The sequence below is a fragment of the Pseudoalteromonas sp. SaAl2 genome (assembly GCF_052947895.1).
This window is the reverse complement of record NZ_CM129605.1, coordinates 1,038,086-1,153,428: the sequence shown is the minus strand read 5'-3', so window position 1 is coordinate 1,153,428 and position 115,343 is coordinate 1,038,086. Positions and strand designations below refer to the sequence as shown.

Here is a 115,343-nt window from a genome sequence, read left to right as displayed (position 1 = left end):
GCAGCTTTTTTTCTTTGGATTTATCTAAATGCAGCTTTGCATCAATATTCCATTGCTGTTCGATATTGCCCGCTAAAGACAATATGTTTTCACCACTTGTTAACTCAAATACGTTAATACTCGCATGCAAGTCACTGTTTAAATTAAAGTCTGACATAAAGTTAAAGTTAACGTCATCAATAACCCCCGTTAATTGACTATCTTGCATGCTTAGTTGCCAATTATTATTCGAGGCATTAAAAGAGCCAGCAAATTGACCAGAAATATTACTGGTGACTACATCCGTTATGTATTGCGCTTTAAGTTGGTCTAAATGCCCAGAAAACTGGCTCTTTATACCATTTTCCCAGTTTGCTGATGCCTTTATCGTCGCGCTGCTTTCATTTGCAGCTAAAACCAGTTGTTCCACATTTATTTTCGTTAACCCACCGTTCAACATCGCATTTAGGTTTACCTCTGGGTAAGCGCCTAATTGGCTGGTCCCAGTCAGTGCTACCACATAGTCATCTGCATTACCTTCACCACTTAAATCAACATTTTTCACCGTTAACGGGCTGCTTTGAGTATTTAACTGCCACTGCGCAATATTCGCTTTAAGCGTGAAAGGAAAGTTTACCGCTTTTAGATCAGTCAGTAACTCAGCAGATAATGGGTAAGGACCTTGCGTAGTCGCATTAAGTTGTAAAGCGGATAAATTCCCCTTGGCAAGTAAAGTTAATTGATGTTCTGTACTTGCAACTTCAATTTTAGCGCTCAAAGGTGTACGTCCTTTTAGCTTGGCATTTAGCTCGCTTGATAGGTGCCATTGCAGGTAGTCTGCAGTAAGCGTTTCTAAAACCAGTTCACTGCTATTTATTGAAAGTGCAGTACGAATGCTTTTAACTTCATGTTGCTGCTCAGCTTGAGTAATTCGAACCAAGTCTATTGCTATCTCTTCAATATTTGCTGCTATAGGTGAAGTAAACTCAATATCTGGTAATGGAGCCAGCGCTATTAAAGGGTCTGCAGGGGGCTTCTCAACTTCTTTAACTAAAACGTCAACTTGTTTAATACTTAAAGACCTCAGCGTAACTAAGGATTCTTCAGCTTTAGCACTTAACTGAAATTGCTGTACAGTCACATCGGCACTAGCATGTGACAAACTAAAAGTATTAATAGCAATCCGTTTTACTGACAGCGCAATAGGTAGATTAATTGGTGAGGGCTGCTCAAGCACTTCTTCACTTGACGCTACATCATCAGTTTCTTCAGTTTGGATTTGATTCACGCTTTTAATATTTAAAGCAACTGTTTTAGCACTAAAATTTTCAACACAAACCCCATCACAGTGCCACCAATATAAATCGAGTTTAAGTTGCTCTGCGGTAAAGTCTAAGCTTGGAGATCTATATGTTATATCGAACGTGTCGTTATATAAGAAGCGACCATTTTTGATATTAATAGCAAGTCCGTCGACTAATTTATTCGCCGTGTAAGCGATTAACTGGTTACCTGGCGCTGTAAATAGCAAACAAAACAGTATCACTAGTAAGGTGCTAATAAAGATAGTTAGAACAGCTGTAATTTTTTTCATTTTTAACATTAAATTTCAGGCCCTATAGTAATACTTAAACGCGTACTTTTACTTTCTTTGGTTAGTCCCCATGCATGATCAATCCTAACAGGTCCAACAGGCGTGAGATAGCGAAAGCCAAATCCAGCGCCTATCTCAACTCGGTCTGAAAAGTCATTGGTTGCCGTACCACTGTCAACAAATAGCGCTAACCGCCAACTTTGTGCGAATTGATAGTTATACTCAACAGTGCCTGACAGTAAGTATTTACCACCAATTAAGCGTCCTTCCTCATCCTCTGGCGAAATTGACTCATAAGCAAAGCCACGTACGCTTTGGTCTCCACCAGCGTAAAAGCGAAGTGATAAAGGTACATTATTTATGTCATCAACAAACATCGCACCTACATTTGCTTTCAAGAATAGCAAATGCTTATCCAAATAAGTGCGTAACCATGCATTTTGAAATTGTACGCGAATGATGTTGGTTGTTGAAAACACATCATCTAAACCAAACTCTGCTGAGATCAGCCATTGCTCCCCCCAATATGGGGTCGTTCCACCTTTGGTACTTTTCTTAGCGTAACTAATACCAGGCATCAACATCTTAGAGCTTTGCTCATCATCACCTAAACGGTACGTCTCATAATCACGGCGTATAAATGCCGTACGTATCCAATCACTACTAGTTAACCATTGGCGCTGAAGTTGCGCTGTAAATATTTCGCTATAAATATCGTCAGTTATTTCATCTTCAAGTTTATAACCAGCTGAATAGCGCCATAAATCATCATTAGGATTGTCAACTGGCACGGTATAACCAAGTGATATGTCTTGCTGTTTTTCCGCTATATTTAGGTTACTTTCAAGGTAATGGCCATTTTCTGTGATCCACGGCTTAGACCATTTGAACCTTACTTTCGGTCCTAAGTCAGTGTCAAACCCTCCCCCAACTTCAAAACTGTTTGCTGGCTTGTGCAGCACATCCACATTTATTGGTACTTGTTTATTTGAACGGTTGGCTATGTCAGCATAGACTCGAACACTATTAAAATAAGGAGTTGTAGAAAGTGAAAGGTTATACTCTGAAATCGTCGAGGCCTGATATGGCGCGCCCTGCTTAAATTCAGCAAGTGAGCGGATGTACTTTTCTGCAGGGGTTTTTTGCCCCAAAATTAGCGCACCAAATTGATACCTGACCCCAGTATCCAAAGTTAAAATGACTTCAGCACTATTTAACTTTAGTGAAACTGCTAATTGGTGTGTTTTCCACTTAACATCGAAATAGCCCAGTTCAAGCAATTGGCTTTCAATTTTTTTCCTAGCCGCATCGTAATGGCTGTGGTTTAAAATATCACCTCGCTTTAGTTTAATTGAGCTTACTACAGCCATTAATTGCGGATCAGCATTACCATCACCATTGACAGTGATACGAATATCCGCAATTCGTGTGACAGGGCCTCGCTCGATTATTGCTACTAGCTCTTGGGACTGTGGAATATAATTAAGCTTGATATCAGGTTTGTAGTAGCCCAATGCTTTTAAGCTACTGGCAACTTGCTTTTTAGCATGGCTCAATAGTGTACTTGTAGCTTTTTCACCTTCTAGTTGCTTTAAATATAACTCTACATTTTTTTCAAGTTCGCCACTAATACCATCAATATCATAACTTTTTACCACATGGGAAGCGGCGACTAAGTTGAACGATAAGAAAAAAAATAAAGCTGCAATGAGCGTAAATATACGACTAAGCAAGTAATTTCCTTACTAAAAAACAAGTTAACTTTAAGAGACTGAATAGTACCACAAGCCAATGCCGTGACACAGTAACTCAAATGTGAAAATTAGTACGCTTAGTCGCTTTATTTTGGTTACAATAGCAATTACGAATTTAAGAAAATAGAATAGAGTTTTAAATGCAATTTCCTGATGATGACAATGGCCAATTACTAACTGAGATAGCAGCTGCGGGTATTGATTTAGCTCAAATGCACAAAGTTGATTTCTACATTTTATTTGAACAAAAAGTAGAAGCGGAAAAATTTGCTAAAATTATTTGTGATGATGAGTTAGCGCCAACCACTGAACTTATTCAATGCAAAGACACAGGTATCTGGGAAGTAGTCACGCAAGTTCAAATGGTGCCAGATCACACTTTGCTTGGTCAAACCGAACAATACTTAGAAAGTATTGCTAATAGTCATAATGGCTATGGCGATGGCTGGGGCTTAGAAACCGAATAAGCTTGATACCAGTTAAGTGCTTACCTACTTAACTGGTTAGCTTTTCTAAAACTCCCTTGATAATCAAACAATTTATCCGCAACTTTCCAACCATATTTTTTACTTTTGCGCGCAATAACAAAATCCGGAGCTGTTAAATTCAATTCATCAGCAATAACTTCACTGACTGTTTTATATTCTGTAGGTACTTGCCCGTGTGAAGCTCGCTTACCAAACTGCTTATTAAAAATATACCGAGCTCCAGGATGAGAAAAATCAAAAATCTCATCACAACTCGCCCCGTCTTCATCAAAGTAAGTGAGTTTAACTATATCGCTAGTTGAATTGAGTGGCTGTACACTTAATCCACTACAACGCAGTACTAATGCATCTTTTAAATTTAACGCTGCGCGTAACTTGTCATCAGGATCTGCAAGCATTGCATCACATGTTTGACATTGTCTTGCGGCAATATCATTTTGTGCTCCGCACTGGTCACACTCTTTAAACCTAAAACGATAATCACATTGCTCTTTTGAGCCATCATCATCTTCAAGTAAACCTTGGCAACGACGGCCAAAATGCTCAATTACTTTACCTTGCGTATCAGTTTTTCCCCAAAATATATTGGCAAAACCACACCCTGGACAAATTACTTGGACAGGCTCGTTATCACTATCGCCTTTTTTACTTCCTACTTCGGGGTAAAATAAGTCAAAACCATTACCGGCATAATCAATTACCAAACACTCGGTTTTCCCTTCGCTTAGACGCAGGCCTCGACCAACTATTTGTTGGTATAAACTGACCGACTCTGTGGGCCTTAAAATAGCAATAAAATCAACATGGGGTGCATCAAACCCAGTAGTTAATACTGATACATTAATTAAAAATTTTAATTGTTTTCTTTTAAATGCGGCAATAAACCTATCTCTATGTTCAGCGCTAGTTTCACCTGTAATTAAGGCACTGTGCTCAGCAGGGAAATAGCTTAAAATTTCTTGCGCATGGCGTACAGTTGCAGCGAATATCATCACCCCTTTACGCTTGTTACTTAGAGTTAAAATATCATTACAAATAGACTTCGTCGCTCGTGTATTAGCGCTAAGTAAACTATTTAAATCGTCTTGGTTATAACGCCCAAATGAGTCACTCGTTAACGAAGAAAAATCATAATGGCTTAATGCAGCATCCACTTCTTTTGGTGGGGTTAGATACTGATTTTTAATCATATACCTTAACGGTAGTTCAAATATACATGCTTTAAATGGGCTTTCATTATTCCCCCTAACAAACCCATGATAATGCTTATGATATACCCAACCTATACCCAGCCTAAATGGCGTCGCTGTCAAACCTAATACTTTTAATTTTGGATTAAATGATCTAAGTGCAGCAATTACTTTTGCATACTGACTATTATCATCATCGCTAACACGATGACATTCATCAATAATCACTAATGAATAGTGCTCATTCAATTTATCTAGGTTGCGTGATAAAGACTGAATACTGGCAAACGTTACTTGGTTAGCTAATGACTTTTGCTTCAAGCCTGCTGAAAATATGCTCGCCTCAAAACCAAAGCTAGTATATTTTTCAGCATTCTGTTCAACTAGCTCCTTAACATGCGCCAAAACTAAAATTTTTTGTTTTGCGATACGGGCGAGTTCAGCGATTACTAAACTTTTACCTGCACCAGTTGGCAATACAATTAATGCGGCATCATCGGTTTTTCTAAAGTGGGAAACGGTACGCGCTACAGCCTCTTGTTGATAAGGCCTTAATATATAACTCATCGATACAACTTAAACAAAAAAACCAATGAATTAATCATTGGCATATTAACGGGTATATCGACTTTTATGCTAGGTGCTTTGTGAGCTCTACACCTTGGAATGCTTTAGGGCGTTTACCACGTCCAGTCCACTCGACTATTTTTCCTTCAAACTCGATGCGATACTTTGGCATAACTTTAGTACGCTTATCACCCGCTATATCTTGTAAGTCTTCTAATGTTAAGCCCTTTTCTTTTAATAAATCTAACACTTCCTGCTTAGCTTGCTGCTGCTGTGTATATTTAGCAATGGCATTTTCAATTAGAGATTGTGCTTTTTCTAAATCAGTTAAACTTGCACTTTTAATAAATGATCGTATTTCTTTCATTTTTCTCTCACTACGTTGATAAGTTTAAATTAGATAATAGATTCAAGTAAATTATAAGCGCATTTTTTAAAATTAATCCAAGCCACTATTATATTATTTGATCAAGCCACACTTTTACTGACCTATTCAACATTAAAAGCTCTTGGATTAATGTAAATATACTATTATTTATTTGTTTCGTATTTGAGATGCTCACTTCGCACGTTTCAATTTTAATACGTAGATGGTCAATTTTTAACACCATAATAGAGCCCTTAATTCTATGTAACAACACTCCACATTTATTTAAATCTTTATTTTCAGCGGCTATTAAAAGGGCTGATAAATCAGCGTTTAGTGTATCGTAAAAAACGTTTGCCACAGAAATAGCATCTTGCTCGCTACCAAAAATCGTAATCCAATAAGATAGACTTGTTTCATCTTCGGTATTTAATGTGCTCTGTGTAGTTTTAGACATGTGCCTGTCCCTATTAATTTAACTAACTTTGCATGGAGTACATCGAGTGAGTAAGGTTTGCAAATGACATAATCTACCCCGACATTTCTGGCGTTTCTTAAGGTTTCAGTTGAATTGTCCGCGGCAATTCCTATTATAGGTGTATTTCTTATAGTTGTGCGCGTACTAAAACGAATTTTTGATGTTAATTCTAAGCCACCACTAATCGGCATATTAAAATATGTGATAATGGCTTTAAATATACCTTTATTTAATTTTTCATACGCAATTTCACCATTACTTTAACTCCACATCAAAGCCTAAAGACACTAATTGATTTTTAACAAACTGTTGGTTAACTTCGTTATCTTCTACTATTAGTATTTTAGTTAATGTATTTGAGCAGCCTATGTTGAGCACTTTAAAGTCATTAAACTGAGTCATTTTAAGTGAACTAAAAGATAAGCCGATTATCGAATCTGAAAAATGAGAAACATGCTTTTTAAAATCAGCAACAACAATCATCATCACTGCAAAGTTGCCAGACATCCCCCTTTTTCAACAATATTCGTTCCCTGTGCGTCTTTAAGCTCTTTATTAACATCTGAGAATAGACCTTCATCTTCAAGCAGCAACAATAAGCCAAACCAACTAGTTCCGTTAACTTCGATTTCGCAGTGGTTATTTTTCACAACTATAAATCGGCAACGGCTTATTTTTTCACCTTCTCGATAGCGAAAATCACATTGTATTTTATTCGTGTCTGTGCAAGCACGTTTGAATGTACAGGCAATATTCACTCTATCCTCGTCAACAATTGTCGGTGAAATACACCCCGTTAAACCAACTTGTTTAACGCTTGCTCAGTTAGCCCTAGAATTGATCTTGCTCCGGGCGATAGATAAGTAAATTGATCTTCACCATTGTTGAAATATTCAAATTGGTAAAAGCCGTCAGAAATACCTTCAATGAACTCAGGTAAGCACTCATAGATAAAGCCGTTTTCATTAAGCGACTCAGTAATTTTTAAAGCTGATATTATTGTCCAACGATCTAGAGGACGATCTCTTAAGCCTATAAGATCCACAAGGTTATTTTCATCGCCATTATATGGTGATAAATACTCAAAAATATGACTATAAGCTAGTTTAGCAGAAAACGTACCTAAATCAGTTTCGAAGCGACTGTTGATATTAAAATCAAGACCGGTTTGCTTTGTTTGACCATCATTTACATAGCTCACGAAGAAACGTTCCGGTGAACCTGACGTATTAAACTCTACGCCATTTGGAGCCGGCCAGTGGTACATTTCCATCTTCAATATCATCTAAGATTCTATAACGATCGTAAGTTGTTACTTCATTCTCAAATGTAATGCTATAGTAATCTAGTGTGAATGAAACACCAACAATAATTTCACCAATCAAGTCAACATTAAATGTTTCTGACTCTTCAGCTTCAAGGTCTTTATTACCAATTGAATTTTGTTAAATTTGAGACCAGCCTTCACCTTCAACATATGTCCAAGGGAAACCCTGACTTTTGAAAATAAGGCACCAAATGTTGGCGCAGCAAAACCTTTCCCCCAGCTGGAACGCACTGCCCAGCCTTCCATAAAGTCATATTTCACATCGATTTGAGGCGATACTTTTGAACCAAAATCAGAATAACTATCATAACGTGCTGCTAAAGTAATATCTAAATTATCAAGCACAGGTAAAGAAGCTTCAACAGCAACAGCTCTACTGATTCTATCACCAATCGTTGAGCCACCCGCTGAACCTATAACCACGTTAGCATCACTAAGGGGGTCAACTGTGCGTTTAAAATTAGTACTCATAAATTCACCATGAATATATAAGCCTAAATCACCGCTTGGTAATTCTGCTAAGCTATCAAACCAACATCAGCAAAAGCACTTGTTTAGTCTGATTTATTATCGATAATAATCGTGTGCTGCATTAAAGCAATTGAACGTGGGTCAGTTAAAGTACCTTCTTGCGCAAATTATTCTGCAAAAATTTTGTTTACATAACCTGAACCATGTTGGTTAATACGGTTAAGGTTACGCTGAAAGCCAGTTGTCCAGTTACCCATGTTTGTAACTCCGTCAAGACCAATTTTAAAGTCAATCATTAACTCTTCGGTACGGCCGTCACGATTGCCATTATCAGTAAAGCGCCAATTAGCTTTTGCTGAAGTAACCTCTTCACCTGCAGCTAACTCAATACTGTCTGCTGCAAGGTCTGTACCTGTAACATTAAATGAACCAGCAGCTGGCGCCAAACGTCCAAATGATGCTTTACGTGTCGCTAATGATGAGATTAATAGTTCAATATCATCAGTCAGACTGTAACGACCAAATGTATATAATTTGGTACGTTCAAGTTTAGACGTTTGCGCAGAGAACTTTGTATGGTCGAATGGACAAACCGTAGAGTCTAGATATTTTTCACCGCCGTGAGGCAAAATACCAACAAAACGATCATCACATAAACTAACACCATCATGTTGTGCTGGACGGTATTCAGTACAGAAATCCCCAGCAGCATTTTTAACAGTGTACTCAATATTACGAGCACTCATACTAACACCTGTAGAGTCTTCGAAGTTATCGGCGATGTTAGCTGATAAATAGTCTCTATCACGAGTATAGATGATATCTTTAACATCATGCGCTAAGCTCATGATGATATTGCCCTTATCATTTGATGTACCAAATGTGAAAGAGACAGGCTCTTGGTCACCACCTACCGCATCAGAGCCATAAATAGCTGATGCACCATCAGTTACTAAATCCATACGCTCAATTGCAGCAAACGGAATTGTATTTAAATCCACTGTAGACCCAGATGAACCTGGAGATGATGCTAAGCGCTTACCATCAACAAGTACTAAAGTACGACCTGAACCCATACCACGTAAAGAAGCAGTTGCAGTTCCTTGTGCACCTCTACCAAAACCCGAAGACTCTGAGAAAGAACCAAAAGAGTTGAAATTTGTGTCTCTTAAAACATCCGCAACAGATAATTCACCTGATGCATCAATATCACTACGAGTAATTGAAAATACAGGACTTGTCCCTTCCAAATCTGTACGTTTGATACGAGATCCAGTTACCTGAATGCGTTCAACATTTTCTACACATTGATCGTCAGCTGCAAACGAATTTGCTGAAAAAGCAGCTGTTGATGCTGCGCCAAAAGCTATAGCTAATCTAACTGCTCTTGAAACTTTATTATTTAACCTTTGATATCCCTGGTCATATTAATATATGAATTATTAGTTTTAGATCTGCACATGGAACGTTTCAAAACAGGAACCAGTACCCTATATAGAAAATACCGATTATGGATACAAGCATAAGTAAACAGATTTTTAATCTTTAACAAATTTACAAAACCCGAAAAGTACTCACTACAACAAAAGACATAACCTATTGTTTTATATTAAGCGTTTATTAATTGTTGGTAAATTTACGTAAACTAACAGTAGTGTAAAGTTAGTACTGAAAATTGCTTTAAAACACGGAAAAGCACTACTTTAGATACCATAAAAAATGTAGCGCATGTTGTGTGACCAGATTTTATGAAATGAAAATAGTTAATTAAAGAGGTACCCACCTTCAAAAATGCATTTAGAGGAACGCAGGTAAAAAGTAGTATTCCTATGTGGCAATGTTATTAGGTAAATCAACAAGCATGCCTTTTCTTTTACAAAGCTTTATGAATCACAATACTCGTTGATATAGTTACTCAACTACATAGAAAGGGCTATGTATTAAACCAGCCTGTTATTGAAAAGCGTGGATGCTTAGCGAACGGTGTTACATAAGATACAGAATGTGCAATATTTACATCAAATAAAGTTAGTAGATTATTGCCAGGAGAGAAAGTGTCAATTACGTCACCTTGTTTATTAAAAAGTGTAGTAAGCCTCCCCAATCCGGATGCCAATTTTGACTGAAGCCAAATACAAATGCGACTGCACGACCTTCTTGTGGTACTACATCATTATGACGTGTCAAAAAGTTACCTGATATATAACGCGTTATCTGTACACTTGCACTTCTTAAATTAGTTACTCCTGATATAGATTCAATATAACTTAAAATTTCTTTTGAGTTTAGATATTTATATATCTCTCTGAATACTTTTGAATCAATATCCTGCACTAGGTTATGTCGACCATAAAAAAAACCGGTGCCATTTGCTGCATCATTGTAAATTGTTTTCTGAAAATTTCTCTTATCTATATTACTCATATTTGTCAGTTCTTGGTCTGAAGACTGAATATACCTCCCATTTATTGCATAAGCATTCAAAAAGGTTGTGTTTCTTACTTCATTCTCAATTTTAGTTAGACTCTCAGTTGACCATATATCGGGAATGATAACCCTCTTATTTTTCTTATACTCCTCTCTAATATGTTCAATATTATCTATATTACTTATCTTAATCATATTAACGACCCATTAAATACATCAAAATTTAGCATATTACTGCGCAGTGATAGGGTTGCTAAGCCTTGAAATAATAGTTTAAAAAAAACCCCTCATGAGAGGGGTTTATCAGCTTTATATGTACTGGCTTGAATTAAAATTTAATCGTAGCACGTAAGTAAACAAAGCGATCCATATTTACATCATACTCTGTAACTGAGAAGTTATTTGTAGATATAGCAATATCATTATTGCTGTATTCAGGTGAAGGCTCTTTAGCGAACAAGTTCTCAACACCAAGAGTTAGCTTTGTATTATAAGCATCTAGAGCATAACCTACAGATACATCATGTACAAAGTAAGAACCGATTTCTGCAGCCATACCTGGATAGTTCTCTGCACCATATAAAACATCATAATAGTTTTGTAGGCGATCTACGTAGCGAGTCTGCCAATGAGCATCAAAATCACCCATTGCCCAATCGACTGCAAATGTTCCTTTATATTCAGGGTAACCAGCATCACCGTATTGGATACCAACTTGATCTTCACCGTCAAACTCATTTGTCATAACATATGAGATATCTAATGAAGTTTTAAAGCTACCATACTCAGTTTCAAACTTATAAGCAGTATAGAAATCTATACCTTCAACATTATAAGTACCTGAGTTCTGAAGGAAGTTACGTAAGTCAACCACATTACCGTTTGAATCACGGTCAATATAATCACAAGACTCTACATTATCCCCAGTAGAACATTCGTTTAATAAACGTGATGCACCATAACGACCGATTGAGTTCTCAACTTCGATGTCATAATAATCTACAGTAAACTCTAAGCCATCTACATAGCTAGGGTTATAAACAACACCAAACGTTTTAGATTCTGACTCTTCAGGTTTAAGGTCAGGTGATGATACGTTTGTAATACGAATTTGTGTATTAGCTTGAGCATAACCATCTGGAACGCCAGCACAACCAGGTAAATCAGGCACAACACCTTCAACAGAGTTACATGGATCTGTCAGTGTAGGGTATGAATCAGCATTACCTGCATATAAATCAGAAATTGATGGTGCACGGTAACCTTCAGCCCACGTACCACGAAGTAAAATATCATCAATTGGACGGTACTCTACACCAACTTTAGCAGTTGAGTTACTACCATATGCACTGTGATCTGAGAAGCGTATTGCTGGTGAAATAGTTAATCCATCAAATACTGGGATTGATAATTCAACATATGCCTCATCTAAGCGGAAACCACCAGATGTTGCATCACGTTGGTTACCCGATGTTTCACCACTTTGAGTTAGTGGATCCGGTGTATCGTAACCACTTTCTTCACGACGCTCTAGACCGATAGCCATTCCAACAACACCAGCTGGTAATTCAAATGCATCGCCAGCAAAGTTTAATGTGTAGTCTTTAAGCTCTAGGCCTTCGCGAGATACACTGTCAAAAGTAACATAATCAACCATATCTTGCGTGATTGAGCCTGCACCACCAAATAGATTTAGTGGAACACACGATGTAGAAGCATTACAGTTATCACCAAGTGCTTGGTTAACACGAGTTAAATTTAATAGACCTGTAGTAAGTACGTCTTGGCTGTTTTTACCATAGATGTAAGATGCATCCCATACCCATGATGTATCACCGATACCACCTTCTAAACCTACCATAGCACGGTACGTTGTATCATTTTGTCTATAGATACGGTTACCTGCTTCAACAAAACGACGTTGACCTGCATAAGGAACATACCCGTCTACACCTGAGCGAGATGCATCACCGTAAAGTGTTTCACCAAACGGGTTGTAGATATTATTTGCATGGATATCAACATTACTCGCAGCTGCACCAAAAGATGCACCGATTGTCAATGGCATAGCAGCAAGTAGCTGAGATGACTCACGATTAGTCATCATGAAATCTGATACTAATCTTACGTCGTCAGATAAGTCATAAAACGCTTGAACGTACATACTATTACGTACTTGCGGAGTAGAAAGGTAGTTTTCAGGTGCGTAGTTATAAACATCACCCGCACGGTCTCTAAATGAGTCTACGCCAACAGTTGAACCAGCACCATTAGGAACTAAATCAAAGCCTGCATTAGCTGCACCTGCATTGTTTTCAGTGTAACCCTGTGCTAATAAATCATCACGAAGATCAGATGATATTGCGCTAGAAGTTAAGCGAATACGGCCTTTTTCAGTCGTTGAGCTGTTACCCATAGATGAAATGTCACGGTCACCAGCCCAAATTTCAGCTTGCGTTACATGACTAATGTTCATCATTAAGCCACCTTTATCAGAGGTGGTACCAATTGTAAGGTCTGCTGAATATTGACGACCATCGTTGTACTTAAGGTTTTCGCCACCGTACACAGAAAGTTCAGCACCCTCGAAATCTTTACGAGTGATGATGTTTACAACACCTGCGATTGCATCAGAACCATAGATTGCTGAAGCACCGTCTTTTACTACTTCTACACGCTCAATAGACGCAGCAGGAATAGTATTCAAATCTACTGTAGAACCAAGTGAAGAAATCCAACGTTTACCATTAACTAATACTAATAAACGTTGCGCACCTAAGTTACGTAAATCCATGTTTGTCGCACCAGTACCACCGTTATTGAAGGCAGTATTCAATGCAGCGCCGGCAGCAGGGATTTGCTGAAGGATATTACCGATACTAATTTGACCACTGGCAGCTATATCATCACGACCTAGAACTAATACAGGACTTGCACTTTCAAGATCAGTACGTTTAATACGTGAGCCTGTTACCTGAATACGTTCTACTTTTTCAACACCCTCTTCTGCAGCATTTGAACTTGCAGAAAATGCTGCTGTTGAAGCTGCACCAAAAGCAATCGCTAAGCGAACAGCTTTTGAAATTTTATTATTTAACATTTGATTTTCCCTGGTCATATTTAAAATATGATTTTATTAGTTTTTGAACCCAAACAAGCACTTAGTATCATAATAGCAACTAAGTACCTTATTGCGAAAAATAATACTAATATCAGGGACGGCGCTTGGTCAACAGTTATTTAACTTTATATTCGATATTTTTACAGAAAAACTCAATTAAACTGAATAAAAAGCCACTATGACATTGTATTTAAAGGAAAATAAAATTAAAAAGATTGGCAGAGTTTTTTAACATAAAAAATACCTAAAATAAAGTTAACATATGTATTACAAAGGAAGATTTTAGCCTTAATAGTGAAGGGGTATTGGTAAAAAGGAGTGTTTTCTTCAAGTACTAACGTTGAAGAATTCACTCCTTAATTTATAATTTATTGGAGGTGCTTCTGTAAAAATTTCTCCATTTTACTATACAGTTCGAATTTATTTTCCTGCTTTTGGAATCCATGGCCTTCATTATCTTTCATAATCCACTCATCATCAGATAAAGTAATTCCACGTTTTTCTAAAGCGCTTCGTAATTCAGTCGCATGTTTTCTAACAACTCGAGGGTCTTTTGCACCATGAACAATCATTAATGGTGCCACTATTTTATCAACATGATAAAGAGGTGACATTTTTTTCATTAAATCTGCATCATCAGGATCACCAATTTGCTTTTTCAGTAGTTCTCTTTGCGGTTCCCAATGTTTAGGCATTGACTCGAATAATAATTCAACATCAGTCACCCCCACATAATTAATACCGCAACTATAAAGCTCTGGTGTAAATGTTAAACCAGCCATAGTGGCATACCCGCCATAACTTGCGCCATAGATACAAACTTTTTTAGGATCAACAATACCTTGGCTAACTAAATATTTAACAGTATCAGTAATATCATTCTGCATTTCTGCCCCCCACTTACCACCATAGCCAGCCTGTTGGAAGTTTCGACCATAGCCACCAGAACCTCTAAAGTTCACTTGAACAGTGGCATAACCTCGACTTGCGAAAAATTGTATTTCAGGATTGAACCCCCAAAAATCTCGAATACCATAAGGACCACCATGGGGGTTTACAATAAGTGGTAGATTTTTTCCATTACTATCTTTTGGGATTGTTAAATAACCGCGTAAAGTTAAGCCATCTCTGCTTTTAAATTTAATAGGTTTCATTGGAGAAAGTTTTTCGGTATCAAGCCAATCCATGCGAGAAACTAATGACTTAAGCGTATTCTTTGTCTTGTCGAATAAATAATATTGTCCAGGGTCTACATCACTAGTAACTAAAACAACATTAAGCATTTCGTCTTTCGATTGACTAATTACATTAACCGTCTTGTTTGTAAAGTTCATCTCTAGAGAAGCCATCATCTGCGCAGTTTCTTTATCGAAATATACGACCTCCGGATATTCATCAAAATAAGATATAGCGATTAATTTTTTACGCTTTAACGACAGCATTAGATTAGAAACATCAATTCCAGGCTCTGCAAAAATTAGTTCGCCTAATTTATTTTTCTCAGGGTCAAAACGGTATATTGCTGAAGTATCTCTACCAATGTTAGATGCTACAAAAAGTGTTTTATTATCAATAATCAAAAGCGAGCGGAGATATATTTTCATCTTCAACATTAAATTCACGTAAAACTCTGAAGTTTTCCTCTCCTTTCTTTTTATAGTGAAACTTTCCTTTTAAACCATCCATAGAGACAGCGCCCCTAACGTCACCATCATGATCAAGTAACCAACCTTGAACATCACCCGGATTTTTAGCAATGATGTCCATTTTATAGTTTCTTTCTCGTTTACTATCCCACTTACTATTCAATGGTAACTTATATAAATCAGGTGCTTTTATGTTTCTTCCATTATATTGAACTATAATATTTTCAGGATCATTTGGAAGTAAATGAACTATGCTTGCAGAACGAATACCTGAAGCACCAACTTTTGATCCAACTAACGTTATTACACGTGCCCTTTTAGAATGAGCATTAATCTTATAAATACTAAAAGCTTCATTTCCATCACTGTCCAATGTAAAAACGATTTCATCGTCATTAGCCCAAGTAAAGCTATTAATATCTTGCTCATCAAATTTCGTTATTGGTCTAGCATTTTTTAATCCCTCAGTTTCTAATATAACGATATTTTTTCGCTCATTAATGGGAGAAAGAACTGCTAAATATTTACCATTAGGCGAAAGTTGGAGGGCCGTAAATTTAGGGTTTTTAAAAAAATCCTCAATTTTCACTGTTGCTTCTTCAGCAATACTAACCACTGATACACAACCTATAACTATTATAAAAAGTAGCTTAGATACATAACTCATAATATTGTCCGTATAAAATATAACCATAGTTAAATAATTGTAATAAAAAAGCCCTACTTAAAAAGTAGGGCTCGATAAAATAAAATACCTTAAGCTAAATTAAAACTTTTGCTCTAGGCGTAAATACATTGAGCGACCAGTTTGGTCATAAAGCGACCAACTTGAATCACGATAATCACGGAATCCGTCATAGAATGAAGGCGCTGTTTTATCAAAAACATTATTTACACCAACAGAAATTTTAGTATTAGTTGGGGCTGTGTATGTAAATTGAGCATTATGTTTAACATATGTAGGGATATCGGCTAAATAATCAACGCCGTACTCTTCGTTACCAGAATCTTGTGCACCTACATAGAACATAGTCCAAGAAGCACTGTAATCTTCATAAGAGTAGCTTACACCTAAATCTGCTTTCCACTCAGGGTAATCTTGAAGGCCTGCATAATCAAAAGGTTCAGCTTCAGCATCTGCTTTCTCTTCAAACTCCATTACTTTTGATGCGTTAAACATTACACCAAAGTCACCAACTTCTGTTTCAAATTTGTAACGTGTAGCAAAGTCTAAACCTGAAGTTTTAAGAGAAGCTTTATTGATATATCCTGTATAAATATAATCAATTTGACCTGAAGGACCACGGTCTATAGCGTCTGGTGTAGAACCCATACCACCGTTTTCTTGCTCAAGGCGTAAAAGCTCTTCAGTACTTACATCATCAATTCGATTTTCATAGCTAATATCGTAATAAGTCAATTCAACTGACCAGCCGTCAATAACATCCCAAACAAAACCAAGCGTTGTTGAATCACCAGTTTCTTCAGTTAAGTTAGCATTACCACCAAACCATGTCGCAACTTGTTCACCAGCATTAGAACAATATCCTTCTAAGGCTTGTCCTGGGTTAGCAGCACACCACTGTGTATCTCTCACATCAGGGAAGCTCAATGCATAAGATTGGAACATTTCGCCCATGTTAGGAGCACGGAAAGACTCACCCCATGAACCACGAATTAATAATGTATCAACTGGACGCCAAGTCAAACCAACTTTAGGAACTACTTTATCAAAAGTTGTGCTTTTCTCACCAAGGTTAGTTATACCAGTTTGCTCATATTTCTCGTAACGACCTGCGACTGTCAGATCAATTTCATATGGTAAAGATGCTTGAATCTCGACATATGCAGCTGTTCGGTCACGCTCAGCTGAAACATCGTCGCCACCTGAACCACCTGAAATGAAACCATTAGCTGACTCTGGATCACTTACTTGAGAAAAATCGATTTGTTCGTATTCAAGGCCAACAACACCAGCTAATAAGAAATCACCGTCATCAACAAAAGTTGTAGATGCTAATGCGTCGATTTGTTGACTTTCATAGCGACCTTCATATGTACCAGTGTGAGCTGCATATTGATATAAATCGGTTAACTGTGCATCCCACTCATCATAGCTCATACCTGACATATTAAGGATATCGTATTCACCAGAATCAATACCATTTTGAAACATTACATCATTAACTAAGTTGCTGCCAAATACATTTGTCTTTGAAATACTGTTTTGATAATTGACTTCCCAATCAATACCATTACCTACATCAGCAAAACCTTCTAAACCAAGTAGAATATCTGTAGTAATTACTTCAGTTTTAGTATCTCGGTTACCAATTGGTACTGAACGCATATATAGACGAATATCTTCATCTTCTGGGTTGTATTGATTATCCGCATCCATCCAAATAGGACCTGTAGAAACTGGCGTGCCTGCATAGCGAGAATCTGTTTCATTTAGACTTGCCATTGCACGACCAACGAAGCGAAGATCATCTGATAACTCATAGTTAAAATTAGTTAAGAAAGAGTTATTTTCGACATCTGGATAAAACTTTGTCACAGCGCCATAGTTATACAAACAACCGCCAACACCGTTTTCATCCATGCTATTAACAACATTGTCTGTTTGATCACACAATTCATTATTAGAAATGTAAGAACCCGCACCACCAATTCTATAGTTTGGTACATGGCTGTAACCGCTATATGCACCGTACGAATCATCATCTAAAGCCCAAATTTCACTATCAAAAATAGCATTGTCTTTTGAATTTTCAAAAGTAAAAATGATATTACCTTTCTCTGAAGTAAAACCGGTTGTTACAGAAAAAGTAGTACTTTCACCGCCTTCAACTTTAGGCGTTTCATAATCATATTTTAAGCTAATCCCGTCGAAATCTTTTTTAGTGATGATGTTTATTACACCAGCAACAGCAGACGAACCGTATACTGCAGATGCACCATCACGAAGTATTTCAACTCGCTCAACTACTGCCATTGGAATAATTGATGTATCCGCAGATGAACCAGATGATGAACTTGTACCTGGCATACGACGACCATCAAGCAAGACTAATGTAGCATCTGACCCTAAGCCACGTAGATTGATATTTGAAGATGCAGCACCACCGGCACCGTAACCTGATACACCCTTCCAAGAACCAAAAGAGTTAGCTGCTAGATTGTTTAGAACATCTGCTACTGTTGGTTCACCCGACATGCTGATTTCAGCTGCAGATATAACTGTTACTGGTGAACTGTTTTCAAGATCTACTTGTTTAATACGTGAACCTGTCACTTGAATTCGTTCTACTTTTTCTGCGTTTTCTTCAGCAGCGATTGTGCTCGCTGAGAATGCAGCTGTTGATGCTGCACCAAAAGCAATCGCTAAGCGAACAGCCTTTGAAATTTTATTATTTAACATTTGATTCTCCCTGGACCACTATATTGTGGTTATTTTTATTTAGATTTTGTAAACGCTTGCAACCTAATAATTGCAAACACACAAAGATACTAAACAAAAAAATCACGACTGCCAACATCTGTTCACGAATATTTAAACTAATTTGGTTAATTTACACTTATTATACACATAAAAGGAACAAAACAGAGCGTTTCAGGGACAATGAACTGTGTGAAAAATGACACTTCAATAGCGGGAAGGCCTATTACGGGTACTTAGTACTGATTATAGCAACAATCAGAACAGGTCAAGCTGATTCTTTTTTGTACTTTTAAAGTCTAATTTTAGTGGTAGAAGTATCATCTGTGCGATAGGTTTAATTTGCTTTTCTACATATAAGGCATAATCTAACTTATTACCCTCTTGGTGCAACCGCGCACCATTGTGGGTATATACATACTGAATGGTTTGACCTTTATGAACTTCAAAATCGGGGTTTTGAGATTGGTATAATTTTACAGCTTGCACATGTGGAGGGATATTTTTTTTATAATCAGCTAAATGTTGCCCAAGCCGTTTATGGTAAACCAACTTGTTATCAAATTCACCCGCATGTAAACGCTCTACATAACCTTCGATAATAGGTGTTAACATTTCGGTATTAAAGTTTTCATCAAATAACGTTTCAAATAGCTCTATTTGAAATTGCTGCGCAAGTTCGGTCCAGTCACTGCGAACGGTTTCCATCCCCTTGAATACCAGCTTTTTGTCGCCATCATTATTAATTTGACCCACATAGCGCTTTTTAGAGCCTGTGGCTTTGCCGCGTATGGTTGGCATGAAAAAAGGACTGTAGTGAGTTTCAAATTCAATTTCCAAGTAGCTTTGTAAGTCAAACCGCTCTTTTATGTTTTGCTTCCACTTGGCATTAATTGTTAATGCCAGTTGATGACCTATGGCATTACATGCTTGTGCTGACACTTTTTCATCAAGACTCACAAATGTAGAGTCAGTGTCACCATATATAACAGTATAACCGAGCTCTTCAATCCATTTACGTGTCGTTTGCATTATTTCGTGGCCACGTAACGTAATAGAGCTTGATAAACGAGGGTCATAAAAACGGCACCCTTTAGAGCCTAAAACACCATAAAGACTATTCATAATAATTTTTATAGCCTGGGATAGCATTGGCTGATTAGTCTCTTTAGCTACTTGCCTTGAGGAGGATAACTCTTTAATTAGTTGCGGTAGGTGATGTTCACTGCGTGAAAACAATGCCTCATGAAAGCCAGGAACAGCATTATGTATATTTTCTAGTCCTTTAATCAGCCCAAGTGGATCAATACAAAAAGTTCGCATTATTGATGGGTAAAGGCTTTTAAAATCCAGTACTAATACATTTTTATAAAGGCCGGGGGTGGACTCCATAACGTACCCGCCAGGACTTTCAAACGTTAAGCCATGCTCCCCTAAATTAGGTGCAATATAACCACTGCGATGCAATAAAGGTAAGTATAAGTTTGTAAATGCGGCAACGGAGCCCCCCATCCGTTCCAGCTCAAGCCCAGTTAACGCAGTGCGTACAACTGCGAACTCTAATAAATTTAACTTTTTAAAAATACGATTAACCAAAACACAATCCTGCCGGTTGTAATCCGCTAACGCTAGTTTGTCTTCATTATATTGGCGGATGATTTCAGCTAAACGATTATTGCTTTGAATTAACTTTTCTTCGCCCAGTACTTTATAACTTACATTAGCCAAGGAGAAACTATCAAAATGGTAGGTTGCATTTTTTAAGGTATCTATCCCATCGACTACACAACGCCCTGGTATGGTTAATCGAGTAAAGTTTCCTTGCTTGACGTATAACGGACTATTTCCACGCCCAATATAAAGTTTAACATTTAATTCTTCAGCCCTTCTAAACAGCACAGTAAAGTCAAATTCAATAACATTCCAACCTATGATGATATCCGGATCAACACGTTGGATCAGGGTTTGAAACTGCTTTAATAAATCGAGCTCATCGTTGCACCATTGTATATTTTGTTCACAATCTATTGGCTCTCCTATCATGAGTACGCAATCGGCCCCATCACCGACTAAACCAATTGAGAACAACACCCCTTCTCCACTGCATTCAATATCTAAAGAGAGTGTTTTAAATGAAGGCATGTAACTTTTTGCCGCTTTCATCTTCGCATTATCAATTTGTAAATAGCCTATTTGCTGAGTCACTTCACCGGTTACATAGACACTGCCGCGAATAAAGCGCTCCATCAAAAAACGGTCTGTATGGCGAATATCAGCTTCATAGATATCTAGCGACGGTTCTAGTATTGTGCGAGCTTGGTATAATGCTTGTGTTGATGAAAAATAACAGCCAATGCATTGTGCTGAATCGAAATGGCGTAATGCAACGTTGTTAAAACGCGCTGAGACTCGTTGTTCTTGTAATAGGACTTGCGCTTTTTTCTGATCAACGGCACGAATAAAAAATACAGCTTGCTGATCAGGGATCATTACTTTAATAGGCCCAACATCACTACTGAGCCAATAACAGAGGGTGATCCCTTGTTCAGCATTATATTTATTAGGCCCATATTGTTGCCTAGAAAGTATAAAGCCTTGATAGATAGCTTGTGTCAATGTTCAATCCCAATTAATATACAGCACTGTAATTATATACATACTTTAGGCTATTCCCCCATGCTTTCTGATCCATTAAAAGCCACAATTCGAAAAATTCATAAGCATGTGGCTGATAACCTCAGTGATTATCGTCCTCGCAGCAGCCAAAACTACTTGGTCGCTGAAATTGCGAAAACCCTTGCGGGTGAATACCATAAGCAACAACGTATTTGTGTAATTGAAGCCGGTACTGGTACAGGTAAGTCCCTCGCCTATTGCTTAGGCGCGCTACCTTTAGCGCTTGCCCAAAAAAAGAAACTTATTATTTCAACAGCAACCGTCGCATTGCAAGAACAACTGATCAGTAAAGAGCTGCCGTTTTTTAAAACGCATTCAGGCCTCGATTTTAAGTTTGATTTAGTAAAAGGGCGCCAACGCTACATATGTGCACATAAGCTCCACAATGCTGTAAATGGTGATAGCCAAACACAGATGGAGTTTATGCCCACACTTACATCGCCATTGAGTACCATGGAAGCAAACTGCTTAAAACAGCTCTATGACGCCTATACGAATAAAAAATGGCAAGGAGATAGAGACAGCTGGGCTGATACAATCCCCGAACGAGTTTGGGGGTTAATTGCTTGCGATAAACATGCTTGCCAACGACAAATGAAAGCGCATCAAACCTGCCCTTTTCAACTTGCTCGACAACGTTTAATGCAAATGGATGTATTAGTAATTAATCACTCTTTACTACTAGCCGATTTAGATTTAGGCGGTGGTAAAATTTTACCCGAGCCTGACAATACTATATATGTAATAGATGAAGCACATCACCTTGCCCATATTACCCGCGACTTTTCATCGGCTGCAGCGACGATTAAAGGCACGATAGATTGGCTTGATAAGTTAGTAAAATTTAGCGGTAAAATGGCTAAGGTTATAGTAGGACAAAAAGCGATTGGGCAAAATTTCAAACTGTGCGACAGTATTAATGACGCTAGTAAAGATTTAAAAGTCGTGCGCGATATCTTAGACAATGCCGATTTTAACTACTCTAAAGATGATACTTACCGTTTTGAACATGGCGAAATTCCGGAATCATTGCACAATAAAGCAAAAGATATCAGCGAAGCCACCTTAGATGCACTGCGTTGTTTAAACAAAATGCACGACACAATAGTACAAGATGTCAGTGATGGTGATATTAAACCCTATATTGCAGATCCAATTTTGGCTGAAAGTGGGCACTATATAAACCGCTTAGAACAATTAAATAAGTTATGGTTTAGCTATGCTACTAAAGGGGAAGGCATTCCTCATGCTCGTTGGATAAAACGATTAGAATACAAAAATCATCATGACCACTTACTAAGTGATTGCCCTATTGAAGTGGGGTATTACTTAAAAGACAAACTGTGGCGACAATGTGCAGGTGCCGTTCTATGCTCTGCGACATTAACTGCACTAGGTTCATTTGATCACTTTGCCTATGAGAGTGGTCTTGCTAAAGAGGAAGGGGTTAAGTATTTAAAAGTCCCTTCTCCTTTTGACTACCCGAATCAAGCAACATTGCATATTCCACAATCTGCAATTGAACCAACCCATAAAGATTTTAGCGATCATTTAGCTAAAATCCTTCCTGAGCATTTGAATAAAGAGAAAGCTAACTTAGTGCTATTCGCTTCTTATTGGCAAATGGATCATGTTGTAAAAGCATTACGCACTAAAAGCATCGATATTTTAGTACAGGGTGAAATGTCACGTGAAGCACTGTTAAAACAGCACACAAAAAACATAGATGCGGGTAAAGGTAGTATTTTATTTGGCACGCAAAGTTTATCTGAAGGACTTGATTTACCCGGGAAATATCTTGAAAACTTAGTGATAACTAAAATCCCTTTTGCTGTACCTACCTCTCCAATTGAAGAAGCTCAAGCTGAGTTTGTGCAAAGTAAAGGCGGTAATCCGTTTTTATCTATTACCGTCCCTGATGCGGCGAAGAAATTAGTACAAAGCTGTGGTAGACTGCTGCGCAAAGAGAATGATCAAGGCCGTATTACCGTGCTTGATCGTCGTTTAGTGACCAAGCGATACGGTAAAGCTATGCTTGATACACTGCCACCCTTTAAAAGACAAATAGATTATTAATGTTTGAACTTGCACTTGATCCAACAACATGGGCGCTCTTATGTGCTGTGGCACTTGCTGCGGGCTTTATTGACGCGATAGCCGGAGGCGGTGGAATGCTGACTGTACCAGCGCTGTTAACAGCGGGGTTACCGCCTCATTTAACATTGGGCACCAATAAACTTGCTGCTAGTTTTGGCTCACTCACCGCCAGTGTTACTTATTTTCGTAAGCAATTATTTAATCCACGATTTTGGGCAGCCTCTATAATCGCAACAGCATTAGGGGCGCTTATAGGCACCTTAATAGTTGATTACTTAAGCATAGAGTTTTTAAATAAACTTTTACCCATAGTGATTATTCTCGTCGCTTGCTATAGCCTTTTTGGCAATCTGAGTACTGTAAAAGATGATGCGTTGCCACCAATGAACCGTGCTACAAAAATTAAGCAATGGCTACAGGGTTTAAGTTTAGGTTTTTTTGATGGCTTAGCAGGTCCAGGGACGGGGACATTTTGGACAGCATCAAATAGCTTACTTTATAAAATGAGTTTGTTATTAAATTGTGGCCTTGCGAGGTCTATGAACTTTGTTTCTAACTTTGTATCTCTTATCACTTTTGTAGCCCTTGGCCACGTTAATTTTTTACTTGGTGTTACTATGGGGTTGTTTTTAATGTTCGGTGCTTGGCTTGGCGCTCATTCAGCCATTCGCTTTGGCAGTAAATTTATTCGGCCTGTGTTTAATACTGTCGTTATAATTTTAGCACTTAAGCTAATTTATGAGGCGTATTTGTAATATGCAATCAGCAGCGTTTGATAAACTTTGCCAGCAAGTGGCGACCTTAAAACAACAAGCAATACAGTTCGATAACGCCAAGTTACTCACCAAGAACCGTTATATGCAAGCCCAGCCTAGTTTGTTCGATCGACGGGTGTTTTCTACTAAAAGTATGAGCTTAGTCGACTATGTCACTGAGATTGAAGATGAAGTGAGTAATCTTCCTCCTGCAGATCACCGTCATGCTTATAATTACGCGCTAGAGCGCATTGGCAACCAAGTACAAGCTGTGTTTAATGTTATAAAGTCCACACCGATTTGGGCAAAAGAAAATAAAAACACCTTTAAACCTCGCAACAAACCAAAAGTTTACCAACAAGCCGTTAAAAAAATTATGCAGCCAGTGCATGAGCTCTATGACGAGTTAAAACAAAATCATGAGTTTGAACGCCGTTTAGTGCTTATGATTGAAGAACGTAAATTACAGATGCAAAATGCAGGTCCCGCAAAAGCCAAAGAACTTAATTTAGAAATATTAACCATACATGGTCGGTTAGGCCGGTGTCGTAAAGCTATTTCAGCCACAGAAGAAAAAATTCAAACCGTCGAAAAACAGCAATTGCGATAGCACCCTACTTAATCTCGATTTATTTTAACTCCTAGTATAAACTGAGTAATATCTTTTTCTAGAATAGTGGTCTAGCTAGTGCGCTTACATAATGATATACATAATTATTATGAGAAAATAGTCGTTGAAGAGATTATCAAACGCAAACTCGATAAACAGTATAGTGATGACGTGATGGCCGATTTTTGTTGTACTGTACTGAATCAATTACCCCCTCGCTATATACGCTACGATGTTGATATGGCGTTTTATTTACCTCAACAAGAACGCGAGCATATGGAAGAAAAAGTAAATACTGCAATTGATTTTGCTATTAGCCAAATAGCCAAAAAACAGGTCATAAATGAATAACGATTTAAACCAAGCACCAACCTATGTAAAACTCGCAGTTGATTTGATCATGGTATTAGAACAAAGCGATGTAAGTCCAGAGGAAGTACTGCAAGCATTAGAGATTGTGAAAAGTGATTATACTAATAAGCTTGCAGTAGAACAAAAATAGCCAGGCTATTTTTTAATTACTCACCTTTAAATATACCCACATACGTTGCTTGGGTATTCGACTTACTTGCCCTATACATACCTGATGTATTAAACGGCAGGCTTATATTTCCTAACTTATCAACAATAATAACGCCGCCTGTGCCACCAATTGGTTTGAGTACACCATTAATAACTTCGTCACCAGCTTGCACTATCGTTTTATTTTGATATTTAACACGTGCGCAAATATCTGCGGCAACATTATAGCGAATAAAGTACTCACCGTGACCTGTCGCAGACACTGCACACGATTCATTCTCAGCAAATGTACCAGCGCCGATAACTGGTGCATCACCAATGCGCCCAAAGCGTTTTGCTGTCATCCCTCCTGTTGAAGTACCTGCTGCTAAATTGCCGTTTTTATCAAGTGCTACAGCACCAACCGTTCCCATTTTGTAATTATTGGGTAAAGCATTATGTGCTGCTTGATAATCTTTACCGGTTGTACTTGCTTTATTTAATTTTTCTTTGGCTTTTAATAGTGACTTGTAGCGGTTATCAGTATCAAATAAGTTATTTTCAACTAGCGGTACACCTTGCTGTTTTGCAAATTCTTCAGCGCCTTGACCACTAAGCATCACATGCACTGATTCTTCCATTACTAGGCGCGCCAGGTTGATTGGGCTCTCTATATGCTTAACCCCAGCAACTGCCCCTGCTTGACGATCTCGCCCATCCATTATTGACGCATCAAGCTCATGGGAGCCATCATAGGTATAAACAGCACCACGGCCCGCGTTAAAATATGGTGAGTTTTCTAAAACATTAATAGCCGCGGTGACAGCATCAAGACTTTCGCCTCCGCCCTCAAGAACCTTATAACCGGTTTCAACAGCTTCTTTTAATTTAGCCCGATAAGCTTTCTCTTGCTCTGGTGTAAACCGGCTTTTCTCTATTGTCCCTGCACCACCATGAATAGCGATAGCAAAAGGTGCTTCAGCACTAAGTGCACATGGGCTCATAATTACAGTCGATATACTAAACAATGCCGTTAAAAGTAACTTTTTCATAATGCTGGTTTGCCTTGAGTTTTGATTATTCTAATGTGAATAAACTTATCTTTAATTTCAAGCTTTAGCAGATAAAAGGCACAAAAAAAGCGCCAAAAGGCGCTTTTTAAATTTTAACTTGCTTAATTATGCTTGTTGCGCTTTTAAACGAGCTAAACGTGCTACTTGGTGAGTAGACGTTAGGAATGAGTAAATTGGCGCTAAATAACCACGTTTACGAAGATCTAAGAACTCTTCATCGCTCAGTTCATTTAGTTTTTTCTCATCGATAAGGTAGATACCGTTAATATCTTTTTTCTCACCTTTGATATCAACTGTAAGCGTTTGTGCTACCAGTAGCTCTTTGTCAGCTAGGAACTTAGTAAACGCTTCTGTTACTTGTGAAAACTCGATAAATGACACTAATGCTTCTTTACGACGCTTTAAGTAATCTGTTTCTTCACCGTTTTCAAATAACGCATTACCTTCAGACTCTCCAACTAGCGAACTAGCTTCATCAATAACAATACCGTATTGGTCTTCTTGAGGGTGCTTAACAAGGCCAAGTGGGTAACGTGTTGTAGCCATAGGTGCAAATGCAGCTGTCCATTTGCCATCTTGTACAAAAAGGTTTTCGCCTGGCTCTAGACCAAACATTGCAACAGCTTGAAATTGACCTGTTTCGTTATTTTTTACGAAAGACATTGGGAACTCATTCGCTACACGAGCAAACTCATGTGCAACTACAGGCACTAAGTGCTGAGTTTTTAAAAAATCTACATTGATGCCGTTTTGAATTTTAGTGTTGGCATGTTTTTCATTGTGTAAAGGCTGTACTTGTTGCTCCGCCATGTTACTGCTCCATTATATATTTAATTTTATGTTTTTGCTGTTAGTGCCCTAAGGCTATAGGTTTTGACGGCAAAATGGAAGTGAAAATTTTGTGGCAGTTTGTAGCAAAGCTGGCATTAAGATAAGATGTCGTTAGCATATTTTGAGCAGTAAAGCATAATTATTGCCAAAGCAAAGGATAAATACATGACAGGGTACAAATTAAACCCAAACCTAAAGATAAAAGCCCACAAAATTGAGGAAATAAATGAATCAGTTATAGTGGTCGATGACTTTTTGGAGTCTCTTTCACAAATTCATATGTTCTCGAGTAAGTACGCCTACCTTAAACCGGTTGGCAGTGATGGTACACTGTACCCTGGTAAAAGAGATATAATGCCTGAAGCATACAATATAGTTTTGAAAGAATTAATAGAGCTACTAATCAATAAAGGTTATATTACTCTCTTAAATAATGATATTTACGTACATAGCTGTAAACTCTCACTAGTAACTCAAAAAGCTAATGAATTAATCTCACAACAAAAAATTCCGCATATAGACTCATCTGATAATAAAACATTTGCTTCAGTCCATTATCTAAGTGACCAAAGCCTTGGTGGAACAGCAATATATAAGTACAAACCGGCAAACCTGATCAAAATAGATAAAGGGAATGAAAAAGTAGCTTATGAGATGATAAAAAACATAAAAAATATTGCGAAAAGCACAGATGGGTATTTAAATAATAATGAATACTTCGAGCAAGTTTTAAAAATAGAGGCTCAAATAAACCGCATTGTTATATATCGAAGCAATTTACTGCATAGCGCTGATTTAAGGAATGATGCTACTTATAACGACGATATAGCTACAGGGCGGCTATCCATAGCCTCTTTTTTCAGAATAGATTAATTCAAACACTTTGTAAGCCATATTGCTTGATTTTATCGAGCAATTCGCGATGTTGAGGTAACTTATTAACGATTTGCTGAGTCTTTATTTTTTTCATTTCAAATAACTTATCATCAGGATACTCAGAACCAATTCTATTCTTAGGTAGGTATTTCATACCATACAAAACATACAAATAGTTTTCATAATCAAACAAATCAAACTTACTTTGGAAATCTTCTTTCATTGGGCCATAGCGCCCCCACTTAGTTAAGTTTTTCTTGAGCTCGGTCAGGGTACTTGAAGAAATATCTTTATTAGCAAGCCAAAAAGGTGAATCGGTACGATCTGAAATGCAATAGTGCATTTTAATGAAGTCAAATGTCTTATCCCAAACAAGCTTAATAATTTTATTAAAATCATCTGCTATGAAGCAAATATCATCTCGACATACTGGAAAACGTTTTGACAGTAAGTCTGCTGAAAAGTCTGCGATTAAAATTGCAGTAGCCTCTAATGGCTCAACGAAGCCTTGCGAAAGCCCAATAGCAACACAGTTTTTATGCCAAAATTGCTCACGTTGCCCCACTTTCATCGGTATTTTCCTTGGTGAGATATCATCAAGCCCAAGATATTTTGCTAATTTACCTCTAGCTTCTTCTTCTGACATATGTTTAGATGAATATACGAAACCAACTCCTCTCCTCTGTGTTAGTGTAATATCCCAAATCCAACCAGCTTTGTGTGCCGTCGCTAATGTATAAGGTGGGATCTCAACTTTATCACTTGTAGGAACCTGAATAGTTAATGCAGTATCAGTTAATAAATCAACTGATCGATCATGAAAAGAAATACCTAATTTATCACCTAAAATTGTTGATTTAAACCCAGAACAATCAACAATAAAGTCACAATTTACTTTGTCACCTTTAGAAGTTACTAAATGTGTAATAAAGCCATCGCAATCCAGTTCTGCATCAGTTATCTCCATTAGCTCATGCTTGATAGAAAAATGATTAACTGCATGTTTACCTAAAAAAGCAGCAAATTTTTTGGCATCAAAATGATAAGCATACCCATTAATACCTGCATATTCTGGCGTAGTTATAAGTTTTGGAGCTAAATTTTTTTCACAGCTTTGCTCTTGCTTTGAAACATAGTTTGCAAAGCTATCTGACTGCTTAGTTGACAACCAGCTGTCGATCAAACCTTCTCCAAAAATTTCTGGATGATCAAACAAATGGTGGTAATGATTCTCTCCATGTGCATTTTTATCTAGCCAATTCACAAACTTAATTGATTGTTTAAATGTAACATCGCATTCTTTTATAAATTCAGATTCACTGACACCAAATGAGCGTAACGACTTCCGAATCGCTGGAACAGTACCCTCCCCCACACCAATTGTTGGTATGTTAGGAGACTCTATCAATGTAATTTCAAAGCCTCGACTTTTTAAAGCGCTCCCTAAATGGTTTGCTGTTAGCCACCCTGCTGTGCCACCACCTAATATAACAATTTTTTTGATCATGATATTTCCAACTCATAGCAAAAAGCCCAGTATAGAACTGGGCTTTAACTTTAAATTCTAAATTTAATTAGAAACGAAGTGATACACCTAGCTTATAACGTGCTTCACCTTCAAAGCTCCAGGCTGGGTAGCCATTTTTAAGCTCAGGAACAACCTCTGCCTCTGTTGGAGCTACACCAATTTGAACGCTATCTTCTTCAGTCAGATTAACTGCTTCGAAAGTTAAATCCATATAGTCTGTAACGCTATATGTAGCGCTGAAATCAAGAGTTCCATAAGATTGGTGCTCACGGTTACCGTAGAAGCCAGGAAGCTCACGAATCATATACTCTGAACGCCAGTTATAAGCTAAACGTGCTGAGTAGTAATCTGTTTCATAGTAACCAACTAAGTTAACAGTATGCTCTGAAGAATCAGAGAATACACCTGTTAAATCAGGGTAGTTACTCGCATCTGAAGGCGCATCTACAAATGTATAGTTTGCAGAATAACCAAAGCCGCTGTCGAAGCCGTCTTGAATTTGCAGCTCAATACCTTCGATTTCACCACCTGTCGCATTCAGCTTAGTAGACAATGTCCAATTATCAACGCCAGAGTTAGGATCCACAACACCGATTTGTTGGTTTAGCAACTGGTCTGAAGTTACGAAAGATGTAATATCTTTAAAGAAGTATGTAGCGCTAACCATACCATCACCATCAAAATACCACTCAACACCTAAATCAGCTTGAGTAGCTTTAAATGGATTTAATCCAACATTACCTTTGGTAAGTACTTCATTACCAGGAGTACCATCATCATAACCTGCAAATGAAGAAGCAGAGAACATGTCAGTATAGTTAGGACGAGCAATTACTTGAGATGCTGAAGTACGTAAAATAACGTCTTCTGCTAAATCAAACACGATATTAACGCTTGGAAGAATATCGTTATAGCTTGCTTTATCAGTACTAAGAGTGCTGTCATAACTACCACCTGAGAAGCCATAGTAGTCAGAAGATGCATCTGTAGAGATATAACGTAGACCAAAGTTACCGCGAATACCGTCACCAGAGAACTCAGCCATTGCATAGATAGCTAAGTTTTCTTCTTCAATTGTGCCATAACCTGAGCGATATACATCAGAAGTATTATCATAACTAGCGATTGCGGCTTGTGCATCAGCAATCATCTTATCTAAATCAGGTTCAGGTAAAGTAAAGCCTGCGCCTGAAGACATTGTTCCACTATAATATGTTTCACCATCACCAGAAGGTATTACGTCAGCCAAAGTAGTTGAATACGTTTCTTGAGTTACTTCGTGATCTGCCCAACGGAAACCAGTTTTAATAGCAGTAATTGCACCTAAATCAACAGGGAATGTGAAGTCTAACTGCGCATAAGTTTCTTCATCTGTATTAGGTTGTTTTTTCAAAGACCAACCAGCAGGTGATAATGGACCTGTAAAATCTGATGGCTCAAAATATTTATTAGCAATATCAATTTTAATGACTTCGCCGGTTGCATCATAAGTACCAGCGTAATCTGCTGGAACACCGATAAAGTTACCATAGTTAGCAGTAAGATCTGTACCACCTTCAGATTCAGTAGTTCCTAAGCGACCTTCAACTGAGAAGTTTTCACCATCATATTTGAAACTAGCATCAACTGTATCTGATGACATGCTTGCAATACGCGCCCAAGTTTGTGTCCAACCAGGGTTAGCGCCGGTGCCTGGACGATTATAAAAAGTACAAGTACCAGAAGCATTTGTTTGCTCACAAGCTGCTTCTTTATCATCAGGGAACATTACAAAGTTTGAAGTATTAGCATTATTTGCCTCAAGCTCTAAGCTAAGTACATTTAATCCAAACTCTAAATTTTCTGTTGGGCGGTACTGGAAATTAACATTTAAGGCAGTACGTTCACGCTCTTGCTGGAAAGTAGTAGGTACAATGTCACCCCAACCAATTAATGATTCGATGCCATTTCGCTGATAATCTGTTTCAGCATATGATACAGAGCCTAATACACCAAACGTTTCGTCATCATTTTTCCAGCTATATAAGCCTGAAACTTCTGGATCAACAGTTTCTGAAATAGTACCGTAATCACCTTTAATACTTAAGAAAGTAGTGCCAGCATCCATATCTAGAGGTTTACGAGTATTAACAATTACCGTACCACCGACACCACCTTCAACAATATTTGCTTGAGATGATTTGTAAACTTGGATTTCACCTACTAGTTCTGGCGGTAAAAGTGTATAGTTGAAGCTACGGTCAATTGATTGCTGATCGTACCAACCTGTAGATGCAACAGTTTGACCGTTTAGTAGTGTACGGGTTAATTGACTTGAAGCACCACGAATTGAAACTTGCTGACCTTGACCAAATTGGCGATTTACAGCAACACCAGAAATACGACCAAGCGCTTCACCTACATCGCCATCTGGAAACTTACCAACATCTTCAGCAGATACAGCATCTACTACACCATCTGCAAAGCGTTTTGTGTTCAACGCTGCTTCTAGTGAGCGGCGAATACCACGTACTTCAATTACTTCAACGTCTTCTTGAACTTGATTTTCATCTGCTGCGAATGCAGCTCCAGTGAATCCGGCACTCATTACAAGACCGATATTTACTGCTAATAAGCTTTTTTAAAATTTTTAGCTAACACAGGATTCCCCTTGAATCATTTTGTTGGTTTTATTTATCACTTCTGCCCAGTGATGATGACAACGCTGTCATCTAGTAACAAACCATACACTCTAAATTACATTTGTGCTACATATTTTTAGCTGTTTTATACAATAAAACAGCTAAAAATAACACAAGCCATTGATTTAGAATATAATTAAAAAAGTTCAATTATGATTTGTTACATTTTAACGAGGCGAATATATCATGATCTGCTAAAAAATGAGAAAGGAATTGAGCCTATTTAAGGTAAAATTGCATTTTTAGATCCTACTATGTGTAAAAATTTCGTTCCACTTAGACTATAGGTAGAAGCATATACGAGCCTTTCTTTATACTAAAAACTGTTCCACACAACGAGATTTACTAAATTTAATAATCGCTATTTTAGGGCAAATAAATAGCGAATAGGGAAACCTGTAATAATAACCATTACCAATGACAGCGTTGTCATTTTGATATTATAGAGAGCTATACAACGTATGTCTATAGTTATTTTATAGAGTAATTTATTCTCTATAAAATAACTGCTAGCCACTAGCGGTTGAAGCAACCTTCCATCTAAATAGTTTTATTTATTAATTGTTTAGCAACAAACCGGTTAAATTAATCTAAAGCATATATGCTTTAGATATTTAATACAAAAAGTAAATTTTAACTAAGTCTCGTATCATTAAAATGAGGATCACTGGTGTGAGTTGCTTCTACTATCGGTTCTTTGATTTGCTAGGGTTAGAATGTGACAGATTTTTTTAGCTGTAGTCTTTTACTATGGTAATAAAAAAAGTACAGGCATAAAGCCTGCACTTTTCTCATAAAATAGCTATCTTATAGGGATCCAGCTAAACGTTTACGGCGCCCAATAAACTTCAATATTGATAGTTGGATGATTTAATACAGCTCTAAGAGGCATATCGTTAATATCGCCACCCGCTTTTGCTTTTTATACACTGCAAGTTTTTCTTCGCCGCTGATCAGTAGCTTAACCACTTTAGATTGCGCTATTGCAGCAAGTGTTAATGTCATTCGTTCAGTGATACTTCCCGTCACGTCACTTTCAATGGCATTAATCGCACACACTAATTGTGATGTCGTTAAACCATGCTCAAGGCCTTCTGCATGTGGAAACAATGAAGCAGTGTGGCCATCAGGACCCATACCTAAAATTGTGACGTCAAAACTTTGCTTGAGTTGTTGGTATGCTTTTTCGCACTCCTCACTACCCTGCTTTGCTGTTTTAGCGGCATTTTTCATGGTAATAAAATTTGCAGCAGCGCCATGGTTTTGCAATAAAGTGCTTTTTATAAATGCTTCATTGCTCTTGTCATGACTTGCATCGACCCAACGCTCGTCAACCATCGCAACATCAATATTTTTCCAATTAAGCTCTAAGTTTGAAAGGTGCTTGTAAGCAGGTGCTGGTGACGAACCACCCGAGACCATTAAAACAGCGCGGCCATCATTATTAATGCCTGATACAAGGCTTTGCTCAAGACTGGCTGATAGTTCTGCAGTTAATTCTTCTTTAGAATCAAAAAACTTCTCAATAATAGTTGCCATGGTTACGCCTTATCGCCAGTGTTAAACCAAACATGGTTGTTTTCAGCCAGTAACTCATCTGCATCATCAGGCCCCCAACTACCAGCACGATACAATGCCGGTTTTCCTTTTTCTTGCCAACGCTCTACAATTGGATCAATCCATTTCCAAGCTTGACGCACTTCATCACGGTGGATAAATAATGAAGGGTTATTTGCTGCAGCGTCGAGCATTAAACGCTTATAAGCATCAGAGTGGAAACCATTACTGTAAGCCTGAGACAGCTCAATGTTCATTGTAACTGGCTCTAACTGCATTTCAAGGTTATCAAGGCGTTTTGACATCAAGGTAAGTTGAATGGTTTCTTCTGGTTGTAAGCGGATCACAAGACGATTCGGTTCAATCTTACCCACATTATCGCCATACACATTGTGTGATACTTTTTTATATTCAACCACAATTTCAGCACAACGCTTAGCCATGCGCTTACCTGTACGAAGATAAAATGGAACACCTGCCCAACGCCAGTTATCAATATGCGCGCGAATAGCAACAAAGGTCTCTGTTTTACTTGCGCCTTCATTTAATTCTTCAAGGTAACCTGGGACAATTTTTCCGTCTAAATCACCCGGTACATATTGGCCACGAATAATATTGTCATCTACATCGGCATCTACTAGAGGACGAAGGGACTCTAATACTTTTAGCTTTTCTGTGCGGATACTGTTTGCATTTAGCTTATTCGGTGACTCCATCGCTACTAAGCAAAGAAGTTGTAATAAGTGGTTTTGCACCATATCGCGCAAAGCACCCGCTTTATCGTAGAAACCAGCGCGGCTTTCAAGACCTACCGTTTCAGATAAACTAATTTGAATATTATCAATTGATTTAGCATCCCACATATTTTCAAATAATGAATTTGAAAAACGCAATGCCATTAAGTTTTGAACTGTTTCTTTACCTAAGTAATGGTCAATACGGAAGATTTGTTCTTCTGAAAAATACTCAGCAATTTTAGCATTGATCTCTTCAGCTGATTGACCACAGTAACCAATTGGTTTTTCTACAACCACTCGTGAAGTTGATGTGATCAAGCCTTTGGTAGATAAAATCTCACAACAGCTGCCATATACAGCTGGCGGTAATGATAAGTAAAATACACGCGATTTGTCTTGTGCATCTTCATCTAAAATATTTTTTAGTTTATCCCAATCATCATCAGCTTCAGTTACGTTTGTTACAACTGGTACTAAGTGGGTAGCAAACGCTTTCCAATCTTTAGTGTTAAACTCGCCTTTGCCTAAAAACTGCTTAAGCGCTTCATGCGCGGTTTCAATATATTCTGCACGTTTACTTTCTTCTCGAACGGTCGGTAAAATGCGCGAACCTTGTGGTAGGTTGCCTTCTTGATATGCGCGATACATTGCAGGAAGTAACTTGCGTAGTGCAAGGTCACCGCCGCCCCCAAAAATTACAATATCAAAAGGATTTAGCATAATTTACTCTCTACATTTACTATGCCCTGTTGTCGACTACATAAACTGTAGTGCAGGCATATATTCTTGTTGTTTAGGTGATGTCAGCTTTTAGCATCAATTGAAAAAGCCTGTTGAATTCGCTTGTTCTTAGCTGATTAAATGAGTCTTAGGGGCTCTGCATATCCTCTCACAAACATACAGGCCCTAAGAACCCAGCGCTACCCGTTCAAAGGTATTTGGTATGTAATGTCCGCATAAAACGTACATTACTAAATATTGTTTAAGCGCGATGCGCTTTGTAGTAAGCCATCAATCCTTGTGTAGAACTATCATGTGGATGATTTACAGTATCATCGAGTAACTCGGCTTCAATTTTAGACGCTAAGCCTTTGCCTAACTCTACGCCCCATTGGTCAAATGAGCATATTTCTAAAATAATACCTTGGCAAAATATTTTATGTTCATAAAGCGCTATTAATCGGCCCACTGCTTTAGCATCTACCACATCTAATAAGATTGATGTAGTTGGACGGTTACCTTTATGAATTTTATGATTTACTAGCTGCTCAATCTCAGAATCAGACTTTCCTTTTGCGGCTAAATCAGTACGAACTTGCTCTGCATCAACGCCCATCATCATCGCTTCTGTTTGTGCAAAGAAGTTAGACAATAAAATATCATGATGTTTGCCGACATTTATTTGAGGCTTAACTGATGCAATAAAATCTGCTGGTACAACAATATTACCTTGGTGCAGACACTGATAAAACGCATGTTGCCCATTTATACCTGTCATACCCCAAATAATTGGTACCGTGGTGTAATTTACCGTCTCACCCGCAAAATTCACATGCTTACCATTACTTTCCATTTCACCTTGTTGTAAATACGCTGGCAGCATATGTAAAGCTTGGTCATAAGGTAAAATAGCTTGTGCATTATGCCCCAAAAAGCTGGTGTTCCACACACTTAACAAAGCCATTAATAATGGTATATTTTGCTCATTTGGGGCTGTTTTGAAATGTTCATCAACTTCAAACGCACCCTCAAGGATAGCTTCAAAAGCTTCAAAGCCTAAATAAAGAGCGATTGGTAATCCTATCGCACTCCATAATGAAAAGCGACCACCAACCCAATCCCACATAGTGAATACGTTTTCATCAGCAATACCAAAGGCTGCCGTTTTTTCTAAATTCGTACTGACAGCAACAAAATGCTTGGCAATTGCTTGACTGTCTTGAGCTGACTCTAAAAACCAATCAACTGCAGTTTTTGCATTTGTCATGGTCTCTGAGGTGGTAAATGTTTTTGATGAAATAACAAATAAAGTCGTTTCTGGGTCAATTTCTTTTAAAACAGATGCAATTTGGACACCATCAGCATTGGAAACATAGTGAACACTTAATGTTTCGTCAGCGTAGCTTTTAAGCGCTTCAGTTGCCATCTGAGGGCCTAAATTTGAGCCCCCCACACCAATACTCACAACTGATTTAACCGTTTTTCCTGTATAACCAAGCCATTGTCCTGAGCGCACTTTCTCAACAAACACTTTAATTTTATCAAGCTCAGCGTTAACCACACTACTCACGTTTTCGCCATCAACAACCAGTGAAGAGCTTTTGCGATTTCGTAATGCAGTATGAAGTACAGCTCTGTCTTCGGTGATATTAATTTTTTCACCGCTAAACATTTTATCTCGCCAAAGGGGAATATCACACGCTTGTGCTAATGTGTGTAATTCAGCCATTACTGAGCTATCAATTAATTGCTTTGAATAATCAAATAAGACACCGGGGATCTGGGTAGAAAATTGCTCGAACCGCGCGCTGTCGTTGGCGAATAAATCTTTAAGATGAGCTTTTTTCATCTTCTGTGCACTTACTTGTAATGCTTGCCAACTAGCTAACTGTGAACGACAACTCATTTTTAATATCCCCTTTTGACTTGCAACAAACTGATTTATAACTATCTTTTATAAAAACAGAAGAAAAAATAGCGTAACAACCTACAATCGAGGTTAACGATAAGTTAAAATGACAACGCTGTCAATCTTCTACTTTTATATTTTATATATGAGATAATAACGCATATTTACTCATTTGACACCGGTATCATAAAAATTATCTCAATTATTTTACTGCTATTTTAGCGCAACATTAGATACACTAACTGGTCTTGATGAAGAATTAATGACTCGCCTACTCATTTAGGCTAAAACACTGAGCTTCATGAATTCATGACAACACAAAAACAACAACCTAAAAAGTAACTGTATGAAAGTAACTATAAATGATGTAGCGAAACTCGCTGGGGTTTCGATGAAAACGGTTTCGCGAGTAATCAATAAAGAACCTTCTGTACGCAAAAAAACATATGATGTGGTAATGGAGGCAGTTAACGAGCTTAACTACCAGCCTAACCTAGCTGCACGTAATTTAGCAGGTACATCATCATTTACCGTTGGTCTTGTTTATGACAACCCAAATGCATACTACGTCATTGATATGCAAAATGGCGTATTATCGCGCTGCAAAGATGAAGGCTATGAACTGGTTATACACCCTTGTAGTTACGCCGATGACAACATGGAGCAAGATATCAAAACCATGATCAAACGCTCCCGTTTAGCCGGATTAGTGCTCACACCTCCACTTTCAGAGCAAAGTAGCATTACTAATATGTTGGATGAATTAAATATACACTATGTCCGTGTGTTATCAGGCCGACCAACTGATGAAGATCAAGATACCTGTATTTATGTGAATGATTACAAAGCAGCCTACGAAATCACAACTCATTTACTTGCACTAGGACATAAAAACATCGGTTTTATTTGTGGTGATAAAGAGCATAAATCAACCAGTGAGCGCTTAGAAGGATACAAAGCCGCACTAGCTGATCATAATACCCCAACAAATAACGATTTTATTTATGACGGAAAGTATTCATTTGAGTCAGGTGTTGAGGGTGCTAAAGCATTATTAGCTGATGATAATAAATTAGCAATCACAGCTATTTTAGGCGGCAACGATGAGATGGCTGCAGGAGCGCTTTTTGCTTCGCGTTTAATGGGCATACAAATTCCTGAGCAACTCTCCATTACAGGATTTGAAAACTCGCCGTTTTCACGTCAAACTTGGCCAAAGCTAACAACAGCTCACCAAGAAAATGATGTTATCTCTCAACATGCTGCCCGTTTGTTATTTACTAAAACACGTGGTGCTCGTAACCAAGATAAAGACATTATTACCTCATTTACGCCCTCTATTGTAGTAAGAGACAGCTCCGGCCCTAAATTATAAATACCCAGCCCGACCTGGCGCTCGATAGATAGAGCGCCACAGTACCTAACTGTGTCGATTTTAAACCAACGCCATACCACCATTTAAGTTATAAACCTGATCAAAACCTAGCTGAGCAAGGTTCACTGCCGCTTGTTTCGAACGATTACCACTACGACATAATAAAATATAGCACTGTGATTTGCTCAATTGGCCATCACTTAAAGCATTTGCCATTCTGCTCAGTGGTATATTAATAACGCGCAGTTTGCTTATATCAAACAACGAAGGTAAGTCATTCGCTCCATGTTCATATGGCTCGCGGGTATCAATCAAATATGCGTTTGCATTACTGAGTAAGTTTTTTGCGTGAGCAACATCTACTTGCAAAGGCGATGCAGTGTCTACTTGTGTAGCATAGCCACATAGAGTTTCGAACTTCCCTTTGTCTTCAATATCACTGGTTTGCTTTTTGTGTGTAAATTCAGTCATTGTTATGTGGTTTTTAACGAGATCAGCTAACAGCGGCGTTTGCTGTATTTGCGCCTGCCAAGTGATTGCAAAGCACTGCTGATAATCATGGCCTGAACAAATTATGCTATCAGGTGATAATCTTTGCTGCAGTTTATTGAGCGAGTCTGCCATTTGCATAGCATCTCCGCCTTGCAAACAGGTATTACCCAGCCCAGCAGGTAAAAGTAAATCACCACAAAAACAATAGAGCACTTTCTTTGTTTTATTGCAGCGTAACAAATAACTTAAACTATCAACACTGTGACCTGGTGTTGCCAGCCGCTCTAACCTTGTCTCTCCCAACTCGATAACCGACGCATCCGCTGGCCAACCTAATGGATCTGAACCACAAAAATTTAAATGTACTGAAAGAGCGGCCTTAAATAGCTCAACAGATGACATACGATCTTGATGTGCATGAGTGTCTAAAATGGCAACAACTTGAAGCTTTTGTGTAGTGACTATTTTTTCTAATCGCGGTAATAACTCTGCAATTGGATCTATTATTACTGCTTGGCGTTGGCTCGTAACATACAACCAGCAGCATGCCCCTTGGTGACGGTACTGCGTTAAACCAAGTGCACAAGCTTCTTGCTGCGGTGATTCAGAATCTGACACGATTAAACAGTTTGCTTGCAAAATAGATTTAAGAGAGCGAATGCGCTCGCAAGCAAAATCAATATCCGTTTGCGTGGTGGCCGGTCCAAATGATAATCGTAAAGCATTTTCACTTTGCCAGTTAGACTTCCCCATTGCATCTAAAACAAAGCTTCTACTGGCCCCTGAACTACACGCTGAGCCACCGCTAATGCGTATGCCTGCTGCATCAAATAAGTCCATCACTTCTTTACTACTCAACTCATTAACAGAGAAGTTAAGCGTAGTGGGAACACTGTTTTCAAATTTATGATTAAACGTCAATTGACCAAATGTGTACTGTAGTGCATTGTGTAATTTTTCTCGATAATCATGCAATACGTTGAGTGGCTTAAACGTGTCATCTGTCTCATCTAATAACAAATTAAAAAGCTTATTAAGACCAGCAATACCAGGTAAATTTTCGGTGCCAGAGCGCATACCACTTTCTTGCCCTCCCCCGGCAATAAACGGGGTATAAGCACTTCCTTGACGAATATAGAGCACACCGATTCCTTTCGGAGCATATAATTTATGCCCAGAAAACGGCGCATAGTCTATCGTTGTTGTACTGAGCTCTAATGCTGTTTTTCCTAACGCTTGAACGCAATCAACCATCCATGCAACGTCCGTGTTTTTTGCACGAATTACTGCCTCTATTGCAGTTAAGTCTTGATAGACACCCGTTTCATTATTCACCGCCATGGTACAAATCATCAATGCTTTGTCGGCATGTTGTGCAATAAAATCTAAATCTAAAATACCCTCACTTGAAACGGGTATGGCAAGAACTTGTGCATTGATCCCTAAGACTTCATTCCAATGAATTAATGTATTTGGCACTGCTTTATGCTCAGTTGCCCCATAAAGTAAAACCGGTTTATCAATCGAGTGATTTTTTGCGGCTATTAGTGTAGAAACAACAGCAGTTTGAATACCTTCAGTAGCACCAGAGGTAAATAAAATATCACCATCATGCGCACCAATCACTGCTCGCGCTCGATTACGAGTTTGTTCTAATAAATGTTTGGCTTGAATACCAGTAATGTGCGAAGACGATGGATTACCAAAGCAAATTTGCATCGTATGGGAAACAACCTCTGCAATGCAAGGCAACACGGGCGTTGTTGCGTTTGCATCAAGGTAAATTTGTGATGTTGAATCAGTTGAAAGTAAAAGATCAGACATTAAAAAACGCACCATATTACTAAAAGATATATCTTATAACACATTCTACATAAATTTTATGTGCTGCGTAATAATCAATTCATCTCTATGGTGCGCTATCTATACCATTTAAGACTAAAGCTGTTGATTATGCTCAATCAGTTGCTCCTCTTGCTTGCTCGACCATGCATTAATTAGTGCCTTTACGAGTGAAGCGAGAGGGATCGCAAAAAACACGCCCCAGAACCCCCAAAGCCCACCAAAAAATAACACCGCAACAATAATAAATACCGGGTTTAAGTCTACCGCTTCAGAAAACAACAATGGCACAAGAACATTACCATCAAGCGCTTGAATAATGCCGTATACAATTAAAATGGTCCAAAACTGTGTTTCTAAGCCAAACTGAAACAACGCCACTGCTGCAACGGGGATTGTAACTAAAGCAGCACCTACAAAAGGGATCAGTACAGAAAAACCAACGAGCACACCAAGCAGTGCTGCATAACGAAGATCTAGGACTGTAAAAGCAATAAACGATGCCGAACCCACAATTAAAATTTCAAACACTTTGCCACGAATATAATTCATAATTTGCTGATTCATTTCGTGCCAAACCTGTAAAATCAAGCGACGCTGTTTAGGTATCAATTTTTCTGCGCTCGTTATTAATTCGAGTTTGTCCTTTAGCATAAAAAATACTAACAAAGGCACTAAAATCAAATATATAAGCCAAGCAGCTACATCTTTAAGTGAAGTCAATGATGCAGAGAGCACGACTTGACCAAATTCAATTACTTTATTTTCAACATTAGCAACTACAGACTGCACTTGCTCTGCAGTAATGAGGCTTGGATAATCATCCGGTAATTGCAATAAAAATGCTTTACCCTGTTCAATCATATGAGGGGACTCTTGTACTAAGTTACTCGCCTGCTGCCAAAGTACAGGTCCCATGCCGATAATTAAAGTCAACATAACGCTGGTAAATACCAACATCACCAAAATTGTCGCACTAAATCGGCGAAACCCTAAACGCTCAAGATGAACAACAGGCCAATCTAATAAATAAGCAATCACTAACGCAACTAATACTGGCACAATCAATGAGCCAAAGAAGTAAAACAACGCCATAAGCGCAATTAATAAAAAAAGTAAGGTAACTGAGTGAGGATCTGAAAACTTTCGTTCGTACCAGGTTTTTACATATTCAAACACGTAATGGCTCCACAAATAACAGCCCTAGCTGCGGCTCTAATTTGTATTGATAATGATGTTTTTGCAAAAAACGTTCTATATCTGACGTAGATTGCTCTATTGAAAAAATAAATTTAATCGACCGCATGTTACAGTTTGCCTGTTTTAAGCCTAACTTAAATTGAATAAATTGCTGCGGGCAATTATATGTTCGTAAATCGAATTCTAACATAACTCGCATTCTCCCAAGATAAAATGCACAAAAAGTCTCATTACGCTGGTCTGTTGCTGAGTGTATTTGAAATTTTTCTTAAAACCCGCAGCGCAATAGTTTATCCTTAGTAAATAAACTGTAGTAAGGATATATTCATGCCCGGGACGCATAATAAAGCGCTACTACCAAGTAATCCAACTTTAAAAGAGATTAACTGGTATAAAAAGCAAATAAATTGGGGTGAATTACCACCATTTTATCATATGGTTGCGTCTTCAGTTAGTGAATCTGAGGGCATCTTAGAGCATGGCTTTGATAACGCCGTTAAGCGCTTAATAGATAAACGTAACTGGAACTTAGACATACTCGAAGGCTTTGAAAATTCACTCGGTGAAATCCATTGTGATAAAAAAACCGCGCATAGCTTTACATCAAATTTTTACTGACCGAGGTTTTGAACTATGGGCGCTTCCCTACGCCAAGGAAGTTACAATAGATCAATATGTAAAAGATAACCGCTTTATGGAGTTTAAAGTATGGGATCCTGTCACCATGAAAAGCCTGATCCGAATAAATCAATTACATAAGTTTATCGGGTTTTATTTTGAACGTGGTGATAAGGCCGATAAAGCTTTGATCCTCCACGCTCACAAAACAGTACATAAAATTATTACTTTTTTACAAAGAGAATTGAACGTAGTAAAGCTCGATGGTGTCACAATAAAAGATTTCTACCAATTGTGTGAAAAAGACAGCCGTGCATGCAGTGATGAAATTGATATAGCAAAACTGATGCTTGGCGACACAATCAACAAGGAATAAAATGCGATTAAAATCAGCCTTTATCACCGCAATTAGTGCTTTGCTTACGATAAGCGTACTCAGCAGTGAGCCTTTAAAGGCACAAACTAACTTTAAACTACCAGATTTAGGTACTTCTGCGTTACAAGCTTTACCACTTGAAAAAGAACAAGCGATTGGTGAAGTAATGATGATGCAAATTCGAGGTTCATCCCCCGTTATTAACGATCCTGTACTTGATGAATATTTAACAACCCTTGGTCGAAAGTTAGTGGCTAACGCTAATGATGTACGCTTCCCTTTTTCTTTTTCTGGATCAATAACCCTGAGATCAATGCCTTTGCTTTTTACGGTGGTCATGTAGGCGTACATACAGGGTTGATGGCACAATCAGATAATGAAAGTCAATTTGCGTCCGTACTAGGCCATGAAATTGCTCACGTTACACAGCGCCACCTAGCTCGTAGAATTCAACAGCAGCAAGATAATAGCGCACTCACAATTGCGGGGATGATAGCCGGTATTTTAGCCACCGTTGTATCGCCTGACGCAGGTATTGCTATTATTTCTGCAAACCAAACTCAAGCCGCCTTTAGCCAATTAACGCATAGTCGCTCGGCAGAACAAGAAGCGGATCGGATTGGTATGCAAACTCTTAACAATGCTGGTTTTGACCCCTATGCATCGAGCGAGTTTTTAACCAAACTTGCTGCTCAACTTCGCTACAAATATAAACCTCCAGCGTTCTTACTTACTCACCCACTCCCTGAATCTAGGGTATCCGATGTACGTTTGCGCGCACAACAATATGACAAACGTCAGTACCCGCCTAGTTTAGAGTTTAATTTGGCAAAAAGCCGGGTGATTGCCCGCTATCATCATAAACCTAAAGATGCTGAAAATTTATTTAGAAAACTCATTAAAGACAATAGTTTTTACAATACCACTGCACTTAAGTATGGATTGGGAATTAGTTTACTTGATCAAAAAAAAGCTCGCTGATGCGGCTGTTATTTTAGAAGATTTACTTGCTTCAGATCCGAAAAATCTATTTTATATTGATACTCATACCGACTTACTCATTGCCCAAAAAAAGCCTGACGAAGCAGTTAATTTTTTAGCAAACTTACACAACAATCGACCTAATAACCAAGTAATTACCTTAAATTACGCTAATGCGGCTTTAGAGGCAGAGCAGTACCCTCTAGCAGAGCAGCTGCTAAAGTCTTTTTTACTTGAAAAGCCAGATCATAACTTGGCGAAACAATTACTCGCTGATACCTACAAAAAACAAAATAACTTGGCTGCGTATCACGAAGCAAATGCTGATGTACTAGCCCAGTATGGTGCGTATTTAAAAGCGGCTGACGAAGTGCAAAAAGCGTTAAATTTTGTCGAACCTCAAGAGCTGGTGAAACAGCAGAGGTTAAAAGCGTTACTAACACAATATAGGCAAATGCAAAAAGAACTCGCGAGACTTTAAGTCTCGCATGAGTTGCCCTAAAATAGCCTCACTTTAGCTAAAGGATATTTATTATGTCAGTCTCTATTTATCATAATCCACGTTGTTCTAAATCTCGTGAAACACTCGCATTGCTTGAAGAAAAATCAATAACTCCAGACATTATCGAGTACTTAAAAACGCCATTAAATGAAGCTCAATTAAAAACACTTATAGATCAATTAGGGTTTAATTCAGCCCGCGAAATGATGCGTACCAAGGAAGACATATACAAAGAGCTCAACTTAAAAGAGCAGACAAACGAAGATGCTCTTATCAAAGCCATGGTACAAAACCCTAAATTAATCGAGCGCCCTATTGTGGTTAACAACAATAAAGCGGCAATTGGTCGTCCTCCTGAAAACGTTTTAAGCGTACTTTAATGCAACCAACTATTATTGTTCTTTACCACTCGAGCCACGGCTCTGTTGCAGCTATGGCACATGAAATTGCCGATGCCATTGAATTACAAGGCGGTATAGCCTTACTACGTACTTTTGTCGTTAAAAACCCTGAAGATATTGTTATCAGTAAAGAAGAACTAATAAGCTGTGATGGACTGGCCTTTGGTACTCCAACCCGTTTTGGCATGATGGCTTCGCAAGCGAAAACATTTTGGGAGACCACCAGTGATTTATGGCTCAAGGGTCAGCTGATTGATAAACCCGCTTGCGTGTTTTCATCGTCAAGTAGTATGCATGGTGGAAATGAAGCTACGTTATTGAATTTATCATTGCCACTTTTACACCATGGAATGATGTTGATGGGTGTCCCTTATGAAGTTCCTGAGTTGCTCGCAACACAATCCGGCGGTACCCCCTACGGTGCCAGCCATGTCGCAGGCTCAAATAACAGCGCCCAACTGAGTAAAGACGAAATCAAAATTTGCCAAAGTGTTGGCCAAAGACTGGTTAAAATCACGAGAAAACTGCAATGACAACTAAAAAAACTACCAGCATAGCTAAGAAGCCACTGACGATTCGATTTCAGCGTATAGCATTGTTTGGCTACTTTGGGCTTTTAATATTGATGCCAATATGGCTTTACTTAATTGCTCCTCGTGAAGGCCATAGCAGCGGCTTTATTTTTGCTGTTTATGTCCTCCCTTTACTCCTACCTCTAAAAGGTATTTTACAAGACAAACCTTATACGTATGCATGGGCAAACTTTATTGTCATGTTTTATTTCATCCATGGCTTTACATTATTATGGGTTGCCCAAGAACAACTTATTTGGGTATTACTGGAATTACTATTCGCCAGTGCCATGTTTATAGGGTGCACTTACTATGCTCGTCATCGAGGCCAAGAGTTAGGGCTTAAAATACGTAAACTAAAAGAAGAGCTTGCGGAAGAAAAAGCCGCCCATGAAGATAATTAACATTAATAAAAAGTAGCTTTCTATACAAAAAACGCGCTATTTAGTTTAGCGCGTTTTTTGTAGTTGCAATCATAAAATCAGACTAATTCGCTCAATGTAGCTAATGCTACAATACTGGCAAGTCCTAATTGTGCTATCAAACTCATAAACGAAAAACACCGTAAAACAAATAAACCCCAAGGGTGTTTGATATGCGGATATAAAGCGCAGCGTTTTAAGCTCATTGCAAAGAAGAAGCAAATAATCGATAACATGGTGAGGCTTAATGTTAATTCACTTTTTATTGCAAGCGTTTCATCGAAAAAGAAAAACAACTGTAATGGTAATAATAAAGTGACAATGGCATGTAATCCATGCACTTTTTTAATTCGTGCAAACTGCCCATCAGGTGAAAGCTCTTTTATACCAAAGTCTCGCTCTAAACATTTGACTAATTGCGTTGCTTTTATACTCACAGCTAAGCGGTAACAACTCAGTCCTTCGTTATTTCGTACTCGAAAGTCGTAACCTGATTTAAGTAATAACACCATTAGCGGTTCATTTTTAGCAACAACGGCATAATGCAATGCAGTATTACCTAACTTATCCGCGAGTGTTTTATCTTGCTTATCGAGCAAGGTTTGAACTAAGTTTACATAACCTTTTTCTACCGCCCACATAAATGCGGTTTTGTCATTATCGTCACTTAACGTGCCTGTCGCACCTTGCTCAATAAAGCGCATAGCCATTGTTTGCTTTGCTGTATCAAAGCTTAGATGCGCCAATAAGGCTTGCTCTAATAAAAGCGCAGAATCTACATCAGGAGATACTTGGGTTAGTAAGGTGAAATAATCTTTGCCACTTGCTACTTTTTCAGCGGCTAGCTCGCTTAAGCGCTCAATATCATTCACTGACTGAGGAATGAATTGACTAAAACGCTCTCTAAAATCAACTTCTTCCCATATTGCTAATGCATCCTCAGCACTAATTTTACTCCCTGTATTGAGTGCATGCTCAATAACCGTAAAATAGCGTTTAGTAAACAAATGACCAATCAGTGAAAGCGGTGTCTCAATAGCTGCCTGCGCTGCTATGCTGGCGTACTTTTCTAACCGCTGACACATTAATAGCACTAGGCTTTCGGGGGTATAGTCATTGTCGTAATAGTAATTTTTTGCTGCACTTATATAATGCTGTGCATCTTCATCGTATTCACTAATATGTTGAAAGAAACATTCTTCAAACGGTTCGAGTGGAGTTAACCATGTGAGGTAATAAATTGGGGGTAATACGGTGGTACAAACACCATCATCTTCTTCAGTGGAGCGACAAGCAGGCCACGCTTCTAAAGCGTCTAAAATAAATGCCCCGTTCTGCTCAATAAGTCCTTTGACTAATAGCGGGTATTCTTTAGGCCAAATTAGTACATTTTCCATTAAATCAACACAACTCCAGTGTCTAAAATGCTTGGGGGATAAGTGAGTGCTTAGTTATAACAACCTAAAACTGACACTGCGCTTAATACTCTTCAATACTTGTGCACAATAGAGCAATCGACTCAAATACACGAGGCTTATTCTAACATACCTTGATCCACGCGCTAGACTAAAGAGTGTGATTTTAAAAGAATAATAGAAAACGACAAACTACTGACATAGCTTGTCGTTTTAGGTTGGAGACAAACTTAAAAAGCTATTTTTTACCCAATTCTGTTGTTACTTGCGCCAACCCAACTGCTGAAATTCGCTGGATGACTTCTTTTTGTTTTGCACTTAATAGTGAAATTCCTTCAGCGACAATATCGTATACTTTCCAGCTACCATCTTTACTTTGACGTAACTTAAAATGCAGATCAATTGTTGGCGCGCTGGTGTCTATGATCTGTGTTTTGACTGTAGCGAAATCACCAGAGATTACATTTTTATCATCTTCAAATTTAATTTCTTGTCCGGTGTATTTCATTAACGCACCGGCATAAGTTGCACTCAAGTAATGTTCAACTGAGGAAATAAACGCACTCGCCTGCGCACGATCAATTCCTTTAATATGTTTACCTAGTAATTTATATGAGACAAATTTCACATCCATATGAGGCATCAAATATTTATCTACAACGGCAGTCATTTCACTTTTACTTGCCGTTCCTTGATTATTTACTTTACTGATTTCACTAAACAACTGATCCCCCACTTGAGTTAAGAGCTGTACCGGTGATTGCTTAGCATTTGCAAAAAGGGAGCTACTAAAAAATAATGTAATAATGAGTAGATAGTACTTAAGTGTAATCATCGTGTGTCTCCCTTTGTATGTGAGCATGCAATCTACCTGTTTTATATGCTTATAAAAAGAACCTAAATGGCACATTATTAGTGCCAATTTCACACCAATAAAAATAATTCTTTATAATCAATTTGTTACTCCTACAATCACCTAACTCCAAAACATATATGGTTTTCGACCGCTTGAATTCCTATGTATCACGCCCTTATTTTGTCAATATCAATTACACTTATGGACGCTTCTAATGGCTTATAAACAAGCATTTAAATATATTTTTATGGTATTAATTTTCACCGCTGGTACTAACAGTTTTGCACTATCAAAGCATGGCTATGCCCTCGATTACGTCCAAGGCGAAGGAGGCGTTAAAGGGCTAAAGCTTGCCTACCAGTACCATGCCCCACAGCTTCAATCGATTTTGAAAAATAGCCATATTTATTTAGAATCGAGCGTCAACATTTGGGAATACGGCGCTGAAAATAAGCATCAAACTAATTTGGTATTAGCAATGTCTCCGGTGGTTCAATACCCTTTAGGCCTTATTAAAAACATACCTATATCTATAGAAGCAGGAATTGGGTTTTCTCTTATTGACGATACTTACTTTGCAAGTAAAAATGTAAGTACACACTATCAGTTTGAGGATAGGTTCGGCTTTGTTGCCGAGTTTGATGAAGTGACGGCTGCTTTACGCTACCTGCATTACTCAAACGCAGGTTTTAAACGCCCTAACCCTGGACTCGATTTTATATCCTTATCTTTTGCCAAACGTTTTTAACGTTTGTGTGATTTGCTACACTATTCGCACATCACACAAACGAGTCTAAGCAAATGCAACTTTGGCACATTTTGATCATTGTTTTGGTTTTAGCCATAATCATCGGGAATATAATGCTATTAAAGCATTCAGCAAACATTGGCTTTAAAACATCAAATAAAGATACAAAAAAGAATGAAGAATGAATATTTTCCCCCTTGTTCAGCATCTCTTTAATTTTAGGCAATGGTGAGTTCGTGTCGGTTTAGATTGTATCTTTGCAAAGAGTAGACTAAACCGACTCAAACCTGAGTGTTTCACACCCCCTTCACTTTCAACTTCAATTGCCTGTGTCACTTCAACTCAACACTGCTATAAATGATTTATTAGAGCGTATTATTAACCCCAAAAAATACATTGCAACTAGACTGACAATTTAGTGTTTACTAATTTTGTTCACCGTTTACTAAACAGATTAATTCTTTGACGAAAGAAGTGCCTCTTTATAAACCCACGCTTCAACGTGAGGTAAATTCATGAAAAAATTCAAACCAATCATAAAAAACAAACTGACAACGCTGTCAATTAAGTGCCGTGGCTGAATTACAGCATTTAAGTGACGTTAATTAATTGTTTTAGCCATCCAGACGTTGAAGCATCTCAAATAAAAGCGTAATATGTCTAAAATCTGAGTGAACCTCACTTTTTCCCATGAGAATTATTAAAGATGATTGATGTAAAACATTTGAAGACCATCGCCACATTAAAAGAAACAGGTTCTTTGGTGAATACCGCCCGTGAGCTTTTTTTAACTCAGTCTGCTTTATCTCACCAGATAAAAGATTTAGAGAATAAGCTAGATTGCCAGTTATTTGAACGTAAAACTCAACCAGTGCGTTTTACGCCGCAAGGTATGTTACTTTTAGAATTAGCAAATGAAATACTGCCAAGAGTTGAGGCAACTAAGTGCCGGTTAAAAGAAAGCTTAAATCAGCCAATTTCACAACTACGTTTAAGTGTAGAATGCCACGCTTGCTTCCATTGGTTATTGCCAACCATTAAAGAATTTAATAATTTTTGGCCTGATATAAAAGTCGATTACGAGCGTGGTTTTAGCTATGATGCCATTCCAGATTTACTAAATGAAGAACTAGACTTAGTTTTAACATCCGATATTCGAGAACCTGATAAGCTTGAATATGCACATCTTTTTGACTTCAAGTTAAAGTTAATTGTCGCACCAGATCACGAACTTGCTAAAAAAGCTTATGTCACAGCGTTAGACTTAAAAAACGAAACTATAATTTCTTATCCAATTCCCCGTGAACGTCAGGATATATTTAAACATTTTATCCAAAACGCACGATTTGACGGCACACTAAAAAACGTTGACCAAGGGCTTTTAATTTTCCAACTAGTGAGTGCAGGCATGGGGGTTGCAGCATTACCCGATTGGCTTGTGACTCCATATGAAAGCCAAGGATTAATAAAGTCAATTCCTCTTGGTGCACTGGGGCTAACCCGGCCAATGTATTTGGCGATGAAGAAGAACATGAAAGACAACCCAGTATATCGTCACTTTTTAAATACTTGTAAATTAAATAACGGTCGATAATCTCAATCATTCACAGTAGCATAGATATAAATTTAGTTAATAATGCTACTGTGATGTTTGAACTTAAAAAAATTATCGGCGCAATGCTGATGCCCCTCCCTTTATTGAGTCTTATTTGTGTAGTTTGCCTGTGCATAACTTTTCGTAACCATAAAGCGACTTCATTAATTGGTCTCCTCGCGATAAGCGGCTTACTTTTTGATCAGCACACCTTTTTTTGCACAAAAAATAATTTCACCAAACCAACACTTACACTATGCTTTTGACGTTAGTGAACACACAGCCCTTGATAAAATAGTGGTGCTCGGGTGTGATGTTAACCCGAACCCACACTTAACGGCCAACAGTCAGCTCGGTAATTGTGCCAAAAGCCGCTTAGTCGAAGGGCTACGTTTGGTACATAAGTATCCACAATCTCAGCTGATTGTGTCTGGTGGGGGAATAGGCAATGTCACCAATAGTAGTTTAATGCGTCAAACTGCTATCAGTTTGGGAGTTAATGCCGCTCGAATCAAACAAAACCCGGCAGCTATGGATACTGCAGATGAAGCTAAGTTTTTAGCACCTGCGCTAGTTGATTTCAACGTTGCACTGGTAACCTCAGCAAGCCATATGCCCCGAGCCAAAAGTTTATTTAACGCCCAAGGTATAGATATCATTCCTGCAGCAACAGATTACTATGATTTTTCAGCGTGGCCATTACATAAGCAGTTTATTCCTAGTGCTGGTGTATTAAAAGTAGTTACCAGTCACTGGCATGAAGTAATTGGTAAAGCGTGGATTTCATTGCGGCGCTGGCTTGACCCCGAATCACTGTAGTTAAAATCCCCCATAATTGTGCTGTTCCCTCAAAAGCAGCTATGGCGTATAATTTACGTTATATAGTGGTATAAAACTTGAGAACATTATGACTGAGCAGCTAGCAACTTTAGGCCAACTCCTTGATGGGGCTGGTACACAATGGCGTGCATTTGATATTGGTAGACACATTACAAAGTTTGATAAAAAACAGTTTAACGCCATTGAACAAGCACAAATACCCTATCCATACCCACTTGCTGGCCATGCTTGGATTGCTATTCAATTTTGGGACAGTGCAGCCAGCAAAGAACCTTATGTATGGTTTTTAAAATTCCCTATAGATGAACAAAGTAAGCTTGTGTGTGCAAGCCGTGATCATTTTGCTAATATGGTTATCGAAGCACTAGGCAATGATCTCACAGGTGAGCAAGCTGATGGTAAACTTGATAACAACCCTTATGTTTTTACTCCGAACGCTAATAAACTAGCGGCATTTAACGCACAACTAAAAGTACTTCTTAGGCAACCTGCCTCTGAGTATTATGAATACGCACAGCTTTATTTCAGTGGAAAGCTCGGTTTAGAGAATTGGCAAAGTGTAGCAGTACAAGGTATCGCTGACTTTTCGTTACGCTTGGAAGATGATTCCAATCTATCAAACTTGCAAAAAGCATGGGCACATTTACCTCTAGAAGTACTTCAGCCTTTAAGTGCCATGCTTGAACATGTTCAAATACCTGTTAATTTCGCACAGCAGCTTCTGGAGCATGCTGTAACAGCAATCCAGCATAAAGATACACTTTCATTAATTTGTGCACTAAGAGCCATGTCAAAAGCTCAAGCACATGGTATAACGGCTAAACTTGTCGACGAAATTTTAGCATCTGAAATCGCAACTGATTCAGACATCTTACTAACAATTGCAGGGCGCTGCTTTTCGCAGCTAGAAGACCCCGAACGTTTACACATTTTTATGGATAACTGCGCACACCACCAAAAGATTGATGAACTTTTCCCAAGTATTTTTACTGACTTAGTTGCAATTCCAACTATCCGCCCGCATCTATTAGCATTATTACGTAAAGAAAATCGCAGCGAAAAACTCGCTCGTGCAATCGGAAGGTTATTCTCTTAACATGGCAAGCTTGTGGACATTCATTATTATTGGCAGCGTAATTTACCTGTTTTGGCTTAATCGAAAAATTGCTGAAGCTGCAAATGCGCATGCTAAGCGTCAAACTGAACAATTACAAGTTCAATTAATGAGTGTCGCCTGCACTAAACGCCGTTTTGGACTCTTGAAAAACGGCAAGCCTGGTGTAAGAAGTGAGTTCATATTTGAGTTTTCTAGTGATGGCCAGAGCGTATATCAAGGTGTTTTGTCTATGGAAAACGAAATGCTGAAAAGTGTTGTCGTGCCACCGCATAAGATCTAGTTAGAAAGTTATTTTAGATGGGTCTTAATTAAAAACAACGCCAGAAACTAAGGCGTAACTTATAGTTACGCCCCAATCTGACTTCATCCATAATCAGGCATCCATACCTACGCCGAAGCGACCTTTTTTATCTTCCCCTGAACGGGTATACATCCCAAATACACCCTCACATCGCATCTATGCGATATCCTACACGTCCTAGTGTTATCCTCTAGCCATCTTTGACTGTCCTGAGCCTCCAGGCACTCCTATTACTTCCTGTAATATAATCCCTTGGTTATTCCTTTTCATTAGCTCCGCTAATGCTCTGCATCCTGGCAGTTTCCTATACCTTCCTTGTCATCCATGAAATCTTATCCATTTGGCATCTTGCCTAGCTTCTTGCTAATTTGCCATATTCCACTTCCTTGGCATCAGCTCAATCATTGAGTCTGTATCGTCTTGATGAAATAAAGTTTACGTTAATACTGACTTAGAGATAGTGGTAAATAGTAATAATTTTCATGTAACATTTTTGCAAAAAAAGGAAAGAAGTTTAAAATCAATAGCTTACAGATTTAACATCAATATATAATTGAATTATAAGTGATAATACGTACAGCAATGTACGATATATCGCACACTGTAATTTCCAATATGCCGTTTAAGCTATAACTCTAATGTATTCAATGAAAACATAGCGGCTTTTGTAAATTCAGCAGAGGTGCCATCTTTCTCAAGATATAAAGTTGAATTGTAAAATTTAGAGTTTTTGCATTTTGAAATGATACAGCAGCATAAAGCATGATAGAGGTAAACTGTTATATAGTACACCATTAAAAAATGGTGGGTGATACTGGACTTGAACCAGTGACCCTCGCCATTATTTGTAAAGGGAGGCGATGCTTTCTTTTCTTACAACTGAGTTAATTACCCGAATAGGCTGTTTATGATAAATAGTCAGAAGAATTAAGATTAGATATTGCAGAAGTGTTTATATGTGGTGGGTGATACTGGACTTGAACCAGTGACCCTCGCCATTATTTGTAAAGGGAGGCGATGCTCTCTTTTCTTACAACTGAGTTAATTACCCGAATAGGCTGTTTATGATAAATAGTCAGGAGAATTAAGATTAGATATTGCAGAAGTGTTTATATGTGGTGGGTGATACTGGACTTGAACCAGTGACCCTCGCCATTATTTGTAAAGGGAGGCGATGCTCTCTTTTCTTACAACTGAGTTAATTACCCGAATAGGCTTTTTTATGATAAATAGTCAGAAGAATTAAGATTAGATATTGTAGAAGTGTTTATATGTGGTGGGTGATACTGGACTTGAACCAGTGACCCTCGCCATTATTTGTAAAGGGAGGCGATGCTCTCTTTTCTTACAACTGAGTTAATTACCCGAATAGGCTGTTTATGATAAATAGTCAGGAGAATTAAGATTAGATATTGCAGAAGTGTTTATATGTGGTGGGTGATACTGGACTTGAACCAGTGACCCTCGCCATTATTTGTAAAGGGAGGCGATGCTCTCTTTTCTTACAACTGAGTTAATTACCCGAATAGGCTGTTTATGATAAATAGTCAGGAGAATTAAGATTAGATATTGCAGAAGTGTTTATATGTGGTGGGTGATACTGGACTTGAACCAGTGACCCTCGCCTTGTAAGGGCGATGCTCTCCCAACTGAGCTAATCACCCACATATAATTTTGATTAAATGGTGGGTCGTACTGGACTTGAACCAGTGACCCTCGCCTTGTAAGGGCGATGCTCTCCCAACTGAGCTAACGACCCCAAATAATCTATTTTCTTTGCAGTTACCATTTTAGAAATGGTGGGTCGTACTGGACTTGAACCAGTGACCCTCGCCTTGTAAGGGCGATGCTCTCCCAACTGAGCTAACGACCCGCAAAGAATATCTAAATGGTGGGTGATACTGGACTTGAACCAGTGACCCTCGCCTTGTAAGGGCGATGCTCTCCCAACTGAGCTAATCACCCATTTAGATTTTGTAATATACACCATTTAAAAATGGTGGGTCGTACTGGACTTGAACCAGTGACCCTCGCCTTGTAAGGGCGATGCTCTCCCAACTGAGCTAACGACCCATATTACTATCTTAAAACATAACTATTAACATAATAACAGGTTTTATATGTGGTGGGTGATACTGGACTTGAACCAGTGACCCTCGCCTTGTAAGGGCGATGCTCTCCCAACTGAGCTAATCACCCACATATAAATTAAAACGCTACTATTAAAATAAATAGTACTGGACTTTAACCAGTGAACCTCGCCGTTACTTGTAAATAACGGTGATACTCTCTTTTCTATCTGGGCTAATAACCCATATAGAATTTAGATGTGAACCACTTTCTAAAAAGTGGTGGGTGATACTGGACTTGAACCAGTGACCCTCGCCTTGTAAGGGCGATGCTCTCCCAACTGAGCTAATCACCCACATCATCATAACAATACATTGCTGCGTTGTTGTGGGGCGCTATTATAGATAGAGTTGTAAATGTGTCAACACTTGAATGAGTAAAAATAGTTTAGATGTAGTTTTTATAATCAACAAGATGGCTAAAAGCACACTTTATAGCCATATTGCTGAGATTTTGTCTCGTTACTTTTAATTTTAAATAAAACACAATGTGTCAGTGAGTAATGTAGCAATAGAATTTTTTAACTTTACTGGTTTTAGCAAAATCAGAATCTAATAACCTTATCGCTAGAGTTGGGTAAAAACTTTACAGCGATCTATAAATTAAAAAAGCAACCTATTTTAAGCTATCTCATAATGAATAAAACACGTTCCATTTTTGCATTTTACAAAGCACAGGAAAAATGTGTAATCCAATTAATAAATAGCCTCCCCCTTTACTTTGCATAGCCCTGTTATTCACCAGCATTTTACCCTTTTTTAGATTGATCTTTATAAAACAAATCACAGAAAGTTAATTTTCCTTATAAATGTATACCTTTTATAAAAGAATTAAATCGACAAATTACGAGTTTAATCAAATCCAGAACATCATTTATAAACAAAAACAACCATTCAGTTCAAAAAACAAACTACAGAGTGTACAGATTATCCAGTTTGTTGAAAAATAGGGCGTTTGAATAAAGTTGCTGAAAAAAATGTTGACATTATTTAGGTGGCTGCATAGAATGCGCCCCGCACTCAGCGATACACGGCTCGATTTACCAAGCAGTGTAAAGCAAAATAAGTTGGGGCTATAGCTCAGCTGGGAGAGCGCTTCGCTGGCAGCGAAGAGGTCTGCGGTTCGATCCCGCATAGCTCCACCATCTTATTTTTTGCAAGTCCTAGGGTAGCAGTTTTCTGTGTCCCCATCGTCTAGAGGCCTAGGACACCGCCCTTTCACGGCGGTAACAGGGGTTCGAATCCCCTTGGGGACGCCATCTAATTTATTAGAGGCGGTTATACCGAGAAAATAGCGATGCAAGTAAAGCTCGAGTCTTTATTCGCAAATATCGCATAATATAAAACTCTGATTTGAGTCTAACTAATCATGTCCTAGTGACACATTTTTGTGTCCCCATCGTCTAGAGGCCTAGGACACCGCCCTTTCACGGCGGTAACAGGGGTTCGAATCCCCTTGGGGACGCCACTTATTTATAAGTGTTGTGTTATGAAAACACTCGCCTGAATCGAGTTTAACTATTCAGTTGTCCTAGTGACACATTTCTGTGTCCCCATCGTCTAGAGGCCTAGGACACCGCCCTTTCACGGCGGTAACAGGGGTTCGAATCCCCTTGGGGACGCCACTTATTACAAGTGTTGTGTTATGAAAACACTCGCCTGAATCGAGTTTAACTATTCAGTTGTCCTAGTGACACATTTCTGTGTCCCCATCGTCTAGAGGCCTAGGACACCGCCCTTTCACGGCGGTAACAGGGGTTCGAATCCCCTTGGGGACGCCACTTATTTATAAGTGTTGTGTTATGAAAACACTCGCCTGAATCGAGTTTAACTATTCAGTTGTCCTAGTGACACATTTCTGTGTCCCCATCGTCTAGAGGCCTAGGACACCGCCCTTTCACGGCGGTAACAGGGGTTCGAATCCCCTTGGGGACGCCACTTATTACAAGTGTTGTGTTATGAAAACACTCGCCTGAATCGAGTTTAACTATTCAGTTGTCCTAGTGACACATTTCTGTGTCCCCATCGTCTAGAGGCCTAGGACACCGCCCTTTCACGGCGGTAACAGGGGTTCGAATCCCCTTGGGGACGCCACTTACTTATAAGTGTTGTGTTATGAAAACACTCGCCTGAATCGAGTTTAACTATTCAGTTGTCCTAGTGACACAGAAAATTTTTCTGAGAAGATAATGCCATTCGCCTCGCAGGCTCGGTCTCATCTTACGCAGAAATAGCAAATCAGTGATTTGCAAACCGATTTCTGCGTCCCCATCGTCTAGAGGCCTAGGACACCGCCCTTTCACGGCGGTAACAGGGGTTCGAATCCCCTTGGGGACGCCACTTATTTTTATAAGTGAATAGTCATATAAACAATAAAACCATTTACACCCTTCAAATCTTTCTTCACAAAATATATTTTTTGCACTCAAGTATGTATAAAAAATAAAAATCTCACTAATAACGAATAAATTTTAAATTCACTTGTAAGCTACTAGACTGTTGATTATAGTCACCAATACATTCACGTGGTTTTAAGCTTAATGCCAGCAAAGATTTTTTCTAACGCAAAAATACTCATAGTTGAAGAGCAACCTCTTGCTCAAAGCTATATGAAGCAATCGCTCGAAAAGCTTGGCTTTCGGCAATTACGCTTTGCTGATCATGCAAATTCAGCAAAAGATCAATGTTTAACCGAGCAATTTGATTTGATCGTTTGTTCATTTAATTTGAGTAAACATCAGGATGGCTACCAATTATACGAAGAGCTAAGAGTTAAAAAGTTAATTAAAAACTCCACTGGCTTTATTTTTATCTCTGCAGAAACCACGGGCTCTTTAGTACATAGCGTCCTTGAGCTGCAGCCTGATGACTTCCTTGTAAAACCATTCACTATTTACGAACTTAAAATACGAATTGAAAAAATCTTATTACGTAAAACTAACTTGCAAAAAGTTTATGATTTAATTGATGATGGGAATGATTCAAAAGCACTTAAGTTTATAAATACCGCACTTGAGCATAAGACCAGTGCTTATAGCGCTATTTTATTGCGTTTAAAAGGTGATGTATTACTACGGTTAAAACGCAGTGAAGAGGCTAAGAACTTTTTTAAGTCAGTTCTTGATATACAAAAATTCGCATGGGCAAAAGTTGGTTTAGTCGAAGCACTTATCGCGAATAATGAACATATATTAGCGCAACGTATGCTTAAAACAATGCTTACTCGGCAAGAGACTCGACTAGTTGCACTTGATTTACTTGGCTCTTTAGAAATAAAACTAAACCAGTTTGAAATCGCTCAAGAGTTCCTCAGTGAAGCGGCCGAAATAGCGCCAAGAAACCTTCATCGTCAGAAAGCCTTAAGCCATGTTGCACAGCTCAATCATGATTACGAAAAGAATTATGCAACCCAAAAAGATATCGCTCAATTTGCCAAACATTCTATTCATGATCATCCTGATGTTTACTTGAATGCGGCCCGCGCTGGGATCGACTTTGCATTAACGACAGATCAAAGCGATCAAATACAACGCATTACACGCCAAACCAATAAATATTTAAATGATCTAAAAGGGCAGTTTCCTAATAGCCAGAACCAAGCCCAAATCGATGTACTCAACGCACGCTTGCACTATCTAAAAGATGAGCATAAAAAAGCAAAAATGCTTATTGAGCAACTTGATGACGATACCCATATACGATCAATAGATGGCGCACTAGATAAAGCGAAGGCATTTCACGAGTTAGGCTTTCAAAATAAGGCGCAAATACTATTTAATAAAATAATCAGTCATTGTGAAACCCATCCAAATGTGAGTGATCCTGTCTATCTTCGTTATATTCAACAACAGCAAAGTGAACGCAGAGATATAAAAATGGGCCCTAAAGAACTCAATAACCATGCTGTCACTCAGTTTAACCGAGGCCACCTAAATACTGCTCTAGAGGCATTTAGCCAAGCCTTTAGAATAATGCCTCGCAACGCGAGCATTGCACTAAACTTATTACAATGTTTATTCGATAGCACAAAGAACAATGGCCAAAGCCTTAATTTGATAATGGCTAAAAAGTGCTATGCTTTACTTGTAGCAACAAACTTAGACTCTGAGCAACAACAAAGATTTGATAAAATCACACAGCAAGCCAATACTATGGGGTTAGTATTAACGAATAATTAGTCACTACTCTAACACAGGGAAATCTATTGAATCGAACGGTTAATCTACTGTGTTTTATATTGACCTTATGTAATCCAATAACAATACACGGTAAAGTATCCTTGTCGAATTGGCAAAAAGCAGAAATAAATTGACGTGCTTACCAAGGAGCGCACACTAATGTATTAGCTAACCTGCAAAGATCCGCAGCACATTATTTTTAATGCCTTTGAACACAAAAAACATCGCAATATGGTGGTACAGGCTTAGGACTGGCGATTACGCTAAAGTTTATTACGTTAATGGCGGGCACAATAAGTCTAAACAGTGTTGAAAATCAAGGCAGTGAATTTATAATTGAAATCCCTGATATCACATTGGCCATTCGCAATTGATGTTGCAGAAAATGGCAAAATCGTATTACAGAAAGTCGCGAAATGTCAGCCTGACTTAATTATTATGGATATGAAAATGCCGGTTATGGGTGGCTTAGAAGCAACTAAACAGTTACGAAATAACGAGCGATATAAACACATACCCATCATTGCCGTCACTGCCTCAGCGCTAAAAAATGAAAACCTTGAGTTTACTCAACTCACTGACTACTGCATTACCAAGCCAATTTGTCGCGAACATTTAATATTTGCTATCGCTCAGCTTATAGAGCCTTCAAAGTAGCGGTTTATTATAACTTTTTTAGTGCTAACGCGTTTACACAATAACGTAAACCGCTAGGCATTGGACCATCCGGAAAAACATGACCTAAGTGAGCATCACAGACGTTACAAACAGCTTCTATGCGTTGCATCCCGTGACTGATATCACTGTTGTAGGCAATTGCATTTATTTGCACGGGCTGAGTAAATGATGGCCAACCTGTGCCACTATCAAACTTTTCTCCGCCTTCAAATAACACATTATCACAACACACACAGGCATATTCACCCGGTTCGAACAAGGTGCAGCTATCTGAACTGTGTGGCCGCTCGGTGCCCTTATTACGGGTTACATAATAAGCTTCATCTGTTAATTGCGCACGCCACTGCTCATCGTTTTTTATTACCTTGCTACTTGGCTCTGGATTACCATTGCTTGCAAAGCCTAAAATATCATTCCACGTCAACATAACTACCTCTTAAGAAAAAATGAACTTGCTAGTCAATTATCATCGATTGTTTTTCTCGATCAGTGAGTAAAGAATTAAAATAAGCAACTAAGTGCGCTTTACTACTTGGCAGGCTTGTTGAGAATACACACTCCTGATTAGCAAAAATAGACACCGAGTCTTCATAACACTTAATATGGTCGATGCTATCAATTGCAAGCCAGTGTGGGCCAGTAGTACGGTCAAAAAATCCAGTAAGAGAAAAAAGCATTAACTGATGTTGATTCCTCTGTATCAATTTATCTAAGCCATTACGCTCTCTAAACACAGGGGTAAGACGATAACAACACGAACTAAATACAAAGACCCATAGCGCAAGCAATAACACAAACCATGGCTGCTCCAATAGTGGACTGAAAATGCAAAGCAAAAATAATACACAACCAATAGCAGCAACTATCAAGGCAAGTTGTCTATTAATTTTGTACATGCACAGCTCCTAAATATTTACTTTGATTGAGCTTTATTTTCAGGCTCAGGCCAATCATTAAAAAATACAGTTAAATATCGGCTTTTAGCCAAATATAATAGCACCCATAACACCACCACCATTTGCAATGCTAAAAACATCGAAAATTGATAATAGCTATGTGCAGCTTGGATAATCAACCAAGTTAAATCAAGCACCGCACAGACAAGTAAAGGCCAGCGCATAAAACACCACAGTTTGGCAAGCCGTACTGCACTTTGAGCATTTTTTTGCGGTCTGCGTAAACAAAAAATCACTGCGGGGATAATAGCAACAGCGCCAATAGCCAGAGCACTAAAAAAATCTTGTTTTGAGCGAAAAACTAACGACATAATGTCTAATTCAGGCCGACGGCTTAACGCGGCAATAATCCAAATAAAATACGCCCGTAATAGCACTAATAAGCTTAAATGAAATGCAATAGGAGTACGATATGTGCCGTATTTATCCCAGTATTCTGGACCATAGCGCATTATAACTGATTCTTATTATCTGCAATCACACCCAGAATGGTAAAAGCAGCTATCACCATAATGCCTAACCACTGCGTTCCAAATAGTATGAGTAATTGGCTCAGCAAAGGAGTGACAAAGACTACAAGTAGACCAAAACCAAAGCCAGTCACTAACACAAATACAGCAACCCTTACAAAAAAGTGACGGCGGGCAACAAAACGTTTAGTGACTTTGATAATGTCATTTGCATACAAAGAGACAAGGCACACGACTAAGAGCAAGGCTATATTATACAAGTAAGGCCTTAGCCACTGACCAAAGCTCATGGCAAGGCTTGAGAGCATAACTAAAACACTATCCATTATGCTTTACCAACAGTGCAATTAAATCATCCTCGGTAAGAATATCTATGCCTAAGTCTTGTGCTTTAGTCAGTTTCGAGCCGGCCTTTTCACCAGCAATAAGCGCATCGGTTTTTGCAGAGACACTACCAGATACTTTAGCACCTAATGCTTGTAGTCGTGCTTTTGCATCATTGCGATTAAGTTCATTAAGAGTTCCAGTCAACACATAGGTTAGCCCGACGAGTGGTTGAGACTCTTCACTTGGGGGGGTTAACTCAGGCCAATGTACACCTTGTTCAATAAGCGCATTAACCACATCGGTATTGTGAGGTTCAGCAAAAAAGCTGTTCACGTGTTTTGCCACTATTTCGCCTACATCACTCACTTCAACCAAAGCTTCAATGCTTGCTTGAGATACTTTTTCGAGAGTTAAAAAGTGCGTTGCTAAATTTTGCGCAGTGGCTTCACCTACTTCACGAATACCTAATGAATATAAAAATTTGGCTAATGTAGTTTGTTTAGCATCTAGCAGCGCATTCACTAAATTTTTAGCTGATTTGGGTCCCATTCGTTCAAGTGTCTCAAAGTGCCCTTGTTTTAGAATAAATAAATCCGCAGGTGTTTTAACAAGCTCTCGGTCCACCAGCTGGTCAACAATCTTATCGCCAAGCCCATCAACATCAAGGGCTTTACGCGAGGCAAAGTGCTTTATTGCTTGTTTACGTTGTGCTTGACAGACCAAGCCACCAGTACAACGAGCAACGGCCTCACCTTCAATTTTTTTCAATGTGAGAGTCACATATTGGACAAGTCATTGGAAACACGATGTCTTTCGCATCATCAGGGCGACGCTCAAGTACAACTTGGGTAATTTGTGGGATCACGTCACCAGCACGGCGTATAATAACAGTATCACCGACCTTGACGCCTAATCGGGCAATTTCATCTCCATTATGCAAGGTAGCATTTGAGACTGTAACACCACCAACAAAAACAGGCTCTAACCTGGCAACTGGCGTAATTGCCCCTGTGCGCCCAACCTGAAATTCAACATCGAGTAACTGGGTGATCTCTTCTTGAGCTGGGAACTTATAGGCGATTGCCCAACGCGGTGCACGTGCAACAAAGCCTAAACGCTCTTGCATAGCTTTGTTGTTTAGTTTAATAACTACGCCATCAATTTCATATTTTAAGCTGCTTCTACGCTCTAAGATATCTTGATAGTAATCCAGTGCTGCTTTTTCACCTTCCACCAGCTTGGTCTCAGGACATAAGGGTAGTCCCCAATCAGTCAGCTTAGCCAGTTGTTGATAATGATCACTTGGTAACTCACCCTCTGTCACCACACCAATGCTATAGGCATAAAACATCAGCGGTCGTTTGGCCGTTATTTTTGAATCGAGTTGGCGTAGACTACCTGCGGCGGCATTACGTGGATTAACAAATACTTTTTCGCCTCTTTTTTCTGCCTCAGCATTTAGCTTGTCAAAACCTGCGCTATCCATAAATACTTCACCACGGATCTCGATTTCTCGCGGGTAATCATCACCGCGTAATTTCAGCGGCACGTTACGAATTGTTTTCACATTTTGGGTAATGTTTTCTCCCGTTTGCCCATCTCCTCGGGTTGCTGCCTGCACAAGCACACCATCACGGTATAAAATAGAAACCGCCAAGCCATCAAGCTTTGGCTCGCAACAAAAAGTAAGCTCACTATTGTCCATTAAGCGCTCTTTTACACGGCGATTAAAGGCGGCAAACTCAGCTTCACTAAAGGCATTATCAAGCGATAGCATAGGCACCTGATGGGCGACTTGCTCAAATTTAGCAAGCGCAGTCCCACCGACTTTCTGCGTTGGAGAGTCGGCAGTTAAATATTCTGGGTTAGCCGTTTCTAATGCACTTAATTCACGTAATAGGCGATCGTATTCAGCATCTGGAATAGATGGGTTATCGAGCACATAATAATTGTAATTATGATCTTCTAATTGCTGACGAAGCGCGCTAATTTGCGTTAAAACTGGAGTAGACATACAGGCCTCTAAAACATAAAAAAGCCACTTAAACGAGTTATCGCCTAGTGGCTTAAAAAAAATTCTTAATTAATTAACTTTATTTGGTTACTGCTCACGCGCAGAAGCTTCTCACTTTTTCTACATACTCACGTACACTATCAACGGTCATTTCTTCACGTTGTGAGTCTAAAATGGTAGCACCGAACTCATCTGCAAGCTTTTTCGCGGCACTATGAAGCATGTTAAACGCAGCTAATCCATCACCATCACATGGTAAGGTCATAAAGAGGCTGATCCCAGCGGTACTAAATTGTTCCATATTATCAATATCAAACGTACCTGGGTTGTACATATTAACTAAGCGAAATAGTACAGGACCAAGGCCTGCAGGGTCTAAATGGCGATTAAAGAAGCCTTCCTCTGAATATTTAAAACCAAGCGTATTAACCGCTGGTAATAATTTACTGCCTTCCATCACCATGCCTTCAGGCATTTGAATGTGCACAATAATAAAGTCAGCTGCGGGAGCCGCAGATTCACTTTCTGCTTTGGGCTCTTCAAGCTCTTCTGGCGTTTGCTCAACGCTCTGCTGTGGCTCATGCTGTTCATCTGCTGCAGAGAAACTAAGATCACCAAACTGGGGCTCATCACGTTCAGCTGAACGCTCTTGAATCGGCTCTGCCGCTGTTTGTTGTACAGGGGCTTGTTCAGTAGGTTCAACTCGCTCATCAGCGGTTGTCGCAGGCTCATCTTTTTTACGAACTGACCATAGGCCATGTATTAATAATCCACCAATGACAATTACACTGATAATGATTAAAACCCATCTTAATTGCTCGGCCATCCCCTCACCTTTTATTATTTGATTTGCCAAAAATTGTATTATGCATGTGCCATTTGCACCGCTTGTTCAATATCAACTGCCACCATGCGTGATACGCCTGGCTCAGCCATTGTAACACCAGTCAATCGCCCTGCCATTTCCATGGCAATTTTATTATGACTAATGTAGATAAATTGCACCGATTGTGACATTTCTTCCACTAAACGGCAAAACCTGCCAACATTCGCATCATCAAGTGGTGCATCTACTTCATCCAGCATACAGAAAGGAGCTGGATTGAGCCTGAATATTGAAAACACTAATGATAATGCGGTCAGCGCTTTTTCTCCACCACTTAACAGGTGAATTGTTGAATTTTTCTTACCTGGTGGTCGTGCCATTATACTAACACCACTTTCGAGTAAATCATCACTGGTTAATTCAAGATATGCGCTACCGCCACCAAATACTTTAGGGAATAACTCACCAAAATCTTGATTTACTTGATCGAAGGTCGCTTTAAAACGCGTTTTAGTCTCTCTATCTATCTTATTGATTGCACCTTCTAAACTCGATAGCGCATTGGTTAAATCATCTAATTGTTGTTCTAAATACTCGCTGCGCTGCTTAGCTTGTTCATATTCATCGATTGCCGCTAAATTTACCGCACCTAAACCCGTTACCTCCTGCACAACTCGGTTTAGTTGCGCTTGCCCCCCGATAAACTAGCTGACTCAGGTAATTGCTCTAATACAGTTTTTAAATTCTGCTCAAGTTCAGTTAATGGCTCTAATGCGGCTTGTGCCTTTACAAGCAAACTTTGCTCTTCGAGTGCCAGCGTTTGCAGTGTCTCCTGCAACATTGTTAATTCACTTTGCGACGACTTCAGTACTGTTTGTTTATCTAATAGTGCCGCTTTAGCATCTGCTAACTGCTCATTGAGTTTACTTAATTCTTCTTCGCCTTGCTGGTGCTGTTCAAGCAATAATAAAATTTGTTCAGCGCTTTGTTCAAGCGGAATCACTAACTCTTCAATTTGGCAGCTGAGCTCTGATACAGCTTCACTGGCACTCTCATACGCAGTAAGTGCATGCTGAAGTTTAGTTTCACTTAATTGAGATTCACTACGAGCTTTTTGTTCAGCAAGATGCGCTTGATGAGCTTGAGTTTTATACTGCTCAAATACCGCATTGTGCTGCGTGTATTCGTTATCGCATGCTTGTTGATGTTGTTGTGCATGTGTAAGTTGCGCTGCTAACTGCTGCTTTTGCTGCGCTAAACCATCAATAAGCTGTTGTTGATGCGCAATAGCTTGCATTACGGATTGTTGTTCAGTAGTTAGTTGCTGGCGTTTTTCAGTTAGCTTTTGTTGTTGAGTGCGCCACTGTGTTAATTGCTCTTTAAGCATATCGCGCCGGGTACTCGCTGACGCTATTTTTTGTGCAAGTTGATGCACCTCTTCTTTTAGATTATCACCTTGAGTTAATAACTCGCGGTGCTTAACTTCATTCTCTGTGACGTCAGCATGCTTTGCTTGTCGTTGCTCCTGCAATGAGGTTGCCCACTCTTTTGCATCTTTTAGCTGCTTATGTTTGAGTAGTAATGAACTTTCTTCATCAGCTTGATTGTTTAGCTGCCAATTACGTCCATAGATTGTGCCATCCCTATCGATAGCCGCAAGCCAAAACTCATCACTAAATAAAGCCTGATCAAAATTATCTTGAACAGCAATTCGCTCTAATAAATCAGGGTAGACGCCATGCTCAATTAGCGCGGCAACAGAGTCAGTTTTGGCTTTATACGTACTAGGCCAAACACTGTTGTTAACCCTATCCGAGCTTACAGTTAAATGCGTTAATCCTAAAAGCGCCTGCTCTACAATTTGTTCATAACCAGACTGCACACTAAGTTGGGCTAATAAATTAGCGTTACTTTGACTTGTTTGATCTGCCAGCATACTGGTTAAACCGGCAATTTGGGCTTTATTTTCATTAACCTCTTGTGTCACATTTTGCAGTACTGCTTGGCTTGTTGTTAATCTTTCATGCGCGTTTTGTGTCGCCAGCTTAACGGTGTTTAACGCACTTTGCTTTGCCGCTAACTCTTTGGTTAGAGACTGCATTAACGCTTGCTGCTGCTCTAATTGTTGGGCAATTGCGTTGTCTGCTAGATCTTTTCCCTGTTGCTCAATATCAGCAATTTGTGTATCGAGGTATTGTAAACTTTGCTGCTGCTGTGTTTGTGTATTGCACTGTTTATTATGGTTATTTTCTAACGTTTGAAACTGTTCTTTCAGTGTTTGGTACTGTTCATTAGCGTGTTGCTTTTGCTGTTGTGATTGTTCAACTTGCTGTGCAATCTGCTCTACTTGCTCATCACAAATAAGTGTGTGTTCAATTGCATGCTGTAGTGCTTGTGCGAGCTCATCGGTATGCCCTTGCTGCTGTAATTGCAGTTCTTGGTTTTGCAGTTGCAGGCTTTGTTGTTTAATTAAATTTTGGCTCAGGGTTTGATGTTGTTGTTTTAAGCTAATTTGCTGTTGCTCAATTCGGGTTAGCTGAGTATGCGTATTATGTTGTGCATGTTGCGCATCACTGAGATGTTGCTGCTGTTGTTCTACTTTAACTTCTAAGCTCGCCAGTACATCATCATGGCCTGAGTTCGCTTGCTTAAAAAAATCAATTTGTTCATTTAATTTAGCGATCTGTTGATTTTTATCAACTTGTTGCTGATGCAGTTTTTGCCATTTTAAAACCGCAATTTGTCCCTTAAGTGCACGCTCTTGGCTCTTTAGCTCGCGATACTTTTTCGCATTAACTGATTGCACAGCCAATTTATCAACTTGTGTTTGCAACTCTTGGCGAACATCAAGTAAACGTTCTAAATTCTCTCGCGTGCTCTTGATCCGAGTTTGCGTTTCTCGACGACGCTCTTTGTACTTTGAAACACCTGCGGCTTCTTCAAGAAATATTCGTAAATCAGCAGGTTTACTTTCAATTAAGCGTGAGATCATCCCCTGCTCAATAATTGCGTAGCTACGTGGGCCAAGCCCAGTGCCTAAAAATATGTCGGTAATATCACGTTTTCGACACTTACTGCCATTTAAAAAATACAATGATTGGCCATCACGCGTTACTAAACGCTTTATAGCAACTTGGTTACGATCGGCAAAAGTATTAGGGAGCTGGCCTTGAGTATTATCAAAAATCAGTTCGACAGAGGCTTGGGAGACAGGTTTACGATTGGTTGAGCCATTAAAAATAACATCAGTCATGGCATCGCCACGCAAATTTTTAGCCGAGCTTTCACCTAATACCCAACGCACCGCATCAATAACGTTTGATTTGCCACAGCCGTTAGGGCCAACGACACACGTCATTTGATCAGGGAATGGGATTTTAGTGGGCTCTACAAAGGATTTAAAGCCCGCTAATTTTATGGTGCTCAAACGCATCTATTTGGTTTACCGATTGTTATTATTATTTACTAAGTACTAATCTAACCTATTTTGAGACAAAAGGTTAAGCTTGGCGTTTAAAGTTATCTAAAATAATACCTGTAGCCATAGCAACATTTAATGACTCCGCAGCACCAAATGCCGGAATCGTAATTTTATTGCTTACTAACGCTGCGCATTCACTGCGAATGCCGTGTGACTCACTACCCATAAGTAACACTCCAGATTGCGATAATTTAGTCTTGTGTAGGTTCTCACCTTCTAAAAATGCACCATAGATAGGCAAGTTAAGCGTTTTTAAATAAGCGGGTAATTCAACTTGGCTTACTGCTACTCGTACAAATGAGCCCATGGTGGCACTGATTGTTTTTGGATTGTATGGGTCTGCACTATCAATACTTGTCACTATGTGCTTTATACCATACCAATCGGCAACACGAATAATGGTGCCTAAATTTCCGGGATCTGAAACCCCATCGAGGGCTAAAATTAACCCTTCTGTGTTGGGTAGTTCTACTGTTGGCATTGCTACAACTGCAATTGCCGCATTGTTGGAAACTAAAGTACTGGCTTTTGTTAAGCTCTCTTCATCAGCCTCAATCATAGTGATTTTATTAAACTGAGTCTGATACTGACTAATAAATGCAGGTGTGGCAAATACATCTACAACCGCTAAATCACTTGCTAATAACTCAAGTACATTTTTCTCACCCTGTACAAGGTATTGATTATACTGCTTTCGGTACTTTTTTTGACCTAATGCACGAATTAACTTGAGTTGGTTTTTTGAAATCATAACAGCCTCATAAAATGACGCCGTGAGTATAGCAGATCTAACCAATAATTCTAAAACTGATAACTCATACTTCGCTATAAACTAAAGATAATCAATGAGTACTGTTAATTGTGATTGATTAAAACGTAATTTTTTAGTAAGTTTTTGGACCTATCTTAAGGAAAGGAATAAAAATGGAACCCAGCACTGATTTTAATGAATCAACAACCAACGGATCTAAACAAAGTATTTTTCAAGGGCGAGTACAGTTTGCCGGCCAAGCCGGTGAGTTTTTTGGTATTTGGTCGGTAAATATTTTACTCAGTATTCTAACTCTCGGTATTTATTCTGCTTGGGCTAAAGTACGTACTTATCGTTATTTTTATAGCAATACGAAAATAGACGGCCACAGCTTTGATTACTTAGCAACGCCCATACAAATTTTAAAAGGTCGTATTTTAGCAATCGTTGTATTTATTATTTACAGCCTAGTTGTACAATTTCTACCTGTTATTGGTCTGTTATTCGCCCTTGGCTTTTTATTTTCAATGCCATGGATCATCAATCAAGGGCTGCGTTTTAATATGCGCATGACTCGTCATAGAAATGTGCGCTTTGCGTTTTCAGGAAATTACGGTGATGCATTAGTTAATTTTGTTCTACTGCCTATAGCAAGTGTATTCACGTTATACTTATTACTGCCTTATGCACTCAAACGTATTGACCAATATTTACATGAAAACATCAGTTACGGTAATAAACCAATTAATGTAAACCTTGAAGGCGCCACCTATTATATGGCGGCATTAATCACCATTGGTGTTGCGATTGGCGGCTTAGTTATATTTGGCATTATTGCAGGTTCAGTCGGTGCGGCTATGAGTTTAACCAGCTTCGACGTTGATAACCTTAATATCTCTACATTAATTTTCCCACTGTTAATTGCGGCACTTTATGTGGCTTTCCTAACAATTTTACGCGGCGTATATGTGACGATAATTCGTAACCATATTTTTAATAGCAGTGAGTTTGAAGACGTTGCTAGCTTTAAATCTGACTTAAAACCAGCTGATTACGCACTAGTTTTGTTTACCAATGCACTGGCTATTATTTTTACCTTAGGGCTAGCTTATCCTTGGGCAAAAATACGCAGAGCACGATTACTTGCTGCGGCCACTGAAGTAACGATTTACGCAGGCGCACTTGATATTATTGATACCGCAGAAGAGCAACAATCATCGTTTGCTGAAGAAGCGGCAAATGTGTTTGATATTGATATTTCACTTACTTGATGAGTAAACATTATATTAAAGGCTGCTATTACTACCCTAATAGCAGCCAACACCAACACTGCTTTGCAACAATCAATGAGAGCCAAATACAGCTTGTTGATACACAGCAAAATACGCTTTTATCTGTACTTATTACTGAGTGCCAAATAGACAGTCCGCTTCGTGGTGTTGCTTCAGAATTAAACTTTGCTGACGGTGGCCGCTTTGTTCCAGAGGATATTAACCATCGCTGGGAATTTACGCATAAAAAAACGGGTATGAGTGAACGCCTCGAAAAATCTAAGCCACTCATAGTTGCCTCAATCATTTTAATACCTTTATTACTATGGTTTATTTTATATCGCGGCATCCCTGCTATCGCTGTGTATAGTGTCAGTTTAGCCTCACCTGCTACTGTAGAGGCAATGGGCGAGCAAACCCTCAACGTAATTGAAAAAGTAGCATTAGCACCCACTCAAATACCTGATGAAGCTCAAAATGATATACAACTGACATGGCAGCAAATGCTCGATAATCTGCATTTAAATAGTGATCGGTATAGACTCTCTTTTTACCAATCAGATTATTTCGCTGCCAATGCCTTCGCGTTACCCCATGGCCGCGTGATTGTTACCGATGAATTAGTCATTTTACTCAAAGATAAACCGGATGCATTGCGGGCAATTTTACTTCATGAAATAGGCCATGTTGAATACCATCACGGTATTCGATTAGCAGCGCAAGCGACTGCCAGCACTATAGTGTTAGCGATTATTTTTGGTGACTTAGAAGGGATCACTGAAGTGGTGCTTGGTTCTAGTTCTTCTTTTTTGCAACAAGCGTTTTCCCGGGATATGGAGCGAGAAGCCGATAAATACGCTATCGAAAAACTAATTGCTTTAGGTTACTCTAATCATGATTTTGCCAATGCCATACAGGCACTGCAAAACAAATTAGATGAGCAAGCGCAGCTTGATGAGTCGTGGCTTAAATACTTATCTACACATCCGAGTTCTCAAGAACGCATTGATTTTGCGAGGCAGTACACACCACAATGACACCTGAGTTAACATTAATCACCTTGGTTATTACCGTAATCGCACTAGGTTATGGGCTTATTTACCCGCGCTTTGCTGGCAATGACTTTGTAAAAGTATCAAGCCAAGACTTATTCGCGACAACTATTACATTAGTCGTTGCGGGGAGTCTTTATTATGATTCTGGCGTTGAGTTTAGTTGGTTAATCTTTAAGGTTAATTGGTTTTGGTTCACGTTTTTAACCTATGTCCTCATCGAAGTTCCTGTGTGTTTAGCGTATGCAAAAAAACATAATATGAAGTTCAAGTAAATTATGTAAAAAGCGCCTACATGGCGCTTTTATTAAAGTGCTCAATCAGTACTTATGTTTTAACGTCCATAAATGCAGTAATTCATTAGCAATGGTCGCAGCTGCAATTGCAGTGAGCTCACTTTGATCATACGACGGCGACACTTCTACAACATCCATTCCTACCATATTTATGCCCTTGAGTGCGCGTATAATTTTCAGCACTTTGTCGCTGGTCAAGCCGCCACACACTGGCGTCCCAGTTCCGGGCGCGAATGCAGGGTCTAAACAATCAATATCAAAAGTAATATACACAGGTAACTCCCCCACCCGCGCTAAAATTTGCTCAGCAATCACTTGCGCCGATAAATCATTTGCTGCCATCGCATCAATGACTGCAAATTCATGTTTACTTTGATCAAAGTCAGTACGAATACCGATTTGAATGCTGTGCTCTACATCTATCAGCCCCTCCATAGGCGCATGATAAAACATAGTGCCGTGATCATAACGCGAGCCATTACTGTAGGTGTCGGTATGCGCATCAAAATGCACTAAAGCCATTTTGCCAAAGCGTTTAGCGTGGGCACGCAGTAAAGGCAAAGTAACAAAATGATCACCCCCTAGGCCGAGTAATGTTTTACCCTGACGTAAAATTTGCTCCGCGGCTAATTCAAGCTGCGCAGTAAAATACTCAGGGTCGCCAACTGGGTAAGTAAAGTCCCCAGCATCTGCTAATTTTAAACGTTCAAACAAAGGAAACGTCCAAGGGTACTTAGTTTCTTCCCACGCTAAGTGCACCGATGCACGACGAATTGCGTCAGGCCCCAGACGTGCCCCTGGGCGACCCGATGTCGCCAAATCAAACGGCAAGCCAAGCACCACCACATCTGCATTGATATCAGTAATATTTTGTACCATAGGCTGACGCAAAAACGTCATGCCGTTGGAATATAACGAATGATCAGTATGATCAAACAAGGTGGTCATATTAAAGCTCTTCTAAATATGTATAACCGTCTAAGCCCGCTTGCAATTCATCAAGCACACTTTGCTGTTCGTTTACTGGAAGTTTACTCACCACCAGCTGTGCATAAGAAGACTGAAAGCCTTCAACATCAAGATGAACATAGCGCATCATATCTGCCACCGTGTCACCTTGGTTAATCTCTACAATACGGGCGTCGCCATGTTCATCCATAGTGATCATGGCACTGTGAGTATCACCAAATAAATTATGCATATCTCCTAAGATTTCTTGATATGCGCCCACCAAAAAAAAGCCCATTAAATACGGTTTTTCAGCACAAAATTCCGGAACGGGTAGTGTACTTTCAATACCTTGACCATCCACATAATGCTCAAGCGCACCGTCTGAATCGCAAGTGATATCCAATAATACGGCTCGTTTTTTTGGTGCCTCTGTTAAACCACTTAATGGTAATACCGGAAACACCTGATCAATCCCCCACGCATCAGGTAATGACTGAAACAGTGAGAAGTTAACAAAAAACTTGTCCGCTAACCGCGCATTAAGTTCATCAATAATGGGCCGATGAAAACGGTTTTTATTATCCATGTGTTTATTAAGCTCGTAACACACTCTTAAGTTAATTTGTTCAGCCCACGCGCGTTGAGTTAAATCTAATAAGCCCATTGCAAATTGGTTATGCGCTTCAGCTAAATCACTTTGGCTATCGTGATAAATTTCAATTAATGCACGGTCATCAGTAAGTACATGTAATTGCTGCCACGACTGCCACATATTTTTCAATAATAACGGTGCATCGGCTGTTGGTGCTTGAATATCCTCGGGTACATAGCTTTCAGTGCCAATGACATTCGAAATAAGCACCGCATGGTGCGCCGTTAGTGCACGGCCAGACTCTGATATAATCGTCGGAAATGGTTGCTCATACTGCTTACAAATATCGCCAATGGTATACACGATATTATTAGCATACTCACCTAAGCTGTAATTCATCGAGTTATGTGATTGACTACGCGTGCCGTCGTAATCAACAGCTAAACCGCCACCTACATCTAAACATTCGATTTGTGCACCGAGTTTACGTAATTCACAGTAGAATCGTGCCGCTTCACTTACGCCAAGACGAACATCGCGAATGTTAGCCATTTGCGACCCTAAATGAAAATGCACTAACTGCACTAAATCAAGCTGATCAGTTTCTTTTAAGCGGTTCACAACATGTAATACTTGCGAAGCCGATAAACCAAATTTTGACTTTTCACCACCGCTCGCTTGCCATTTTCCCTTGCCTTGCGACGCTAAACGTACACGAATACCAATACGCGGTTTTACGTTAAGCTCTTTTGCTTGGCTAAGTACCATGTCCAGCTCTGATAGTTTCTCAAGTACGATATACACTTTGTGGCCTAACTTTTCGCCAATCAGTGCAAGGCGCACATATTCTTTATCTTTATAGCCATTACAGACAATCACTGCACTGGTTTTTTCAGCTAATGCTAAAACAGTCAATAGCTCAGGCTTACTCCCCGCTTCAAGACCTAGTTGTTTCTTTTCAAGATAAGCTTGGCTTGCCACTATTTCTTCAACTACTTCTCGTTGTTGGTTTACTTTTATTGGATAAACTAATAAATAATCTTTAGGGTAACCATAGCTTTCGATTGCGGTATTAAATGCAGCACATAAACTGTGTACACGGTGATGCAAGATTTGTGGAAAGCGCACCAAAGCAGGTAAACTAACACCTTTATCTTCAAGTTGTTTGGCGATATCAATTAATGCTATGGTTTGCTCTGGGGCATCAGCCTTTGGCGCAACATACACATCACCTTGATCATTTATACCAAAAAAACCTTGGCTCCAATGACGAACATTGTAACTCGTGCGAGCTTGTTCTAGTGATGTTGTCTCTTTCATTTATCTTTCTCTCTTATTTAATGATGCCAAGAACAAACTCGGCGAATTGCGCGCATTAAAAGAAAAAAGGAAGATTAAGTCCAACAAGTATTTTTACTCGTAACGAGTGATATTTAACATCTTGGATTCACTGGGAGGATTAGGAGAGTGTTTGGTGCTTAATAAAGTATAAGCACCATAATAAAACCATAAAAACTTTACTGATTTAGGCCAAGTTCCATAAATAAACTTTGAGGATTTTCACTGTAATTGCCAAATGGTCCGCAAGATTTAAACCCTAAGTTTTCGTATAAATTAATCGATTTTGTTTGTTTTGGGCCTGTTTCCAAACGGATCAAAGGAATTTGCTCTTCCCCTGCATGATGCAACAGAATTTGCATAATACGACGAGACAACCCTTTACCACGGTAGCTTGGTTTAACATATAAACGGCGAATTTCACCGTAAGGCGGGTTATCAAATTGTTTAACGATAGCGCCACACGCAACAATGCCATCCTCGTTTTTCAAGCCTATCGCATATACGTTATCTTGATTTAATTGTTCAACACTAAGTGATTGCGCTGTGGCCACTGGGTACAAGGAGCAAATAAGTCGGTCGATATCAGCAAAAACATTAATCACATCCTGGTCATTGGGGTTTAAATCGACTAACTGCATAGAACATCTCAATTTTTATTAAAATTTTGTTGTCAAACTATACCGAATTGTAACAAATGAACAACCTTGTTCGGCCTGTTTTTTACCACTTTAAACTTATTACTTTGATATACAATGCAAATAGTGCCGTGATAAAGAGGTGTACTGTTCAGGCATAATCAAAAAACTTTCTATGTTCAACGCCAGCTAAGTTCGCATTTACTTTATTCGGGTGCTTATATTCGCGCCAATTAGCCACATTACGGCCAACATTCAATTTCGAAAAGTTAGCCTCCCCGTGTATGGGTAAACCTAAAAATTGTTTTAATGTTAAAAGGCTTCCTGGCTCGCTAACATCAATTGTTAAAAAGTCATCGCGGTCTTTAAAATATTCGAATACCTCTTGCTGATGCCCAAAAAAGTGACGAGTCAGCGTTGTTGTACACAACGGATGAATAGCAGGAAAGGTCAGATGAAAGCTTCGCTTAAGGACTGGGCTAAAGTGCCCATTAATTAGTTCAAGATGGGGGGCCATTTTTTCAAGCAACATGGTGATTGACGGTAGCCACTTTTCTACATCACGGCTCAAATAGACAAATTTTGAGCCGGGGAATAACTTATCTAAATGCATATAATCACTAAAACAAGGAGCATCTGATATTGCATCTGCCACTTCAAACGCTTTTTTAGTAAAAGCAGTATGAGCCACTTTTAAACCCAATTCTAATAAAGCGACACTCACACTGGTTGTGCCGGTTCTCGGTAAGCCAATAATAAAAATTTTCGACATGCTCTGTGCTCAAAGTGAAGGCATATTAGTATATCGGGATCATCGAGTTAAACCTACTAAACACTAAAATAAAAGTGTTTAGTAGGTTTAAGCCGTTATAAGGATTTTAGTATTTTTTAAATTATACACCATTAAAAATTACTACTATTTATACAGCTGCTTCCTTAAAGAAAAAACACTTTGTTACTTAAAAGTGCTGTTCAAAAAATCTGAGCAATTTATACTTCGCTTAATGAGAAAAATAATTTGAGGTATTTTTTGTGCAGTTTACCCAAGGTATGGAATACTTTTTTTCGGGCTTTAAGTTAATCACCCAAAAAGGTTTAAAGCGCTTTGTGCTTATTCCTCTGTTAATCAATATAGTGCTGTTTGGTAGCTCACTATTTTTTTTATACGGCTGGCTAACTGATGGTTTTACTTATTTAACCAATATGCTACCTAGCTGGTTAAGCTGGCTTGAGTGGTTAATGTGGCCTATTGCTATATTAGTCATTCTATTTAGTTACAGTATGTTATTTACAGTTATTACTAACTTTATTGCCGCGCCCTTTAATGGCTTACTCAGTGAAAAAGTTGAGTTGCATTTAACTGGACAAAAAATTAATGATGATGGTTTAGCTGATATTGTTAAAGATGTGCCACGAATGCTTGGTCGTGAGTGGACGAAGCTTTGCTATTATTTACCAAGGGCTATCGGCTTTTTTTATCTTGCTATGGGTGTTGCCTGTAATAGGCCAAGTCTTGTGGGTAATGTTTACATGTTGGATGTATGCCGTGCAATACAAGGATTATCCATTTGATAACCATAAGATTAGTTTTAACAAAATGAAAAGTGATTTAAAACAAAAGCAAACTCTTTCATATGGATTCGGTTTAGCTGTTATGTTGCTTACCGCCATTCCTATCGTGAATTTGATTGTCATGCCGGTCGCTGTGTGCGGGGCAACACGTTTATGGGTAGACCAATACCGTCCTAAATACCGCTAATAGCATGACCCACAGGGGACGTTAAAGTCCCCTCAGTTTTTATACCAAAACTTGTCGCGTATTGGCAATAAAGTGGTGTACTTCACGTTCTATTTTTATGTCTACCGGTTTTTCTGGTTTACGATCATTTGGACACGGCATCCGAGGAGTAGTACCAAATAAGCGGCAAATTAATGGGCGCTCATCATAAACAGTGCAACCTTTAGGACCAAGATGCACACAGTTAAAATCATTTAGCGCCGCTTCATGCTCTGCATCTGTTTTTACTGGTAATCGAGACATTTCTTCAGATGAAGTTGTCACGGGGCCACAGCAATCATGACACCCTTCAACACATTCAAACTGTGGTATATTAGCGCGTAATCGTAAGATTACTTTTTGGTTTTTATACATCAATTTTTACCTTTATTTAGCCAGTATTCATGCCGCACTAAAATTAATTAGCTATATAGGCTTTGCGGCACTTTTGTCACGTTCAGGTGTACTGTGATCTCTTCTCTGTCATGATATAAATGCTTAGCTTGTAGCTCATAGCTAATACCATATTTTTCAAGCTCTTCTTTGATCATGGTTAAGCATTCATACACACTATCAAAACGCTTTTTCATAGGGAGTTTCAAGTTAAATATGAGCTCTTTAGCATAAGCGTTAACTGCCCAATCAATCATTAGACTGGTTACTTTAGTTGGCTTTTCTACCATATCGCATACCAGCCAAGTGATGTTTCTTTTTTCTGGTCGGTATTTAAAGCCATCAACACGAAAATGCTTAACTTGACCTGTTTCCATTAAATCTTCGTTCATTGGGCCATTGTCTATGGCGCTAACAAACATGCCACGGCGCACTAACTGATATGTCCAGCCACCGGGGCATGCACCAAGATCAACACTGCGCATGCCAGCTTGAACACGTGCTTCGACCTCATTGGGTGGAATAAACACATTAAACGCTTCATCGAGCTTTAACGTTGAGCGACTTGGGCCATCACTTGGCATCCGCAGTCGTAATATACCCATAAAAAATGGTGAATTATTATAGCTGTACGAATGACCCACATAAGCTGTGTTATTAGTTAAGAACATAACATGCATAACTGGACGGTTAGCTTTGGGTTCACGTAAAACAGTATTTTGTTTTTCCAGCGCTTTTTTAAGTGGTGTAGATATTTTTTTGCAGAACGTTAATAGCTCTTTGCCTTCGTTAGTATCTGGCGTCTCTACACGTAGCTCTGAACAAAGTGGAAAATCAGCTGCCGCTTTTACGATTTCACCCACTCGGTCTTCAACGGGCATATTTTCAAGTAAAGTGCCGGCAAACCACTGACGGGCAAAGACCATATTTTTAAAATCAACTTTTTTAATGATTTCGTCGCTGTGCTGCGCTTCAAAACATTCATAAATAACATAACCAGTATTAGGTTTTGCCTTAACATAGCCTGCAAAGCCTTGCTCTGCGGCATGAAATGTTATTTCTGCAGCGGCATCATTTTCAAACCCACTACGACAGTAAATCACTACACTTGACATAAAAACCCTTTAATTGCGCGTTCGCGCGATTCTCTCTATTAAAATTTAAACCGTGCTACTTGCACCAATAAAATAATCCAACCAATGATAAAGCAGACCCCGCCAAGTGGTGTAATTGGCCCTAACCACTTTTGGCCTGTAATTGCTAATAAATATAAACTACCGCTAAACAGCACAATACCAGCAATAATAAACCAACCAGCCCAGCTTATGTTAATACCCCATTTAATTAAAATAGCAATCGCAATCAGTGCAAGGCCATGGACCATTTGATACTCAGCAGCTGTTTTAAATACGCCGATAGCATATTCAGAAACCCGACTTTTTAAACCATGGGCGGCAAATGCGCCAAGTACCACTGATAGCATACAAAACAGGCTACCCGCCATTAAAAATAATTTAATCATCTACTTTACCTTTAATTCAACTAACAATACTGCTTAATAAATTTACTTGCGTGCTCTGCCGCTACTTGTAAATTTTGCTCAAGCGTCATGCCACTTTTTTTTCGTGGTTTTAAAGAATGGTCGCCATCTGTTAACCAGACAAATTCAGGGCGTTTATCAAGCGTTAGTACATTTAACTCTTCACGACTGCCAAATGTATCTCGCTCACCTTGAAGCACCAAAAACGGGCATGATATTTGGCCGAAATGCTCAATACGCAATTTCTCGGGCTTACCCGGTGGATGAAATGGGTAACCAAACGCCAACACACCCTTGATCTTTTTATTTGTCTCACATACCAGCATTGAGGCCATTCTGCCCCCCATTGACTTACCACCTATAAATAATGGCAATGTTGGCTCTGTTTGTTCAATTACTTGGGCAAAATAAGCGAGTAATTTAGGAGCTCGCTCAGGCGGTCTGCGCTTATTCGTTTGCTTGGCGATTTGCATATATTCAAAATCAAAAAGCCCAACATTAATACCTTGCTCGGCTAGCAAATTTGCCATCTGTTGCATAAATTCAGAGTCACTGCCTGCGCCTGCACCATGAGCAAAAATAAACTGTGCGTGGGGAGCCTCTTTTGCTTTTATCCATTGTATTGCCATTTTAAAACTCTTGTTCTTGCTCTACTAAATCAAGCATCCACTCTTTAAAGGAGACTATTTTACCCAGCTCTGATTGTGATTCACGGTTAACCAAGTAATAGGCATTTTTACTTTCTAAACTATGGCTAAAGGGGATCACCAAACGTCCGGCATCTATATCTGGTTTTGCTAAAACACTGTTACCAATTGCAACGCCTTGGCCATGTACCGCAGCTTGGAGCACCATAGAAGAGTGGCTAAAAATAGGGCCTTGGTTCACCTGTACATTACGAACACCGGCGGTTTTCATCCAGGTCTTCCAGTTTTTTCTCGTAGTATCATGCAACAAAATGTGATTAGCTAAATCGCTTGGTTGATCAAGAGGTTTAGGCCCTGTTAGCAACATAGGGCTACACAAGGGTACCAGGTATTCGGTGTGCAACTTATGGGTTTGTACGCCGCTCCAATGACCGCGACCATAATATATAGCTACGTCAACATCATCAGAGAGCGAATTTTCGTCTTGATCTTGCGCCTTTATTCGTACATCAATCTCAGGGTGTAACTCATTAAATAAACTAAGCCTGGGTACTAACCACTGAATTGCAAAACTTGGCGTTAGGCTTACTGTTAGGGAACCTTTCGCACCTCGCGCTAGCAGTTTTTCTGTCGCATCGATTAATTGGGTAAAGATTTCTTTTATATCTAAAAAGTAACCCTGCCCTTCCTCGGTCAATAACAACGAGCGGTTTTTACGCAAAAACAGCTTTAAACCAAGGTGTTCTTCAAGTGTTTTAATTTGATGACTCACCGCAGCCTGAGTGACATAAAGTTCTTCAGCTGCTTTGGTGAAGCTCAAATGGCGAGCAGCTGCTTCAAATGCTTTTAGGGCATTCAATGGCGGGACGCGACGAGACATATTAACCACTCTTAGAATTAGTTTTTCTTATGAGTAGATTATATACGTCAACTTCCAAGCTGTATATTCGAGAGATAAAAAAAGCGACTTTATAAGCCGCTTTGTTTATCAAATTTTGTAATTATAAATCGCTGGCACTGGTATCCAGTGGTGCAAAGCTTTTAATTAAATCATCAACCGCTTTCATTTGGCTCAAATAACCTTCTAATTTACTCAATGCAAGGGCACAAGGTCCATCGCATTTTGCTTCATTAGGATTAGGGTGAGCTTCAATAAATAACCCAGCTAGTCCTAATGCCATGCCGCTGCGTGCAAGTTCAGCGGCTTGTGCTCGACGCCCATCAGCAGAATCTGCACGCCCACCAGGACGCTGTAAGGCATGAGTGGCATCAAAAATAACCGGTGCCATAGGCTTCATGTCATCCATGCCAAGCATATCAACAACTAGGTTGTTATATCCAAAGCTAGAGCCACGCTCACATAGTGCAACATTATTATTGCCAGCCTCATTGAATTTAGTAATGATATGGCGCATTTCATGGGGCGCTAAAAACTGTGGCTTTTTCACATTGATCACAGCACCTGTTTTTGCCATTGCAACAACAAGGTCTGTTTGACGCGCTAAAAAAGCAGGCAGCTGAATTACATCAACTACTTCAGCTACGGGTGCTGCTTGATGCGGCTCATGTACATCGGTAATTAAAGGTACGTTAAAGGTTTTTTTGATTTCCTCAAAAATCTTTAGTCCTTCTTCCATACCTGGGCCGCGGTATGAGTTGATTGACGAGCGGTTTGCTTTATCAAATGACGCCTTAAATACATACGGTATATTCAGTTTGCTGGTAACTTCTACATAGTGTTCAGCAATGCGCATGGCTAAATCACGCGACTCTAATACGTTCATACCACCGAACAACACAAACGGTTTGTCGTTTGCAAGTTCAATGTCGTTAATTTTAATTAAATGATTGTTCATCGTTAGTCCTTAAGGTGCAACTGCTTGCATCATTAATCCACAAATATAAGCCATATAAGTACCCACACCGTAACCCATTACCGCTAATAATACACCCACTGGCGCAAGTGACGGGTGAAAGGCCGATGCGACCACAGGTGCTGATGCGGCTCCGCCAACATTCGCTTGTGAGCCAACGGCCATATAAAACAAGGGGGCTTTAATAATTTTAGCTACAATCAGCATCAAGCTGGCATGAGTTAACATCCAAATTAAGCCGATAACAAAATACATAGGCGATTCAAGAATAGCTGTAATATTCATGTGTAAACCAATTGAGGCAACTAAAATATATAAAAAGCTCGACGCTACTTTAGATGCTCCAAATGATTCAATATGGCGTACTTTAGTAAAAGATAAACTAATACCTATGGTTGTTGAGATAACAATTAACCAGAAAAATTTACTATTTAAGCTGTACTCTTGTGCCCATGGGAAATTCGCACCAAAGAAAGGCCCTAAAAAGTCAGCACAAAAATGGGCTAGCCCCGTAATACCAAATGCAATGGCAATAATCGTCATATAATCGTTGAGTGTAGGCATACGTGCATGTTCTGCATGATACTTCTCTACACGATTTTTTAAGTCTTCAATTGCACTGGTATCAGCCCCTGTTTTAGCGTCAATCGCTTTATGGTTAGCAGCCATTAATAATAATACCGCCATCCATAAGTTTGCCACAATGACATCCACCGTGACCATCGCAGAGAATATGTCGCCGCCAACATCAAACATTTCTTTCATCGAGGCTTGATTTGCACCGCCACCGATCCAACTCCCTGCGATAGTCGTCATTCCACGCCAAACAGCATCAGGGCCGTGGCCACCTACCGCATCAGGATAAACCGCACTCATTACAAGTATGGCTAAAGGCCCACCAATAACAATACCCACCGTGCCGGTTAAAAACATGATAAGGGCTTTGGGGCCTAAATTTATGATTGCTTTTAAATCAATACTAATTGTCAGTAAAATTAAGCACGCTGGTAATAAGTAGCGCGAGGCAACGTAATACACGTTAGAAGAATGGCCATCAACAATACCAAATGTATTCAGTAGCGAGGGTAAAAAATAGCACAGCAATAATGCAGGGACATATTTGTAAAACTTTTTAAGTGCACTATTTTCACTATGTGATGTTTTAAAAATAAAGCCGAGAATTACAGCGAGTAAACCAAATACAACAGCATCATTGGTGATCAATGCAGTATGGGTGTCAGCCATGTTGATTCCTTAAAATTTTAGTGGTGAGTTTTATTATTATCTTCGAGTTCTTCAATCTGGTGTTGAATAATTTCAATGGCCGGATCATCTGGGCATTCATCTATGAAGAATTGCAGATCATCACGTGCCATTTTCGGGCAATCTAGTTGGTTGAGCAAGTAGCCACGATCGCGACGCTCATACGGATCGTCACCCAACATTTCCATCAGCATTTCTACACATGTTAAAGCATGACCAAATTTATTTTCGCTTATAAACGCCCATTTTTGCTGGGCTAAATAAAGCTTATAAACATCTTCATCAAAGATGAGTTCTAACGGCTCTTGCTCATCGCCATTTTCTTCACTGGCATTTTCAGGAATGATATACCAACTTTGCTGCCCTGAACTAGGCTCTAATACGTAGCCTTCTTCATCGCTAATGGCAACATGAACGTTCACGTCGTTATTAGAAATACACACGCTAGCATCATAGTCCGCATGCTGTAATAAGTGACACAACAAAATACCCAAGGTCGTTGGTGAGCCACTACGCATAGCCAATGTATAGGTAAAGCTATTTAAGGTGTATTCAGGTACTTTTAAGCTAGATACACTAAACATCCACTTGGTGTAAAACATATCAAGTAGGGTATCAAGTCGGTCATGAATATCGTCTTGTTGCTGGCACAGCTCAGTAATTTGGTTTTCAAATTCACTTAGGGTAGCAAAGCTTTGGCTTAGGTGGGCCTGTGGATCCCATTTAGCTTCTGCGCTTATACAACGATACAAAGCTGCGGGAACAAATGCATCATAATTTTCATCTTGATAGGTTTCGTTTTCATCTTCAAACCAAGGTGTGGTCATTAATACTGCAACATCTGTTATTAATACGAAGAGTTAGTTTACCTAGTTTTTAGCCCAGTTACCAACGCGTTTACAGCCCAAAGGTATGAAGATTTACCGATGAGCTGGTTTTACTGGATATTTTATTAAAGTAGCAACGCGGTTTTTGTCACAGCCAGCTTACCTATTAACGCGATCACACCGGTTGTAATAATCAAAAAGACTAATTTCGCTGCTATTGCTTTTTGCTTGCTGGCGATAACGCCAAAAGCGATATATGCGATCACGAGAATAATTTTCTCTAATAGCCACATTTGTTCCAGCGGGTTTATTTTCGCAATGGCCATTAAAACGATTGCTGAGATAAGCAAAAATGTGTCTGTTGCATGGCTACCAATAAATACCACTTTATTTTTAGCAATGGCACCACTGCCAATACGTGAGAACGATCGTACATAAAATAAAAGTATACTTAAAACGGCGATTGCCATATGTGTGTGTTTTACTGCTAAATAATCCATATTGCCCTATCTTAGTTTATAAAAATGACGGTGTAATTAATCTGGGTATAACGCTAATATTTTCTCTAATTCATCTACTTGTTGATTAAATACATCAACTAATTTCGGCTCAAAATGCTTGCCTTTTTGCTCGTTGATTTCACTCACAACGGCCTCAACACCCCACGCTTCTTTGTAACAACGCTTATGGCGAAGTGCATCGTACACATCGGCTAATGCCACAATGCGACCAAATATATGAATGTTTTCACCTGCTAATCCCTGTGGATATCCGCTGCCATCCCATTTTTCATGATGATCACGGGCTATCTCAGCTCCCGCCTTAACAATATCGCGTTTCGACCCTTTTAATATTGTATGACCTTTTTCAGTATGGGTTTGCATTATTGCCCACTCTTCAGTAGTTAGCTTGTCAGGTTTATTTAAAATAGCATCGGGTATACCGACCTTACCTACATCGTGCAACGGTGAAGCTAAGCGAATTAATTCAGCTTCTCGCTTTGATAAACCATAGCCCAAGGCCAATAAGTTACATATATGCGACACGCGCTTAACATGATTGCCAGTCTCAGTTGAACGTTGTTCGAGCGCTTCACTTAAGCGCAAAACGAGCTCTTGTTGCGTGGCTTCAACTTCTGACTGCAATTGCACATTTTCATACGCTAGCTGTACATTTTGTGAAAATATTTCAATCAAATGACGTTGAGTATCTGTTAAATATTGCGGAATTCCTGAAATGAACAGCATTGAATTATGGTTATATTCACTGCAACAATAGGCGAACAAGTAGTTATTTTTATAAACAATTGTTTTATCTTGCAATGCTTGTTTGCATGCAAGTAGTTGCTCATTATCAAGCACGTCTTCAATTGCTTTACCTTCGCTGCGTTCAAAGTCTCCTCGGCCAGAAAAAACAACTAACTTTTTTTTGATTATCGTCTGGGTTACTCGCCACTAGGCTGGTTGCATACATCGCTTTATCAACTGTCCCTAACAAAGAGGTTAACTGTTGCATAACCCCTTCGATGAAGTTTTCTAGTGAATGAGCAGCAAAGATATCTCTTGAGGCTTTAATTATTTTTTCGAGCCCTTGGCGAGATTGCTCAATTGATAAAATATCGCGATAAGAACGTAAGCTCGACATCACCACAGTAAATAACTTTTGTGCGGTAAGCTCTGTCTTCGATTTATAATCGTTTATATCATAATTAACAATCACTTGGCGTTCAGGAGCCTGCCCTGGCTGACCGGTGCGGAGAATGATTCGGATATGATTATTTTTTGCTGTTTCGCGGATATACTGGGCGACTTTCAAACCTGCATCATCTGTTTCCATGACCACATCAAGTAGCACAATTGCTGCATCAGGGTGATTATCGATCATTGTTTTGGCTTCTTCACCAGAATAAGCACTAATAAACTCTAAGCGTTTGTCTTGAAATTCAAAGTCACTTAATGCCAGTTTAGTAACCGCATGTACTTCAGGTTCATCATCAACAATAATGACTTTCCAGGTTCCCTGAACAATATTACTTACTTCTTCTTGTGGCTCATCCGAAAACAAAAAATCATTCATCACATTGGGTCCTTAGAAGGCAGTTACATTTTATTCTCACAGCGCTTTGTTGTTTATTTTGGCCACTGTGCGAACGTTACACGATCATTATTTGCTAAATCTTTCACTGTAAGTATATTTGTATACGCCATTTGTGCAAAAAAACTATGCACTTTAATACTTTGTTGATAACCATGCTCAAACAGTAGATAGCCATTTGGCGCTAAATAGTTCCTCGCTTGAGTGATAATATGCTTAATATCAGCCATACCATCATCATCAGCAACCAATGCTGATAGAGGTTCAAAACGAACATCCCCTTGGGTTAGATGTTCATCATTGTGCTCAATATAGGGCGGGTTACTTACTATTAAATCAAACTTTTGATTACTGACTTCACTAAACCAGTTACTTTGTAAAAAAGTAACGTGCTGCAAACCTAATCGCTGTTTATTTATTGTCGATAATGCAACCGCTTGCGCTATGCGGTCAACCCCTGTGATTTGCCAATTTGCTTTTTCAGAAGCCAATGCCAAAGCAATTGCCCCTGTTCCCGTGCCTAAATCAAGAACCTTGGCATTATCGTTAAGCGGTAAATCAAGTGCAACTTCAACTAAAGTTTCGGTATCTGGACGAGGTATGAGCGTGGTGGCATTAACCTGCAGTGACAAACTCCAAAACTCGCGTGTGCCAGTAATATGCGCAACAGGCTCCCCCTTTAAGCGGCGCTGACAATAACTATCAAATAATTGTTGTTGTTGAACAGTTAGCTGTTTTTCAGGCCAAGAAAACAAATAACTTCGTGGCTTTTGTAATACCTCAAGTAATAATACTTGCGCATCTAACTTGGCGCTGTCAGTGCTATTTTGCAAAAGCAAAGTAGCACTGTGGATAGCCGATTCAACCGTGTCTGTCACCGTTATTCATCACCCATCGCAGCGAGTAAATCAGCTTGGTGCTCTTGCATCAGCGGCTCAACAACACAACCTAAGTCACCAGCGATCACTTCGTTTAAACGATACAGTGTTAAGTTAATGCGATGATCAGTAATTCGACCTTGTGGGTAGTTATAAGTACGAATACGCTCTGAACGGTCACCACTTCCCACTAAGTTACGACGTTCAGAGGCTTCTGCCGCGTGACGTTTTTCATCTTCAGCTTGTTGTAAGCGAGCAGCAAGTACTGACATCGCTTTAGCACGGTTTTTATGTTGTGAACGCTCATCCTGACACTCCACCACAACACCTGTTGGAATGTGCGTGATACGTATTGCTGAGTCGGTTTTATTAACATGCTGACCACCGGCACCTGATGCACGAAACGTATCAACTTTAATATCTGCGGTGTTTATTTCAATGGCTTCCGCTTCAGGAATTTCGGCCATAACAGCTACCGTACACGCAGAGGTATGTACACGTCCTTGCGATTCGGTCTCTGGTACACGCTGAACACGGTGCGCGCCTGATTCAAATTTTAGTTGGCCGTAAACACCTTCACCGCTGATGTTTGCAATAACTTCCTTAAAGCCGCCGTGCTCACCTTCGTTCGTACTAACAACTTCGACTTTCCATTTTTTAGTTTCAGCGTAGCGGGTATACATACGGAACAAATCACCTGCAAATATGGCCGCTTCATCTCCCCCGGTTCCTGCTCGCACTTCTAAAAATACGTTATTATTATCACGCGGATCCTTTGGCAGCATTAGCACTTGAATTTGATCTTCAATAATTTGAATTTGTGATTTTGCTTCTTTGTATTCTTCTTGCGCCATTTCACGCATATCAGGGTCAGAATCTTTTAGCATTTCTTCAGCGGTAGCAACATCGTCTTGTGACTGTTGGTACGATAAAAACGCTTTTACAATTTCTTCCAGCTCCGAGTATTCTTTTGAAAGAGCACGAAAGCGATTTTGATCGCTGATAACAGAGGGGTCACTTAGCAGCGCTTGCACTTCTTCATAACGCTCAACTAAGGTTTCTAATTTACGATAAACGGACTCTTTCATGTAACTGCTATTCCTGATCAATACCTAACATTTTCTTTAATTGGCTTAACTGATCAACTTCACCTTTTTTCGCCGCATCTTGAATTGCACGGGTAGGCGCGTGCATTAAACGGTTGGTTAATTTGTTGGCCAGCTCTAAAATTACTTTTTCTGCATCTTTTCCGGTTGTTAATTGGCTGATAGCCTTATCAACCAGCTCAGACTTTATATCTTGTACATCTTGACGATAACTGCGGATTAGATCGACAGAATCAAGTGAACGCATCCACATTGCAAATTCAGCACTGCGATGAGTAATAATATCTTGTGCTTCTTCTGCCGCTTGCTCGCGTGAGGCGATATTCTCGCTCACAATGGCTTGTAAGTCATCAACGGAATACAAATAGGCAGCATCAAGCTCCCCTACTTGGCTTTCAATATCCCGGGGAACCGCAATATCTATAAATAACATTGGTTTATTACGACGTTGTTTAAGCGCTTGTTCCACTACACCTTTACCAATGATAGGCAAAGTACTAGCGGTGGAACTAATAACTATATCAGCTTGGTGCAAACGCTCAGGTAATTGTGCTAACGCGATTACATCAGCTGATACGTCTTGAGCTAAAGAACGAGCTCGTTCTATTGTGCGATTAGCAACGGTTATTTGCTGAGGTTCGTTTTGATATAAGTGTTTAGCAACCAATTCAATGGTTTCGCCTGCGCCGATAAGCAACACTTTAGTCTTATTTAGTTTTCCGTATATATGCTTTGCTAAATTAACTGCGGCATATGCAACAGATACAGCGCTTGCTCCAATGTCAGTTTCAGTGCGCACTTGTTTTGCCACTGAAAACGTTTTTTGAAATAAACGGTCGAATACCACATCAACAGAGTTGTGGTTTTTTGCACTATTATACGCCTGTTTTATTTGGCCAAGTATTTGTGGCTCACCTAAGACAAGCGAATCTAAGCCGCAAGAGACGCGCATCAAATGGTTAATGGCTTCGTTATCTTGGTGGCAATATATATTATTGCTCAGTTCTTGTTCATCTAAACCATGGAAACTGGCTAACCATTGCAACAGTATTTGGGAATTTTGCTGAGCAAGGCTACAATAGATTTCTGTACGGTTACAGGTTGATACGATAACCGCTTCATTAAACTGATCATGATCACTCAATTGCTGTAATGCTTCTGATAATTGCTCAGGTGAAAATGCGACTTTTTCACGCAGTTCTACAGATGCGGTTTTATGATTAATACCAAGTGCTACTATGGTCATATGTGCCAAATATTGCTAAGCCATGCTCGAAAGGCAGTAATTTTACCAAAAATCATTGGAATATGGAAAGTAAGGAACGACATTTGATTCGACTATATTTGATTTTACTCACATTTTTTTTTATTTTTAAGTGGTTGCGCACAGCAAATTGACCCCCAAACGTCTCTTTATGTTGATTGGAAAGCAAAACTTTTAGCGCAAAATACATGGCAAGTTGAGGGGAAACTGGCATTTATTAGCCCCGATGAACGTCAATCAGCTAATTTAAATTGGCAACAACAAGATGACTTTAATGAACTGATACTCACTACTTTTATTGGCACTCGCGTATTAGCACTTAAGCAAGATGTTCAAGGCGCAGAGCTTGAGTATGACGGTGATACTTATCACGATACAAATGCAGCACAATTATTAAATCGTTTAACTGGATTTACTATCCCAATGGACAGTGCCGATGATTGGCTTAAAGGCACGGTTTCGAATGAGTCTTTGCAAGTAGATGAGCTTGGACGCGCAAAGAATGTAATGTGGCAGTCTCTCAACGGTCAAAAATGGCATATTAGCTACGGTGATTACCAACAATATGCAGGATTTTGGTTACCAAAAAAACTGACTTTGAAACATCAAAACATCAAAATAAAAATTCAATTATACCAATGGTACTTCAACAAACATGACTAATAGCACACTAACTCAATTTTCATTATTAGCCCCTGCTAAACTCAATTTATTTTTACATATAAATGGTCGTCGTGATGATGGCTATCATGAACTTGAAACCCTGTTCACATTTTTAAATTATGGCGATCAATTAGAATTTACTTTATTAAAAACCAACGCTATTGAGTTAACTGGTGACACTGAAAATATCCCTTTAGCGGACAATTTGATTTATAAAGCAGCTGTATTATTGCAAAAGCATACAAAAACCAGCCTTGGTGCAAAAATAAATTTAACTAAAATTTTGCCAATGGGAGGCGGTGTTGGTGGTGTTCCTCTGATGCAGCAACCACCCTTTTAGCCCTCAATACATTATGGCAGTGTAAGCTTTCTCTTACTGAATTAGCACATTTGGGCGTGACCCTTGGTGCAGACGTTCCTGTATTTATAAATGGTCGAAGTGCCTTAGCACAAGGGATTGGTGAGAAGTTGGTCGACGTTGAGCTTGCACAAAAATGGTATTGTGTGGTTCATCCAAGTGAGCATGTTAGTACCGCTAAAATTTTTACTCACCCAGATTTAACACGTAACACACCAAAGCTCAAAGGTGATTGGCAACAGCAAGTTTTACGTAATGACTGCGAGCCATTAGTTAAAAAGCTCTGCCCTGAGGTTGAAAAAACCCTCCAGTGGTTGCTAAAATACGCCCCGTCTAAGATGACTGGCACTGGCTCATGTTGTTTTGTTGAATTTGCAACGCAAATAGAAGCACAACATGTTCTTGAAAATCTCCCCCATAATTGGGACGGTTTTATTGCCAGTAGCGTTAATACCTCTCCTGCCCATACGCAGTTGAACGCGATTCATTTAAGCAATCAAGTAACGTACAAGTAAAATACAATGTAAGTTAACAAATGACGCAATTGCCTCGTTTGTTAGTCCCAAAATTCAGTGCCTGAGGAACCCTACCGTGCCTGACATGAAGCTCTTCGCTGGTAACGCAACACCTGAGTTAGCTCAAAAAGTTGCAAAACGTTTATATATTGAAGTAGGCGATGCTGTTGTTGGCCGTTTTAGCGACGGTGAGATCAGTGTTCAAATTAATGAAAATGTTCGTGGCTCGGATGTTTTTATTGTGCAATCAACCTGTGCCCCAACTAACGATAACCTAATGGAGTTAATCGTTATGGTTGATGCATTACGTCGTGCGTCTGCAGGACGTATTACAGCCGTCATTCCTTATTTTGGTTATTCTCGTCAAGACCGTCGTGTACGTTCTGCTCGTGTGCCAATTACTGCAAAAGTTGTTGCTGATTTCCTATCAAGTGTAGGTGTTGACCGCGTTCTTACGGTTGACTTACACGCAGAGCAAATCCAAGGCTTCTTTGATGTGCCAGTTGATAACGTATTTGGTAGCCCAGTATTATTGGAAGATATGAAGGAACGTCAATTTGATGATGTTGTTGTTGTATCTCCTGATATTGGTGGTGTAGTACGTGCCCGTGCTATCGCTAAACTACTCAACGATACTGACCTTGCTATTATTGATAAACGTCGTCCACAAGCAAATGTTTCTCAAGTAATGCATATTATCGGTGACGTTGAAGGCCGTGACTGTATCATTGTTGATGACATGATCGACACCGGTGGTACTTTATGTAAAGCAGCTGAAGCATTAAAAGAACATGGCGCTAAGCGTGTTTTTGCTTATGCAACACACCCTGTTTTATCAGGTGCTGCAGCAGAGAACATTCGTAATTCAGTCATTGATGAAGTAATTGTTACCGATTCAATCCCATTAACTGAAGAATTAAAAACAATTGACAAAATTAAAGTACTGACATTGGCAGATATGCTTGCTGAAACGATTCGTCGTATTAGCAACGAAGAGTCTATCTCTGCGATGTTTGAACATTAAGAACACTTTTATTAGTGATTAAAGCGCCTAAATGGCGCTTTTTTTTACCCCTGTGTTTCTTTTGCTAATAGGTGGTGGTATGATAGCGCGCCTTTTGGCTAGGGACCTTGGTCGCAAAGGCCCTAACACTTTTAAATTACTGGAGACATTATGTCTAATACAACTTACACTTATGACGCTGAACTTCGCGTAGAAACTGGTACTGGTGCGAGCCGCCGCCTACGTCGCGAAGACAAAGTACCTGCAATCCTATACGGTGCAGATAAAGAAGCAGTAGCGCTTACTCTTGCTCATAAAGATATGATCAAAGCACAAGAAAGCGAAGGTTTTTACACTCACATTCTTACGCTTAACATTGGCGGCGAGTCTGTTGAAGCTATCTTAAAAGATATTCAACGTCACCCATTCAAGCCAAAGCTTACTCACCTTGATTTCCAACGTGTTGACGCTACTCATAAGCTTCATACTAAAGTTCCTCTTCACTTCATCGGCGAAGATAAAGTAACTAAACTTGGTGCGACTGTTGTTCACCAGTTAACTGAAGTTGAAATCACATGTCTTCCAAAAGCACTTCCAGAATTCGTTGAAGTTGACGTTTCTGACCTAGTAGCTGGTGATTCAATCCACCTTTCTGAACTTAAACTTCCTTCTGGCGTTCAATCAGTTGAACTTGCTAAAGGTGAAGGCCACGATCAGTCAATAGTTACTATTAAAGCTAACAAAGCAGCTCCAGCTGAAGACGAAGAAGCTTCAGACGCTGCAGAATAATATTTAAGGTCTTGCACCTTGAATTCTATTCAAATGCTTGTGGGCCTGGCTAATCCAGGCCCCGAATACGCAAACACACGCCACAATGCAGGTGCTTGGTTCATCGAGCAACTCGCAGCACGCTACAACTGTACGCTTAAACACGATCCTAAATATCACGGCCTTACCGGCAAAGTGATCATTCAAGGCCAAGAATTCAAATTATTGATCCCCACCACTTACATGAATTTAAGTGGTAAATCGGTCAGTAGTTTAGCCAATTTTTTCAAAATCCCTATTGAAAACATCTTAGTTGCACATGATGAAATGGATTTAGACCCGGGCGTTGCTAAATTAAAGAAAGGCGGCGGACATGGCGGTCATAATGGCTTAAAAGACATTATTGCAAAAATGGCAAATCAAAAAGACTTTATGCGTTTACGCGTTGGTATAGGTCATCCTGGACATCGTGAAATGGTCACTGGTTGGGTGCTTGGAAAAGCAGCCAAAGAAGACCAAGAAAAAATGGATGCCGCTGTAGATGAAGCAGTTCGTTGTATGGAAATACTTGCAAAAGACGGTGTGTTAAAAGCACAAAACAGACTTCATTCGTTTAAACCCTAGTAACATAGTTATTAAATCGGTTGAACGGATCTAAACAAGGTATCTTACTATGGGTTTTAAATGTGGTATCGTTGGTTTACCAAATGTTGGTAAATCTACATTATTTAATGCATTAACCAAAGCGGGCATTGAAGCCGCTAACTTCCCTTTTTGTACCATCGAACCAAACACAGGTGTGGTTCCGGTTCCTGACGCTCGCTTAGACGAACTTGCAAAAATAGTTAATCCTCAGCGCATTCTTCCAACCAGTATGGAGTTTGTCGATATTGCAGGATTAGTAAAAGGCGCATCAAAAGGTGAAGGTCTAGGTAATCAATTTTTAGCCAATATTCGTGAAACAGATGCGATTGGCCATGTTGTGCGTTGCTTTGAAGACGAAAACGTCATTCACGTTGCAGGTACTATTGATCCAGCTGACGATATCGATGTAATCAACACTGAGCTAGTACTTGCGGATATGGACAGTGCTGATAAGGCGCTTTTCCGTAATGCTAAAAAAGCAAAAGGCGGCGATAAAGACGCAAAAGAGCAAAATGCTGTGCTTGAAAAAGTAAAAGTACACCTTGATGAAGGGTTAACTTTACGTTCTTTAGAACTAACTAAAGAAGAAAAAGCTGCCATTGCTTCTATCAACTTTTTAACTATCAAACCAACTATGTATATTGCTAACGTTGCTGAAGATGGTTTTGAAAATAACCCGCTCCTTGACCGCGTACGTGAAATTGCAGCAGCAGAAGATGCTGTTGTTGTTCCTGTATGTGCAGCGATTGAGTCAGAGCTTTCTGAGCTTGAAGAAGAAGACAAACTTGAATTTATGGCTGACCTTGGTTTAGCAGAACCCGGGCTTAACCTCGTAATCCGTGGTGGCTATGAATTACTCCATCTACAAACTTACTTTACGGCTGGCGTAAAAGAAGTTCGTGCATGGACCATCCCTGTTGGTGCAACGGCACCACAAGCAGCAGGTAAAATCCATACCGACTTTGAACGTGGCTTTATCCGCGCACAAACGATTGCTTATGATGACTACATCTCTTTTAAAGGGGAAAGTGGTGCAAAAGAAGCAGGTAAAATGCGTCAAGAAGGTAAAGAGTACATTGTTAAAGATGGCGATGTAATGAACTTCTTGTTCAACGTATAGTTACTATTTACGCTAAATAATGTTTGGCGATGATTTTAAAGGCTCGTATTTACGAGCCTTTTTTGTTTTTGTGCTATTATCGAATAATAGTGACGCGAGTATTGATGCTCATTTACTTGCTAAAAAAACACCGTTTTTAATAAAAAATAGCCTCTTCGCTTAATTTTCCTGCAAACAAACCCTGATAAGTGTTTTTTTGCAAAAAAGGTGTTGACGGATTTGGGTCATATCAGCATAATACGCCCCGCACTCAGCGATGAAGTGCTAACAAAAAAGATGGCTAAGTAGCTCAGCTGGTTAGAGCACATCACTCATAATGATGGGGTCACAGGTTCAAATCCCGTCTTAGCCACCATTCTTTTTTGTACTCAATGAAGAGTTTAAAATAACTACCATCTATTTGATTAACTCAAATTGATAATGCGGGAGTGGCGGAATTGGTAGACGCGCTGGATTTAGGTTCCAGTAACTTAGGTTGTGAGAGTTCAAGTCTCTCCTTCCGCACCATATTCTTGATAAGAATTAAAATTATCACTTGTTTTCTGTTGGGATATCGCCAAGCGGTAAGGCACCAGGTTTTGATCCTGGCATTCCCAGGTTCAAATCCTGGTATCCCAGCCAACAATGGCTAAGTAGCTCAGCTGGTTAGAGCACATCACTCATAATGATGGGGTCACAGGTTCAAATCCCGTCTTAGCCACCATTTCTTATTTTAGAAGTGGCTCTGCAAGAGTTAAATTGCACTCAATGAAGAGTTTAAAATAACTACCATGTGTTTTATTACACAAATATGCGGGAGTGGCGGAATTGGCAGTTGTCTTGAATTAGACGCTGGATTTAGGTTCCAAAACAGTATTACCTGTATACTCGATGCGGGAGTGGCGGAATTGGTAGACGCGCTGGATTTAGGTTCCAGTAACTTCGGTTGTGAGAGTTCAAGTCTCTCCTTCCGCACCATGTTCTTGATAAGAACTAAAAGTATCAAATAATTCTTAGTTGGGATATCGCCAAGCGGTAAGGCACCAGGTTTTGATCCTGGCATTCCCAGGTTCAAATCCTGGTATCCCAGCCAACTTCTTCTACCAAAGAAATGTTGTTTAAGAAAGCTCTGTTAAGAGTTTAAATATAAGCTGTATGCGGGAGTGGCGGAATTGGTAGACGCGCTGGATTTAGGTTCCAGTAACTTCGGTTGTGAGAGTTCAAGTCTCTCCTTCCGCACCATGTTCTTGATAAGAACTAAAACTATCAAATAATTCTTAGTTGGGATATCGCCAAGCGGTAAGGCACCAGGTTTTGATCCTGGCATTCCCAGGTTCAAATCCTGGTATCCCAGCCAACTTCTTCTACCAAAGAAATGTTGTTTAAGAATAACTCTCGCTATGAGTATAAAAAAGCAAACCCTTTGATGCGGGAGTGGCGGAATTGGCAGTTGTTTTGAATTAGACGCTGGATTTAGGTTCCAAAACAATTAATTGCATTCTAAGAACTGCGGGAGTGGCGGAATTGGTAGACGCGCTGGATTTAGGTTCCAGTAACTTCGGTTGTGAGAGTTCAAGTCTCTCCTTCCGCACCATGTTCTTAATTAGAACTAAAACTCATCCAAATTTAGAGTTGGGATATCGCCAAGCGGTAAGGCACCAGGTTTTGATCCTGGCATTCCCAGGTTCAAATCCTGGTATCCCAGCCAATTTCTTACTACCTCCCTCTTTAATCTTTAATCTTTAATCTTTAATCTTTAATCTTTAATCTTTAATCTTTAATCTTTAATCTTTAATCTTTAATCTTTAATCTTTAATCTTTAATCTTTAATCTTTAATCAAAATTGTTTGAGTGAGCTTTCACCCACTCCACTTGTAATTTAGTCATTTCAATTCACCACTAATCGCATATTTCAAAACCCAGTTTTTTACCGGACCGGTATTATTCGCTAACTTTAAAAAGCGGTTACGCGCCCATTGTAAAGGTGTCAATTGATTCGAAAAACCAAAATAACAAGCATCCATCATACTCATCATCAACAAGTTTGCTTTGCGACGGGTTTGCTCGTAGTGTTTAAGGTGTTTCACAGCACCAATGTCATCTGCTGCTGCTAAAATATCACCAAGGGCTGCTACATCTTGAAAGCCAAGATTTACCCCCTGCCCAGCTAAAGGATTTATCGTATGTGCTGCATCTCCCACTAATACTAAACGTCCTGCTGAATATTTATTAGCGTGTTGGCGAGCAAGTGGGAAGACCGCTTGATTAACAATTTCAAAATCACCTGCTAGGGGCGCAAAGTTTTCGATTATTTGTTGTTTTAACTGCACTTTGGTTAATTTATTTAAACTTTGTAACTTAGCTGCGTCGTCATACCAAATTAAATTAGCATAAGGAGCCTGCATAGGTAAAAATGCAACTGGGCCAGTAGGTTTAAACTGTTGCCATGTTTTAATCTGCTGCGGGGCATCCAATTTAATCAAAACGCCCATACAGTGTTGTTGATATTGCCAACCAGTTACCCCAATATTTGCTTGTGTGCGTAATTGAGACTGGCCGCCGTCTGCTGCGATGACTAAATCAGCACTGTAACGCTCTTCACCATAAATTAGGCTAATATCTTGCGTTGTTTGTTCAATAGCACAAATCGGTGACTTAATATCAAGTACTTCAATATCATGTTGTTCAAACTGCTGCCATAAACTGGCTTGAATTAATTTGTTCTCGATTAAATGACCCAAATGTGAAGCGTTAATATCGTTACAGTCAAACAAGAGATTATCGCCTACATGTTCAAACGCTTCTAATTGTTGGTATGGCGCTAAGCGTGACTGTTTTAAGTACGCCATAGCACCCAGATCATCTAACAGGTTTTCAGAAAAACGATTAATAGCAGATACGCGTATATCGATAGTCTCGCTTTGCAGTACTTGCTCAGCATTAATAGGTCGTTGTTCTATCACACGTACATCACAACCTTGTTTTGCTAACTTTACTGCCATTGCGGCACCGACCATCCCACCGCCAACAACAATAACTTTGTTTTTTTTCATATTTTTAATCACAACTAAGGTCACTAATTATGGAGTTGATTGTAACGTACTTAGTTGAAAAAATGCGAGTTGCTTTAATCCTTAGCCGTACAATTGCACAGTTTGTTTGATTTCAAACCACAAAGATCAAATCTATACTTGGATCTGGGCGGGTATCCAGATAAAATACGCGTCCTTTAAGTTAGCGGGCATTTAAATGCTCACATCACTTAATCCTGTTTCTAGCACACTTTAGTGCCACTACCGAATTGAAAACGAGGCTATATTTCAATGAGTAAAAAGCTGCATATTAAAACTTGGGGTTGTCAGATGAATGAGTACGACTCTCAGAAAATGGCGGATCTCCTCGATGCAACCAACGGCTATCAGTTAACTGAAGAAGCCGGTGAAGCAGATGTCATTCTACTCAATACGTGTTCAATTCGTGAAAAAGCACAAGAAAAGGTGTTTCATCAACTGGGGCGTTGGAAGTTATTAAAAGATGATAAGCCTGATTTAATTATTGGTGTTGGTGGCTGCGTAGCCTCCCAAGAAGGTGACTCTATTCGCCAACGTGCCCCTTTTGTTGATGTGATTTTTGGCCCGCAAACGTTACACCGCTTACCTGAAATGATAAAACAAGTACAAGGTAATAAAGGTAGCTCTGTGGTTGATATTTCATTCCCTGAAATTGAAAAGTTTGACCGCTTACCAGAGCCTAAAGCAGAAGGCCCAAGTGCATTTGTTTCAATCATGGAAGGCTGCTCAAAATACTGTACTTTCTGCGTAGTACCTTATACTCGTGGTGAAGAAGTAAGCCGCCCGCTTGATGACGTATTACTTGAAGTTGCCCAACTTGCAGAACAAGGTGTACGTGAGGTTAACCTACTTGGACAAAACGTGAACGCCTACCGCGGTGAAACTTACGATGGTGAAATTTGTTACTTCTCCGATTTGATTCGGTATGTTGCTGCAATTGATGGTATTGACCGTATTCGTTATACCACATCGCATCCAGTAGAATTTACACCTGATATTATTGACGCCTACGCAGATGTACCTGAGCTGGTTGATCACTTGCACCTACCAGTGCAAAGTGGTTCTGACCGCATTTTAAACTTAATGAAGCGCGGCCATACCGCACTTGAGTACAAATCAACAATTCGTAAGCTGCGTAAAATTCGCCCTAATTTAAGCATGTCGTCTGATTTCATTATTGGTTTTCCTGGTGAAAGTAAGATGGACTTTGAAGCCACAATGAACCTAATTAACGAAATTGGTTTTGATATGAGCTTTAGCTTTATATACAGTGCTCGTCCAGGTACACCAGCCGCTGATTTGCCTGATGATGTCTCTGAGCAAGAGAAAAAAGAGCGTTTATACTTATTACAAAACCGTATTACTCAAATGGCGCAGCAAATCAGCCGTCAAATGTTTAATACCGAGCAACGTATACTCGTTGAAGGTCCATCAAAGAAAAATCCTATGGAGCTGCGTGGCCGTACTGAAAACAACCGTGTTGTGAACTTTGTAGGCCCACATAATGTGATCGGTCAGTTTGTTGATGTACGTATTACTGAAGCACTGCCTAACTCTTTACGTGGTGACTTAATTCGTACAGAATCCGAAATGAACTTACGCCGTGATGTTGCTCCTGCTGAAATTTTAAGTAAAGCAGCGCAACCTGAACCACAAGTAACGCCGAATGAAATCGGTGTTGCGACATTTGTTCCGTAGGCGATAATGATTGTGCCAGCAACAGCTGGCACACCACAACAGGAAGCAATTTTGAGTAATCAATTAAAAAAATTAGAGATTTATTTAGAGCCCTCCGACAATAAACGCCTTTCTTCTTTATGCGGCCCGTTTGACGAAAATATCAAACAAATTGAACGCCGCTTGGGCGTCGAGATCACTCATCGCGATAACTACTTCAAAATTACCGGTAAAACAACAAGTGCCTTTGCTGCGATGGAAATCGTTAAAGACTTGTATGTTGAAACCCAGCCTGTACGTGGTGTGGTTAACGATATTGAACCGAACACAGTGCATTTAGCCATAACTGAATCAACAGCCCTCGAACAAGACGAGTTAAGCGAATATGGCAAAGAAGTAGTGATAAAAACGCGTCGAGGAGTAATTAAACCTCGTAACGATAACCAAGGGCATTATGTATCGAATATATTTCGTCACGATATTACCTTTGGTATTGGACCTGCTGGTACGGGTAAAACATACCTAGCAGTAGCCGCAGCCGTTGATGCCCTAGAGCGCCAGGAAATACGCCGAATTCTACTTACCCGCCCCGCTGTAGAAGCGGGTGAGCGACTGGGCTTTCTACCTGGTGATTTAAGCCAGAAAATCGACCCATACCTGCGACCGTTATACGACGCGTTATTTGAAATGATGGGTTTTGAAAAAGTTGAAAAGCTACTTGAACAAAATGTTATTGAAGTAGCGCCACTTGCTTTTATGCGTGGTCGTACACTAAACGATGCCTTTATTATTTTAGATGAAAGCCAAAATACCACTGTAGAACAAATGAAAATGTTCTTAACACGTATCGGCTTTAACTCTAAAGCGGTAATCACTGGTGATATCACCCAAGTTGATTTACCGCGCGGTGCTCGCTCTGGCCTTCGACACGCCATTGAAGTGCTCAGTGATGTTGAAGAAGTCAGTTTTAACTTTTTCCAATCACACGATGTTGTTCGTCACCCTGTTGTTGCCCGTATTGTTGAAGCCTATGAGCGCAACGACGAAGCAGACCGAATTAAACGCGCCGAAAAACAACGCGCTAAAGATTTACTCGCCAATGCCGAGCAATCAGACCCTGAGACTAAAGAGTAATACTGTGACAACAGAACTTGATTTACAAATAGCCTGTGAGTTTGACAACTTACCGAGCCTTGAACAATTCGCCTTATGGGCTAACAAAGTACTCAGTCAATATCGCGACGAATCAGAGCTAACCATTGTTATTGCTGATGAAGAACAAAGCCAACAGCTAAATAATGATTACCGTGGTAAAAATAAGCCGACAAATGTTTTGTCGTTTGAATTTGAAGCACCACCGGGAATTGAACTCCCATTAGTAGGTGATTTAATCATTTGCCCAGCGATTGTTTTAGCCGAAGCAAATGAACAAGAAAAGACCTTTCATGACCACTTTGCCCATATGGTGATCCACGGATGCTTGCATTTACTTGGATTTGACCATATAAAGGATGAAGATGCGAATGAGATGGAAAGCATAGAAAAGCAATTACTTGCCGATCTAGGCATAGCAGACCCATATCGGGACGATATTTAAATTAACGGAGCAGATAGACGCAATGAGCGACGATAACTCGCAGACTAGCCAGGGTTTCTTCTAGCAAGACCTGGTTGGGTAGAATTACCCAAATGTTGCAAGGGGAACCCCAGAATAGAGAAGAGCTGGTTGAAGTAATTGCCGATGCGCAAGAACGGGATGTCATTGATCCTGAAACCAAAGAGATGATTGAAGGTGTGCTTGGTGTATCTGAGCTTAAAGTGCGAGACATCATGATCCCGCGCTCACAAATGATCACCTTAGAAGTTGATGCACAGCTAGAGCAATTAATTCCGATGATGGTTGATTCAACGCATTCACGTTTTCCTGTGGTATGCGAAGACAAAGATCATGTAGAAGGTATTTTATTAGCAAAAGATTTATTGCCGTTAATATTAAATAAAGACGATCAATTACCCTCTTTACGCGATTACTTACGCCCAGCCGTTGTGGTGCCTGAGAGTAAACGCGTAGACACACTACTGAATGAATTTCGACAACAACGCTACCACATGGCTATTGTTATTGATGAATACGGCGGTGTATCAGGGCTCGTTACAATAGAAGATATCTTAGAAATCATCGTCGGCGAGATTGAAGACGAGCATGACGAAGAAGAAGAACAACAGGATATTCGCCAACTTGCCAAGCATGTATATGTAGTGCAAGCGCTAACACCTGTTGATGATTTTAACGAAAAGTTTAAAACAGGCTACAGCACACAAGAAGCCGACACAATTGGCGGCACTGTGTTGCATGCGTTTGGCCATATGCCAGGGCGCGGCGAAACCATCGAAATCGATGGCCTACAATTTAAAGTAACTAATGCAGATAACCGTCGGTTATTGCAACTACAAGTTACTGTACCTAAGGCTGAAGACAGCGACAGTGAAGACAATACTGACTAACTGCCTACATTTAGCTAAAGATAAAAAAGCATGGCTCGCACTGGTTGCGGGCCTCTTTTTAACTTTAAGCTACGCTCCATTCGGGATTTGGCCCCTGACCTTTGTTTGCCTAATTGTGGCAATTTACACTTCATATAACCAACAATACGGTAAAAAGCCCAGTAAACAAGCCGCTAAATATGGCTTTCTTTTTGGTCTAGGGTGGTTTGGTGCTGGCATAAGTTGGGTGCATGTCTCTATAGCCACATTCGGCGGTATGCCACTGGCAGCCTCAGTGCTGCTTATGGTGCTGTTATGTGCCTATCTAGCTATTTACCCAGCCCTTGCCTTTATGTTTGCTACACGCTTTGCTAGCGGCGCACATAGCTATGGGTTATTACTTATTAGCGGTTTTGCTGTAACAGAGTATTTACGTGGTGTGGTGCTAACTGGCTTTCCTTGGCTAAGCTTTGGCTATACACAAACCGATAGCCCGTTAAATTATTTAGCGCCCACGGTGGGTGAGTTTGGCCTAACATTAATCTGTATTGCCATTGCATTTTCATTTTACCAATTACTGTTCAATCGCAGTTTAAAGAGTACGATTGCAACGGCAGCCTTCATTGCCCTCATTTCACTGATTGGCAATATATTTCAAAGCCCTCACTATAACAATAAAACCATCAGCACATTACTCGTTCAGGGTAATATAAAGCAACATCTGCGCTTTGAACCCAGTGAATTTTGGACTACCATGAGTAAGTATCAAGACATGACTCGTCCTCACTGGAACGCTGACTTAGTCGTTTGGCCAGAAGCTGCAGTGCCTGAAATAGAAGCCCTCGCTGACAGCTTTTTAGCTGGCCTTGATAGCGCCGCCTCGTTTAACAACACCGCCCTTATTACCGGTATTGTCGACTACCAGCTTGATACCAAAACTATCTTCAATACCCTTATAGTGCTAGGTAATAAAGAACGTGGTGACGAGCACGGCCATTATCAATACTTAGGTAAAAACCGCTATCAAAAACACCAGTTGCTGCCGATTGGTGAGTTTGTGCCGTTTGAAGATATTCTGCGCCCTATCGCGCCTTTGTTTGATTTACCCATGTCCTCGTTCACCCGTGGCGATGAAGTACAAAACAATCTACGCGCCAACGGCCTAAATATTCTGCCTGCTATCTGCTACGAAATCGCCTTTGCTGATTTAGTGCGTGGTAATTACCACAACGAGTCTGATATTTTATTTACCGTAAGTAATGATGCCTGGTTTGGCGCCTCCCACGGCCCTCACCAACATATGCAAATTGCCCGTATGCGTGCCCTTGAATTACAACGCCCGCTTATTCGAGTAACAAACAACGGCATCAGCGGCGTGTACGATCCAATTAGTCAAACTCAAATCAGCATGCCACAGTTCAAGGCAGAAACCCTAAAAGTAAACGTTAAGCTTATTGAAGGTGATAGCATTTATAGTCAATATGGTAATTTGCCAGTGTGGATAGTAGTGGTGTTAATGGGTTTTGTGGGAGTAGTTATAAGATTAAAGCTTTAAACAAGGTGTAAAATTATCTTTATTGATAACTTTCACTTAGCCCAGCCAGCTTTGATGTAATTTCTCTTAACTAACGAAATTTTAACTTCTTAGTTTGCCGTTAGAGTATGTAATTAATTACATACTCTAAGAATCTATGAGCTTGTGCTAAGTGAGTACTATACTTCAGATAGTTAGCTAAATCTTGAAGTATAATTAAAGTGGTGGTACTTCTAAAACTAAATTAATTCACCCATTTTAAATAACGCGAATTCACCTGGTTCCATTTTTTGCCAACGTTCATCGTTTGTTAAAGGGCGAGTTGCAATCACAGTAACCACATCGTTAGGTGTGGTTTCTTGTTGAAAATCAACCACCATATCGGCATCTATTAAAGTTGCTTTACCAAAGGGTGCGCGGCGGGTGATCCAATGTAAGTTATTGGTACAATACGCTAATACATACACCCCATCAGTAAGCAGCATGTTGAATACTCCCTTTTCTCGAAGTGTATGCGAAAGCTTTGCCGCATAACGAAATACGGATGCCATATTGGATGGGCGTTTTGGGTATTTTTCACGGATTTTATCGAGCAACCAACAAAAAGCCAACTCACTGTCAGTGTTACCGACAGGGCGATAATACTCAGGTTTTAAATCATGATAATTCGAAAGCTGACCATTATGAGCATAGGTAATTTCGCGCCCCCATAACTCACGGGTAAATGGGTGAGTATTTTCAAGACAGACACGACCCCGATTACCTTGGCGAATGTGGCTTATCACCGATACACTTTTTATTGGGTATGCTTTAACTAACTTGGCAATTTCAGACTGGCAGCTAGGCTCAGGATCTTTAAAAGTACGACAGCCCTTGCCTTCATAAAAGGTAATACCCCAACCATCTTTATGTGGGCCCGTGTTACCACCGCGCTCCAGTAAGCCCGAAAAACTAAAACAAATATCTGTCGGCACATTCGCCGACATGCCAAGCAACTCACACATAAAATAAATTAACCCTTAAACACAATGTTTATACAAACGAAGAACTGAGATCTAGGCTAGCATTGTTAAACATAAGCAACATCAAGGCAAGCTTATGTTAGCCGCTTATCCTATACTCTTTACGAACATGTGACTAAACTGACAGATAATCTTAGTTAGCCACTTGATAATTACCGATTCTAGCGCTACTCTAACGAAGGTGGTCTGACCTCTATTAAGGATTGAATACATGACACTCATATTTATACTTGGTTTAATCGTGTTGCTTAGCATCGCGAGTTACCACAGAGCGAGCTGGAACACAGCCCTTGGCGTTTCTATCGCAACCCTTGTTATCGGCACCTTTGCCGGTGCTTTTGGTGCAATTAGCTGGTTGATCTTTTTAATCATCGCTGTGCCACTGTCTGTTACTGGCATTCGCCAGCAATATATTATAAAACCAATTTTTGCTGCGTTTAAAAAAGTAACGCCTACCATGTCTGACACTGAGAAATCAGCTATTGATGCAGGTACTACGTGGTGGGAAGCCGATTTATTTTGCGGCCGCCCTGATTGGCAAAAACTACATCAGTATCCAATGCCTAAGCTCACCATTGAAGAGCAAGCATTTATTGATGGTCCGGTTGAAACTGTATGTAGTATGCTAGATGATTGGGAAGCCACTCACGAGCTAACTGATTTACCGCAAGATGTTTGGCAATATCTAAAAGATAATAAATTCTTTGCCATGATCATCAAAAAAGAATACGGCGGCTTACAGTTTTCTGCGTTTGCACAATCGTGTGTATTACAAAAGCTAACCAGTAAATCGACTTTGCTTTCGTCAATTGTGGGTGTACCTAACTCACTAGGTCCAGGCGAGTTACTACAGCACTACGGTACAGAAGATCAAAAAAATCATTATCTTCCTCGTTTAGCAAGCGGTGCAGAAATTCCATGTTTTGCCCTAACCTCTCCGGAAGCTGGTTCTGATGCCAGTGCAATTCCTGATTACGGCGTTGTATGTAAAGGTATGTGGGAAGGCGAAGAAGTTGTTGGTATAAGCTTAACATGGAACAAACGTTACATTACGCTTGCGCCAGTAGCGACAGTACTTGGCCTGGCGTTTAAAATGCAAGATCCTGACGGCCTTTTAGGTGATACAAAAGATCTTGGTATTACCTGTGCGCTTATCCCTACGGATATGCCTGGTGTTGAAATTGGCCGTCGCCATTTCCCGCTTAATGTGCCGTTCCAAAATGGCCCAACTCGCGGTAAAGACATTTTTGTACCACTTGATTATATTATTGGTGGCCCAGAAATGGCCGGTCAAGGCTGGCGTATGCTGGTTGAATGTTTATCTGTTGGTCGTGCAATTACCCTGCCTTCAAACTCTGTGGGTGGCATTAAAACAATCGCCCTGGCCAGTGGTTCATATAGCCGCATTCGTCGCCAGTTCCGTTTGCCTATTGGTCAAATGGAAGGGGTTGAAGAGTCACTTGCAAAACTTGCCGGTTACGCTTACAGCTCAGATGCAGCAGTGAGCATGTCTACCGGCGCGGTAGATTTAGGTGAAAAGCCATCGGTTGTTTCAGCGATTATTAAATACCACTTAACTGAGCAAATGCGTGATTCAACCATTCATGCAATGGATGTTCATGGCGGTAAAGGTATCATGCTTGGGCCAAATAACTACTTAGGCCGTGGCTACCAAGGTGCGCCGATTGCCATTACCGTTGAAGGCGCAAATATCCTAACCCGTAACATGATTATTTACGGTCAAGGAGCTATCCGTTGTCACCCATTCGTTTTAACTGAGTTAAACGCATGTTCAATTGAAGACCGTGAAGAAGCACTTGCGGTATTTGATAAAGCACTAATGGGTCACATTGGTTTTACTATTTCTAATTTAGTACGTACTAAGTGGCTAGCGTTTACTGGCGCACGTTTTGCAAGTACTCCTTATAAAGATGAAACAGCTGAGTTTTACCGTATCGCATCACGCTTTAGTGCCTCACTTGCGTTAATGTCAGATATTAGTATGGCTGTATTTGGTGGTTCATTAAAACGTAAAGAGCGTATCTCTGCACGTTTAGGTGATTTACTAAGCTACCTATACTTGGTGTCTGCTACGCTAAAACGCTATAACGACGAAGGCCGCAAAAAAGAAGACTTTGCGCTTGTTCAATGGAGCTGCCAAGATCACCTTTATCACTGCCAACGAGCGTTAGCCGATTTAATTAATAATATGCCATCGGCGCCGTTACGTGCAGCACTTAAGCTAATGTTATTCCCATTTGGTCGCCCGGTTCGTAAACCAACAGACAAACTGGAACATAAATTAGCACAGCTATTACAAGTTCCAAGTGAAACCCGTAACCGTCTTGCAAGCTATGTATACTTAACCAATGAACCACTTAACTTAGTAGGCCGTCAAGAACAAACGCTTAAAGACGTGCTAGCTGTTGAGCCTTTATTTGATAAAGTATGTCGTGAGAAAGGCGTTAAGTTACCGTTCTTCCAACTTGATAAAGTAGCGCAGATGGGCCTTGATGCCGGTATTCTTACGCAAGCCGAAGCTGACAAGCTGGCTGATGTTGAAAAAGCGCGCTTAGATGTTATTAACGTTGATGACTTTGACCCAGCTGATTTATTAGCAGGTAAAGCCGCACGCAAAAGTACAGACAACAAGGCTGATGCAGCTTAACTGATTAGCAGTTAATACACAGCCAGTAACAAACCTGTTATAACCATCCAAACCAGCGCATAATGCGCTGGTTTTTTTTGTGCTAAGATCTGTTGTAGTAAACACCAAACAACTCCTATTACTAGCAACAAATTACTTGCGTGATTAAATAAAGCCCCCAAACCAACCAGTGCGAATAATAAAACAATTAAGCTAGGAATAAATAAGCTAACAAAGAATGCTGTTTGCTTATTCTGCATTTTAAAAAATACATTATATTGTTGATGAAGGTGACGACAATCAAATTGTAATGAACTACTAAACAGCACCACAAAGGCAAGTGATAAAATGCTGAAGATAGCAGCTAAATCAGCGCGCTCTTGCAACAACACTTTGGATGCCATAAATACACACAGCAATAAAGCCCCTCGCCAAATCAGAGCCCAGCTATTATGTATAAAAAATAATAACCAAAAACCTGCAAGTGAACTCAACTTTACCTTTGCGGTAAAAACTAAAAGGCACCATCAAGGTACTTAGGGCAAACAGCAGCATAAAACCACACTGATAAATCTGTGGATTAACATCTAGCGGTAACGTTACCCAGATTGCGGATAACAAAAAACCATAAACAAGCGCTATTGGCCTGTATAAACATAAAATGCCAAGCACTAATTGTAATAGTAAAAACAGCAAGAAATGCGGCACTCTAAGCCACTGGCTCACACTAAGATCAATCGCGATAATAAGGCTCGCAATCAACCAGCCATTACTTAACAGCAAAAGTTTAATATCCATCAAACCAAGCCAATACCGCTTTACTAATGTCTGTTGAAACGCACGCTGAGCGGTATTTTTTATCGCCGATTTCATTGCACTTAACATGACACTTTGCAACAGCAAGTACAGCCAAGCCATCTGTGCACCATACTGCGGTGCATCGCTGCTATCGATAATTTTCCCCAGTCCTAAAAATAGCAGTAAAATCATACCAAGCATGGCAGAGCCAAGTACCACTAGAAATAACAAACCAAAGTTTTTAAGCTGCAGCAATAATTGTGTGAGTTCAGTTTTGTAAGCCTGATACCGATAGCCCATAAAACAGCGATATTGCCCTATTGATTGTTTAAAATTTGCAATCATAAAGGCATACACTCAAAGCCATGCTCAATAAATGGCGCTGGTTCATGGCAGGTGATGATTATTTGACCTTCAGGCTTATCAATTAAATATTCATCAAGTAAATTTAGTAAATACTGAATACTGGTTTGATCAAGGGCTGCGCTGGGTTCATCTAATAGTAAATACGGTGCATCTCGCATAAGCGCTAAAATTAACTGGCATTTCTTTTGGTTACCTGATGACAGCGCATCAAAACGCGTATTTAAAAATTCATTAAAATTAAACCCATCTATTATTCTCGTGGGCCAACGACAATCCTGCGTATTCACGGATAAGTTAATAATTTGCTTTGCTGTTAGAAAATCTGGTAAAGCAATACAGTCTGAGGCTATAGCAACTTGCTTATGTGGTTCGGTTAATGCTTTCTTAGAAAATAAAATCTGCCCACTTTGACGCGTTTCAAGCTCTGCTAAGATCATTAATAACGTTGTTTTTCCTTGGCCATTAGGCGCTTCAATACATGTCTTAGGTGCTAAAAATTGCACGCTATAATCACTGTACAATATGTTTTCAGCAAACTGTTTATGTAACCCAATGACTTCTATCATAAATACTCACTTTTTCAATAAGTTATTATTATAACGAATACTTATCTAAAAACGATACACGCTTTGTAACACTTTATTGCTGTTCGCATATGCGAAGTACTTGCGTTTAAAAAACGTTCGGTTAACACTAAGAGTCTATAACTATAAACCAAGGAATGTATCTATGAAAAAAGCCCTCAAACTTGCCTGTATTACCTGTGCAGTATCGATTGCATTAACAGGTTGCAGTCAATCTAATAATTCAGCCTCTGCATCTGTGACAACTGCGCAAACACAACAAGTAAAAACTTATAACGCAAAAACTTTTTTTGATACTACATCTATCATGGGTAGTAGCTTTTCTCCTTCTGGCGATAAGGTTCTGGTCAGTAGCGATGAAAGTGGCATTTACAGCTTATATGAAGTCGATGTAAAAACCAGCAGTAAAAAGCGCTTAACTAACTTTGAAGACAGTACCTACCCTGTACGTTACTTCCCTAATGATGAGCGCGTTTTATTTACCAAAGATTCAGGCGGTAATGAGCGCTTTCATGTCTACGTGCGTGAACTTGACGGCACAATCAAAGATTTAACCCCGGGCGATGAAACGCGTGCCAGCTTTGCAGGCTTTACCAAAGACGGTAGCCAATTTTTTATCACCAGTAATCAGCGTGATGCCAAGTTTATGGACTTGTACCGCGTTGATAGTAAAACGTATCAAGTCACGCCTGTGTATCAAAATACCTTAGGTTTAAATGTGGGGGCAATCAGCCCTGATGGCCGTTATATTGCGCTATCTAAAAGCAATACTAATAAAGACAGTGATACATTTATTCTTGATACCTATAAAAAGACACTCAAGCCACAGTTAATTTCTAAACATGATACACCGGCTCAATATACGCCTGACACCTTCTCTGTAGACAGCAAATATTTATACTACTCTACAGACGCTAAAGGTGAGTTTTCGCAAGTTTGGCGCTATGACTTAGCCACAGGCGAACATAGCCCTGCATTAAAAGATGACTGGGATGTTAGTTTTATATACTTCTCTAATTCTGGCCGCTATCAGGTAAGTGGTGTTAATGCTGATGCAAGCACCAAAGTGACCGTCAAAGATACCAATACCGGTAAAGAAATCGCTATGCCTAAATTGCCAGCAGGGAATCTACGCAGTGTGAATTTCTCACGCGATGAGAAAACCATGGCGTTTTACTTAAACTCAGACACTTCACCAAGCAATTTATTTGTCTGGCAAGTTGGTAGTAATGAAGCCAAGCAACTCACAAACACATTAAGTGATGATATCAATCAGAACGACTTAGTAGAGAGTACCAGCGTGCGCTTTAAAAGTTTTGATGGTTTAGACATACCAGGCGTTTTGTATAAACCAAAACAAGCCAGCAGCAATAATAAAGTACCTGCGCTTATCTGGGTGCATGGCGGCCCTGGCGGCCAAAGCCGAACAGGCTACAGTGCGATGCAACAGCACCTAGTTAATCACGGCTATGCTATTTTTGCCGTCAATAACCGTGGCAGCTCTGGGTACGGTAAAACATTTTTCCATTTAGATGATAAAAAACATGGCACTGATGATTTACAAGATATTGTTTACGGTAAAAAACACTTACAAAGCTTAGATTGGGTCGATGCAGATAAAATTGGCATCATGGGTGGAAGCTACGGTGGCTTTATGACCGCAGCAGCACTAGCCTTTGAGCCAGAAGAGTTCAAAGTAGGCATCAATATTTTTGGTGTGACTAACTGGGTGAGAACGCTGAACTCAATTCCACCTTGGTGGGAAAGCTTTAAAAAAGCGCTGTACGATGAAATGGGCGACCCAGCGACAGATGGCGAGCGTCACCGTGCTATTTCTCCGCTGTTTCATGCCGATAACATCACTAAACCTCTAATGGTAATTCAAGGTGCTAACGATCCGCGAGTATTACAAGTTGAAAGCGATGAACTAGTTGCCGCAGTAAAAGCCAATGGTGTGCCAGTCGAGTATGTATTATTTGACGATGAAGGCCATGGTTTTAGCAAAAAAGAAAACCGTATCAGCGCCTCTAACGCGTATCTAAACTTTTTGGATACTTACTTAAAAGAGTTATTTGACCCACAAAACTAAATAAAACGAGAAAGTAATAAATGGCCTGTGCTTGAATGAGAGTGCAGGCTTTTTTATGCCTACCTAAAGCTGATAGCTGATAGCTGATAGCTGATAGCTGATAGCGATTATGCTTTAATTTATTAACAAGGGAATTATTTATTTCTTGTTATTGAGGAAATAACAAGTGGCGGAGTGGACGGGACTCGAACCCGCGACCCCCGGCGTGACAGGCCGGTATTCTAACCAACTGAACTACCACTCCGCAGTGGTATGTGCATGGGGTAATGCACTTACTAATTTTATTCATGATATCAAGTGGCGGAGTGGACGGGACTCGAACCCGCGACCCCCGGCGTGACAGGCCGGTATTCTAACCAACTGAACTACCACTCCGCAGAGATATCATTATACTTGCTATTACTTAATTTGTTGGCGGAGTGGACGGGACTCGAACCCGCGACCCCCGGCGTGACAGGCCGGTATTCTAACCAACTGAACTACCACTCCAGCATACAAATTTTGTAATATAACAGTGTTTAAATAGTTGGCGGAGTGGACGGGACTCGAACCCGCGACCCCCGGCGTGACAGGCCGGTATTCTAACCAACTGAACTACCACTCCAGCGCATATTTAAACTGTTATTTTTCTTATTGGCGGAGTGGACGGGACTCGAACCCGCGACCCCCGGCGTGACAGGCCGGTATTCTAACCAACTGAACTACCACTCCATAATAAGAATATGTTTTACAACCATATGTTGTGTAAGTGTTGGCGGAGTGGACGGGACTCGAACCCGCGACCCCCGGCGTGACAGGCCGGTATTCTAACCAACTGAACTACCACTCCAGCATCTACTTACAAATTGTCGAAAATTGGCGGAGTGGACGGGACTCGAACCCGCGACCCCCGGCGTGACAGGCCGGTATTCTAACCAACTGAACTACCACTCCGCATTTTCGTTGCTGTCTGAGTCTCCCTGACAGCGGCGTGAATAATACGAACCAACCCCTACTTCGTCAAGGGCTTTTTTGTTTTTTTACAGGTTTTTTAGTCATCTGACATCGAAAGGTTTAAAATTTCACCTGATTTATCACTTTTTGAGCCATTTTTACCAACTTCATTTTTTTCGCCTATAGTGGGCTCTTCATCAGCTGCTGTTTTTTTCTTCAAAAAAGGAATACTGACTTTAGGGAATATTGGTTTTTTCTGAACAAATTTACGAATTGCCAGCCAACCAATTAATAGAACTATCAAATTCCCACCAATAATTAAGCTAATAAACACCATGGTCGACATAGTCTGGGCTTCTCTTATTGCTCTGTCGATTTCTTTTTGCTCAGCTTCTGTAATTATTGGTTCTGGTAATTCTGGTACGGCTTCGATAGGACGTTCAATTTCAAATTTATAGGTAGGCAATGTCGCCATAAATTCTCGGTCATTAACATTAGTACCAAATACAGATAACTCAACACTGTAACGACCCCAATCATAATTTTTAATGAGTAACTCACGCGTCAGCAATTTACTGCCTTCTAAGTTAAACATCTGCTCTTCGTTATTAGGGTAATAAATTTTACCTTGTATCAGTACGGTTTCTGGCTTTACCACACTTGAGTCTAGAGTAATCGTTAATTTGTGTTCATGTGCATCATCTTGAGCAAGCGCTATGTCATAACTAAATGGGGGTTCTTTTACTTCAAGCACATCCTGAACTACAGTTCGTTTTAATAAAGGGGTTTCGATGTATAACTCGGGTTGCCATTGGCCTGCGGGGAAAACAAGCTTAAATTCGCCTGTAAAAATGCCATCTTTTGGGCGCTCGTCAAACCCTCGACCATCGTCTTTAAATTGTGCAACGTTATGAGTACCCGCACCAAAATTAGCATAATCACTATTGTTAGTACTTATAAAATCAACATGTAAGCTAACAACATCTCTGAATAAGCCCACGTTAATCGGTTCGTTATCATTTAAAACCTGCCCAGTAATTTTGACAGTTTCACCGCGAAAGAGTAAAGGTGGCAAAGGCTCCACCTTTAAGTCAATATCACCGAGTACAACAATACGGCTATCAGGTAAAATACTGCCGACCACTTGCCACGGCCCTGCCATTGGTTCGCGTATAGTGATCAAATCGTAACTTAGCTCGTCAAACCAATCTACGTTAGGTTCTTTAATCGCAGAGGTTGCGTAAAGCTTACTCCCGTTTGGCTGCACTAAAATAACGGCAGGAGAGCCGCGCTTACGAAAAAACAGCAACGTTATTTCATTTACTTTGTAATCGATTCGAAATCGATTATTTAATAGCGGTATTTCATTTTGCCCGCTATCGCGTTTCAATAACGTTATTTTATTATCGCTATTTGCACTCAGAGCCAACGGCACAGTTAATGCCATTATTATTGCCAATAAAAATATTTTCATTGTGGGCCTTATTCGGCGCGCCATAAACATTGGCCGCCAGCATCTTGAACAATATCTAACCTTGCTTCATGCGCTACTTGCTCGTCATCTAACGCTTTTAAAACCATCAATGGAGCACGGTTTGGATCTAAACGACGAATTTCTTTTTGTTGCTGCTCACTACCCTGATCTTTATTTTGATTCAAGTTAAGCTTAACTTGGCCACCAGTCATGGCTAAGTAAACGTCTGCCAGTATTTCAGAATCCAGTAATGCGCCGTGTAACGTCCGCTTAGTGTTATCTACATCGTAACGGCGGCAAAGCGCATCAAGATTATTCTTTTGACCAGGATGCAAGTCACGCGCCATTTTAAGGGTGTCGAGAACTTGGCAGTATTCGTGAGTGTTCGGATATCCCTGATTAAGCAAGGCAAATTCATTGTCCATGTGGCCGACGTCAAACGGCGCGTTATGAATAACGAGCTCTGCGCCTTTGATGTAATCAAAAAACTCCTGCGCAATTTGATGATATAACGGTTTATCACGTAAAAACTCATTGGTAATACCGTGAACATCAATTGCTTCTTCTTCAATACTGCGTTGCGGATTAATATAAACGTGAAAATTATTGCCAGTTAATCTGCGGTTTATTAACTCCACACACCCGATTTCAATAATTCGGTGCCCTTGTTTAGGGTCGATGCCGGTGGTTTCTGTATCTAAAACTATTTGTCTACGCTGCATATCGAACTTAGCCTGATTCTGGTATCTTTCTATAATCACTTTATTGTACATAATATCAAGGTAAAACAGTGCAAAAAACCGTAGAGATTTATACCGATGGCTCATGTTTAGGTAATCCGGGCCCCGGCGGATATGGTATTTTCATGCTTTATAATGGTCATGAAAAAGAAATGAGCCAAGGTTATACCCTCACCACAAACAATCGCATGGAGATGCTCGCAGCCATTGTTGCACTTGAAAGTTTAAACCGTCCTTGTGAGATAAACCTCACCACAGACAGCCAATATGTAAAGCAAGGCATTGAGTCTTGGGTTGCAAACTGGAAAAAGCGCGGCTGGAAAACGTCAGCCAAAAAACCGGTTAAAAATGTCGACTTATGGAAACGCCTTGATGAAGCCTGCAATAGACACAAAATAACCTGGAAATGGGTAAAAGGTCACAGCGGTAACAAATACAACGAAATAGTCGATGATTTAGCCCGTGATGCCGCGGGCAGTAAAAACTTATTAGTCGATGAAGGCTACAAGCCAGAATAAAGCAATACTACATCAGCGGTGATTAATTCACCTCAAGCTATTTTACATTTAGGTTATATGATATAAGAATTAGCTATATCATATAATGGAGTTGTAAAATGCCTGTCTCGGTTAAGTCTTTTTTTCACCCACAGAGCGCTACGTTTAGTTACTTAGTTAGTTGTTTAAATACCGGTAGCGCTTTGCTGATTGACCCTCCCGCTGACTTTGACGCTCCTAGTGGCACTCTTAGCTTTGTAACTGCCGATGAAATTATTGAATTTATTACTGCCAATAAGCTGACTCTTGAGTGGTTGTTAGAGACCCACGCCCATGCTGATCATATTACCGCCGCAGGCTACATCAAACATAAACTTCACCCAAAGCACCCATGTAAACTCGGCACCGGTGCCAACATCACCCAAGTACAAGATTATTTTAGTAATTTATATCAGATTGATATGCCTTGTGATGGTCGCCATTTTGATGAGTTGTTTGATGATAAAAGCCACTACCCATTTGGTGATAGCCAATTTAGTGTATTAACAACGCCTGGCCATACACCTGATAGTGTGTGTTATTTAATTGCAGACAACGTATTTGTTGGCGATACATTCTTTATGCCTGACAGTGGCACTGCCCGCTGTGACTTTCCTGGCGGCAGCGCAAAACAACTATATATATCTTTACAGAAAATTTTAGCCCTGCCCGATCAAACAGTCATGTGGATGTGTCATGATTATCAGCCCAACGGGCGTAAGCTTGCTAATAAAACAACGGTGGGTGAGCAACGTTTAACTAATGTGCACTTACAAAGCTCTGAGCAAGAGTACATCCATGCCAGAGAATGCCGTGATGCGACATTAAATGTACCTAAATTATTACACCCTGCTATACAAATGAATATACGCGCAGGAGAATTACCTAAAGGGTCTGCACCTAAATTAACTATTCCGCTGACGGTGCTGCTTTGATGTTTGTCGCAGCCCAGCTCCTTTAACCGGCGCAAATTGCGGCCTTGCATGCCACTTTGGTTTAATGGGGGTTAATGGAGCTACGCGTTTACGTGCAACTAACATATATACACTGCCCATGGGTTTTAAATATTGCTTAGCAAAACGTCGCCATGGCGCAAAACGTGACAACCTGTTGCCACGCGCTAAAGAAGAATAAATAAATCGCTCATCGCCGATAATTTCAAAGCCGAGTAAGTTAAGCCAATCCTTCACGCGCGCTGGGGTAAAAGAAACGCCCCGTCCATGGCAATTTTTGACCACTAAATGGCAGCAATTGAGCCAAGCCACATAAACTAAACGGGTTAAACCCGGTGATCACAATATATCCACCAGGGATCAATGTACGGTGTGCTTCTCGCAAAATATGATGAGGGTCTGAATGATATTCTAAACAGTGGCTTAGAATACAAGCATCAACGCTGTGTTCATAAAACGGCAGCTCATCAATATCTGCAATAACTCCTGTAAACGGGCCTGATTCGGCCACACACACTTGATGTTTAATCGTGCTCGCACTGGTTTTAAGCTCACCACTGAGATTACCCAATTTGAGCATGTGATAACCGAACATTCGCGGTAACCACTTCGCCATCTTACGTTCAATATCGCAACGTAAATAGTCACCATGAGGAAACTCATGCCACGACAGTGGTTTAGGTCCTTCTTGAAAACTAAGGGCTGGTTTCATTTGCTGA

General features: G+C 39.7%; 88 protein-coding genes, 37 tRNA genes and 14 pseudogenes (1 of these 139 cut by a window edge). 59 read left to right on the top strand and 80 right to left on the bottom strand.

The window, feature by feature from the left end:
- Both tamB and ACU8V8_RS05625 read right to left on the bottom strand, forming a co-directional pair.
- Window positions 1-1,582 (bottom strand): annotated as a pseudogene (gene tamB, locus ACU8V8_RS05630) (autotransporter assembly complex protein TamB); it reaches 2,110 nt to the left of the window's first position.
- Window positions 1,582-3,306 carry an autotransporter assembly complex protein TamA gene (locus ACU8V8_RS05625; protein ID WP_446889068.1) on the bottom strand — a complete coding sequence of 575 codons (1,725 nt, stop codon included), beginning with the start codon at window positions 3,304-3,306 and terminating at the stop codon, window positions 1,582-1,584. Before ACU8V8_RS05625 ends, tamB begins: the two are co-directional and overlap by 1 nt.
- Window positions 3,307-3,467: 161 nt before the next feature.
- Between ACU8V8_RS05625 and ACU8V8_RS05620 the strand changes: the two genes are divergently transcribed.
- On the top strand, window positions 3,468-3,794 hold the full coding sequence (locus tag ACU8V8_RS05620) for a ribonuclease E inhibitor RraB (protein WP_446889067.1): 327 nt from the start codon (window positions 3,468-3,470) through the stop codon (window positions 3,792-3,794).
- Between the two features lie 20 nt (window positions 3,795-3,814).
- On the opposite strand, the gene ACU8V8_RS05615 is transcribed toward ACU8V8_RS05620, so the two are convergent.
- From ACU8V8_RS05615 to ACU8V8_RS05545, 15 genes and pseudogenes are all read right to left on the bottom strand, one after another.
- Entirely contained in the window at window positions 3,815-5,572 is a 1,758-nt protein-coding gene (locus tag ACU8V8_RS05615; protein WP_446889066.1) for a DEAD/DEAH box helicase, read from the bottom strand.
- A gap of 64 nt (window positions 5,573-5,636) precedes the next feature.
- On the bottom strand, window positions 5,637-5,939 hold the full coding sequence (locus ACU8V8_RS05610) for an H-NS family nucleoid-associated regulatory protein (protein WP_446889065.1): 303 nt from the start codon (window positions 5,937-5,939) through the stop codon (window positions 5,637-5,639).
- Between the two features lie 88 nt (window positions 5,940-6,027).
- On the bottom strand, window positions 6,028-6,396 hold the full coding sequence (locus ACU8V8_RS05605; protein ID WP_446889064.1) for a hypothetical protein: 369 nt from the start codon (window positions 6,394-6,396) through the stop codon (window positions 6,028-6,030).
- Window positions 6,369-6,665: a response regulator gene (locus ACU8V8_RS05600; RefSeq protein WP_446889590.1), complete on the bottom strand. Its 297-nt coding sequence runs from the start codon at window positions 6,663-6,665 to the stop codon at window positions 6,369-6,371. Before ACU8V8_RS05600 ends, ACU8V8_RS05605 begins: the two co-directional genes overlap by 28 nt.
- Window positions 6,666-6,672: 7 nt before the next feature.
- Window positions 6,673-6,924, bottom strand: a complete 252-nt coding sequence (locus tag ACU8V8_RS05595; protein WP_446889063.1) for a hypothetical protein — start codon at window positions 6,922-6,924, stop codon at window positions 6,673-6,675.
- Window positions 6,903-7,175, bottom strand: a complete 273-nt coding sequence (locus ACU8V8_RS05590; RefSeq protein ID WP_446889062.1) for a hypothetical protein — start codon at window positions 7,173-7,175, stop codon at window positions 6,903-6,905. Before ACU8V8_RS05590 ends, ACU8V8_RS05595 begins: the two co-directional genes overlap by 22 nt.
- Window positions 7,176-7,213: 38 nt before the next feature.
- Entirely contained in the window at window positions 7,214-7,702 is a 489-nt protein-coding gene (locus ACU8V8_RS05585) for a hypothetical protein (RefSeq protein WP_446889061.1), read from the bottom strand.
- Between the two features lie 96 nt (window positions 7,703-7,798).
- A complete protein-coding gene (locus tag ACU8V8_RS05580) occupies window positions 7,799-8,215 on the bottom strand; it encodes a TonB-dependent receptor (protein WP_446889060.1) in 417 nt (138 codons plus the stop codon).
- Window positions 8,216-8,382: 167 nt separating this feature from the next.
- Window positions 8,383-9,465: a TonB-dependent receptor plug domain-containing protein gene (locus ACU8V8_RS05575; RefSeq protein WP_446889059.1), complete on the bottom strand. Its 1,083-nt coding sequence runs from the start codon at window positions 9,463-9,465 to the stop codon at window positions 8,383-8,385.
- Window positions 9,466-10,148: 683 nt separating this feature from the next.
- Window positions 10,149-10,639 (bottom strand): annotated as a pseudogene (locus tag ACU8V8_RS05570) (2OG-Fe(II) oxygenase family protein).
- A gap of 331 nt (window positions 10,640-10,970) precedes the next feature.
- Window positions 10,971-13,742, bottom strand: coding sequence for a TonB-dependent receptor plug domain-containing protein (locus ACU8V8_RS05565; RefSeq protein WP_446889058.1), 2,772 nt, complete (start codon window positions 13,740-13,742; stop codon window positions 10,971-10,973).
- A 389-nt stretch (window positions 13,743-14,131) separates the two neighbouring features.
- On the bottom strand, window positions 14,132-15,376 hold the full coding sequence (locus ACU8V8_RS05560) for an alpha/beta hydrolase family protein (protein WP_446889057.1): 1,245 nt from the start codon (window positions 15,374-15,376) through the stop codon (window positions 14,132-14,134).
- Entirely contained in the window at window positions 15,333-16,076 is a 744-nt protein-coding gene (locus ACU8V8_RS05555; RefSeq protein WP_446889056.1) for a hypothetical protein, read from the bottom strand. Before ACU8V8_RS05555 ends, ACU8V8_RS05560 begins: the two co-directional genes overlap by 44 nt.
- A gap of 99 nt (window positions 16,077-16,175) precedes the next feature.
- Window positions 16,176-18,833 carry a TonB-dependent receptor gene (locus ACU8V8_RS05550; RefSeq protein ID WP_446889055.1) on the bottom strand — a complete coding sequence of 886 codons (2,658 nt, stop codon included), beginning with the start codon at window positions 18,831-18,833 and terminating at the stop codon, window positions 16,176-16,178.
- A 276-nt stretch (window positions 18,834-19,109) separates the two neighbouring features.
- Window positions 19,110-21,467, bottom strand: a complete 2,358-nt coding sequence (locus ACU8V8_RS05545) for a DNA polymerase II (protein ID WP_446889054.1) — start codon at window positions 21,465-21,467, stop codon at window positions 19,110-19,112.
- A gap of 60 nt (window positions 21,468-21,527) precedes the next feature.
- Here ACU8V8_RS05545 and dinG point away from each other — a divergent pair, with 60 nt between their 5' ends.
- From dinG to ACU8V8_RS05520, 5 genes are all read left to right on the top strand, one after another.
- Complete coding sequence (gene dinG, locus ACU8V8_RS05540) at window positions 21,528-23,603, top strand: ATP-dependent DNA helicase DinG (RefSeq protein ID WP_446889053.1); 2,076 nt, start codon at window positions 21,528-21,530, stop codon at window positions 23,601-23,603.
- Window positions 23,603-24,379: a sulfite exporter TauE/SafE family protein gene (locus ACU8V8_RS05535; protein WP_446889052.1), complete on the top strand. Its 777-nt coding sequence runs from the start codon at window positions 23,603-23,605 to the stop codon at window positions 24,377-24,379. The genes dinG and ACU8V8_RS05535 overlap by 1 nt, the downstream gene beginning before the upstream one ends.
- Window position 24,380: 1 nt before the next feature.
- Window positions 24,381-24,989: a primosomal replication protein gene (locus ACU8V8_RS05530; RefSeq protein WP_446889051.1), complete on the top strand. Its 609-nt coding sequence runs from the start codon at window positions 24,381-24,383 to the stop codon at window positions 24,987-24,989.
- 78 nt (window positions 24,990-25,067) lie between these two features.
- A complete protein-coding gene (locus ACU8V8_RS05525; RefSeq protein WP_446889050.1) occupies window positions 25,068-25,340 on the top strand; it encodes a late competence development ComFB family protein in 273 nt (90 codons plus the stop codon).
- The gene (locus ACU8V8_RS05520; protein ID WP_169019360.1) at window positions 25,333-25,491 is read left to right on the top strand and encodes a DUF2496 domain-containing protein; all 159 of its coding nucleotides are present in this window, start codon (window positions 25,333-25,335) and stop codon (window positions 25,489-25,491) included. Before ACU8V8_RS05525 ends, ACU8V8_RS05520 begins: the two co-directional genes overlap by 8 nt.
- A gap of 16 nt (window positions 25,492-25,507) precedes the next feature.
- On the opposite strand, the gene ACU8V8_RS05515 is transcribed toward ACU8V8_RS05520, so the two are convergent.
- Both ACU8V8_RS05515 and ACU8V8_RS05510 read right to left on the bottom strand, forming a co-directional pair.
- Window positions 25,508-26,542 (bottom strand): isoaspartyl peptidase/L-asparaginase family protein, encoded by a 1,035-nt coding sequence (locus tag ACU8V8_RS05515; RefSeq protein ID WP_446889049.1) that lies wholly within the window; start codon window positions 26,540-26,542, stop codon window positions 25,508-25,510.
- A 126-nt stretch (window positions 26,543-26,668) separates the two neighbouring features.
- Window positions 26,669-27,373, bottom strand: coding sequence for a SapC family protein (locus ACU8V8_RS05510; protein WP_446889048.1), 705 nt, complete (start codon window positions 27,371-27,373; stop codon window positions 26,669-26,671).
- A 186-nt stretch (window positions 27,374-27,559) separates the two neighbouring features.
- On the opposite strand from ACU8V8_RS05510, the gene ACU8V8_RS05505 reads away from it, so the two are divergent.
- On the top strand, window positions 27,560-28,267 hold the full coding sequence (locus ACU8V8_RS05505; RefSeq protein ID WP_446889047.1) for a DUF6445 family protein: 708 nt from the start codon (window positions 27,560-27,562) through the stop codon (window positions 28,265-28,267).
- A 1-nt stretch (window position 28,268) separates the two neighbouring features.
- On the opposite strand, the gene ACU8V8_RS05500 is transcribed toward ACU8V8_RS05505, so the two are convergent.
- From ACU8V8_RS05500 to pgi, 5 genes and pseudogenes are all read right to left on the bottom strand, one after another.
- Window positions 28,269-29,780 (bottom strand): tryptophan halogenase family protein, encoded by a 1,512-nt coding sequence (locus ACU8V8_RS05500; protein ID WP_446889589.1) that lies wholly within the window; start codon window positions 29,778-29,780, stop codon window positions 28,269-28,271.
- Window positions 29,781-29,844: 64 nt separating this feature from the next.
- Entirely contained in the window at window positions 29,845-32,385 is a 2,541-nt protein-coding gene (locus ACU8V8_RS05495; protein ID WP_446889046.1) for a TonB-dependent receptor, read from the bottom strand.
- A gap of 923 nt (window positions 32,386-33,308) precedes the next feature.
- A pseudogene (gene pgl / locus ACU8V8_RS05490) lies at window positions 33,309-34,018 on the bottom strand (6-phosphogluconolactonase).
- Between the two features lie 2 nt (window positions 34,019-34,020).
- Window positions 34,021-35,493, bottom strand: coding sequence for a glucose-6-phosphate dehydrogenase (gene zwf / locus ACU8V8_RS05485; RefSeq protein WP_446889045.1), 1,473 nt, complete (start codon window positions 35,491-35,493; stop codon window positions 34,021-34,023).
- A gap of 262 nt (window positions 35,494-35,755) precedes the next feature.
- A complete protein-coding gene (pgi, locus tag ACU8V8_RS05480) occupies window positions 35,756-37,399 on the bottom strand; it encodes a glucose-6-phosphate isomerase (RefSeq protein ID WP_446889044.1) in 1,644 nt (547 codons plus the stop codon).
- Between the two features lie 349 nt (window positions 37,400-37,748).
- Between pgi and ACU8V8_RS05475 the strand changes: the two genes are divergently transcribed.
- A complete protein-coding gene (locus tag ACU8V8_RS05475; protein ID WP_446889043.1) occupies window positions 37,749-38,777 on the top strand; it encodes a LacI family DNA-binding transcriptional regulator in 1,029 nt (342 codons plus the stop codon).
- 60 nt (window positions 38,778-38,837) lie between these two features.
- On the opposite strand, the gene ACU8V8_RS05470 is transcribed toward ACU8V8_RS05475, so the two are convergent.
- The 3 genes from ACU8V8_RS05470 to ACU8V8_RS05460 all read right to left on the bottom strand — a co-directional run bounded on the left by ACU8V8_RS05470 (window position 38,838) and on the right by ACU8V8_RS05460 (window position 42,501).
- Complete coding sequence (locus ACU8V8_RS05470; protein WP_446889042.1) at window positions 38,838-41,093, bottom strand: aminotransferase class V-fold PLP-dependent enzyme; 2,256 nt, start codon at window positions 41,091-41,093, stop codon at window positions 38,838-38,840.
- Between the two features lie 114 nt (window positions 41,094-41,207).
- A complete protein-coding gene (locus tag ACU8V8_RS05465) occupies window positions 41,208-42,290 on the bottom strand; it encodes an AI-2E family transporter (RefSeq protein WP_446889041.1) in 1,083 nt (360 codons plus the stop codon).
- Complete coding sequence (locus ACU8V8_RS05460; RefSeq protein WP_446889040.1) at window positions 42,283-42,501, bottom strand: hypothetical protein; 219 nt, start codon at window positions 42,499-42,501, stop codon at window positions 42,283-42,285. The genes ACU8V8_RS05465 and ACU8V8_RS05460 overlap by 8 nt, the downstream gene beginning before the upstream one ends.
- A 137-nt stretch (window positions 42,502-42,638) precedes the next feature.
- Here ACU8V8_RS05460 and ACU8V8_RS05455 point away from each other — a divergent pair.
- The 5 genes and pseudogenes from ACU8V8_RS05455 (at window position 42,639) to ACU8V8_RS05435 (ending at window position 46,165) form a co-directional block, all read left to right on the top strand.
- Window positions 42,639-43,305 (top strand): annotated as a pseudogene (locus ACU8V8_RS05455) (hypothetical protein).
- 1 nt (window position 43,306) lies between these two features.
- Window positions 43,307-44,767: pseudogene (gene bepA / locus ACU8V8_RS05450) on the top strand (beta-barrel assembly-enhancing protease).
- A gap of 53 nt (window positions 44,768-44,820) precedes the next feature.
- Window positions 44,821-45,168, top strand: a complete 348-nt coding sequence (arsC, locus tag ACU8V8_RS05445; protein WP_446889039.1) for an arsenate reductase (glutaredoxin) — start codon at window positions 44,821-44,823, stop codon at window positions 45,166-45,168.
- Entirely contained in the window at window positions 45,168-45,722 is a 555-nt protein-coding gene (gene wrbA / locus ACU8V8_RS05440) for an NAD(P)H:quinone oxidoreductase (protein ID WP_446889038.1), read from the top strand. Before arsC ends, wrbA begins: the two co-directional genes overlap by 1 nt.
- Window positions 45,719-46,165 carry a DUF2069 domain-containing protein gene (locus ACU8V8_RS05435; protein WP_446889037.1) on the top strand — a complete coding sequence of 149 codons (447 nt, stop codon included), beginning with the start codon at window positions 45,719-45,721 and terminating at the stop codon, window positions 46,163-46,165. Before wrbA ends, ACU8V8_RS05435 begins: the two co-directional genes overlap by 4 nt.
- A 77-nt stretch (window positions 46,166-46,242) precedes the next feature.
- Here ACU8V8_RS05435 and ACU8V8_RS05430 read toward each other — a convergent pair whose 3' ends face one another.
- Both ACU8V8_RS05430 and ACU8V8_RS05425 read right to left on the bottom strand, forming a co-directional pair.
- On the bottom strand, window positions 46,243-47,580 hold the full coding sequence (locus ACU8V8_RS05430) for an ankyrin repeat domain-containing protein (protein ID WP_446889036.1): 1,338 nt from the start codon (window positions 47,578-47,580) through the stop codon (window positions 46,243-46,245).
- 256 nt (window positions 47,581-47,836) lie between these two features.
- Window positions 47,837-48,433 (bottom strand): MlaC/ttg2D family ABC transporter substrate-binding protein, encoded by a 597-nt coding sequence (locus tag ACU8V8_RS05425; RefSeq protein ID WP_446889035.1) that lies wholly within the window; start codon window positions 48,431-48,433, stop codon window positions 47,837-47,839.
- A 235-nt stretch (window positions 48,434-48,668) separates the two neighbouring features.
- On the opposite strand from ACU8V8_RS05425, the gene ACU8V8_RS05420 reads away from it, so the two are divergent.
- The 6 genes and pseudogenes from ACU8V8_RS05420 to ACU8V8_RS05395 all read left to right on the top strand — a co-directional run bounded on the left by ACU8V8_RS05420 (window position 48,669) and on the right by ACU8V8_RS05395 (window position 53,033).
- Window positions 48,669-49,202 (top strand): acyloxyacyl hydrolase, encoded by a 534-nt coding sequence (locus tag ACU8V8_RS05420; RefSeq protein ID WP_446889034.1) that lies wholly within the window; start codon window positions 48,669-48,671, stop codon window positions 49,200-49,202.
- A 53-nt stretch (window positions 49,203-49,255) separates the two neighbouring features.
- Window positions 49,256-49,387 (top strand): DUF2897 family protein, encoded by a 132-nt coding sequence (locus ACU8V8_RS05415; protein ID WP_446889033.1) that lies wholly within the window; start codon window positions 49,256-49,258, stop codon window positions 49,385-49,387.
- Between the two features lie 521 nt (window positions 49,388-49,908).
- A complete protein-coding gene (locus ACU8V8_RS05410; RefSeq protein WP_446889032.1) occupies window positions 49,909-50,796 on the top strand; it encodes a LysR substrate-binding domain-containing protein in 888 nt (295 codons plus the stop codon).
- Window positions 50,797-50,849: 53 nt separating this feature from the next.
- A pseudogene (locus tag ACU8V8_RS05405) lies at window positions 50,850-51,615 on the top strand (YdcF family protein).
- Window positions 51,616-51,703: 88 nt separating this feature from the next.
- Entirely contained in the window at window positions 51,704-52,732 is a 1,029-nt protein-coding gene (locus ACU8V8_RS05400; RefSeq protein WP_446889031.1) for a DUF3549 family protein, read from the top strand.
- 1 nt (window position 52,733) lies between these two features.
- The gene (locus tag ACU8V8_RS05395; RefSeq protein ID WP_446889030.1) at window positions 52,734-53,033 is read left to right on the top strand and encodes a DUF3301 domain-containing protein; all 300 of its coding nucleotides are present in this window, start codon (window positions 52,734-52,736) and stop codon (window positions 53,031-53,033) included.
- 823 nt (window positions 53,034-53,856) lie between these two features.
- Here the strand turns inward: ACU8V8_RS05395 and ACU8V8_RS05390 are convergent.
- The 12 genes from ACU8V8_RS05390 to ACU8V8_RS05335 all read right to left on the bottom strand — a co-directional run bounded on the left by ACU8V8_RS05390 (window position 53,857) and on the right by ACU8V8_RS05335 (window position 55,479).
- Window positions 53,857-53,948: transfer RNA gene (locus ACU8V8_RS05390), tRNA-OTHER, on the bottom strand.
- A 65-nt stretch (window positions 53,949-54,013) separates the two neighbouring features.
- Window positions 54,014-54,105 (bottom strand) — tRNA-OTHER (locus ACU8V8_RS05385).
- 65 nt (window positions 54,106-54,170) lie between these two features.
- A tRNA-OTHER gene (locus ACU8V8_RS05380) sits at window positions 54,171-54,262 on the bottom strand.
- 66 nt (window positions 54,263-54,328) lie between these two features.
- Window positions 54,329-54,420, bottom strand: a tRNA-OTHER gene (locus tag ACU8V8_RS05375).
- A 65-nt stretch (window positions 54,421-54,485) separates the two neighbouring features.
- A tRNA-OTHER gene (locus tag ACU8V8_RS05370) sits at window positions 54,486-54,577 on the bottom strand.
- Between the two features lie 65 nt (window positions 54,578-54,642).
- Window positions 54,643-54,718, bottom strand: a tRNA-Val gene (locus ACU8V8_RS05365).
- Window positions 54,719-54,737: 19 nt separating this feature from the next.
- Window positions 54,738-54,813: transfer RNA gene (locus tag ACU8V8_RS05360), tRNA-Val, on the bottom strand.
- A gap of 38 nt (window positions 54,814-54,851) precedes the next feature.
- Window positions 54,852-54,927: transfer RNA gene (locus ACU8V8_RS05355), tRNA-Val, on the bottom strand.
- A gap of 16 nt (window positions 54,928-54,943) precedes the next feature.
- Window positions 54,944-55,019 (bottom strand) — tRNA-Val (locus ACU8V8_RS05350).
- 32 nt (window positions 55,020-55,051) lie between these two features.
- A tRNA-Val gene (locus ACU8V8_RS05345) sits at window positions 55,052-55,127 on the bottom strand.
- Window positions 55,128-55,177: 50 nt separating this feature from the next.
- Window positions 55,178-55,253 (bottom strand) — tRNA-Val (locus ACU8V8_RS05340).
- 150 nt (window positions 55,254-55,403) lie between these two features.
- Window positions 55,404-55,479: transfer RNA gene (locus ACU8V8_RS05335), tRNA-Val, on the bottom strand.
- Window positions 55,480-56,252: 773 nt separating this feature from the next.
- Between ACU8V8_RS05335 and ACU8V8_RS05330 the strand changes: the two genes are divergently transcribed.
- From ACU8V8_RS05330 to ACU8V8_RS05280, 11 genes are all read left to right on the top strand, one after another.
- A tRNA-Ala gene (locus ACU8V8_RS05330) sits at window positions 56,253-56,328 on the top strand.
- A 38-nt stretch (window positions 56,329-56,366) separates the two neighbouring features.
- Window positions 56,367-56,442: transfer RNA gene (locus tag ACU8V8_RS05325), tRNA-Glu, on the top strand.
- Window positions 56,443-56,575: 133 nt separating this feature from the next.
- A tRNA-Glu gene (locus ACU8V8_RS05320) sits at window positions 56,576-56,651 on the top strand.
- 81 nt (window positions 56,652-56,732) lie between these two features.
- Window positions 56,733-56,808 (top strand) — tRNA-Glu (locus tag ACU8V8_RS05315).
- Between the two features lie 80 nt (window positions 56,809-56,888).
- Window positions 56,889-56,964 (top strand) — tRNA-Glu (locus tag ACU8V8_RS05310).
- Window positions 56,965-57,045: 81 nt separating this feature from the next.
- Window positions 57,046-57,121, top strand: a tRNA-Glu gene (locus tag ACU8V8_RS05305).
- 80 nt (window positions 57,122-57,201) lie between these two features.
- Window positions 57,202-57,277: transfer RNA gene (locus ACU8V8_RS05300), tRNA-Glu, on the top strand.
- A 170-nt stretch (window positions 57,278-57,447) separates the two neighbouring features.
- A tRNA-Glu gene (locus ACU8V8_RS05295) sits at window positions 57,448-57,523 on the top strand.
- A 200-nt stretch (window positions 57,524-57,723) separates the two neighbouring features.
- A complete protein-coding gene (locus ACU8V8_RS05290; protein ID WP_446889029.1) occupies window positions 57,724-59,361 on the top strand; it encodes a response regulator in 1,638 nt (545 codons plus the stop codon).
- Window positions 59,362-59,612: 251 nt separating this feature from the next.
- A complete protein-coding gene (locus ACU8V8_RS05285) occupies window positions 59,613-59,735 on the top strand; it encodes a hypothetical protein (RefSeq protein ID WP_446889588.1) in 123 nt (40 codons plus the stop codon).
- Window positions 59,698-60,018: a response regulator gene (locus tag ACU8V8_RS05280; protein WP_446889028.1), complete on the top strand. Its 321-nt coding sequence runs from the start codon at window positions 59,698-59,700 to the stop codon at window positions 60,016-60,018. Before ACU8V8_RS05285 ends, ACU8V8_RS05280 begins: the two co-directional genes overlap by 38 nt.
- A 7-nt stretch (window positions 60,019-60,025) precedes the next feature.
- Here ACU8V8_RS05280 and msrB read toward each other — a convergent pair whose 3' ends face one another.
- The 8 genes and pseudogenes from msrB to ACU8V8_RS05240 all read right to left on the bottom strand — a co-directional run bounded on the left by msrB (window position 60,026) and on the right by ACU8V8_RS05240 (window position 68,864).
- A complete protein-coding gene (msrB, locus tag ACU8V8_RS05275; protein ID WP_446889027.1) occupies window positions 60,026-60,466 on the bottom strand; it encodes a peptide-methionine (R)-S-oxide reductase MsrB in 441 nt (146 codons plus the stop codon).
- 28 nt (window positions 60,467-60,494) lie between these two features.
- On the bottom strand, window positions 60,495-60,935 hold the full coding sequence (locus tag ACU8V8_RS05270; protein WP_290210756.1) for a hypothetical protein: 441 nt from the start codon (window positions 60,933-60,935) through the stop codon (window positions 60,495-60,497).
- Window positions 60,936-60,952: 17 nt separating this feature from the next.
- A complete protein-coding gene (locus tag ACU8V8_RS05265; RefSeq protein WP_446889587.1) occupies window positions 60,953-61,450 on the bottom strand; it encodes a DUF2919 domain-containing protein in 498 nt (165 codons plus the stop codon).
- A complete protein-coding gene (locus ACU8V8_RS05260) occupies window positions 61,447-61,791 on the bottom strand; it encodes a DUF3392 family protein (RefSeq protein ID WP_290210755.1) in 345 nt (114 codons plus the stop codon). The genes ACU8V8_RS05265 and ACU8V8_RS05260 overlap by 4 nt, the downstream gene beginning before the upstream one ends.
- A pseudogene (gene ligA, locus ACU8V8_RS05255) lies at window positions 61,784-63,806 on the bottom strand (NAD-dependent DNA ligase LigA). Before ligA ends, ACU8V8_RS05260 begins: the two are co-directional and overlap by 8 nt.
- Window positions 63,807-63,900: 94 nt before the next feature.
- Window positions 63,901-64,632 (bottom strand): cell division protein ZipA, encoded by a 732-nt coding sequence (gene zipA, locus ACU8V8_RS05250; protein ID WP_087534260.1) that lies wholly within the window; start codon window positions 64,630-64,632, stop codon window positions 63,901-63,903.
- Window positions 64,633-64,670: 38 nt separating this feature from the next.
- Window positions 64,671-68,065, bottom strand: a pseudogene (locus tag ACU8V8_RS05245) (chromosome segregation SMC family protein).
- A 67-nt stretch (window positions 68,066-68,132) separates the two neighbouring features.
- On the bottom strand, window positions 68,133-68,864 hold the full coding sequence (locus ACU8V8_RS05240; RefSeq protein WP_446889026.1) for a TrmH family RNA methyltransferase: 732 nt from the start codon (window positions 68,862-68,864) through the stop codon (window positions 68,133-68,135).
- Window positions 68,865-69,037: 173 nt separating this feature from the next.
- Between ACU8V8_RS05240 and ACU8V8_RS05235 the strand changes: the two genes are divergently transcribed.
- Genes ACU8V8_RS05235 through ACU8V8_RS05225 form a run of 3 tightly spaced genes read left to right on the top strand, consistent with a single transcriptional unit; the run spans window position 69,038 to window position 71,462 of the window.
- The gene (locus ACU8V8_RS05235; protein WP_446889025.1) at window positions 69,038-70,135 is read left to right on the top strand and encodes a YjgN family protein; all 1,098 of its coding nucleotides are present in this window, start codon (window positions 69,038-69,040) and stop codon (window positions 70,133-70,135) included.
- Window positions 70,135-71,172, top strand: coding sequence for a M48 family metallopeptidase (locus ACU8V8_RS05230; protein WP_446889024.1), 1,038 nt, complete (start codon window positions 70,135-70,137; stop codon window positions 71,170-71,172). Before ACU8V8_RS05235 ends, ACU8V8_RS05230 begins: the two co-directional genes overlap by 1 nt.
- On the top strand, window positions 71,169-71,462 hold the full coding sequence (locus tag ACU8V8_RS05225; protein WP_290210748.1) for a hypothetical protein: 294 nt from the start codon (window positions 71,169-71,171) through the stop codon (window positions 71,460-71,462). Before ACU8V8_RS05230 ends, ACU8V8_RS05225 begins: the two co-directional genes overlap by 4 nt.
- Before the next feature lie 45 nt (window positions 71,463-71,507).
- Here ACU8V8_RS05225 and speB read toward each other — a convergent pair whose 3' ends face one another.
- From speB to ACU8V8_RS05205, 4 genes are all read right to left on the bottom strand, one after another.
- Window positions 71,508-72,431, bottom strand: coding sequence for an agmatinase (speB, locus tag ACU8V8_RS05220; RefSeq protein ID WP_290210747.1), 924 nt, complete (start codon window positions 72,429-72,431; stop codon window positions 71,508-71,510).
- Window position 72,432: 1 nt separating this feature from the next.
- The gene (speA, locus tag ACU8V8_RS05215; RefSeq protein ID WP_290210746.1) at window positions 72,433-74,346 is read right to left on the bottom strand and encodes a biosynthetic arginine decarboxylase; all 1,914 of its coding nucleotides are present in this window, start codon (window positions 74,344-74,346) and stop codon (window positions 72,433-72,435) included.
- Window positions 74,347-74,543: 197 nt separating this feature from the next.
- Entirely contained in the window at window positions 74,544-75,005 is a 462-nt protein-coding gene (locus ACU8V8_RS05210; protein ID WP_290210745.1) for a GNAT family N-acetyltransferase, read from the bottom strand.
- Window positions 75,006-75,153: 148 nt separating this feature from the next.
- Window positions 75,154-75,774 carry a sulfotransferase gene (locus ACU8V8_RS05205; RefSeq protein WP_290210744.1) on the bottom strand — a complete coding sequence of 207 codons (621 nt, stop codon included), beginning with the start codon at window positions 75,772-75,774 and terminating at the stop codon, window positions 75,154-75,156.
- A gap of 278 nt (window positions 75,775-76,052) precedes the next feature.
- On the opposite strand from ACU8V8_RS05205, the pseudogene cysZ reads away from it, so the two are divergent.
- A pseudogene (cysZ, locus tag ACU8V8_RS05200) lies at window positions 76,053-76,761 on the top strand (sulfate transporter CysZ).
- Between the two features lie 39 nt (window positions 76,762-76,800).
- On the opposite strand, the gene ACU8V8_RS05195 reads toward cysZ, so the two are convergent.
- The 13 genes and pseudogenes from ACU8V8_RS05195 to hemA all read right to left on the bottom strand — a co-directional run bounded on the left by ACU8V8_RS05195 (window position 76,801) and on the right by hemA (window position 88,647).
- The gene (locus ACU8V8_RS05195) at window positions 76,801-77,154 is read right to left on the bottom strand and encodes a YkgJ family cysteine cluster protein (RefSeq protein ID WP_446889023.1); all 354 of its coding nucleotides are present in this window, start codon (window positions 77,152-77,154) and stop codon (window positions 76,801-76,803) included.
- 47 nt (window positions 77,155-77,201) lie between these two features.
- Window positions 77,202-78,287 (bottom strand): 23S rRNA (cytidine(2498)-2'-O)-methyltransferase RlmM, encoded by a 1,086-nt coding sequence (gene rlmM / locus ACU8V8_RS05190; RefSeq protein WP_290210742.1) that lies wholly within the window; start codon window positions 78,285-78,287, stop codon window positions 77,202-77,204.
- Window positions 78,288-78,325: 38 nt separating this feature from the next.
- Entirely contained in the window at window positions 78,326-78,694 is a 369-nt protein-coding gene (locus ACU8V8_RS05185) for a DUF423 domain-containing protein (protein WP_290210741.1), read from the bottom strand.
- 20 nt (window positions 78,695-78,714) lie between these two features.
- Complete coding sequence (locus ACU8V8_RS05180; RefSeq protein ID WP_446889022.1) at window positions 78,715-79,341, bottom strand: alpha/beta family hydrolase; 627 nt, start codon at window positions 79,339-79,341, stop codon at window positions 78,715-78,717.
- 1 nt (window position 79,342) lies between these two features.
- Window positions 79,343-80,239: a transcriptional regulator GcvA gene (locus ACU8V8_RS05175; RefSeq protein ID WP_290210738.1), complete on the bottom strand. Its 897-nt coding sequence runs from the start codon at window positions 80,237-80,239 to the stop codon at window positions 79,343-79,345.
- Between the two features lie 121 nt (window positions 80,240-80,360).
- Window positions 80,361-81,215 carry a 3-deoxy-8-phosphooctulonate synthase gene (gene kdsA, locus ACU8V8_RS05170; RefSeq protein WP_290210737.1) on the bottom strand — a complete coding sequence of 285 codons (855 nt, stop codon included), beginning with the start codon at window positions 81,213-81,215 and terminating at the stop codon, window positions 80,361-80,363.
- A 9-nt stretch (window positions 81,216-81,224) separates the two neighbouring features.
- A complete protein-coding gene (locus ACU8V8_RS05165) occupies window positions 81,225-82,478 on the bottom strand; it encodes a DUF819 family protein (protein WP_087534245.1) in 1,254 nt (417 codons plus the stop codon).
- A gap of 17 nt (window positions 82,479-82,495) precedes the next feature.
- Window positions 82,496-83,323, bottom strand: a complete 828-nt coding sequence (locus ACU8V8_RS05160) for a tetratricopeptide repeat protein (RefSeq protein ID WP_087534244.1) — start codon at window positions 83,321-83,323, stop codon at window positions 82,496-82,498.
- Window positions 83,324-83,448: 125 nt separating this feature from the next.
- Window positions 83,449-83,823 carry a SirB2 family protein gene (locus ACU8V8_RS05155; protein WP_290210736.1) on the bottom strand — a complete coding sequence of 125 codons (375 nt, stop codon included), beginning with the start codon at window positions 83,821-83,823 and terminating at the stop codon, window positions 83,449-83,451.
- 36 nt (window positions 83,824-83,859) lie between these two features.
- A pseudogene (locus ACU8V8_RS05150) lies at window positions 83,860-85,402 on the bottom strand (DUF3369 domain-containing protein).
- A 50-nt stretch (window positions 85,403-85,452) separates the two neighbouring features.
- The gene (gene prmC, locus ACU8V8_RS05145; protein WP_446889021.1) at window positions 85,453-86,295 is read right to left on the bottom strand and encodes a peptide chain release factor N(5)-glutamine methyltransferase; all 843 of its coding nucleotides are present in this window, start codon (window positions 86,293-86,295) and stop codon (window positions 85,453-85,455) included.
- Window positions 86,296-86,297: 2 nt separating this feature from the next.
- Complete coding sequence (gene prfA / locus ACU8V8_RS05140; protein ID WP_290210734.1) at window positions 86,298-87,383, bottom strand: peptide chain release factor 1; 1,086 nt, start codon at window positions 87,381-87,383, stop codon at window positions 86,298-86,300.
- Between the two features lie 7 nt (window positions 87,384-87,390).
- Window positions 87,391-88,647 carry a glutamyl-tRNA reductase gene (gene hemA / locus ACU8V8_RS05135; protein WP_290210733.1) on the bottom strand — a complete coding sequence of 419 codons (1,257 nt, stop codon included), beginning with the start codon at window positions 88,645-88,647 and terminating at the stop codon, window positions 87,391-87,393.
- A 147-nt stretch (window positions 88,648-88,794) separates the two neighbouring features.
- Between hemA and lolB the strand changes: the two genes are divergently transcribed.
- The 16 genes and pseudogenes from lolB (at window position 88,795) to ACU8V8_RS05055 (ending at window position 95,424) form a co-directional block, all read left to right on the top strand.
- Window positions 88,795-89,328, top strand: coding sequence for a lipoprotein insertase outer membrane protein LolB (gene lolB / locus ACU8V8_RS05130; protein ID WP_446889586.1), 534 nt, complete (start codon window positions 88,795-88,797; stop codon window positions 89,326-89,328).
- A pseudogene (ispE, locus tag ACU8V8_RS05125) lies at window positions 89,321-90,201 on the top strand (4-(cytidine 5'-diphospho)-2-C-methyl-D-erythritol kinase). The gene lolB and the pseudogene ispE overlap by 8 nt, the downstream one beginning before the upstream one ends.
- A gap of 76 nt (window positions 90,202-90,277) precedes the next feature.
- Window positions 90,278-91,225, top strand: coding sequence for a ribose-phosphate pyrophosphokinase (locus tag ACU8V8_RS05120; RefSeq protein ID WP_290210730.1), 948 nt, complete (start codon window positions 90,278-90,280; stop codon window positions 91,223-91,225).
- A gap of 150 nt (window positions 91,226-91,375) precedes the next feature.
- Window positions 91,376-91,993 carry a 50S ribosomal protein L25/general stress protein Ctc gene (locus ACU8V8_RS05115; RefSeq protein WP_290210729.1) on the top strand — a complete coding sequence of 206 codons (618 nt, stop codon included), beginning with the start codon at window positions 91,376-91,378 and terminating at the stop codon, window positions 91,991-91,993.
- An 18-nt stretch (window positions 91,994-92,011) separates the two neighbouring features.
- Window positions 92,012-92,596: an aminoacyl-tRNA hydrolase gene (gene pth / locus ACU8V8_RS05110; RefSeq protein ID WP_356948027.1), complete on the top strand. Its 585-nt coding sequence runs from the start codon at window positions 92,012-92,014 to the stop codon at window positions 92,594-92,596.
- Between the two features lie 49 nt (window positions 92,597-92,645).
- The gene (ychF, locus tag ACU8V8_RS05105; protein WP_290210728.1) at window positions 92,646-93,737 is read left to right on the top strand and encodes a redox-regulated ATPase YchF; all 1,092 of its coding nucleotides are present in this window, start codon (window positions 92,646-92,648) and stop codon (window positions 93,735-93,737) included.
- A gap of 278 nt (window positions 93,738-94,015) precedes the next feature.
- Window positions 94,016-94,092, top strand: a tRNA-Met gene (locus tag ACU8V8_RS05100).
- 67 nt (window positions 94,093-94,159) lie between these two features.
- A tRNA-Leu gene (locus ACU8V8_RS05095) sits at window positions 94,160-94,244 on the top strand.
- Window positions 94,245-94,283: 39 nt separating this feature from the next.
- Window positions 94,284-94,358, top strand: a tRNA-Gln gene (locus ACU8V8_RS05090).
- Window positions 94,359-94,363: 5 nt separating this feature from the next.
- Window positions 94,364-94,440 (top strand) — tRNA-Met (locus ACU8V8_RS05085).
- A 169-nt stretch (window positions 94,441-94,609) separates the two neighbouring features.
- A tRNA-Leu gene (locus tag ACU8V8_RS05080) sits at window positions 94,610-94,694 on the top strand.
- A 40-nt stretch (window positions 94,695-94,734) separates the two neighbouring features.
- Window positions 94,735-94,809, top strand: a tRNA-Gln gene (locus ACU8V8_RS05075).
- Between the two features lie 64 nt (window positions 94,810-94,873).
- Window positions 94,874-94,958 (top strand) — tRNA-Leu (locus ACU8V8_RS05070).
- Window positions 94,959-94,998: 40 nt separating this feature from the next.
- Window positions 94,999-95,073 (top strand) — tRNA-Gln (locus tag ACU8V8_RS05065).
- A gap of 152 nt (window positions 95,074-95,225) precedes the next feature.
- Window positions 95,226-95,310, top strand: a tRNA-Leu gene (locus ACU8V8_RS05060).
- Between the two features lie 39 nt (window positions 95,311-95,349).
- Window positions 95,350-95,424 (top strand) — tRNA-Gln (locus ACU8V8_RS05055).
- A 175-nt stretch (window positions 95,425-95,599) separates the two neighbouring features.
- On the opposite strand, the gene ACU8V8_RS05050 is transcribed toward ACU8V8_RS05055, so the two are convergent.
- Window positions 95,600-96,769 (bottom strand): FAD-dependent oxidoreductase, encoded by a 1,170-nt coding sequence (locus ACU8V8_RS05050; protein WP_446889020.1) that lies wholly within the window; start codon window positions 96,767-96,769, stop codon window positions 95,600-95,602.
- A gap of 270 nt (window positions 96,770-97,039) precedes the next feature.
- Between ACU8V8_RS05050 and miaB the strand changes: the two genes are divergently transcribed.
- The 5 genes and pseudogenes from miaB (at window position 97,040) to lnt (ending at window position 102,503) form a co-directional block, all read left to right on the top strand.
- Window positions 97,040-98,485 (top strand): tRNA (N6-isopentenyl adenosine(37)-C2)-methylthiotransferase MiaB, encoded by a 1,446-nt coding sequence (miaB, locus tag ACU8V8_RS05045; protein WP_290210726.1) that lies wholly within the window; start codon window positions 97,040-97,042, stop codon window positions 98,483-98,485.
- 51 nt (window positions 98,486-98,536) lie between these two features.
- A complete protein-coding gene (locus tag ACU8V8_RS05040; RefSeq protein ID WP_290210760.1) occupies window positions 98,537-99,598 on the top strand; it encodes a PhoH family protein in 1,062 nt (353 codons plus the stop codon).
- A gap of 4 nt (window positions 99,599-99,602) precedes the next feature.
- The gene (gene ybeY, locus ACU8V8_RS05035) at window positions 99,603-100,061 is read left to right on the top strand and encodes an rRNA maturation RNase YbeY (RefSeq protein ID WP_256826926.1); all 459 of its coding nucleotides are present in this window, start codon (window positions 99,603-99,605) and stop codon (window positions 100,059-100,061) included.
- Window positions 100,062-100,083: 22 nt separating this feature from the next.
- Window positions 100,084-100,969 (top strand): annotated as a pseudogene (gene corC, locus ACU8V8_RS05030) (CNNM family magnesium/cobalt transport protein CorC).
- A complete protein-coding gene (lnt, locus tag ACU8V8_RS05025; RefSeq protein WP_446889019.1) occupies window positions 100,950-102,503 on the top strand; it encodes an apolipoprotein N-acyltransferase in 1,554 nt (517 codons plus the stop codon). The pseudogene corC and the gene lnt overlap by 20 nt, the downstream one beginning before the upstream one ends.
- Before the next feature lie 218 nt (window positions 102,504-102,721).
- On the opposite strand, the gene ACU8V8_RS05020 is transcribed toward lnt, so the two are convergent.
- Entirely contained in the window at window positions 102,722-103,486 is a 765-nt protein-coding gene (locus ACU8V8_RS05020; protein ID WP_099297021.1) for a class II glutamine amidotransferase, read from the bottom strand.
- A 229-nt stretch (window positions 103,487-103,715) separates the two neighbouring features.
- Between ACU8V8_RS05020 and fadE the strand changes: the two genes are divergently transcribed.
- Window positions 103,716-106,172, top strand: coding sequence for an acyl-CoA dehydrogenase FadE (fadE, locus tag ACU8V8_RS05015; protein WP_446889018.1), 2,457 nt, complete (start codon window positions 103,716-103,718; stop codon window positions 106,170-106,172).
- A gap of 11 nt (window positions 106,173-106,183) precedes the next feature.
- Here the strand turns inward: fadE and ACU8V8_RS05010 are convergent.
- Window positions 106,184-107,294, bottom strand: a pseudogene (locus ACU8V8_RS05010) (DUF6136 family protein).
- Window positions 107,291-107,881, bottom strand: a complete 591-nt coding sequence (locus tag ACU8V8_RS05005) for an ATP-binding cassette domain-containing protein (protein ID WP_290210721.1) — start codon at window positions 107,879-107,881, stop codon at window positions 107,291-107,293. The pseudogene ACU8V8_RS05010 and the gene ACU8V8_RS05005 overlap by 4 nt, the downstream one beginning before the upstream one ends.
- 163 nt (window positions 107,882-108,044) lie before the next feature.
- On the opposite strand from ACU8V8_RS05005, the gene ACU8V8_RS05000 reads away from it, so the two are divergent.
- On the top strand, window positions 108,045-109,988 hold the full coding sequence (locus tag ACU8V8_RS05000; RefSeq protein WP_446889017.1) for an alpha/beta fold hydrolase: 1,944 nt from the start codon (window positions 108,045-108,047) through the stop codon (window positions 109,986-109,988).
- Between the two features lie 167 nt (window positions 109,989-110,155).
- Here ACU8V8_RS05000 and ACU8V8_RS04995 read toward each other — a convergent pair.
- The 9 genes from ACU8V8_RS04995 to dnaQ form a co-directional block, all read right to left on the bottom strand.
- Window positions 110,156-110,232: transfer RNA gene (locus ACU8V8_RS04995), tRNA-Asp, on the bottom strand.
- Between the two features lie 54 nt (window positions 110,233-110,286).
- Window positions 110,287-110,363, bottom strand: a tRNA-Asp gene (locus ACU8V8_RS04990).
- A gap of 37 nt (window positions 110,364-110,400) precedes the next feature.
- Window positions 110,401-110,477, bottom strand: a tRNA-Asp gene (locus ACU8V8_RS04985).
- Window positions 110,478-110,515: 38 nt separating this feature from the next.
- A tRNA-Asp gene (locus tag ACU8V8_RS04980) sits at window positions 110,516-110,592 on the bottom strand.
- Window positions 110,593-110,622: 30 nt separating this feature from the next.
- Window positions 110,623-110,699 (bottom strand) — tRNA-Asp (locus tag ACU8V8_RS04975).
- A 41-nt stretch (window positions 110,700-110,740) separates the two neighbouring features.
- Window positions 110,741-110,817 (bottom strand) — tRNA-Asp (locus ACU8V8_RS04970).
- A 27-nt stretch (window positions 110,818-110,844) separates the two neighbouring features.
- Window positions 110,845-110,921: transfer RNA gene (locus tag ACU8V8_RS04965), tRNA-Asp, on the bottom strand.
- A 97-nt stretch (window positions 110,922-111,018) separates the two neighbouring features.
- On the bottom strand, window positions 111,019-112,395 hold the full coding sequence (locus ACU8V8_RS04960; protein ID WP_446889016.1) for a TIGR03503 family protein: 1,377 nt from the start codon (window positions 112,393-112,395) through the stop codon (window positions 111,019-111,021).
- A gap of 8 nt (window positions 112,396-112,403) precedes the next feature.
- Entirely contained in the window at window positions 112,404-113,117 is a 714-nt protein-coding gene (dnaQ, locus tag ACU8V8_RS04955) for a DNA polymerase III subunit epsilon (protein ID WP_290210719.1), read from the bottom strand.
- 68 nt (window positions 113,118-113,185) lie between these two features.
- Here dnaQ and rnhA point away from each other — a divergent pair, with 68 nt between their 5' ends.
- Together rnhA and ACU8V8_RS04945 are read left to right on the top strand one after the other, a co-directional pair.
- A complete protein-coding gene (gene rnhA, locus ACU8V8_RS04950; protein ID WP_446889015.1) occupies window positions 113,186-113,653 on the top strand; it encodes a ribonuclease HI in 468 nt (155 codons plus the stop codon).
- Between the two features lie 98 nt (window positions 113,654-113,751).
- The gene (locus ACU8V8_RS04945) at window positions 113,752-114,606 is read left to right on the top strand and encodes an MBL fold metallo-hydrolase (protein WP_446889014.1); all 855 of its coding nucleotides are present in this window, start codon (window positions 113,752-113,754) and stop codon (window positions 114,604-114,606) included.
- On the opposite strand, the pseudogene ACU8V8_RS04940 reads toward ACU8V8_RS04945, so the two are convergent.
- A pseudogene (locus tag ACU8V8_RS04940) lies at window positions 114,577-115,336 on the bottom strand (class I SAM-dependent methyltransferase). The gene ACU8V8_RS04945 and the pseudogene ACU8V8_RS04940 sit on opposite strands and share 30 nt — an antisense overlap.
- Window positions 115,337-115,343 lie beyond the last annotated feature (7 nt).

Excerpts from the sequence above, each read along its gene's own strand:
- ACU8V8_RS05620 (WP_446889067.1), top strand. The coding sequence starts at position 3,468 with ATGCAATTTCCTGATGATGACAATGGCCAATTACTAACTGAGATAGCA.
- ACU8V8_RS05615 (WP_446889066.1), bottom strand. The coding sequence starts at position 5,572 with ATGAGTTATATATTAAGGCCTTATCAACAAGAGGCTGTAGCGCGTACC.
- ACU8V8_RS05610 (WP_446889065.1), bottom strand. The coding sequence starts at position 5,939 with ATGAAAGAAATACGATCATTTATTAAAAGTGCAAGTTTAACTGATTTA.
- ACU8V8_RS05605 (WP_446889064.1), bottom strand. The coding sequence starts at position 6,396 with ATGTCTAAAACTACACAGAGCACATTAAATACCGAAGATGAAACAAGT.
- ACU8V8_RS05595 (WP_446889063.1), bottom strand. The coding sequence starts at position 6,924 with ATGTCTGGCAACTTTGCAGTGATGATGATTGTTGTTGCTGATTTTAAA.
- ACU8V8_RS05585 (WP_446889061.1), bottom strand. The coding sequence starts at position 7,702 with ATGATATTGAAGATGGAAATGTACCACTGGCCGGCTCCAAATGGCGTA.
- ACU8V8_RS05580 (WP_446889060.1), bottom strand. The coding sequence starts at position 8,215 with ATGAGTACTAATTTTAAACGCACAGTTGACCCCCTTAGTGATGCTAAC.
- ACU8V8_RS05565 (WP_446889058.1), bottom strand. The coding sequence starts at position 13,742 with ATGTTAAATAATAAAATTTCAAAAGCTGTTCGCTTAGCGATTGCTTTT.
- ACU8V8_RS05560 (WP_446889057.1), bottom strand. The coding sequence starts at position 15,376 with ATGTTGAAGATGAAAATATATCTCCGCTCGCTTTTGATTATTGATAAT.
- ACU8V8_RS05555 (WP_446889056.1), bottom strand. The coding sequence starts at position 16,076 with ATGAGTTATGTATCTAAGCTACTTTTTATAATAGTTATAGGTTGTGTA.
- ACU8V8_RS05550 (WP_446889055.1), bottom strand. The coding sequence starts at position 18,833 with ATGTTAAATAATAAAATTTCAAAGGCTGTTCGCTTAGCGATTGCTTTT.
- dinG (WP_446889053.1), top strand. The coding sequence starts at position 21,528 with ATGCTTTCTGATCCATTAAAAGCCACAATTCGAAAAATTCATAAGCAT.
- ACU8V8_RS05535 (WP_446889052.1), top strand. The coding sequence starts at position 23,603 with ATGTTTGAACTTGCACTTGATCCAACAACATGGGCGCTCTTATGTGCT.
- ACU8V8_RS05530 (WP_446889051.1), top strand. The coding sequence starts at position 24,381 with ATGCAATCAGCAGCGTTTGATAAACTTTGCCAGCAAGTGGCGACCTTA.
- ACU8V8_RS05520 (WP_169019360.1), top strand. The coding sequence starts at position 25,333 with ATGAATAACGATTTAAACCAAGCACCAACCTATGTAAAACTCGCAGTT.
- ACU8V8_RS05515 (WP_446889049.1), bottom strand. The coding sequence starts at position 26,542 with ATGAAAAAGTTACTTTTAACGGCATTGTTTAGTATATCGACTGTAATT.
- ACU8V8_RS05510 (WP_446889048.1), bottom strand. The coding sequence starts at position 27,373 with ATGGCGGAGCAACAAGTACAGCCTTTACACAATGAAAAACATGCCAAC.
- ACU8V8_RS05505 (WP_446889047.1), top strand. The coding sequence starts at position 27,560 with ATGACAGGGTACAAATTAAACCCAAACCTAAAGATAAAAGCCCACAAA.
- ACU8V8_RS05495 (WP_446889046.1), bottom strand. The coding sequence starts at position 32,385 with ATGAGTGCCGGATTCACTGGAGCTGCATTCGCAGCAGATGAAAATCAA.
- zwf (WP_446889045.1), bottom strand. The coding sequence starts at position 35,493 with ATGCTAAATCCTTTTGATATTGTAATTTTTGGGGGCGGCGGTGACCTT.
- pgi (WP_446889044.1), bottom strand. The coding sequence starts at position 37,399 with ATGAGTTGTCGTTCACAGTTAGCTAGTTGGCAAGCATTACAAGTAAGT.
- ACU8V8_RS05475 (WP_446889043.1), top strand. The coding sequence starts at position 37,749 with ATGAAAGTAACTATAAATGATGTAGCGAAACTCGCTGGGGTTTCGATG.
- ACU8V8_RS05470 (WP_446889042.1), bottom strand. The coding sequence starts at position 41,093 with ATGTCTGATCTTTTACTTTCAACTGATTCAACATCACAAATTTACCTT.
- ACU8V8_RS05460 (WP_446889040.1), bottom strand. The coding sequence starts at position 42,501 with ATGTTAGAATTCGATTTACGAACATATAATTGCCCGCAGCAATTTATT.
- arsC (WP_446889039.1), top strand. The coding sequence starts at position 44,821 with ATGTCAGTCTCTATTTATCATAATCCACGTTGTTCTAAATCTCGTGAA.
- wrbA (WP_446889038.1), top strand. The coding sequence starts at position 45,168 with ATGCAACCAACTATTATTGTTCTTTACCACTCGAGCCACGGCTCTGTT.
- ACU8V8_RS05435 (WP_446889037.1), top strand. The coding sequence starts at position 45,719 with ATGACAACTAAAAAAACTACCAGCATAGCTAAGAAGCCACTGACGATT.
- ACU8V8_RS05430 (WP_446889036.1), bottom strand. The coding sequence starts at position 47,580 with ATGGAAAATGTACTAATTTGGCCTAAAGAATACCCGCTATTAGTCAAA.
- ACU8V8_RS05425 (WP_446889035.1), bottom strand. The coding sequence starts at position 48,433 with ATGATTACACTTAAGTACTATCTACTCATTATTACATTATTTTTTAGT.
- ACU8V8_RS05420 (WP_446889034.1), top strand. The coding sequence starts at position 48,669 with ATGGCTTATAAACAAGCATTTAAATATATTTTTATGGTATTAATTTTC.
- ACU8V8_RS05415 (WP_446889033.1), top strand. The coding sequence starts at position 49,256 with ATGCAACTTTGGCACATTTTGATCATTGTTTTGGTTTTAGCCATAATC.
- ACU8V8_RS05410 (WP_446889032.1), top strand. The coding sequence starts at position 49,909 with ATGATTGATGTAAAACATTTGAAGACCATCGCCACATTAAAAGAAACA.
- ACU8V8_RS05400 (WP_446889031.1), top strand. The coding sequence starts at position 51,704 with ATGACTGAGCAGCTAGCAACTTTAGGCCAACTCCTTGATGGGGCTGGT.
- ACU8V8_RS05395 (WP_446889030.1), top strand. The coding sequence starts at position 52,734 with ATGGCAAGCTTGTGGACATTCATTATTATTGGCAGCGTAATTTACCTG.
- ACU8V8_RS05290 (WP_446889029.1), top strand. The coding sequence starts at position 57,724 with ATGCCAGCAAAGATTTTTTCTAACGCAAAAATACTCATAGTTGAAGAG.
- msrB (WP_446889027.1), bottom strand. The coding sequence starts at position 60,466 with ATGTTGACGTGGAATGATATTTTAGGCTTTGCAAGCAATGGTAATCCA.
- ACU8V8_RS05270 (WP_290210756.1), bottom strand. The coding sequence starts at position 60,935 with ATGTACAAAATTAATAGACAACTTGCCTTGATAGTTGCTGCTATTGGT.
- ACU8V8_RS05260 (WP_290210755.1), bottom strand. The coding sequence starts at position 61,791 with ATGGATAGTGTTTTAGTTATGCTCTCAAGCCTTGCCATGAGCTTTGGT.
- zipA (WP_087534260.1), bottom strand. The coding sequence starts at position 64,632 with ATGGCCGAGCAATTAAGATGGGTTTTAATCATTATCAGTGTAATTGTC.
- ACU8V8_RS05240 (WP_446889026.1), bottom strand. The coding sequence starts at position 68,864 with ATGATTTCAAAAAACCAACTCAAGTTAATTCGTGCATTAGGTCAAAAA.
- ACU8V8_RS05235 (WP_446889025.1), top strand. The coding sequence starts at position 69,038 with ATGGAACCCAGCACTGATTTTAATGAATCAACAACCAACGGATCTAAA.
- ACU8V8_RS05230 (WP_446889024.1), top strand. The coding sequence starts at position 70,135 with ATGAGTAAACATTATATTAAAGGCTGCTATTACTACCCTAATAGCAGC.
- ACU8V8_RS05225 (WP_290210748.1), top strand. The coding sequence starts at position 71,169 with ATGACACCTGAGTTAACATTAATCACCTTGGTTATTACCGTAATCGCA.
- speB (WP_290210747.1), bottom strand. The coding sequence starts at position 72,431 with ATGACCACCTTGTTTGATCATACTGATCATTCGTTATATTCCAACGGC.
- speA (WP_290210746.1), bottom strand. The coding sequence starts at position 74,346 with ATGAAAGAGACAACATCACTAGAACAAGCTCGCACGAGTTACAATGTT.
- ACU8V8_RS05210 (WP_290210745.1), bottom strand. The coding sequence starts at position 75,005 with ATGCAGTTAGTCGATTTAAACCCCAATGACCAGGATGTGATTAATGTT.
- ACU8V8_RS05205 (WP_290210744.1), bottom strand. The coding sequence starts at position 75,774 with ATGTCGAAAATTTTTATTATTGGCTTACCGAGAACCGGCACAACCAGT.
- ACU8V8_RS05195 (WP_446889023.1), bottom strand. The coding sequence starts at position 77,154 with ATGTATAAAAACCAAAAAGTAATCTTACGATTACGCGCTAATATACCA.
- rlmM (WP_290210742.1), bottom strand. The coding sequence starts at position 78,287 with ATGTCAAGTGTAGTGATTTACTGTCGTAGTGGGTTTGAAAATGATGCC.
- ACU8V8_RS05185 (WP_290210741.1), bottom strand. The coding sequence starts at position 78,694 with ATGATTAAATTATTTTTAATGGCGGGTAGCCTGTTTTGTATGCTATCA.
- ACU8V8_RS05180 (WP_446889022.1), bottom strand. The coding sequence starts at position 79,341 with ATGGCAATACAATGGATAAAAGCAAAAGAGGCTCCCCACGCACAGTTT.
- ACU8V8_RS05175 (WP_290210738.1), bottom strand. The coding sequence starts at position 80,239 with ATGTCTCGTCGCGTCCCGCCATTGAATGCCCTAAAAGCATTTGAAGCA.
- kdsA (WP_290210737.1), bottom strand. The coding sequence starts at position 81,215 with ATGAACAATCATTTAATTAAAATTAACGACATTGAACTTGCAAACGAC.
- ACU8V8_RS05165 (WP_087534245.1), bottom strand. The coding sequence starts at position 82,478 with ATGGCTGACACCCATACTGCATTGATCACCAATGATGCTGTTGTATTT.
- ACU8V8_RS05160 (WP_087534244.1), bottom strand. The coding sequence starts at position 83,323 with ATGACCACACCTTGGTTTGAAGATGAAAACGAAACCTATCAAGATGAA.
- ACU8V8_RS05155 (WP_290210736.1), bottom strand. The coding sequence starts at position 83,823 with ATGGATTATTTAGCAGTAAAACACACACATATGGCAATCGCCGTTTTA.
- prfA (WP_290210734.1), bottom strand. The coding sequence starts at position 87,383 with ATGAAAGAGTCCGTTTATCGTAAATTAGAAACCTTAGTTGAGCGTTAT.
- hemA (WP_290210733.1), bottom strand. The coding sequence starts at position 88,647 with ATGACCATAGTAGCACTTGGTATTAATCATAAAACCGCATCTGTAGAA.
- ACU8V8_RS05115 (WP_290210729.1), top strand. The coding sequence starts at position 91,376 with ATGTCTAATACAACTTACACTTATGACGCTGAACTTCGCGTAGAAACT.
- ychF (WP_290210728.1), top strand. The coding sequence starts at position 92,646 with ATGGGTTTTAAATGTGGTATCGTTGGTTTACCAAATGTTGGTAAATCT.
- ACU8V8_RS05050 (WP_446889020.1), bottom strand. The coding sequence starts at position 96,769 with ATGAAAAAAAACAAAGTTATTGTTGTTGGCGGTGGGATGGTCGGTGCC.
- miaB (WP_290210726.1), top strand. The coding sequence starts at position 97,040 with ATGAGTAAAAAGCTGCATATTAAAACTTGGGGTTGTCAGATGAATGAG.
- ACU8V8_RS05020 (WP_099297021.1), bottom strand. The coding sequence starts at position 103,486 with ATGTGTGAGTTGCTTGGCATGTCGGCGAATGTGCCGACAGATATTTGT.
- fadE (WP_446889018.1), top strand. The coding sequence starts at position 103,716 with ATGACACTCATATTTATACTTGGTTTAATCGTGTTGCTTAGCATCGCG.
- ACU8V8_RS05005 (WP_290210721.1), bottom strand. The coding sequence starts at position 107,881 with ATGATAGAAGTCATTGGGTTACATAAACAGTTTGCTGAAAACATATTG.
- ACU8V8_RS05000 (WP_446889017.1), top strand. The coding sequence starts at position 108,045 with ATGAAAAAAGCCCTCAAACTTGCCTGTATTACCTGTGCAGTATCGATT.
- ACU8V8_RS04960 (WP_446889016.1), bottom strand. The coding sequence starts at position 112,395 with ATGAAAATATTTTTATTGGCAATAATAATGGCATTAACTGTGCCGTTG.
- dnaQ (WP_290210719.1), bottom strand. The coding sequence starts at position 113,117 with ATGCAGCGTAGACAAATAGTTTTAGATACAGAAACCACCGGCATCGAC.
- ACU8V8_RS04945 (WP_446889014.1), top strand. The coding sequence starts at position 113,752 with ATGCCTGTCTCGGTTAAGTCTTTTTTTCACCCACAGAGCGCTACGTTT.